We start from the raw sequence: 115,343 nt of genomic DNA on the forward strand, positions 1-115,343 counted from the left end.
GCTTAAGGAGGGAGCAGGATATGGATTCTCTCCTGTACGGCGCAGGTGCGTGTCAAACGCTAACCATAGGCTTGAATTATGAGCGAAGCTGTTCCAGGTCCACTACTCCGGGGGCAGTGCCGTTGGACCTGCTGAAGACCGAACAGGAGAGGATCAGCAAGCGCCTGGCCTTCCTAGAGGAAAAGATCGAAGCTGGGGACACCAAGTACGAACAAACCCAAGCCCACCTAGACGACTGCCTGGCCCTGGCCAGGGACCGCCACGCGAGCTATACCAGCATCGACGACTCCCTGCATCGAATCGCGAACCAGGCCTTCTTCGATAAGCTCTATGCCACCGAGGCCGACACCATAGACGGAGAGCCCGGCGTGCCGTTCAGCATCATGTTTAACCCCGAGGCCCAGTCCACCGCGCTACTCGACCAGGCAGGCAGAGACCTCAGTAGGACCCAAACCGATGACATCGGCGGCTTGAACAACGAACATTGGGTGGGCCCCGTGGGGCTCGAACCCACGACCCGCGGATTAAAAGTCCGCTGCTCTACCAGCTGAGCTAGAGGCCCGGAAGCACCGGCACAGACGCGCGGTTTCCGGCATCTACAGTACCAGGCCATCGGCCTGGCGTTCGGCTAGCCGGAGACTAGCGGTTGCGCATCTGGGCGGCTGCGCACTCGCGAAAGCGGCGACCGCCCCATATGCGCATCTGAGAGAGGAGCAACCCGCCCTCGGAGGGCCTGCGGCCGTCGTCATCGCCAGCCGCCGGGGACACGCGCCGCGGCCCCCACCGGCCTCTCGCCTGACCGCTGTCAGTAGCCTGAGAAGGCCCGTCAGCGGTCGACGAGGCACTCAGGGAATCGTTGGCGAGTTCCCTGAGCCGAAGCGCCGTCAGAGCCGCCGACGTCAACGGCGGCGAAGGAGGCACCAAGTGAACACAGAACGGCTGAAACGGCTCAGTGATCTGGAGCGGCTCGTGGCGAACGACACCGCCGTCTACGTGCGGTACTCGCACGGTTGGGCGCGCGACCAGCAGAGCGGCAGCATCGACACGGAAAGCGGCCTTGAGCTCCCTGGTCTGTCCGTGAACCCGCTCAAACCGGAATCGTGGTGGACACGCCCGTGGCGCGACTGGCTCGCCCGTCAGCTCTGCCAGTACAAGCATCTGCAGGAGAAGGACCCGGATCGGTTCCCCTGGGTGCTTCGCGGTACCTGCGTCGGCCGGGGCCCGGACTGCGAGCCGCTGCTGGTGGACGTCGAGCCCGTGGCGGTTCTCTCCCCGGAACTCATCGCGGAGGCCGCGGAGGTCTACCGGACCAACTTCGCCGCAGGCGTAGGTCCGGCCGACGATGCCGGCTCCGGCGGAGAATAAGATCTGGTGGCACGCTCTCAGGAGGAGAGCGAACACCGGCGGGTGTGACATCGGGCAACGAGTACTAGCGACGACACGAAAAAGCCCAACCGCCCCACCCCGCGTGGCCTACTCCTCGCCGCCTTTCTCTTCGGCCATGAATTCGCGGGTCAGCTCACCGACATAGTCCTCACGGGTGGACATCTTGCGGATCTGGGGGACCAGCTGCTCGTCGAAGTCCTCCACCAGGGAGCGCAGTTCTGCCGCCGGATCGTCCGCGCGGTCCACACGGACATCCCAGAGTGGATACCTTTCGGTGCCGACCACCGTGACCGCTCCGGACAGCGCGCCCTCCTTGTCCGCACCGGTCGATTCTCCCGCTTCGATCGCGTGCAGGAGCCGGTGAGCGAGCTCTTTCTCCGGATGCGCGTAGAACGCGTCCAGGGTGGCTTCCAGGGTCTCGCGCCCCACCAGGCGGTTGCCTTGCGCGATGGCGGTGCCACGCGCGATGTGCCCCGACCAGTCGGGGGTCTTGCTGCCCGTCCACGCGGCCGTCTGGCCGTTGCGGTCGATGAGGCCCAGCTGTCGGTACTCGCGTCCCTCGTCCCGGGAGATCACCTCGTCGAGGACCTCTTCGGCAGGCCGGCCCTCGGCGAGCAGATCGAGGCTGTCGAAGGCCAGGTACGGGTTGATGAGCGCCTGCGAGGCCGAGGCACCGGCTCCCGGGCGGGCATGGGCGACGAGTTTGCCGACCCCCAGCTGGGCGGTGAGCGCCGCCACGCCGAGCTGGCCGGTCTGAGGATCGTAGGCGCAGATCGAAAAGGTCATGTCCTGTTCCTCCCGCATAGACGGTTTCGAGCAGTCTATCGACGCCGGTCGAGGCGGCATCCGGCGGGGGCGCCGAGCGCGTGGACGACCGCGCCTCATCACGCGCCGGCCTTCATGACGTCCGGAAGGCCTCCCGCCGCTCGCAAGGACAAGAGCGTGACCGGCACTTCGGTCGTAGTCGTCTGCGCCTCGTTTCAGGAATGCCTGGCACACCCCGAACTCGCGGAGGGCGACACCGTTAACCGGGGCGGGAACGTTGCTCAGAGGGCGAGTTTCGCGCGGACTGGTTCGGCGTACGTGGACCCTGTGGTGGTGTAACCCTTGAGCGCCTGCTGCCATAGGCGGTGCGCCTGGGACGCATCTCCGGACGCGTGCGCACAGTTGCCGAGTTCCTCGTGGCACTCTGCTACGTAGCTCAGGTCGCCGAGCGACTCGGCCAAGGCGAGTGATCGCTCGAGTACGGCGCGAGCATCATCGATATGTCCGCGGCCCAGGTGGGATCTTCCCAGGGTGCGGAGCAGCTCGGATTCCGCCTGCGTGTTGGCGGCTTCGCGGGCAACGGCAAGGCCGCGTTCCGCCAGCACGGCGCTTTCCTCGAAACGGCCAAGCGCACATATGGCAGCGGAGAGGTTCGAATAGGCGGCGGCGATACCGGGTGCGAATCCTAGGGACTCCATTTCCGAAAGCGCCTGCCGAGCCTCTGCTTCGGCGTCCGCGTCGTTTCCCAGATCGTGGAGCAGCTTGGAGAGGTTGACCCGTCCGCGGGCGGCGCCGTGCTGGTCGTCACAACGATGGCTGAGGGTGATCGAACGTTGCAGGGCTTCGTGGCATTGCTGCAGGTTGCCGGTCCGCAGATGCAGCAAAGCCATGCTGTTCCACAGCTGCCCCTCGCGCCACAGATCGCTCAGGTCGGATGCCGCGGCGATCCCCTTCCGGAGTACGCGACGGGCCTGATCGACTCGTCCTTGAGCGACCAGCGCCGGACCGAGAGCATTGCACATAAGAGGCTCTTCAAGGGGCCATCCGTCACTGGTCTTATCGATGCCGGAGAGCAGAGTCTCGGCTTCGGTCACGCGACCGGTGATCACGAGCATTCCGCCGAGGTCGACACGTGCGCGCAGTTCGCCCTGGCTGTCGCCGCGCGCCCGGGCCGTGCGCAGCGCCTCGCGATGCAGCGCGATGGCGTCGTCGGTGCGACCCGCCCGATGAAAGGCGTCGCCGACCGTCTCCGCGAGGAGGTTCACCGTTGCGGGCCCGTGCTCCGGGACAACGTCGTTGTTCACGGTGAGTGCGATGTGGAGCAGCAGCTCGGCGGAGTCGGCGAAGAACGCCTCGGCGTCGTCTTGGGTGAGCGCGATGTCGTCGACGGCGGTTCGTGGCGCACGAGGAATGCTCCTTCGCGCCTGGTTGCGGATGCGGTGCGCCGCCCATGCGTAGTTGATGACGTGGCATCGTAGGCGTTCGGAGGCGGCGTGTCGTTGTGAGCCGGGATCATGTTCGAGCCCGAGGTCGGCGGCGTATACGCGGACCAGTTCGTGCATCTCCACGTGCCCGGTAGATCGCCGGGTGATCAGGCTGTGCTGTTCGAGGGCGGCAAGAGCGGCGTCGACGTGGGCTGAGCCGGGCAGGAGGTCTTGGGCGATGGCGCCGATTCCGTGTCGATCGAGGAGGCCCACCGGGTGGTCGGCGATGGCGCGTAGCAGGCGCTGTGCGGGCTGCGGCAGAGCCTGGTAGGTGAGGTCGAGGGAGCGGGTGACCGGCTCGTCCAGACGTAGGCTGTCACGGCGGGTGCGCGCAAAAGTGAGGTGCTCGGCGAGCGTCCAGTCCGGTCGCGCGGCGACCCGGGCGGCAGTGAGGCTCACTGCTAGTGGTTGGTGACCGGTGAGGTGCAACAGCGCATCGGCCGAGGCGCGTTCGCGTTCGATCGCCACGCGCCCAGCGACCGCATCCAGTAGCGCGAGGGATTCATAGGGGGCGAACAGTGGCAACTCCACTGCGTGGAATCGTCCGGCGGTGGGCCGGACGCGGCTGGTGACGATGACCGAGGCGCCGGACGGATCGGGCATGATTCCGTGCACCTGTTCCGGCGAGGCAGCGTCGTCGAGGACGAGTATCCGGCGGTTCGCTCGCAGCTTGTCGTGCATCAGTTTCGTCGCCGCTGGGGCGGAGAGGGCTTTGCTCTTCTCGCCCAGCAGCCGTAGCACCGCGCGCACGACGGCCTGGGGCTCAGCGGGCGGACCGACGGGACTGTGCCCGCGGAGATCGGCGAGGATCACCCCGGCCGCCGCGCCAGACGTGATCGCGGCGTGTGCCGCGTGGAGCGCCAGTGATGTCTTGCCTGCGCCCGGCATCGCGTGAATCCAGTGGGCGGCAGGGTGCCGGGAGAGCCGCGTGAGTTCCCGAGCACGTCCGACGAACGGTGCCGTATTCTGCGGGAGCGCGTCGGTGACGTGGACGACGGATGCTACAGCCGCACCTCGTCCGATAGATGCAAGCGCTACGCCCCACGCCTTGACCGTCGCCTCATCGCGGGTGAGCGCACGCACGATCGCCACCACGAGGTCGGTATCGAACCGCTTGCGACCCTCGCGGAAGCAGTAGTACACCGTCGCGCGTGAGATGGGGACGTCGAAACGGTCAACGTGTCGTTGCGAGGCAACCCGGCGGGCGATCTCCGCGTAGGAGGGCTCTCCCGCCTCGGCGCGCAACGTCCTTAAGCGCTCCGGAACGTCATCAAGCTCCAACGGCGGTGTGCTCATGCCGCTCCTTCCGGTCGCTCGATATCTCCCGCATGACATGAGATTCTGCCCGGTTCCACCGCCCACGGACATCCGCGCCGGTGTTTGAAGTTGTTGAAGAAGCATGCGCGCGGGTCACCGAGATCGGCAGAGTGATCACGGTACGTGGTGTGCCCGCCCATGGAGGCAGGTACTGGCCTGCAACCACATCCTGCACCGGCATCAAGGAGACCCATGAGAATACTGACCAACAGGTCGCGAGGATTGACCGCATTCGGGGCGGTTTTCGCGATCGTCGCGTTCACTTTCACAGGAACGATGCAGGCAGCCGCCGCCGGCGGTGCGCCACCGAACGCTGTCCATGAACACGCCGTCTCGGCCGCGGCGAGTGGTGGGCTGCAGGCCGGGGTGACTCCGGGGTCGGACGCGCAGGGATCGGTGCCGGAACCGATGCAGACAGGGCATTCATCCGCGAATGTTCCGCTCCGCGCAGCGGAAGAGCTGGACGCCACTGTCAGACCGGTGCCCGGGGACAGCAAGTCGAGCGGGCGGACCGCCGACGTTTTGGCAGACGAACCGCAGATCGCTATGGAGGTCGCGGAGACTTCCGAGTGGGCCATGAAGCGCGAAGGCCTCACCGTGTTCTCGTGGGGGTTCGCTCCCGGGGCGAACGTCACCGTCACGGTCGGTGGCAGCCTCCTCACGGAGGACGCGGCGAACTCCGGCGGAGAGCTGAACTTCCACTTCACCGCCGAGCTCGGTCCCGGAGAGCACGAGATCGTGTTGAGTTCATCCGAAGGTGGCAGCGCTTCGCATGCCTTCACCGTCATCGCTGACGGTGTGTTCTATGACGAAGAGTACGTCGGCAACTTCGCCCCTTCGATCCAGACCTCGCGATGGGTGGTCAGTGAGTCGGAGCTCGCTGCCGCGCCGATCGTCGTGACCGGAACCGGTTTCCCGAACTCGAGCAACCCGGTCGGCCCCGCAACGGTGGACCTTTTGCTCGACGGCGAGGTCGTCGAAACCGTCCGCACGGACATCGTCGGCGCGGTGTCAGCGGAGATCGCCGGACCCTTGGGCGTCGGTACCCACGAGGTGGCCTTGGTGAGCCCAGTGGGGGAAGCCACGAGGAGCATCGAGGTCATTCCCGGTCAGCAAGGTGCGCCTCCCGCTGCGGGTCCGTACCTTGGCGCATCGGTGCAGACCCACGCGGACGGCGTCGAGCTCGACGAGAAGGACGAACGGCCGTTCCGTTTCGACATCGACGCAGACGGCCGGATCTCCGCCGTGCAGGGAGAATACTGGTGGTTCTGCGCCGGCGGCTCGGGGTTCAAGGAGATCGCCGACACAGGGTTTCCCGCTACTCCGGTCACCGTGGACCGGCCCTTTGAGATCCAGTGGAACGACTACGTGCTGTACGGCACGGTGAACGGCGACGGCACCGCATCGGGTACCTTCTGGGACGGTATGGGCGAGTGCGGTTCGTCGATCCTCACCTGGAGCGCCGAGTTCGACGGCGAACTGCCCGAACCGGTCTACGACCCGGAAGCCACCGCGTCACCGGAGACGCTGACGGTGTCGGAGCTCACGAGCTCGGGCATCACGTTCGCCGGTGCTGGTTTCGCTCCGGGATCCGAGGTGACCCTGACGGTCGCGAGCACCGAGGTGGAGACCCGAGCCGCGGACGCGGAGGGGAACGTGTCGTTCAGGTACACGAGTGACGTACTCCGAGCTGGTTCGCACGAGGCGGTCTTGTCCTCGGTGGACGGTCAGGCATCGGTCTCGTTCACGGTCACGGAGGACGCGCCGAACCCGGGCCCGGACACCATCCCCGGTGCCCCGCCGTCGGCGGACGACCTGGATCCGGCGTTGGAAGGTGGAATCGCCGCGCCTGCGGAAGCACGTGCGGGGGAGCCGATCACGGTGACCGTCACCGGTGTGGATCCGGGCACGCAGCTAGGTCTCTGGCTGTTCCGCGACCCAGCGTATCTGGGATCCCGCACCGCGGACGAGAACGGCCGGGTCGTCGTGACGATCCCCACGGGAACCGAGCTGGGTGAGCACATGCTCGGCGCATGGGCCGCACCGGACACGCAGATCGGGTGGACCGGCATCACGATCGTCGGTGACGACAACGGTGACGACAACGGTGACGACAACGGTGACGACAACGGTGCGGGCGGCGGTGACGACAACGGTGCGGGCGGCGCTGACGGTGGCGACAATGGCGATGGTGTCGACAACGGCGGCGCCGCCGGTAGCGGTGGATCCGGGACCGACGCCGGTGGTGGCGATTCCGGCGACGGGCGGAGCGCGCACGGGGCCGAGCATGGCGACCGTGGCGGTGACCTTGCCGCAACCGGTCCGGGCGGCGTCGTGTCCCTGGCCACCATCGCGACCGTCCTCATCGTCGCCGGCACGGTTCTGCTGCTTTGGCGCCGCCGTCCGGCAGGAAACCGAGGGATGACGGAACTCTGACCCGGCGATTCCGTGTCCCGGGGTGAGTGACCGCCTTTCCTGGCGGTCATTCGCCCCGGGGCGCCGGCGCGCCGCGCGCGGTGTCCGTGCCGGGCGATACGATCATCCGGTGCCACGTGCTACTCGCCCACCGCTCCCGTTCGAGGTCTGGGCCCTCGTCGCCGGAAGCCTGGCCGTCGCCCTGGGCTACGGCGTCGTCGCGCCGGTGATCCCGCAGTACGCTCAGGCCTTCGGCGTCTCGAACTTCGCCGCCTCCGGCATCGTCAGCGCCTTTGCCCTGATGCGCGTCGCGGGCGCGCCCATCGCCGGCAGGGTGATCAACCGGTTCGGCGAACGGCGCGGCTACGCCACGGGCATCCTCATCGTGGCCATCTCCACCGGCGCCTGCGCGCTCGTGACGAACTACCCCCAGCTGCTGATCCTCCGCGGTGCCGGCGGCGTGGGCTCGGCGATGTTCAGCATCGCCGCCACCGCGCTCATCATCAAGCTCAGCCCCGAGAACGCCCGCGGACGCGTCGCCAGCCTGAACGCCGCCGGGTTCCTCCTGGGTATGCTGCTGGGGCCGGTCCTCGGCGGCATCGTGGCGGGATTCGGGCTGCGCGCCCCGTTCGTCTTCTACTTCTTCACCCTCATCGTGGCCGCCTCCGTCGTCTGGCTCGCGCTGCGGCGGTCATCACTGGCGGGCCGGGACACCCGCGGCGCCGGGGAATCGCCGCTGTCCCTGAACGAAGCGCTCCGCCTACCGTCCTACCGGGCACTGCTGACGTCGATGTTCACCTTCGGCTGGTCCTCGTTCGGCGTCCGGGTCTCGGTGCTGCCGCTGTTCATCGCCCTGACCTTCCCGGGTGACCCGAGCTGGCCCGCATGGGCGCTGGCCGCCTACGCCGCGGGCAACGCCGCGCTCATCTTCCCCGCTGGGCGCTGGGTGGACCAGGCCGGCCGCAAACCCTTGCTGGTCGTCGGCGTCGGCGCCGCCGCCCTGGGCTACTTCCTGGTGCCCCTTGCCGGATCCTTCACCTGGCTGCTCATCGTCATGGTCTTCCTCGGCGCCGGGACCGCCCTGGTGAACCCGGGGCAGCAGGCCGTACTGGCCGATATCGTCGGGCCCCGCCGCGGCGGGAACGTCGTGGCCAGCTACTCCATGGCGGGCGACATCGGCGGCGTCCTGGGGCCGCTCACCGCCGGCGCCATCGCCGATGCCGCCGGATTCGGCTGGGCCTTCGGGGTCACCGGCGGCCTGCTCGCCCTGGCCTGCCTGGCCTGGCTGGCCGCACCCGAGTCCCGGCCCCGCACCGCCCGTGAGAGAACGGAGTGACTCAGCCCAGGCCGAGCACGCTCTGGATCGGACCGGAGACGAAGTACAGGACGAACAGCACAGCCGTGACGTACATCAGCGGATGCACCTCGCGGAACTTGCCCCGCAGCACCTTGATCACCACATAGGTGATGAAGCCGGCGCCGATGCCGTTGGTGATGGAGTAGGAGAACGGCATCATCACCACGGTCATGAACGCGGGGATGGCGATCTCCACGTCCTTCCAGTCGATCCGCACGATCTGCTGCATCATCAGGAAGCCCACCAGCACCAGCGTCGCCGAGGCCGCCTCGGTCGGGATCACCGCCGCCAGCGGTGCCAGCACGATCGTGGCCAGGAACAGCACGCCGGTGACGACGTTCGCCAGACCCGTACGGGCGCCGTCGCCCACGCCGACGGTGGATTCGATGAAGCCCGAGTTCACCGAGGTGGAGGCGACGCCGCCGCCCATCGTGCCGATCGCATCGGCGACCATGATCCGCCGGGAGTAGGGGATCTCGCCGTCGGCGTCCTTGATGTTGCCGGCATTGGAGACACCGACCATCGTGCCCAGCAGATCGAAGAAGTTCGCCAGCAGCAGCGTGAAGACCACCAGCGTGGCCGCCACGACGCCGATGTTCTGCCAGGAGCCGAGCAGGTTGAACTGGCCCAGCAGGGACAGATCCGGCAGGCTGAACCAGTCCTGGTTCAGCGTCGGCGCCTCCAGGCCCCAGCCGTACGGGTTCTCCTCCCCATCCGGACCGATCCGCGGACCCACCCGGAACACCGACTCGATCGTGATGGCCAGGACGGTCGCGCCGATGATCGAGTACAGGATCGCGCCGCGCACCTTGGCGGCCCACATGACGAACAACGCGAAGAGGGCCACCAGGAAGATGAGCAGCGGCCAGCCGAAGATGAAGCCGCCGACACCCAGTTCCAGGCCCGTGCCGCCGCCGTTCTGGATGAACCCGGCGTTGATCATGCCGATGAGGGCGATGAACAGGCCGATCCCGACGCTGATGGCGATCTTCAGCGGCGAGGGCACGGCGTTGAAGATCGCCTGCCGGAAGCCGGTCAGCACCAGGATCAACAGGATGAAGCCCTCCAGGACCACCAGGCCCATCGCATCGGCCCAGGTCATGCCCGGCAGCACAACGATGCCGTAGGTGATGAAGGCCGAAAGGCCCAGCGAGGAGGACACCGCCATCGGGAACTTGCCCACGACGCCCATCAGGATCGTCAGCACGCCGGAGATGAGCGAGGTGGCTGCTGCGACGGCGGCGAGGTTCGGCGCGGCGCCGCCGCCCAGGTAGTGGCCGGTGGAGTCGGCGGAGGCGCCGATGATGAGGGGGTTGAGCACGACGATGTAGGACATCGCCAGGAACGTGGCCAAGCCGCCGCGCAGTTCGCGCCCGAACGTCGAACCGCGTTCGGTGATGTGGAAGTACCGGTCGATGGCCCCTCGCGGGGCCGTCGTCTGAGAGCTCACAAGAACCGCCTTCTCGTCGTGCATGGAACCTGGCGCCGGATCATGCACGAACGCGTGCATGGGTCCGTTGCGCGGATCGTGCGGGAATCGTGCATGGGATCCATGCCGTGCATGGGACAGCGCAGGAGGGGATCCGACTGAGCGATTCTAAAGGCGGGCGGCCAGACAGCCGAACCGGGGGTCCAGGAGGCCTCGCACGTCGCGTCTCGATGGCACGCCAAGAGGCGGGCCGTCCGCAGTCTGGGACCGGTTTGACCCGGGACCGCGCGACGGCATGTCATGAAGCATGACTCGCATCGTGCCGCTTGAAGATGACACCCTTGACGCTGCCGCCGTCGTCCAGCTGACCGCCCTGCTGGCAGAACTCGTCCGTGACGACGCTGCGCTGGGGTGGGTCGACCCTCCCGGAGTCGAGGAGATCGAGAAACTGCTCAAGCAGCTCCTGGCCCGCGAGCCCGGCGATGCCCACGCCGTCGTCGCCTTCGTCGAGGAGGAGGTGGCCGGGTTCGGCTACTGGACCCGGTATCCCCGGCCCACGCACCGTCCTCATGCTGACCTGGAGAAGCTCGCCGTAGGCACCAGGTTCGGCGGCCGGGGCCTGGGCCGGGCGCTGCTGCGCGAGCTGATCGCCGGGGCCCGCACGGCGGGCGTCGAGCAGCTGACCCTCGATTTCCGCGGAGACAACGCCCGGGCGGAGAAGCTCTATCTCAGCGAGGGCTTCCGCGAGTACGGCCGGCTACGGGAGTTCGTCGCACCGGCAGACGGCCGGCGCCTGGACAAGGTGCTGCACGTGCTCGACCTGCGCGAGGCCGGGGCACCCCACGCCTGAGGGCAGGTGGGCTCTAGCTGCCGGCGAACGCGCCAGGCTCGCGATGAGCAAGGAGGGGGTGTATTCCCGGCCGGGTTAGACTCCGCGCATGGGCAGGCCCGAAGGATTCTCCTACCAGGAGCGCAAGGACGGCAGTGTGGTGATCACCCATCACGGCCGTGTGGCCACCGTCCTGCGCGGGCGCCGAGCCGCTGATTTTCTCGCCGATGTCACAGACCTGCCTGCCACGGCTGCGGATGCGCAGGAACGCATGGCCCGTCTGACCGGAAACTACCGCCGTGGGAACGAGCGCACGTCGCGGCAGCACCCCCGCAATCAGCGCGTATGAAGTTCCTCTGGCCTGATCGCGGCCAGGAGAGCCAGGACCATCCGGTTGACCGGCACCTCGATGCCGTGCCGCTCCGCTGCGCGGATGACGGCGCCGGTAAGGGCGTCGTACTCCAGCGGCCGCCCGGCCAGGAGGTCCTGGAGCATCGACGTCGGCGCGCCCGCCGGCACGTTCTCCAGCCAGGTCAGTGCCGCGTGAGCGTCATCGGGGCCCAGCTGAGCGCCTTCAGCGCGCGCCACCTGGGCGGCCTCCAGCATGAGTTGCAACGCGATCCCGCCGACCCCCGGATCGCGGACCACGTCCACACGGCGCCCGGTGAGAGCGGTCAGCGGATTGAGGGTGATATTGGTCAGCAGCTTGGCCCACGCGACGGTGCGAAGATCTGTTTCCAGCTCCACGCGCAGCCCGCCGGCGGCGAGTTCCGGGGCCAGGTCCCGTGCGGCGTCCTCGTCCGGTAGCGCCAGGTCCCTGGTGCCGGCGTGCCGCACCAGGGCGCGACCAGGAGCCGAACGCTCCACATTCAGGTACACGATGGCCGGGACGATCTGCGCCGGCCCCGCATACGGAGCCACCCGCTCGCGGTGCTCCACGCCGTTCTGCGCCACGAGAAGCCGCACTTCCGGCCGGGCGAGAGCCCGAAGCCATGTCGCGGCAGCCTCGGTGTGATGCGCTTTGACGGCGAGCACGGCGGTGTCCGCCTCCGCTAGGTCGCCAGGGGTTTCCGCGTGCCTGACCGGCCATTGCTCGACGGCGCCGGCCTCGGTGACCTCGATCCGCTCGAACCGCGTGCCCCCGCAGACGATCACCTCGCGGCCGCCACGAGCGAACGCCGCAGCCAGCGCCAAGCCGATCGCACCGGCACCGATGACCGCCAGTGGCCGGCCTGATGCAGTGGTCCCCATGCGTGTGTCTCCTCGTCGTGCCGTCCGGGATGGTGCGGGCGTCGATGCCGTGGCGCGCCCATGCCCAGCAAGGATATCGGCCCGGACGCACCGGACCGCCGTTGCCGCACGCATAGCAGGCACCCTGGACGGTGAGGATACCGAGTCAGGTGGGGACGGGCCGGCGCGCCGGCGTCGGCCCGTCACGACACGATCTCACCGGGGAAGGTCTCGGAGAGTGACCTCGAAGCTCTCAGGATCCGGAAGCTGGCGCGCCAGCTGAGCGTGCACCGATTCGGCCCGGGGGTCGCGATCCTCCCGGAGGACGAGGTTCAGCCGGACGGGGAAGTTGCGACTCGTTTCGCGATACAGAACCCCGCGGACGCCCACGTCCCCGGCGACGTCCTCAGCCGCCAGGAGCACCTCGATCACGTCGGTCCACTCCTCAGCGCTGAGCTGCATCAGGTGCTCATTGGGAGAGTCGTATATGAAGTACATGCGGTGGTGCTGAAGCACGGCGTCCTCGGTGAGCTTCAAGGTGGGGAGGAAGCCATGCTCCTCTTCCAGCGCGGCCAGGTGCTCGCCCAGCGCCTGGGGCTCGGCTCCCTCCACGACCTCGGCGTGGAAGCTGGTGAGGTGCCCGGATGAGCAGCCCTTCAGTCGTTCCCCGAGGTCGCAGCTGGACACCGAGTAGTGCTCTTCAACCAGCAGCTCCGGATCCATATCCGAGATGAAACGATGGGCCTGCCTCTCCCCGGATGAGCAGGCCGTCAGGACAAGCAGCACGGCGCAGGCCACCCCCGCCGTAAGCACTCTCCGCATCCTGCGCACAGCACCAGCCTGCCACGCGGGGATGACGGGGAAGTGAAATCGCCGGTGGTGGGCGAGGCCACGGCACGTGCTCGCTCGGGTGGGACCGCCCGGTCCGCCTCAGGTGGTCCGCGCCGACCGCTGTTCCAGCACCTCCAGTCCGGAGATGATCAGATCCAGGCCGAAGTCGTATTCGGCGTCCACTGAATCCGGCTCCGCCCGGCCTTGCGAGCCCCCCCGGTCTTCGGACGCGACGTAGTAACCGGCCTCCATGAGCGGTTTCAGATGGGGAAAGCGCTGCGCCGTGATCACCTCACCGAGCATGTCGATCCCCTCGGCGCCGATGGCGACCTCGCCCTCTTCCCGCAGGTTCTGCTCCAGCTCCACGGATGAGGCGACATGCTGGGAGACGACCAGGATGACCCCGATCTTCTCGTCGTCGCGCAGATCCAGGCTCTGCAGCGCGGCCAGACCTAGCTCCGCGGCGCGCACAGAGTTGGGCATCAGGACTGCGATCTGCCCGCGGGGCAGTTCCAGCACCCACGGGTGCGCACGGTAGGCGGCCCGGACCGTGGCGGCCCAGGCGCGCAGCGCCTCCTGCCAGGTTCCCGGCAGTTTCAGCTTCTCCGGCCCGGCAAGCGCGGCGTCCTGCATCAGCCGCAGCAGCTCGTCCTTGCTGGAGACGTACCGGTAGAGCGACATGGTGGTGAAACCCAGCGACCTGGCTACCGCCTGCATGGTGACCGCCGCGAGGCCTTCCACGTCGGCGATCTTTATGGCAGCCTCCACGATCCGCTCATGGCTCAGCCCGCGGCTGGGTCCACGCTGCGGCACCTCATGCATGCCCCATGCGATGGCGACCGCTCGTGGCAGTCCGGTGTCTGTGGTCTCTGCCATGTTCTGCATTCTCTCATCGCCTGCACCACGCATGCCGGCACGCGACCGCGCCGCACCAACGGATGTGTACGTGATAAACAGTATGTGCCATACTCTGTTTATGCCATACACAGACGAGTGGCTCATCGAGATCGCAGGACTCTCCAAGAGCTACGGCCAACGCCACGTCCTGCAAGACCTGAACCTCGCCCTGGCGCCTGGTATCCATGCGTTACTGGGTCCCAATGGAGCGGGTAAGACAACTCTCGTCAACATCCTCTCCACGCTGATCCGATACGACGCCGGCCGGGCCAGGGTGCTCGGACTTGACCCGCAGCGGGACCGGGCGCAATTGCAGAAGCTGATCTCGCTCACCGGCCAGTACGCCGCCGTCGACGGTGCGCTCACCGGGGCGGAGAACATGCTCATGATGGGGCGGCTCTTCGGGCTCTCTCGTCGCGAGGCCAGACGACGGGCCGATGAGCTGCTGGAACGCTTTGAGCTGAGCGCGGCGGCCGGCAGGCGCGTCGCCACCTATTCCGGCGGTATGCGCCGCAAGCTGGACATCGCCGCCAGCCTGATCGCCGGTCCGCGGCTCATTTTCCTGGACGAGCCGACCACGGGTCTGGACACCAGGAGCCGGCAGGCGCTCTGGGACGAGATCAACGCGCTGGCCGCCACCGGCACCTCGATCTTCCTGACCACGCAGTACCTCGAAGAAGCCGATGTGCTCGCCGAGCAGATCATGGTCCTCCACGGCGGATCGATCATCGCCGCCGGCACCGCCCCGGAACTGAAGCAGCGCGTGGGCGGTTCGACGATCCAGCTCCATGACGAGGCCGGTCATCTTCTCCAGGAAGTTCCCACGCGTGGCTCTGCGGCCGACGTCGCCCGGGATCTGACTGCCCTCGCCCGGACCCGTCCGGAAGCCACCGTGACCGTGCGCCGTCCCACCCTTGACGAAGTGTTCCTGCAGCTCACCGGTGCGCCCGCCGGGCAGAACCAGAAAGACGAGACCCCAGCATGAGCGTCGCCACCACCGTTTCGAGAACTTCCTCACCGCGTCCGACCCCGAGCCAGGGCGCCGGATTCCTGACCGGCCTGAAAGTCTTCACCGCGCGCAGCCTCAAGCATTCCTTCCGCGACGCGGAGTCGCTGCTGATGGCCGTCATGCTGCCGCTGATGCTCATGCTGATCTTCACCTTCATCTTCGGCGAGTCCATCGCCGCGGGCCAGGGGGGCGACCGCGGCGACTACCTGGCCTATGTGCTGCCGGCCATCGCGCTCACAGCGGCCGGGTTCGGCGCCTCCTACACCGCCGTCGTGGTCTCCAACGACATGACCACCGGATTCATGAACAGGCTGCGCACCATGCCGTTCCCCTCCGTCACCGTGCTGCTAGGGCACACGGCATCGTCGATGGTGCGCAATCTGCTGGCCACCGCGGTCGTGGTCGCCGTGGCCTTCGCGCTCGGATTCCGGACCGAGGCCTCGGTGATGCAGTTCTCCGGCGCCGTCGGCCTCATCGCTCTCTGGATCCTCGTGATCACCGTGGTCTTCGCGGTCCTCGGCATGGTGGCGGGTTCCGCGGAGGCTGCCAGCGGCTACGGCTTCATCCTGCTGTTCCTGCCCTATGTCTCCTCCGGATTCGCTCCGGTGGAGACGATGCCGGGCTGGCTGCGGGGCTTCGCGGGGTATCAGCCGATGACCCCCGTCATCGACGCCTCCCGGGCGCTGCTGAACGGTCAGGCACCGGGCAGCGAGTGGTGGATCGGCGTCCTGTGGTGTGCCGGTTTCATCGCCGCGGCCGTCTGGCTCGCCGCGGCGATCTTCCCCAGGAAGGTCGCCCGCTGACTGTAAATCAGCCGGCTGCGCGCGGCGGTACGACCCCGGGAGGGGCATCGGTGCCTGCGTCGCTAGCATGGAGGACAGCGTGCGGACCGCTTGGATCGGCGCCGCGCGGAATCCGCCTGATCGTCGAAGAGGTCGCCATGGACGCTGCTGTCGCGCTCGAGTTGAAGGACGTGACGTTCCGCCGGGGAGACAAGGAGATCCTGCACGGCATCTCCTTCACTGTGAAGCGCGGCGAGCACTGGGTGATGCTCGGCCCGAACGGCGCGGGCAAGAGCACTGTCCTCGGGTTCTGCGGTGCGCTGGTCCACCCGACCTCCGGCACCGCCGATGTCCTGGGCGAGCGCCTCGGCCGGGTGGAGTTGCAAGCGCTCCGCCGGCGGATCGGCCACGTGAACCCCCGACACCCTCTACGGTCACCGCTGACTGTCACTCAGGTGGTCCTGACCGGCCTGACCGGCACTATCGAGACGCCGATGCGGTGGTCACCGTCGGCTGACGAGTTGCAGCAGGCGCACGGCGTGATCGAGACGCTCGGTCTTGGCGGCAAAGCCGCGGAGCGCTGGCCCACGCTCTCCCAGGGCGAGCGGGGCCGGACGCTGATCGCGCAGGCGCTGGTGGCCGACCCCGATCTTCTCCTCCTGGACGAGCCCTCTACGGGCCTGGACGTCGCGGCCCGCGAGCAGCTGCTGGAGACTATCGACCTCCTCAGCGAGACCCACCCGGAGCTGACCTCGGTCCTGGTGACACACCACCTCGAAGAGCTCCCGGCGAGCACCGGGCACGCCCTGCTGCTCTCCGCCGGCCGCGTGGTGGCGGCCGGAGAGGTCGGGGACGTGCTCACCAGTCAGCATGTCTCGGCAGCCTTCGGTCATCCCATCGAGGTGGAGCACCGGGACGGCAGATGGAGTGCCCGCGCCGCCCGCCGCCGCCGGGTTTCCGTCTCAGCCTGACGCCGCACGGCCATCCGCGGCCCGGTCGCTCTGCGTTCTCCGACGGCTCCCAGCCGCGGCTCGATCATCGATCTACTGAGTGTGATCACGGTCGGGCTCGCCGCTATTGACAAAATAATTTTTCAATAGGACTGTAGAAGCATGCAGGATGTCGGAATGATCAGCAATGCTGAGGCGGCCGAAGCCTCCCTGCACCCCATGCGCCGGCAGCTCTTGGCTGAACTGTCCGAACCGCGTTCGGCCACCGGGCTGGCGGCCAGGCTCGGGATGCCGCGACAGAAGGTGAACTACCACCTGCGCATCCTGGAACAGCACGGCCTGGTCGAGTTGGTCGAGGAACGCCGGCGCGGGAACTTCACCGAACGGGTCGTGCAGGCCTCGGCTGCCTCCTATGTGATCTCCCCGGGAACCCTCGGGGAGATGCAGCCCGATCCGGCCTACGCTCCGGACCGGCTCTCCGCACGCTGGCTGCTCGCGCTCGCCTCCCGCCTGGTGCGCGACGTGGGCACTCTGCTCGCGGGAGCCCGGAAGGCACGTAGGGCCGTGGCGACGTTCGCGATGGACGGGGAGATCCGCTTCATCTCCGCGGCGGACCGGGCCGCGTTCGCCGAGGAGCTCTCCGAGGCGATCACCGGCCTCGTGGCCAAGTACCACCGCGACCGGCAGCCCGGTGACGGTGAGGGCAAGCTGCACCGGCTCGTCGTCGCCGTCCACCCGGCAGTCCCGGCGGATGCCCAGCCGCCGGGCGGCCGCGGCTCCCGCCCCGGATCCCGCCACGGCCCTGGCCCGGCCGGTCGTGATCGTCCCGATCAGTGAAACCCGGCCGTTCGCGGCCACACTCACCCGCATTGGCGGCCCGCCGCCCACCACGAGGAGATTCAGATGTCCAAGGAATTCAAGATTCACAAGGAAGTCGTCCTGGAAGGGACCCCGGAACAGGTGTGGCACGCCGTCGCCACCCCGGAGGGGCAGGCCGCGTGGTCTCCCGACCCGTACGGCTCGCTGGAGGGGATGCACGTCGAGCGCCAGGAGCCGCGTCGTTTCGCCGTGCGCACCCCGGAGGCGGAGAACGGCGCCGTCCACGTCTTCGAGTACCTCGTCGAGGCCCGTGACAGCAGCACCACAGTGCTGACCTTCGTGCACAGCGGGTACCTGGGCCATGACTGGGACGCGGAGTTCGACTACGGCGAGCTCACGGGGCACGGCTGGGACATGTACCTGCACACCCTGTCCCAGTACATCAAGCACTTCGCTGGACGGCCGGCTGCGTTCGTCGTGGCCGAGGGGCCCGCCGTCTCAGCGACACCCGAGGCCTGGAAGACCCTGGAGAACGCACTCGGCGTCGAGGGGCCGGTCGAGGTCGGCCAGCATCTGCGGCTGACACCCGAAGGCCTCCCGGTGCTCGACGGGGTGGTCGACTACGCCCAGCCCGGGGCCGACTTCATCGGGCTGCGGACCGATGACGGCCTCTACCGCTTCCACGAACGCTCCGTGATGGGGCTGCCCATCGCGGTGGGGCACTACATCTATCGTGACATCGACCGCGAAGGCACCGAGAAGGCCTGGAAGGAGTGGCTGGACGGCCTGTTCGCCTGACCGCCGCCCGCGCGTCCTGGACGAGCCAGCAGGAAGGCTGGTGCTGGCGCCGCGTTCAGCGGAGGTCAGGCGCCGCAGACGCGCGCGCCGGGCGCGGGAGCCAACCTCCCGGGATCGCGCTGCCCGGGGCACTCCGCCCCTTCGCCTGCCGGTGCGAACCGTTCCTCGGGCGGCTCCGGCGAGCACTAGGATCGCCGGCTGCCGGCGGACGCCAAGCTCCCCGCGCGGTAGCATCGCGGTGAGCACCATGCCTGCCGGCCGACGCCGGCGCCGCGCCGGCACAGCCGTGAGATGACGAGGAGACGCCGATGGAGCAACGCACCCTGGGTCGTACCGGCAGGGAGGTCTCGGTGATCGGGCTGGGCACCTGGCAGCTAGGGGCCGACTGGGGCGCGGTGGACGAATCCGATGCGCTCGCGGTCCTCGACGCCGCGGCGGAGGCCGGCGTGACGTTCTTCGACACCGCCGACGTGTACGGGGACGGGCGCAGTGAGAGCCTGATCGGGCGCTGGCTCCAGTCGAATCCCGGCTGGCAGGGCACCGTGGCCACGAAGATGATCCGCCGCGCGGCCCAGCCCTCACTGGCGCACGCCACCCCGGAGAACTTCCGCGCCTGGATCGACCGGTCCAGGCGGAACCTCGGCACGGACACGCTCGACCTGGTCCAGCTGCACTGCCCCGATGACGATGTCTTCGCGTCCGACCGGGTCTTCGACGACCTGGACCGCCTCGTCGAGGAGGGGGCCATCGCAGCCTACGGCGTGAGCGTCGAGACCTGCGCGCAGGCGCTCAGCGCCATCGCCCGGCCCCATGTGGCCACGGTGCAGATCATCCTCAACGCCTTCCGGCAGAAGCCGCTGGACGAGGTGCTCCCCGCCGCGGCTCAGGCGGGGGTGGGGGTCATCGCGCGCGTCCCCCTGGCAAGCGGCCTGCTCAGCGGCCGGTACACCGCGCAGACCACGTTCGCGGAGAACGATCACCGTAGCTTCAACCGCCGCGGCGAGGCCTTCGACGTGGGGGAGACCTTCTCCGGCGTGGACTTCGCCACGGGAGTCGAGGCCGCCGCGCGGTTCGCCGAACTCGCCCGCGCGCACGGACTGGAGCCGGCGACGGCGGCATTGGCCTGGGTCGCGCAGCTGGCCGGCGTCAGCACCGTGATCCCGGGAGCGCGGAACTCAGCGCAGGCTCGGGGCAACGCGGGCGCCGCGGACGTCCCCTCACTGCCGGGCGAGTTCCTTGGCGCGGTCAGCCGGCTCTACGACGAGCAGATCCGCCCGCAGGTGCATCACCGCTGGTGATTGCCCGGCGGCAGAGCCTCCTCCGCGAGTTCTCCGGGGATCACATCGTCGTCCGTGGTGTTCCCCGGCCCGGCATCGGCCCTCTTCCGGCGGCGCAGCAGCGTCATGAGATGCTTCAGCCCGCCGACGAGGTCCCGGTCCTGCTGCGCTGAGGTGGAGTCCGCCGGATCTGGCTCCAGATAGTCCGGCAGCACGGCCGGTGCCGGTCCGAACGCCTGCCGGGAGTGCTTCACCACTGAGTTCGCCAGCGAACGGTTCGCCGCTCCGCCGATCACCGCCCCGATCCCGAACGGCATGATCTTGCCCACGACGGAGGCGCCCTGCTTGCTGGTGAACCGCCTGAGCATGGTCCGCTTGAGCTGCTTCACCAGCTTGTTCAGCACGGCGTTCGGGATCTGCGTGGCGACCATCGCGCCCCAGTGAGAGGAGACGTCGCCGCCCGGCGGGGTCTCCTGCTGCGTGCTGTACTGCCGGATCAGGCTGGTGCCGGCCTTGCCGAGCATCACCCCCATGACGAGCACGTTGGCGCGCTGCGGATCGTTCACCTGGATGCCGTGCACCTCGGCGAGCGCCTGCGCGAACAGGGCAGAGCCCTCCAGGAACCCCGCGGTCTCCGCGGTGGCCAGGACGAGCGCCGCGCCGGTGCCCACGCCGGGGACCACGGCCGTGGCGCCGACGGCCGCGCCGCCGCCGGTGGCGATCCACCGGTACTGCGACTCCAGGATCTGCACGAGTTCCTGCGGGCTGGCATCGGGGTGCCGCCGCCGGACCTGCCGCACATAGGCCAGGACGACCGGCCGCTGCACGGAGAGCAGCTTCAGCAGCGTTGACTGCGCCACCGGGTTGAGCGAGCCGTCCTTGCGCACGGCCAGACGGGAGACGGAGCTGAGATCCTTCGGCATGACGACTCTCCTCGAGGTCGCGGGCGTACGGTCCTCCCAGGGTACGGGTCGTCTCTGAGCGTCACCAGAGGACGCCGTGCCTCACGAGAAGCCCGGCTGATGTAAGGGTTCCCTCCGTCCGCTGCGCGGGCGTCGGCCCGGTGCCCTCCGCTGCCGCGTTGGTGCCCGTCCGGTCCCGTCACCAGCAGGAGTCGCCTCGCCAGGGCTGGAGGCCTAAGATGGGCGCCGATGAATGAGGCACCCAGATTCCGACGGCCGCTCGCTCTCGCCACACTGGAGGGTCTTCGCACCGACCTCGACACCGCCACCCGGGTGGAGGCCGCCCACGCCACCGCCGCGATGCTCGTCTCGCGCGGCCAGCGGGAAGCGGATGAGGAGTCCGTCCGCAGGTTCGTGCACCTGGCCGAGGAGATCGGCCTGGAAGTCATCGCGGACATGTGGGCCACGGCTCCCGCGGTCTCGCTGCCGGGTGCGCTGTGGCGGCTGTACGTCATCCGCGAGTGGATCCACTCCGCTCCCTCCCAGGTGGCCGCGGAGTTCCAGGCCGGGCAGGGCAGACTCGACGTCGACCAGGTCATCAGCGGGGTGGAGAATCCGCCCGGTCCCGACTCCGTCCGCACGGCCGCCGATGAGATCCTCGCCGGGGTCTTCACCGGAGACCTCGGCATGACGCTCCTGCGCGCCGCCGCGTTCGTCCGGATCGTGGCGCTCGGCCGCGCGGCGTTGCACCGCCGCGGGGAGGCGCAGCGCGGTCCCGAGGGCCTCCAGGCCATGGCAACGGATCTGCAGCACTGCGCGTTGGCCTGGCGCTCCGGCGATCTCGACTGAAGCTATGGGGTCCCTCGGTCGACCCGATTCCTGGTAGACGACCCCAGCTGCAACCGGGGCGACCGGCCGCAACCGGGGCCGCCGGCCGGGCGGACGTGGGCCGCCTGTCACCACTGCAGTCACCGGTGCCGCAGATCCGGGGCGTCGTGAGCAACACACTAGGGTGGAGGGGACGAGGAGGTACCCATGGCCTACCAGTTCCCCGAGCTGACCATCCCGGAACTGCGCCGCGCCGGCGGCGCCAAGTGGAGCACGTATCCCGACCTGATCGGCACGTTCGTCGCCGAATCCGATTTCGGGACCGCCCCGGCCGTCACCGACGAACTGCGTTTCCGCGTCGGCCACGCCAGTTACGGATACGTCACCGAGGCGGAACTCGGAAGAGTCCGTGAGGCCCTTGCCGGCTGGCTCGCGGACCGGCACGGCTGGCAGCTGGACCCGGCACGCATCGGCGTCCTGCCCGAGGTGATCGCCGCGCTCCAGCTGGCCATCGAGCACTTCACCGCGCCGGGTTCGCCCGTGATCCTCCCGACGCCCGGCTACATGCCGTTCCTGCAGCTTCCCGGTGACCTGGGCCGGGAACTGATTCAGGTACCGGCGATCGAAGAGGAGGGCCGGGCGATCCTCGATCTGGAGGCCATCGACCGCGCCTTCGCCGGCGGCGCCAGCCTGCTGATCCTGGTGAACCCGAACAACCCCACCGGCACCGTCTACACCCGCCAGGAGCTGCTCGCACTGGCGGAGGTGGTGGACCGGCACGGCGGACGGGTCTGGGCCGATGAGATCCACGCGCCGCTTGTCTATCCCGGCGCCGAGCATGTGCCCTACGCGGCGCTGAATGAGACCACCAGGGCGCACACCATCACCGCGACCTCCGCCTCCAAGGGCTGGAACATCCCGGGCCTGAAATGCGCGCAGGTGATCTTCACCAACGACGACGATCTGGTGCGCTGGCGCCGGATCGGCCGCTGGCCGCAGCACGCCGCGGGTTCCCTGGGGGTCTGGGCGACGACGGCGGCCTTCCGGGAGGGGCGCGACTGGCTCGATGACCTCGTCACCCACCTGGACGTCAACCGGCAGCGGCTCCGGCTGCTGGTCGCCGAGCACCTGCCGCAGGCCAGGCTCGCGGTGCCCCAGGCCACGTATCTGGGCTGGCTGGACCTGCGCGAGTACGGCATCGAGGGCAATCTCGGCCGGTACTTCCGCCAGCACGCCGGCGTCGCAGCCACCGACGGCACCCTGTGCGGCCGGGACTATCGCGGCTGGCTGCGGGTGAACTTCGCCACCCCCGGCCCGATCCTTGAGGAGACGTTCCGCCGGCTCGGCGCCGCCGTGAACGCCGCCGCCGGCTGAGGACCAGAAGTTCCTTCTTCCCGCGGGCCTGCGCACCACCCGGCGCGCAACCCCGCCGGGCGTCGTCGCTGGTCAGCTCGGGACCGGGCATGTACCGATGCGTGATCGCCCCCAGGTGGCCTAGAATGGCAGCGGCCCTGTTCGCAGGGCCGAGGGTGCCGGGCCGCTGAAGCCCCGGGCTCCACCATTTGCCGCTTCGAGCGGCCACTCGCCGAGAGGCGCTCTCGGTCCGGCACCCTTTCGAAGCTTCCTTGATGGCGGCGTCTCGCCGAGGACCAGAGAAGGTAGACGTGCGACTGCGGCGAGTCCCCCATGACGCGGTGTTCTACACCGCATTCGCCCAGCTGTCCGCCCATATCGAGAGCGCTCACCTGCGTTTGGCCGAGCTGTCCGGGGTGCCGGCGGAAGACCGCCGGGACCTGCTGGAGTCCCTGCAGGACCTGTGCGACGCCGCCGACGAGTCCACCCATCTGGTCGCCCGCCAGCTCAGGGAGAACTACGTCACGCCCCTGGACCGGGAGGACATCTACCTGCTGGCCGACGGCCTGCGGGACATCACCCACCGGCTCGCGGACATCGGCGTGGCGATGGTGCACACCCGGTTCGACGATCTGCCCCCGGGCGCCGAGGAGCTCCTGGGTATCCTGAGCGCCCAGGTGGAGGCCACCACCCGCATGACGTCCCGGCTGCACGTGCAGTTGGACCAGTGGGAGTACGCCGATACCGTCCGCGCGCTGGGCTACCGGGCGCGCACGGTGGCCCTCCGGATGAACCGCCCGCGCGCGCTCGGCCGCCAGACGGCTCCCGGGAGCCAGGTGGAACGAGCGTTCGCCCACTACCAGCTGGGGGAGCAGTTCTCCCACGCGGCGGCCGCCTTCGCCCAGGTAGCGCTCGTGATCGGGCGGATCGCGGCCAAGGAGTCCTAGGGTGGAGCTCCTGCTGGGCGGTGCCGTGCTGCTCACCCTGCTCTTCGCCTTCTGCAACGGCTTCCACGACACTTCCACCACAGTGGTCAACGCGGTGCAGAGCCGGGCGCTCACCCCGCGCTGGGCGCTGGTCGTCGTGACCCTGTTCAACTTCATCGGCGCGCTGCTGGGGCAGGGCATCGCCGACCGCATCGGATCCGGCATCGTGGAGATGCCCGAACAGGCGGCAATCGTGCTGGTCATGCTGATCTGCGCGCTGGCGGCCGCGGTGCTCTGGAACATCGTGACCTATGTGGCGGCGCTGCCGATGTCCTCCACCCACGCGCTCATCGGCGGCCTGCTCGGCTCGGGCTTCGTGTTCGGTTCGGTGGTGCATCCGGAGGTGCTGGTGACCGGCGTCATCGGCCCGCTGCTGCTCTCGCCCCTGCTGGCGTTCCTGCTGGCCCTGGTGCTGACCCGCCTGGTCTCCCGGCTGGTCTCCGCGGTGGAACCGAAGAAGCTCTTCGCCCGGACGCGTGGGGTGCAGGCGGTCTCCACCTCCGCGCTGGGACTCGCGCACGGCATCCAGGACGCGCAGAAGTCCGCCGCCGTGATGATGATCGCGCTGACCGCCTACAGCACCGGAGCCCATGCGCTCGCCGAACAGCCGCCGACCTCATGGCCGGTGCGGGTCACCATCGCCGCGGTGCTCGCCCTGGGTACGTGGTATGGCGGCTGGCGGATCACCCGGACGCTGGGGGAGAAGGTCGCGCGGATCGACCCGGTCCAGCGGGTGGTCGCGGACACCGGCTCCAACGCGTTGCTGTTCCTGGCGGCGTTCGTCTTCCGGGCGCCCATCTCGCTGACCTTCACGGTCGGCTCGGCGATCTTCGGCGCGGCGGTCGCCGGTCACCGGCCGATCCGCTTGCGGTATGCCGCCCCGGTGGTCATCTGCTGGTTGATCAGCGCCCCTGCCAGCGCCCTGCTGGCCGCAGGCATGGCCCTCGCCGCCCGCGCCGCCCTCTAGCGTCAGCGAGGCGTCAACGACGGCACAAATCCGGGCGCGTGCACTCATTCGGCGTTTCTTCACCGGGAAGTAGCGCACAACCGCGGAACCAAACCCAGCATGCCCGGCCACGAGGTGATGCCTAGGGGCCGGACATGACACGAGCGGCGCGGCACCCGCAGTGGGTGCCACGCCGCTCGTAAAGCCGGGTCGATCAGCCGAACCGACCGGACCGTCAGGGCAGCCGATCAGCCGAAGCGGCCGGAGACGTAGTTCTCGGTGTCCTTCTTCGAGGGGTTGGAGAAGATCTTGGTCGTCTCGTCGTACTCGATCAGCTTGCCGGGCTTACCGGTGCCGGCGATGTTGAAGAACGCGGTCTTCTCCGACACCCGGGCGGCCTGCTGCATGTTGTGGGTGACGATCACCACGGTGTAGGTGTCCTTGAGCTCGTTGATCAGGTCCTCGATCGCCAGAGTGGAGATCGGGTCCAGCGCGGAGCAGGGCTCATCCATCAGGATCACATCGGGCTTGACCGCGATGGTCCGGGCGATGCACAGACGCTGCTGCTGACCGCCGGACAGGCCGGAACCGGGCTTGTCCAGCCGGTCCTTGACCTCGTTCCACAGGTTCGCGCCCTTGAGCGCCTCCTCGACCACCTGGTCGGACTGGCTGCGGCTCAGCCGGGTGCCGTTGAGCTTGTATCCGGCCAGCACGTTGTCGCGGATGCTCATGGTGGGGAACGGGTTGGGGCGCTGGAACACCATGCCGACCATGGACCGGACCGTGACCGGATCCACCGCCGTGTCGTAGATGTTGTCGTCATCCAGCAGCAGCTGGCCCTCCACCCGTGCGCCGGGCAGCACCTCGTGCATGCGGTTCAGGGTCCGCAGGAACGTGGTCTTGCCGCAGCCCGAGGGGCCGATGAACGCCGTGACGGAGCGGGGCTCGATGTCGATGTTGACGCCCTCTACGGCCAGGAAGTCGCCATAGTAGACATTCAGGTCGATGGCGTTGATGCGCTTTGACATAGTGCGTCTCTCACTCTTTCGATGTCAGGCGGCTCTAGCGGCCGGTCTTCTTGGGCGCGAACACCTGCGCGATGATGCGGGCAGCCAGGTTCAGCAGCATCACGATGATGATCAGCACGAGCGCCGCGGCCCAGGCCCGCTGCTCGGACGGCTCGGTCGCCGCGGGGGCGATCGGGTTCTGGAACTGGCGGTAGATGTACACCGGCAGGGTCGCCATCCAGCCGGACACCAGGTTCCAGTTGGCGTTCACCACGAAGCCCGCGGTGACCAGGATGGGCGCAGTCTCGCCGATGACCCGCGCGATGGAGAGGGTCACACCGGAGGCGATGCCGGAGATAGCGGTGGGGATGACCACCTTGAGGATGGTGCGCCACTTGCGCACGCCCAGGGCATAGGACGCCTCGCGCAGCTCGTTGGGCACCACCCGGAGCATCTCCTCCGTGGTGCGCACGACCACCGGGATCATGAGCACCGACAGCGCGATCGCGGCGGTCAGGCCCATCGTGTACGGCCGGGCCGCCATGAGCCCGAGCGAGCTCGCGGTGGAGATGAACCACGCGGTGGCCGCGGCGGCGAACAGGCCCGCGACGATGGAGGGGATGCCGGTCATGACGTCGACGAAGAAGGTGATCGCCCGGGAGAGCCAGCTGCCCCGGGAGTACTCCACCAGGTAGATCGACGTGAGCAGGCCAATCGGCACCGAGATGACGGTGGCCGCCAGGGTGATCACGAGCGAGCCGATGATCGCGTGGCGGATGCCGCCGAGCACGTCCCCGCCGGTCTCCATGGTCTCCTGGTCGATCCGGCCGGTGATGCCGGACATGTCCGAGGCCAGGAATCCCGGTGCGAGGAGCCCGGGAAGGCCGACGGAGACCACGGACCAGATGACGGAGACCAGCGGCAGCAGGGCGATCAGGAAGGCCAGGTAGACGAGGTTCTTCCAGAAGCCGTCGATCGCCTTCCGCTTGTTGATCCGCACCCACTGCAGGATCAGCATCGCCGGCAGGTAGATGACGGGCACGAGGACCACCCAGAGCGGCATCAGGAAGCTCTCGGCGCCGAACGCCGCGCCGAGGGCCGCAGCCAGCGCGGCGGCGACGGCCACGGAGCCGGCCAGCATCGCTGCCCAGGTCCACCGGGGGAGGGTGCCCTGCGTGAGGGAGTTCTGCGCCTTGGGGGGAGGGGGCGTCGTCGTCTCTTGCGTGGGGGTGGACATCAGTTGGCTCCCGAGAATTCCTTGTTACGGCTGACGATCCAGCGCGCGATCATGTTCACGACCAGGGTGATGATGAACAGCACCAGGCCGATCGCGATGAGCTGCGCCTGGCGTTCGGAGCCGGGTCCGGCCTCCGGGAAGTTCAGTGCGATCTCCGCGGGGATCGTCTGGTTGCCGGTGGAGATCAGGGAGGCGGTCAGCGCGCCGCCGGAGAGCACCAGGGCCACCGCCATGGTCTCGCCCAGCGCGCGGCCCAGGCCCAGCATGATGCCGGAGATGATGCCGGCGCGAGCGAACGGGAAGACCGCCATCTTGATCATCTCCCAGCGGGTGGCGCCCAGCGCGAGGGCGGCCTCCTCGTGCAGCTTGGGCGTCTGGATGAAGATCTCGCGGGAGACGGAGGTGATGATCGGCAGGATCATCACGGCCAGCACGATGCCGGCGGTGAGGATGGTCCGCCCGGTGCCGGAGGGGTTGCCGGCGAACAGGGGGAACCAGCCCAGGTTCTCGTGCAGCCAGCGGTAGACCGGGACCATGGCCGGTGCCAGGAAGCTCATGCCCCAGGCGCCGTAGACCACGGAGGGGATCGCGGCGAGCAGGTCGATCACGTAGCCGATGGACCTGCTGGCCCGCGGCGGCGCGAAGTGGGAGATGAACAGCGCCACGCCGATGGCGACCGGGGCGGCCAGGCCGAGCGCGATGATGGAGGCGATGATGGTGCCGCCGACCAGAGGCATCGCGTACTGCAGGAACTGGCCGACGATGAGTCCTTCGTCCTCGCTGTAGAGCGCGCGCCCGGAGCTGCTGCTCAGGAACAGGGCGACGAAGGCCAGCAGGACGAGGATGGCGATACCTGCGGCCATCGCCAGGCCGGAGAAGAGCTTGTCGCCGAAGACTCCGCGGCGGTCGGACTGACGGAGGGTCTTCTTGCGGACCGGCCCGGAGGGCGCAGCCGGTCCGGCGGAGGGCGGTGACGTGGTCTCGTTGGCGTGCGCCACGTGGTCTCCTACATCGGTGGATGTGACATTCGCATTCGAAAACGAGTGTACGAGGCCGGACGGCGATCACGCCCGGAGCCGGCTTTGCAGCCTGCTCCGGGCGTGATTCTTCAGACTCGCACCCTGTGCGCTGTGCTCAGCTCAGCGAGGTTTCGGCGGAGGGTCTCCGCCGGGGTGTCAGCCTGCGCTGATCTGCGAGATCGCGTCCTCGGCCTCAGCACGCAGGTCCGCGGACAGCGGGGCGTTGCCAGCCGCCTCGGAAGCTGCCTGCTGGCCTTCCTCGGAGACGATGTACTCGGCGAAGGCGCGGACCAGATCGGCGGTGGCCTCATCCTCGTACTGGTTGCAGAAGATGCTGTAGGCCGCCAGGACGATCGGGTAGGCGCCGGCTTCCTCGGTGTCGCGGTCGAGTTCGACGGCCATGTTGTTCGGGGCCTGGCCCTCGACGCGCGGGGAGGAGGCGACGGCGTTGGACGCGGCATCGGCGGAGTACGGCACGTACTCGCCGCCCACGCCGACGGCCACGGACTGCAGGCCGCCGATCTGCGAGGCGTCGGCGTAGGTGATCGCGCCATCGGTGTCGGAGGTGGTGCTCACCACGCCGGAGGTCTGCTGCGCGGACTCGGCGGTGATGTCGGAAGGCCAGCCGCCGTCCGGCTCCCACTCCCAGACGTCGCCGGCAGCGGCGTGCAGGTACTCGGTGAAGTTCTCCGTGGTGCCGGAGTCGTCCGAGCGGTGCACGACGGTGATCGGGGTGGACGGCAGGTCGACGCCGTCGTTCTGCTCGGCGATCTCCGGGGCGTCCCAGGAGGTGATCTCACCGGCGAACACGCGAGCGATGGTCTCGGCGTCCATGTTCAGCTGGGTGTCGACGCCCTCGACGTTGTAGGCCACGGCGATCGGGGAGATGTAGGCCGGCACGTGGAAGGCGCCGTCCGGGCCGCAGACCTCCTTGGAGGCCTCGTACTCATCGTCGTCCATGGCGGCGTCGGAGCCGGCGAACAGGTACTCGCCGCTCAGGAAGCCCTCGCGGCCACCGCCGGAACCGACTGCGGCGTAGTTGACCTGAGCATTCGGGTGGATCTCCGCGAAGCTCTGCGTCCACTCCGTCATGGCGGTCTCCTGCGAGGAGGCGCCGCCGGCGTTGATGGTGCCGCTGAGCTCGCTGACCTCGCCGCCGTTCTCCGCGCCATTGGCCTCGGAGCCGGTGTCGGGGTTGTTGGCTCCGCCGCAGGCGGAGAGCGCGAGTGAGCTGGCGGCCAGGATGGCGACCGCAGGAGCCATACGCTTCGTCTTCAAAAGAGTGCCCTTTCCATATCGTCAGATCGGGAGGGAGTCCCGCTCGTACGCCTTCACGCTAGGGAGGCATCGTGACAAGACTGCGCTGTGAAGGTGAACGACAGATGAACTTCGCGGCCTGTTGCCAGAGGCCTGCATCACAGTATTCATGCGGGCAAGAGCAGCCTCCCGGAGCGGGGTGCCGGATGTGCCCGCGCGCTGGTTCCTGCTTCCGCCCGCGGACTAGGAGTCGATCGGACGGAAACGCTCGACCGCAGCCACCCGCGGGGTGGGGGAGAGGCGGACGTGCGCCACCAGGATCTCCCCGGGAGCGAGGTAGGGGTCCTTCCGGGGCAGGCGCTTGGCCACATGCGGCGGGGAGGCTGACTCGATCGCCCGCAGGATGGAGGGCAGCACGGGCCGGTGGGTGCATACCGCGACCGGTCTGCCGGCCTGGATCAGCTTCCCGATCAGCCGTTCCGCCCGCTCCGGTTTCTTCTTGTTGGCCTTCTCGCTGATCTCGGGTTTGAGTTTGATGGTCAGCCCGTGCGCGGCGGAATACGGCTTGAGGGTGGCGACGCAGCGCTTCCACGGGCTCGAGATCAGCTTGACCGGCCGCCACGCCGCCAGCAGCCCGGTCAGCGCGAGGGCCTGCCGGGTGCCCAGTGCCAGCAGCGGCCGCAGAGACTCGGTCTCGTGCCACTTGGAGCGCGGGAACGCCTTGCCGTGGCGGACGATAATGAGCGGCACCGTGCGCAGGCCGTCGTGCGCATGGGCCTCGGTGAGGGCGTCCAGCTGCCGCCGGTCGTCGTAACGGCTGAGCTTGCGGTAGGCCTCGCGGACGCTCATCCAGCGGGCCTCGTCGATCTCCCGCGGGTTCTCCGGCTGGGGCGCCTGCTCCCCGCGCACCTCCGCGGCCCAGTAGCTGACGTGCTTGGTGAGCTTCTTCCCGACGGGATAGCGCGCCGATGGCAGCGGGCGGCCGAGGGTGATCTGCAGTCCGGTTTCCTCGGCCACCTCGCGCACGGCGCACTCCGGCAGCGTCTCACCCGCCTCGATCTTCCCCTTCGGCCAGGACCAGTCCCGGTAGCGGGGGCGATGCACCAGCAGGACTTCCAGGGCCCCGCCGCGCTCGCGCCAGCACACCGCGCCGGCGGCGAAGACATCGGCGTCCAGGCCGGCCGACGCGCCCGCCGTGCGTACGGGCGTGGGGGTCATCCGCCTGCCCTGTGCGGTGCCGGGGCGATCCGGCGCGAATGGTGCCGGTCGATGAGCTCGCTCTGGTAGTCCCGCAGCGGGCGTCCCTGCGCGTCCTCGGACTCGTGCTGCCAGGTGCCGTCCGAGCGCATCACCCAGCGTGCGGTGGCCTCGTCGAAGGCCAGGCCGAACAGCGCCTGGACCTCCTCGATGTGCTCGGCGCTGGTGAGCCGCACCATGGCCTCGATGCGCCGGTCCAGATTGCGGTGCATCATATCGGCCGAGCCGATGTACACGATGGTGTCGCCGTCGTTGTGGAACACGAAGGCGCGTGAGTGCTCCAGGTACCGGCCCAGGATCGAGACCACTTCGATGTTCTCGCTCAGACCCGGCACGCCGGGCCTGATGGCGCAGATGCCCCGCACCAGCACCTGCACCGCGACGCCGGCCTGGGAGGCGCGGTAGAGGGCGTCGATGATCTTCTCGTCGACGATGGAGTTCGCCTTCACCTGGATCCGTGCCTCGCGCCCGGCGCGGGCGGCCTCGGTCTCCCGCTCGATCAGCTCGAGCAACCCGTCGCGCAGATCGCGGGGGGCGACCAGGAGCCGGTTGTAGGTGGAGCTCGGCGCGAAGCCGGAGAGCTGGTTGAACAGCCGGGTCAGATCGTCGCCGACGTCGTCGGTGCAGGTCAGCAGGCCGAAGTCCTCGTACAGCCGGGCCGTCTTCGGGTGATAGTTCCCGGTGCCGACGTGGCAGTAGCGGCGCAACCCGTGCGATTCCTGGCGCACCACCAGGGAGAGCTTGGCGTGGGTCTTCAGGCCGACGATGCCGTACACCACGTGGACGCCTGCGCGCTCGAGCTTGCGCGCCCAGGAGATGTTCGCCTCCTCGTCGAACCGAGCTTTGATCTCCACCACCGCCAGCACCTGCTTGCCGGCACGGGCGGCGTCGATCAGGGCGTCGATGATGGGGGAGTCCCCCGAGGTCCGGTACAGAGTCTGCTTGATCGCCAGCACCTTCGGATCGGCCGCGGCCTGTTCCAGGAACGCCTGGACGCTGGTGTTGAACGAGTCGTAGGGGTGGTGGAGCAGGATGTCGCGGCTGCGCATCGCCTCGAACACGTCCACCTGGCGGGAGGATTCCCGCTCGGAGAGGTAGCGGTTCATCCGGGGCACGGCCTTGGGATAGCGCAGATCGTCGCGGGTCACCGAGCCCAGGGTGAACAGTCCCTTCAGATCCAGCGGCGTGGGCAGCTCGTAGACCTCGCTCTCGCCGACCTCCAGTTCGCGCAGCAGGATCTGCCGCACCGTCGGATGCATCTCCGGGGTGACCTCCAGCCGCACGGCGGGACCGAAGCGGCGGCGCAGCAGTTCCTTCTCCAGGGCCTTGAGGAGGTTCTCGGCGTCGTCCTCCTCCACCTCCAGGTCCTCGTTCCGGGTGACGCGGAACGTGCTGTGGTGGATGACCTGCATGCCGGGGAAGAGCTGGTCCAGATGCGTGGCGATGATGTCCTCCAACGCCACGAAGCGGGCCGGATGCTCCTTCGAGGGGGTACGGGAGTCCCGGGTGGCGGAGACGTTCACGAACCGCGGGAGGATCTGCGGGACCTTGACCCGCGCGAAGATCTCCTTGCCGGTGTCCTCGCGCCGCAGCAGCACCCCGAGGTTCAGCGACAGCCCGGAGATGTAGGGGAACGGATGCGCCGGGTCCACGGCCAGCGGGGTCAGCACGGGGAAGACCCGCTCCCGGAAGACCTCGTCCATGTGGGCGCGCTCGTCCTCGTGCAGCGCGCCGACGTCGACGATCTGGATGCCCTCCTGTTCCAGCGCTGGCCGTACGTCGCGGACGAAGACCTCCGCGTGGCGGGTCATCAGCTCGTGGGCGCGCTCGGTGATCGCCGCGAGCACATCGCGCGGCTGCACGCCGGTCACGGTGGGCACCGCCAGGCCGGCGGCGATGCGCCGCTTGAGCCCGGCGACGCGGACCATGAAGAACTCGTCCAGATTCGAGGCGAAGATCGCCAGGAAGTTCGCCCGCTCCAGCAGCGGCAGGCGGTGGTCCTCGGCGAGCTCGAGCACGCGCTCGTTGAACGCCAGCCAGCTCAGCTCCCGGTCGACGAACCGGTCGTGCGGCAGCGGGGGCAGAGCGGGCGGCTGAGGGGAATGGGGCTGGGTCACGGTCATATCGTCTTCCTCTCCGGCCTGCGGGGCGGGGGCCGGCTGGGGATCGGCGGGGGAGAAACTGATGTGCCGCACGGCCACGGAGAAGCCGAGCGACTCGTAGAGACGGAGGGCGGCCAGATTGTCGCTTTCGACGTACAGCTCTACCAGATCCGCGCCCCGCTCCGACAGGTGCGCCAGGCCGGCCTGGGTGAGCAGGCGGCCCAGTCCCATGCCGTGCACGGCGGGGTCCACGCCCACGACGTAGACCTCGCCGACGAGCTTTCCCTCGCGCTGGCTGAGCTTGGTCCGGTGGAAACCGAGGATCCGCGAGGGGCGCTCCTTCTCGTAGGCCAGGAAGAAACCCTCAGGGTCGAACCCGGGCTGCCGGGCCTCCGCGCGGAAGTCCTCCAGCCGCTGCCCGCCCTGTTCGGGATGCCAGTGGAAGGCGGCGTTGTTGACCCGCAGCCATTCCTCCTCGTCCTGGCCGGGGCGGAAGGTGCGCAGCCCGATGCCGGGGACCGGTTCCGGGGGAGGGAACACCGGCCGGGGCCCGGTCTGCATCTGGAGCAGTTCCCGGGCGCGGGCCATCCCCGCAGAATCAGCTAGCGCGGTGGCTGCCGGGAAGTCCCCGTGGGACCAGAACCAGGAGTGCACGCCCAGCTGTTCCTGGTCGGCGAGGATCCGCTCGAACAGCGCGCGTCCATAGCCGCGCCCGCGGGCGCCGGGAAGCACCGCGAACTCGGTGCTCCACCGGGAGCCCAGCAACGCCGCCACACCGGCGGCCACCGGCGTGGGCGCGTCGCCCGGCCGCAACGGCGCCTCGGCCAGCCACACCTCGGCCCGCCCGGACCTCGCCGCCTCCAGGAGTCCGTCCGAGACGGGCGGGATGCCGTCGAGCCGGGCGATCTCCTCCAGCAGGGAGAGCGCGCGGCGCAGCCGGGGAAGGTCCTCGTCGGCGTAGCCGGCGGCGGCGATGGTGAGCTCGTCCATTCGTGGTGTCCTCACTCGTTCTCACCGCCGTCATCGCCGGCGTCGTCGCCATCCTCGGCGTGGGCGGCTTCGGGAGCGAAGCGGTAGCCGACGTTGCGGACCGTGCCGATGCTCTTCTCGAAATCCGCGCCGAGTTTCGCCCGCAACCGGCGCACGTGGACGTCCACCGTGCGCGTGCCGCCGTAGTAGTCATAGCCCCAGACGTCCTGCAGCAGCTGAGCACGCGTGAACACGCGGCCCGGGTGCTCGGCGAGGAACTTCAGCAGCTCGAACTCCTTGTAGGTGAGGTCCAGCGGGCGTCCGCCGATGCGGACCGTGTAGCTCGCCTCGTCGATGGTCAGCGCCCCGACCGTGAGAGGCTGGGCGATCTCGTCCTCCGGCGCGTCACGGCTGGTGAGCAGACGCAGGCGGGCTTCGATCTCCGCAGGCCCGGCGGTGGCCAGGACGACGTCGCCGGCGCGCCAGTCGGCGGAGGCGGCGGCCATCCCGCCTTCACTGAGCGTGATCAGCAGGGGTACCTCGATGCCAACGGTCGTGAGCCGTTCGTGGGCGATGGCGGCGGCGCCCAGATCCCGCGTGGCGTCCAGGATCACGACGTCGCAGTCCGGCGCGCGCAGCAGCTCCTGGGTGCTGAGCCGGCAACGGTGGAGTTCGTGATGGAGGAATGTCAGAGCCGCCAGGGCGTGGTCGGAATCGGGTTCACCGGTGGGCGATACCAATAGAACTCTCACGCACTGGCCTCGCTTTCTCCTCTGCCGGGCGTCATTTTACCCGGACGGGACGCCGCAGTGGCATCGGTTGTGCGGCCCGGCCGCGTCATGGTGCACGATTGTTAGATGATGTGGTTCCGCGTCCTGGTCACCGCCGTGCTGGCGATCGCGCTCAGCCTTGCCATCTACGCGGGCCCGCTGCCGTTCGCGCTGGCGACCGCGGGAGTGGTGATCGTACTTGCCTACGGCTGGCCCAGGCTCACCGACTCGCCCCAGCCCCGGCTGACCTCGCTGATGCTGTTCCTGACCGGCATGGCGGGACTGGTCTCGGTGTGGTTCAGCGACCACATCACGCCGCTGGTGTGGCTCGCGCCGGTCGCCGGGGGCGCGCTGCTGTGGACCTTCATCCAGCATCTGGCCCGCGGCATCGACGCCTCCCACGCGGTGGCGAACGTCTCGGCTCAGATCGCCGGCGCGGTCATCGTGCTGTGCGTCGGCACCCTGCTGGCGGCCCTCCTGGTCCCCGGTGACCGCACCATCATCCTGGTGGGCCTGGTCAGCCTGACCGCCGCGCTGGCCGCCATCGCCCTGCCGTGGCCGGCGCTCTACACGACGCCGCTGGCGCTGGGCGTCGCGGTGCTGGCGGGCATGGCTACCGGCGCGGTCGCGGGTGAGGGCGCGGCCGGCTGGCTGGTCAGCGGCGTGCTGGGCGCGGTCCTCTCTGCTCTCGTGGTCGCCGTGGACCTGCTGCTGGGGCAAGTGGCGCGCAGCCGCTATCAGGGACCGGAGGACGCCGATGAGGCCAGCCAGGGGCACGGCGCCTCCGACCGGCTGCTGACGAAGACGCTCACCAAGACCCGGCGGCTCGGCGTGCAGCTGGCACTGGGCGCGGCCCCGGTCGCGCTCTCCGGCGTGGTGATCTACATGGCTGAGCGCGTGGTCGTCTTCGGTTAGACTTGCGAATTATGCATGACGAATACCTCGCTCTGGAGATCTTCTTCACCAGCCTCCTGGTGCTGTCGGTCCTCGCCATCGGCGCCATCTCCGGCCTGGTGGTCTACCGTCTCTACAAGCCCAAGCGCTGACCGGCCCCCAAGGCTGAAGCCCGATGCCGATAGAACTCGACGCCTCGGTTCATCCTGAGCTCGTCCCGCTGTCCTGGCTGATCGGTTCCTGGGAGGGTGCCGGCGTGGTCGGTTATCCGGGGATGGAGAACCGGCAGTTCGGCCAGCGGGTCGATTTTACCGTGCCCAAGGGCGGCAACTATCTGCAGTATTCCGCCCAGTCCTGGCTCCTCGACGGCGAGGGCCAGCTGGAGGACACGCTCGCCCTGGAGACCGGCATCTGGCAGCTCGTGCGCAAGCGCGGCGAGGCGGACCCGGGCCCGGGCATGATCCCGCCCTCCGGCCCCGGGGAATACCGGACCGCCGAGCAGATCGAGACGCTCCGCAACGACGAGGGCAAGTTCGAGGTCGAGGTCTCCCTGGTCCACCCGCACGGCGTCCTGGAACTGTATGCGGGCACCGTCGACGCCGCGCAGATCCACCTGGCGACCGACGTCGTCGCCCGGACCACCACCGCCAAGGAGTACAAGGCGTCCACCCGGATGTACGGGCTGGTCAAAGGCGATCTGCTGTGGGCCTGGGACATGGCGGCCCTGGGCCACAGCCTGGCCTCTCACGCCTCCGCGCAGCTGAAGAAGGTGGCCTGATCCCGATGGAATGGCCGGGCTACCCCACCGCGGTGATCGGGGAGGCCCCGCGGCCGCAGGTGCCGCTCCACTTCGGCCGGCCCCTTCCCGAGCAGCGCCTTTTCGCCGAGGGAGCACCGGCCGTCGCCTCGCACTACGGCGTCATCGTCCTCACCGGACCGGACCGGCTCAGCTGGCTGCACTCGCTCAGCACTCAGGACCTCACCGCTCTGCCGCCGGGGGAGAGCACCGAGACGCTCATCCTCAGCCCGCACGGGCACATCGAGCACTGGTTCCATCTGGTCGACGACGGCGAGGCCACTTGGCTGTCCGGTCCGGCCGATCCGGCGCCTGCCATCGCGTTCCTCGAATCCATGCGGTTCATGATGCGCGTGGAGATCGCCGATGCGACGGCCCAGTGGGCCGTGCTGCTCTCCACCCGGGAGCTCGGCCCCCAGTGGCGGCCCGGCACGGTGTGGACCGACCCCTGGCCGGGCGTGAGCGCCGGCGGCGCGAGCTACACGCTGCCCGGTGCCGAGCACCCCGGCGCCGGATACCGGCGCTATGAGACCCTCGTCCCGCGCGAACTGCTGGCGGAGGTGGCCAGGACCGGGCTGCTGGACGGGCAGCCGGTCGAGTTCGCCGGCTACGACGCCGCAGAGGCGCTGCGGATCGAGGCCTGGCGGCCGTCGCCCGAGGCCGAGGTGGATCACCGGACCCTGGTCGGGGAGATCGACGCGCTGCGCACCGCGGTCCACCTGAACAAGGGCTGCTACCGGGGTCAGGAGGCCGTCGCGCGGGTGCACAACCTGGGACAGCCTCCGCGCCGCCTGGTGTTCCTCCACCTGGACGGCTCCGGCCATACGCTGCCGCCTGCCGGCACTGAGATCACGGCGACGGTGCGCGGCAGCCGCCGTGCGGTCGGCCAGGTGACCTCCTCGGCCATCCACTACGAACTGGGGCCGGTGGCGCTGGGACTGATCAAGCGCTCGGTCGCCCCGGACGAGGAGCTCCGGCTGGTGCTCGACGACGGCGAGGAGATCGCCGCGGCCCAGGAGGAGATCGTCGCGCACGAGCGGGAGCGCGGCGTGGCAGCCCCGCCGCGCAACCGGGACCTGTTCCGCCGCTAGCGCCTCTAGGCGGAGGCTCGTCTGCACGGTGGAGCTCTTAGCCGGACCGGCTCGTCGTCGATGTGCCTGGAGTGGGTGCGGCCAGGCTTCAGGCGCGGTACGGAATGCGGAATCCGTCGGGTGCTGGCGGCCTGTCCGGCGGTTCCGGTAAAGCACCGATTCGCTGCTGCGAGATCCGCATGTCCGTAGGCCAGGACGGACATGACAAAGAAGCCTGCATGGGCATAACCTCGACAGTATGAGCACACTTGAAGCGGGCGGACCCGCGCTGACCCAGGAACGCAAGATCGTCACCGCCATCCCCGGCCCCAAGTCCCAGGAGCTGGAGGCCCGCCGGAAGGCCAGCGTGGCAGCCGGCGTGGGATCCAGCCACCCCACCTACATCGTCGCCGCCGGCGGTGGCATCCTGAAGGACATCGACGGGAACCAGTTCATCGACCTGGCCACCGGCATCGGCGTGACCGGCGTGGGCAATGCCAATCCGCGGATCGCGCAGCGGGCCACCGAGCAGCTGAACGCCTTCACCCACACCTGCTTCATGGTCAACCCGTATGAGAGCTACGTCGAGGTCGCCGAGGCGCTCAACCGCCTCACTCCCGGCAGCTTCGAGAAGCGCACCGCCCTGTTCAACTCCGGCGCCGAAGCCGTGGAGAACGCCGTCAAGATCGCCCGCAAGTACACCGGCCGCAACGCCGTCGTCGTCTTCGACCACGCCTATCACGGCCGGACCAACCTCACGATGGCGATGACCGCCAAGAACGCCCCGTACAAGGACGGCTTCGGCCCCTTCGCCGGCGAGGTCTACCGCGTCCCCGCCTCCTACCCGTACCGGGACAACGAGGCCGCCGGCACCAAGGTCAGCGGACCGGAGGCGGCCAAGCGCGCCATCACCATCATCGACAAGCAGATCGGCGCGCACAATGTGGCCGCCATCGTGATCGAGCCCATCCAGGGCGAGGGCGGGTTCATCGTCCCGGCCGAGGGCTTCCTCCCGGAGGTCGTGGAGTACGCGCGCCAGCAGGGCATCGTCTTCATCGCCGACGAGGTGCAGTCCGGTTTCGCCCGGACCGGCAAGATGTTCGCCTCCGAGCATGAGGGCATCGAGCCGGATCTGGTGACCATCGCCAAGGGCGTCGCGGGCGGTCTGCCGCTGTCCGCCGTCACCGGCCGCGCCGAGATCATGGACGCCACGCACGGCGGCGGACTCGGCGGCACCTACGGCGGCAACCCCACCGCCTGCCAGGCGGCGCTCGGCGCGATCGAGGCCGTGGAACAGGACGGCCTGGTGGAGCGGGCGGTGCGTATCGGGGAGATCCTGCACGAGCGCTTCAGCGAACTGCAGGGCCGGTACAACCAGATCGGCGATGTCCGCGGACGCGGCGCTATGTTCGCCGTCGAACTCGTCCAGGGCGACAGCACCGAGCCGAACCCCGAGCTGGCCAAGGCCGTCGCCGCGCACGCCGCGCAGAACGGCGTCGTGGCTCTGGTGACCGGTACCTACGGCAATGTGCTGCGTTTCCTGCCGCCGCTCGTCATCGGTGAGGACCTGCTGAACGAGGCCCTCGACGTGCTGGCCGAGGGCTTCGCGGAGGCGCTCAGCTAAGGCCGCTGCGTCGCGGAGGGGCCCCGGGGCTGCGGGTTGCCGCTCCCGGGCCCTTGAGGCGAGCATCCACCTCGGCTCCGGCGCACACGGTCTCTGCACGATCACTGAGATGCCCGTCTCCGGGCCGGCTGACCCGCGTTCATCCGCGGTCTGGTGGGCGCCCGGAGGCGGGCGTCAGGTTTATGTTGTCGCCGCGCTCTTATGTCGTCGCTCTCCAGGCCCGGGCGGCGACGACATAAGAGCGCGCCGGCGATCTACGGGCAGCGGGCACGCGGGAATGGCGGTGCGGGACCCGGCGTTGTCCCTATTCGCCGGGTGTGCCGGTGCCCTGGCGCGCATGCCCGTGCGGGCACAGGCATCCCCGCCAGAGGTAGCGCTTCAGACAGGAGAATCCCCACGATGCAGTTGTCCGTCCTGGACCTCGTTCCGGTGCGCACCGGCCAGTCCCACGCGCAGGCACTCGCCGCGGCCGTGCGGCTGGCGCGCGTCGCCGACCGGACGGGATTCCGCCGTTACTGGACCGCCGAGCACCACAACTTCAGCGCCGTCGGGGCCACCGTCCCCTCGCTCATCCTGATGCACGTCGGCCAGGGCACCGAGCGGATCCGGCTGGGCTCCGGCGGCGTCATGCTGCCCAATTCGACGGCACTGGACGTGGCGGAGCAGTTCACGCTGCTGGACGCCGCCTTCCCCGGCCGGATCGACCTGGGTCTGGGCCGGGCCCCGGGCACCGACCCGTTCACCGCCTACGCCCTGCGCGGCGGTCGCGGCAATGAGGCGGTCGAGGCCTTCCCCGAGCAGGTCATGGACATCGTCCGCCTGTTCGGCGAGGACGGTCTGGAGCTCAGCCTGGGCGCCCGCAGGCATGTGCTGCGGCCTGGCCCCGGCGGTACCGTGCCGGTGCCGGTGTGGCTCCTGGGCAGCTCGGGGTACTCCGCGCAGCTGGCGGGCTCACTGGGATTGCGCTACGTCTTCGCGCACCACTTCAGCGGCACCGGCACCGCGACGGCGCTGCAGCTGTACCGCGACGCGTTCCAGGCCCGCCCGGACGCCGGACGTCTTGGCACGCCGGAAGCGCCCGAGGCGTTCATCAGCGCCAATGTCGTGGTCGCCGAGACGCAGCAGGAGGCGGAGGAACTGGCGGAACCCCATGCCCTGGCGATGGCGCTGCTGCGCAGCAGCACGCCGATGCAGGCCGGAGCCCTCGTCGGCGCCGATGTCCGCTCCCGCATCACACCGGAGCTGCGGGATCTGATGTCCCATCTGACCGATCCGTGGATCGTCGGCACCCCCGCGCAGGCCGCCGGACGCCTCACAGCGCTGGCGGCCGAACACGGCGTCGAGGAGATCATGGTGCACCCGGTGGCCGGCGGCCGGGAGTCCGACCCGATGGACGCGTACCCGGCACGGGAACGCACCCTGGAACTGCTGGCGGCGGAACTCGGCATGTCCTGAGCGTCTTCGGCAATCGCGCCGGTACCGATGCGGCGTCACATGGCGAGGCTCGTGCCCGCGGGGGATGAGCGCAGCCGACTGCTCGGCCTCGACCCGACCACGGCGATGCCCGTGCCCGCGGGGCCTAGCTGCGTCATCCAGGGAGCTGGCATCTCACGGTGGCATGCCCGCGGTGACGGCGGAGCCCTGCCTGCAGGGCCGGGGCCGGTCAGTCCTGTTGCAGCCGCAGCTGCCGGGCGGTCTCATCGGCGCGCTCGGTGATGAGGCGCCGCAGCGCGGTGGGAGCGGCCGGGTGCTCTTCGAGCCATCCGCGCGCCAGCTGGAGGACACGGCCCGGGTCACCGGACCACCAGGGGTAGAGACCGGCGACCAGCCGCCGTCCCATCTCCATCGACCGGGCTGACCACAGCTGCTCGAGCTGGTCGAAGAACTGCACGGCGTAGGGCTCCAGCAGATGCCGGCCGCCGGGCGCGGACCACCCGGTCAGCAGCGCGGAGAGCGTGTCGTTGCTCAGTTCGCCGTCCTCCAGGACGGTCTCGAGCACGCGCGCCTTCACGATCGGCAGCGGCACCGCGGCTTCGAGTTGCTTGGCCTTCAGCCGTCCCGTCGCCGTGGCGTCGGAGGCCCACTCCAGGGCGATCTCCTCGCCGTCGGCCAGCCCCAGTCCCACCAGGGCCTCCAGCGCGTCCCAGCGCAGTTCGTGGTCCACCGCGACACCGGAGAACTCGTGCATCGCGCTGTGCGCGGACAGATCGTCCCCGAGCCGGAGCGCCAGTACGGCCGAGGCGACCTCCACCGCAGCCCGTTCCGCATCGGTGGGGGAGAGGTCGCCGTCGCGCAGCCTGCTCGTGCTGCGGGCGGCCAGGGCCGTGAGCAGCCGCATCCCGTCAAGCTGCTGGTCGGACCCGTCCGGGGCCGTCAGCACCGCCTCGATGGCGCCGCCGATGAGGACGCTGACGATCTCCTGGCGTTCGGCTGGCCGCCCGGCCGGCAGGTACAGGTCCAGGGCGCTCAGGACGTTCGCCCGCAGCGCCGCGGTCAGGCCGGGGTCGTCCTCGCCGGCGTAGTGGTCGGCGACGATGCCCAGGTAGCGGCGAGGGGAGAGCTCGCCATCGCGCAGCTGGGACCACAGCACGGACCACAGCAGACCGCGTGTCATGGGCGAACCGGCCGAGGAGAGCCGCGCGGCGACGGCGTGCGCGGAATGCTCGTCCAGGCCCACCTTCGCGTAGCTGTGATCCTCGTCGTTGAGCAGGATCAGCGCCGGCTGGCTGCGGCCCACCAGCTGATCCACCGGCGTCTCGGGCCCGGCGACGTCGACCTCCAGCAGTTCCGTGCGCTGCAGGCGGCCGGTCGACCGCTGCTCCTCGTAGACGCCGATGCCGATCCGGTGCGGCCGCATGGGGCCGGGCCGGCCGGTCTCCGGGGCGATGGAGGTTTGCTCGATCACGGCCGACTCGATCACGCCGTCGCGGGCGGTGATCCGCGGGGTGAGCCGGGAGATCCCGGTGGTGCTCAGCCAGGCCTCGGCCCACTCGTCCAGCTTCCGGTGCGGTGCCGCCTCGGCCAGGCAGGTGAGGAAGTCGCCCAGGGTGGTGTTCTCCCAGGCGTGCCGGGAGAAGTACCGGCGGATGCCCTCGAAGAACGCCTCGCGGCCCACATAGGACACCAGCTGCTTGAGCACGGAGGCGCCCTTGGCGTAGGTGATCCCGTCGAAGTTCAGCGTGGCCGCCTGCACATCGGGGACATCGGCGACGATGGGATGCGTCGTGGGCAGCTGATCCTGCTTGTACGCCCAGGCCTTGCGGCGCGTGGCGAAGGAGACCCAGGCACCGCGGAACTCGGTGGCCTCCGCGCAGGCGAGCGAGCCCATATAGTCCGCGAAGGACTCCTTCAGCCACAGATCGTCCCACCAGCGCATCGTCACCAGATTGCCGAACCACATATGGGCCATCTCGTGCAGGATGGTGGTGGCCCGGCCCTCGCGGCGGCTGCGGGTCACCGCGTCCCGGAACAGGTAGTCGTCCGTGAACGTCACCAGGCCGGGGTTCTCCATCGCGCCGATGTTGAACTCCGGGACGAACGCCTGATCGTACTTCCCCCAGGGGTAGGGCACGCCGAACTCCCGGTGGAAGAAGTCCAGCCCCTGCTTGGTGACGGTGAAGATCTCCGCCGCATCGGCCGCCTCCCGCTGGGACTGCCGGACCAGCAGCCCGAGCGGGACCCGCAGATCCCCGGCGCTCCACTCGTCCTCTTCCAGGTGGTACTCGCCGGCCAGGACGCAGGCGATGTAACTGCTCATCCGCTCGGTGCGCCGGAACACCGTGGTGAGGTGCCCATCGGCGGCCGGGACGGTCTTCTTGGCGGGGGCGTTGGAGCGCACCAGCCAGTCCTCTGGCGCGGTGACGCTGAACCGGAAACGCGCCTTCAGATCCGGCTGGTCGAAGTTCGCGAAGACGCGATGGGCGTCCGCCGGCTCGAAGTGGGTGTACAGGTACCAGCGCGAGTCCGCCGGGTCCCGGAACCGGTGCAGTCCTTCGCCGGTGCGGGAGTACGCCACCCGGCCGGCGATGCGCACCGAGTTCTGCCCGGCGACCAGACCCGGGAGCCGGACCCGGCCGGGCAGGACGACCTCGGCCGGGTCCACCCGGGCTCCGTTGATCTCCACCTCGGTGACCTCCTCGGCGCGGAAGTCGATGAAGGTCTCCCCGGCGCGCTCGGCGGTGAAGTCCACCGTGGTCTCCGAGCGGAAATCCTCGGCGGCGTCCGCCGCGCCGCTCAGATCGAGGTGGACGCGGTACCCGGAGACCCGGATGAGGTGGCGCCTGGCACGGGCCTCGCTGCGGGAGAGCACGGTGGTGGCGATGTTCTCTTCTGTCGTCACGGTGATAGTCGCTTCGGGAGTCGAATAGGGAGCGCGTGCTCCGCGCCGGGCCAGGCCCGCGGGCCGGACGGCACAGCGGCACGCCAGTCACGCCCATGCTATGCGATCCAGCTTTCAGGTCGACCTGTGCCGGCGGACGGGCACCTGCGCGGGGGTATGCGGGCAACCGCGCCAGAGACCGGGGGCGATGAGGGCGGGAGGCGGAGGGCTGGAGGCAAAGCGCGGCAACGGTGTGGCGCTGGCCCAAGGCCGGGGACGGTGACGGCGGGGGCTGGCCCGGGGTCTGGCAGAGTAGAGGGCGTGAAGTCCCGGCACCTCGGCAGCACGATCCGCCAGCACACCCTGACCGTGGCGGAGAACCGTCTCCGCATGGGCGTCCGGCGTGCCCGGGTGAACTTCTTCCAGATCGCCCAGGCGAGTGTCGCCGCGGTCTTCGCCTACTGGTTCGCGCAGCAGGTGCTGGGGCATCAGTTCCCTTTCCTGGCGGCCGTGGCGGCCACCGTCGGCGTGGGCGTCACCACAGACAAGCGGGTCCGGCGCGCCCTGGAGTTCGGCATCGGCGCCACCCTGGGCGTGCTCCTGGGCGAGGTGCTCATCCACCTGTTCGGCGTGGGCCTGTGGCAGATGCTCGCCATCATGCTGGTCTCCTTCCTGATCGGGTACGTCCTCAACGGCGGCCAGCTGTTCGTCACGCAGATGGGCATCCAGGCGATCATCGTCGTCTCGATGCCCGCCGAGTTCTCCTCCGGGCCGTTCTCCCGGACCTCCGATGCGCTGGTGGGGGCGGCCACGGCTCTGCTGCTGGCATGCCTGATCCCGTGGGACCCGCGGCGAGAGCCCCGTAACCGGGCGTCCGCGCTGCTGCGGGAGATCGCCGAGCTGCTGGACGAGCTCGGCGACGCGATCCGGCGCGGAGACACGGAAGCCGCCTCCCGCGCGCTCAGCCGGGCCCGGGACACGCAGGCGATGGTGGACTCCTGGCGTTCGGCGCTGCGGATCTCCCAGGAGGCGGCCCGGATCAATCCCTCCAGCCGCCGGCACGCCGCGGAGATCTCCCGCCTGGCCCGCGCCTGTGAATACGGCGACCGGGCGATGCGGCTGGTGCGGGTGATCGCCCGGCGGGCCGCGGACGCCACCGCGCACGGCCTGGCCCGGCCGGCGCTGGGCGAGGTCGTCGCGGAGCTGGCGCAGGGGGCCCGCCGCCTGAACGACGCGCTGGTCCGCGGGGAGTCCCGGGAGGCGGCTCAGGAACAGCTCACCGCCGCCGCGAAGCTGCTCGATCCGGTGGAGCTCATCGGCAAGGACATCCAGGGCGACACCCTCGTGCTGCTGCTGCGACCTCTGGCGGTCGATCTGCTGCAGGCCTCCGGTATGCCGCTGGGCTCCGCGGAGGACGTCCTGCCGGAGCTGCCACCGGAGGAGCCGCCTGGCAAGCCCGGGCAGCCCGGCGAACCGGACCAGTCCCCCTAGGCGGGCCGGCACGCTCGCCCCGCCCGGATATGGTCGAAATGGCCGGGTCGGCCGTGAACTGCCGAGCAACCTGGCCGTGTCGAGTGAACCAGACGCAGCAAACCCGCCGGGCCCGGGCATCGTCGCTGTCCGGCGATTGTCAGCCCGATTCGATAGCCTTGCGCTATGCACACTCTGGCCAGCCTGCAGAATTGGCTCTACCTGCTCATGTTCACCGCCATCTTCGCGGTGAACGTGGTGGCGCTCGTCGAGGCGCTGCGGTACCCGGCGGAGAACTATCAGGCCGCGGACAAGCGCACCAAACGATTCTGGGGTCTGATCCTCGGGGCGTGCACGTTGGTCGCGTTCATCTCGGTCCCGATCACCACCGGAGCCCGCGTTCCGGCGCTGCTGTCCTTCGGCACTCTGGTCGGGGCGGGCATCTTCTGGTTCGACGTGCGCCCGGCCATCCGCGCCGTCGACCGCCGGCTCCGCAAGCGCGATGACCTCTGGTGAGCCGGGGCGCCGTCCGCCCTGGTCTGGGACCGGCGTGACCGGCGTGACCGGCGGACCCGGTGCGGAGGACGGCTGGCTGCTGCGCCGCGGTACCGGCGAGCCAGTGACCTTGTACGCGCACGGATTCGGCGGCAGCATCACCGACACCCGCCCCTTCGCCCGCGGAATCGACGGTTCCTCCGCGTTCCTGCATTTCCGCGGTCACGGCGGGCGCCCCTCACCCGGCCCCCGTTGGGATTACGCGGGCCTGGCGGCGGAACTTGACGAGGCGCTGATCAGAGCCGGAGCCACGCGAGCCCTGGGCGTGTCCATGGGCGCCGGGGCGCTCGCCCGCCTGCTGGCAGGTCGCGCGCCGGCGATGCCGTCCCGGGCCGCGGAGGCGCCCAGCGGCCCGGCAGCCGCGAATCCGCCAGGTGCGGGGGAGCTGGCCGGTGCGCCTCCGGACGGTGCTGCATCAGCGAGTAAGGACGGAGCCGGGCGGCTGCAGAAGGCGGCCCTTGTGCTCCCGGCCGTGCTGGACCGGCCCAGCGAGGCCGCGCGCCGGCGCGGTGATGTGCTCCGCGCCGCGGTGGAGCGCGGGGACGCTCCGGGGCTGGCCGAGCTGCTCCTGGAGCAGGAACCGGAAGAGGTCCGTGCCAATCCGCAGGCTCGCGCCTGGATCGAGGCCCGGGCGTCGGCGCTCGTCGGGACGGATCAGCGGGACGGCCTCTCGCTGCTTCAGGAGGCAGCGCTGCCGGACCGTGAGGCGCTGCGCGCGGTGGACATTCCCGTCCTCGTGCTGACCCATGAGGACGATCCCGCACATCCGGTGGACGTGGCCCGCGCCTACGCCGAGGCGATCCCCGGCGCCGAGCTCCACATCCTTCCGCCCGGCAGCATCCTCTGGCTGGGCCGTGACCGCATCCGCGACATCCTCACCGGGTTCTTCAATGACTGAGCGCGACATCGCCCCCGATCGTTCCGAGCAGCACCGGCTGCCGGATCCCGGCAGCGACCACAGGGACGAGACCGCGGAGACCGCGCCCGATCCCCGCCGCAGCGCCAGGAGCGAGGCCGCAGGTGCGGGAGAGACCGCACGCACGACGGAGAACGGAACCGTGGCGCAGGACGGAACGGTATCGGAGACCGCCCGCACCGCGGAGGCCGGCTCCACTGGGCACCAGCCGGCGACCTCAGCCGGGGCGAACGATGCGGCGGCGAAGCAGGAGCCCGCACGAAGCGTCGTGCCCGCGGCTGCGCAGGCCGCGCCCCGTCCCGTCTTGGGCGGTCAGCTGCCCGCCGTGCTCCTGGCCGTCGTCGCAGCCGGCGTGTACTGCCTCTTCAACGTCCTGCAGTGGCGGCTGCTGCGTTCCCCGTCGTGGGATCTGGGGATCTTCACGCAGCTGGCCAAGGCGTACGCGGAGTTCTCCGCGCCCATCGTCCCGATCAAGGGAGAGGGCTTCAACCTCCTGGGCGATCACTTCCACCCGATCCTGGTGCTGCTCGCCCCGGCGTACGCCATCGCGCCCTCCGGGCTGACTCTGCTGATCGTCCAGTCGCTGCTGTTCGCCCTCTCCGCCGGCGTGGTGGCCGGGACCGCCTCGACGCTGCTGGGACAACGCCGGGGCCTGCTGATCGGCGGGGCATATGCCGCCAGCTGGGGCCTGCAGTCCGCGATCTCCTCGCAGTTCCACGAGATCGCCTTCGGCGTCCCGCTGCTGGCGATCTCCCTGGCCGCCGTGCTGCTGCGCCGATGGCGCTGGGCACTGATCTCCGGCGGCCTGCTCGTCTTCGTCAAAGAGGATCTGGGTGCCACCGTGTTCATGCTGGGCCTGGTCCTGGCCTGGTACCGCGGAGAGGCGGACCGGCCCCGCCAGTGGCCGGCGGGCATCGGCGCCCGGCTGAAGGCCCTGATCGGCTCACTGCACCCCTCCGGTCTATGGCTGGCGGCATGGGGGCTGGGCTGGATGCTGCTGAGCGTCCTGGTGATCCTCCCGCTGCTGAACCCCGAAGGTCAGTTCGCCTACGGCGGCAGGCTCCAGCTCTCCGAGATCCTCGCCAACCCGCTGCTCGGGCTCGGGCTGCTGCTGAGCCCCTCGGAGAAGGTCTTCACCCTGTTCATGCTGCTCCTGACCGGGGCGCTGGTGTGGGTGCGCTCGGTGTTCGCGCTGATCGCCATCCCCACCATCCTCTGGCGGTTCTGGTCGGCGCTGGACTTCTACTGGACCACCGACTGGCATTATTCGGCGATCCTCATGCCCGTCGTGTTCCTGGCACTCGTGGATGTGCTGCACCGGAGGGACAGGAAGAACCGCCAGGATGCCGATGCCGGCAGGCTGGCGCCCGCGCGCTTCTCCTTCACGGCCGCGTCGCCCGCGGCGGCTGCCCTGGTGGCCCTGGCCGTCTTCCCCCAGTACGCGCTGGCGGACCTGTTCCAGCCCGAGACCTGGGCCGGCCCCGGCCAGGAGCGTGTCGCCGGGGCGCAGGAAGTCCTGGAGACAGTGCCCGATGGCGCCACCGTGGCGACCGATATCTCGCTGATGGCCTATCTGGTGCCGGACCACACCGTGTACTGGCTGGGCAACGAGGACAATCCCGCTGCTGACTACGTCGTCATCGACCGGGCCGCCAACATCTGGGGCGGCACGCCCCCGGAGGCCGCTCCCCACGCCGAGCAGAAGTTCCCCGGGGAGAGTTACACCCTCGTCCTGGACTCCGGCGGATACCAGGTGGCACGGCGCGAAGGCTGAACCCGCAGTGGAACGTCCAACCGCGAGCACTGTGAGCACCGTGGGAAAACGCGGTCCCACGTGGCGTAATGTGGGGGGCGTGCGAGTCGCGATGCTCTCCCTCCACACCAACCCGTTGCAACAGCCCGGGCAGGGCGACGCAGGCGGGCTCAATGTGTATGTCCTCAACCTGGGCCGGGAACTCGCGCGCATCGGCTGTCAGGTGGACATCTTCACGGCGGACCCCTCGACGGCGGGTAGCGGCACCGTCCGCGCCCCGTTCGGCGAACCCGGGCTGTGCGTGCACCAGATCGACCTGCCGGACGGGGAAGCGCTGGACAAGGGCCGGCTGGCAGAGCGGATTCCCGAACTGGCCGCCCGCATCGGCGCCCATCCCGCCTGCGCCGCCGCCGACATCCTGCACGCCCACTACTGGATCTCCGCCGCCGTGGCCAGGCGGATCGCCGCGCCGCGGGACGTCCCGGTGGTCTCCACCATGCACACCCTGGGCGCCGTCAAGAACGAGGCGGTCGGCTATCAGCTGGAACCGCAGGCACGGATCGACGCCGAACGCCGCATCGCCGCCGGCGTCGACCTGCTGATCGCCAACGCCGGCCGGGACCGGCAGGATCATCTCAGGCATCTCGGGGCGCCGGCGCGTCGGGTTCAGGTGATCCGCCCCGGCGTGGACACCTCCGTGTTCCGGCCTCGCGCTCAAGCCGCCGCCCGTGAGCGCCTCGGGCTCAGCGGCAGGGACCTCATCGCGCTCTACGTCGGCCGGCTGCAGCACGTGAAGGGGCCCGATATCGCCATCGGCGCCCTGGCGGGTCTTGCCCGGCTCAACCCGGCGCTGGCTGAGCGTACCTCGCTGACGGTCGTGGGGGAGTCCAGCGGTGAACGGAGCGCTCTCAGCCGGGCCCGCGAACTGGCCGGACGGCTGGGCGTGGGGCAGCGGGTGGACTTCGTCCCGCCGGCGCCGGCCGAGGAACTGGCGCAGTGGTACGCCGCCGCCGATGTGCTGCTCGTGCCCTCCCGGAGTGAATCGTTCGGGCTGGTGGCGCTGGAAGCGGCGGCCAGCGGGCTGCCGGTGCTGGCGTCTGCGGTGGGCGGGCTGAGCGAGGCGGTCACGGCCTCGGCCGGCGTCCTGATGCACAGCGGCGACACCGGCGTCTGGGCTCGTGAACTCGAGCTGCTCCTGCTCGATCCCGACCGCCGGTCGGAAATGGGCGTCCGCGCCGCGCGAGAAGCCGCCGGGCAGACCTGGCGCCGCGCCGCAGAGCAGACCGTCGCGGCGTACCGCCGGGTGCTCGCCGGTGAGCGCCTCTCCGTTCCGGACGACGAGGCGCTGCTGTGCGGGACCGCCCAGGGTGCGGCCGGCGGCAGCGCTGCCACGGCGCAGGCACGCTCACGCGAACGATCATGGGCCAGTTAGGATCATGGGCCAGTTAGACGGGGCTGGGCCCGGCGCGGTGGATCGTGCGTACAAGATCGCCGCGGACTGGGCTGCCGAGCAGGAACTCGACTGCGAGCCCTCCGGGCAGCACAGCCTGGTCGTGACGCTGCCGGGGGAGCGCCGGCTCCGCACCGCGGTGTCCCTGCGCTTCACCCGCAACGGGATGAGCGCGCAGGCCTTCGTGCTGCGTGCCCCGGACGAGAACGAGGCACAGGTGCACGCCTGGCTGTTGCGTCGCAACGGACGCCTCGGCACGCCCGCGTTCATGATCGACGCACACGGCGATGTGTTCCTCACCGCCGATCTGCCGCTGGAAGCCGTGACTCTGGAGACGGTGGACGCCCTCATGACCCGCTTCGCCCTCGCCGCCGACGAGTCGTTCAACGAACTGCTGGCCCTCGGCTTCCGGACGAGCATCCTGCGCGAATGGGACTGGCGCCGTGCCCGCGGCGAATCCACCGCGAACCTGGCGGCCTTCGAACCGCTCATCCGCCGCGAGCGCGAGGACGAAGCGTAAAGGACCACGCGCACGCAGCGTCAACGGACCGGGCAGCCGGTGAGCGGGCTTGGCGTCCCGGGCTCTGAAAGGCTGGAACGGCTGGAGAAACCCACGGCTGCTATGAATTCCCACTGCTGATCTGCGGGGGATTTTCGAAACGACCGGGGCTTTTCGGGTACCCGTTCACAGCCAAGGTGTGTCGGCGTCTGCCGCCCGTCCTGGCTTGCCGGATCTACCCGGTCGCCTGGCCGGGTGCCGAGTTATCCCGAACAGGTCAGGTTGCCCGTGAATCCACGATCACCCTGGCCTGTTCGGGATCACAAGCACAACGATCGGCCGTGGGAGGAACACGGCGCCGGGGAAGCGGACGGCGGGAACGACGGGCTCGGTGCGCTGCGCACGAGAAGGTGCGCCGCGCACGAGGACACGGGCCACGCCTTGCGTGCGAGAAGGTGCGCCGCGCACGAGGACACGGGCCACGCCTTGCGTGCGAGAAGGTGCGCCGCGCACGAGGACACGGGCCACGCCTTGCGTGCGAGAATATCCGCATGACGACCTACAACCTGGTGCTGCTCCGCCACGGCGAGAGCGAATGGAACAAGAAGAACCTCTTCACCGGCTGGGTGGACGTCCCGCTCACCGACGCCGGGCGGGCCGAGGCCGCCAAGGCCGGGAGGCTGCTGAGCGAGCGCGGGCTGCTGCCGGACGTGCTGCACACCTCCCTGCTGCGCCGCGCCATCATCACCGCCAATATCGCCCTGGAGGAGGCCGGCCACTCGTGGATCCCGGTCAAGCGGTCCTGGCGGCTGAACGAGCGGCACTACGGCGCGCTGCAGGGGAAGAACAAGAAGGAAACGCTGGAGGAGTTCGGCGAGGAGCAGTTCATGCTGTGGCGCCGGTCCTTCGACACCCCGCCGCCCGCGCTGGAGGACACCAGCGAGTGGTCGCAGGCCGGCGATGCCCGCTACGCGAACCTGATGGAGGCGCTGCCGCGCACCGAGTGCCTCAAGGACGTCATCGACCGTCTGCTGCCGTACTGGTACGACGAGATCATCCCCGACCTGCAAGCCGGCAAGACCGTCCTGGTGGCCGCGCACGGTAATTCCATCCGCGCCCTGGTCAAGCACCTGGACGGGATCAGCGACGCCGACATCGCGGGGCTGAACATCCCCACCGGGGTCCCGCTGCTCTATCAGCTGGACGCCGCGACGCTCGCGCCGACGACGCCCGGCGGCGAGTACCTGGACCCGGACGCCGCTGCCGAGGCCATCGCTCAGGTCGCCAATCAGGGACGCTGACGCCCTTGTCCCGGCGGGTGCCGGAGCCGCCGAGGCTGTCGGCCCGCTCGGGCCGCCGGGACTCCGGTAGGTGCGCGGGCGCCCGTGGCGCCGCGATCCGGGCCGCGCCTGTCGCGCCCCGCATGTGAAGCGCCAGGGGCCTCCTCGCGAGGGCCGTACAAGAGGAGAGACCCGCACGCGGCGCGTGCGGGTCTCTCTCATGACGGGACATGCGCCGTGAGTCCACGGCTGCGTGTTGTGCCCCGCTCATCTACGCGCGGCTCATCGGCGTGCGACTGGCGCTCGCGCCCATCGCCGCTCACCGCCGGATTCAGGACCTGAGCGTCCCGGCCCGGAACTGCTGCCTGTTCGGGACCTGAGCCTCCCGGCTCAGGGCTGCTGCGCCTCGCGGTGGTCCCAGTTGCCGGTCAGCAGGAACTCCACTTTCTGCGCGATCGACTCGGCGTGATCGCCGAACCGCTCGTAGTAACGCGAGAGCAGCGTGATATCGGCGATCGTGGAGGACTTCAGGCCATGCTCCTCGGCGATCTTGTTGAACACCGCCAGATGCAGATTGTCCAGCTCTTCGTCAATGGCTGCGATGTTCGGGACCTCGCTCAGCCCAGGGTGGGAGAGCAGTTGCTGAGTGGCGTTGGCGATGCGCTCGGAGGACCGGGCCATGCCCTCGAAGATCCCCAGGAAGCTCCCCGGGATGACCTGCTCCGGGTACCGGATACGGGCTTGCTGCGCGATGTGCCGCGCCAGATCGCCCATCCGCTCGATGGAGGCGGACATGCGCAGCGCGGAGACCACGACGCGCAGATCCCCGGCGACCGGCGCCTGCGTGGCCAGGATGTCGATCGCGTTCTGGTCCAGCTCGGTCTGCAGATTGTCGATGGCGACATCGGCATCGATGACCTGTTCGGCGAGGTCGATATCGGCGGTGAGGATCGCCTTGTTGGCAAGGCTGATGGCCTGGGTGACGAGTTCCGACATCTGCACCAGCTGATCGGCGAGGTGATCGAGCTCATTGCGGAAGGCTTCGCGCACTGTACGGTCCTTTCTGGGCAGGGAATGCCGCAAGACGCCCGGCCGGACGTCCCCAGCAACGCTCTCACCGGGCCGTGGCGGCAAAATGACGCGGGAGTGAACATCCGGCGAACCGACGGCCCTGGCTACCAGCCTAGCCCGGTACGGCCCCGATGAAGGAATATCCTGGGCGAGTGGATATCGTCCTTGTCGCCGTCGTCTCCGGAGCCATCGGCCTCAGCCTCGGGCTGGTGGCCGTCTATGCGCTCCGGATGAGCGCCCGCAACAGGATGAGTGACGACATGCACTCCGAGCACGAGCTTCCCGAGGGGATCTCCGAGGTGCTGGCCGTGCTCTCCCCGGCGGCCATCGTCGTGGATGCCGGGGACGATGTCGTCAAAGCGTCCCCGGCCGCCTACACCTTCGGTCTGATCAAGGGGAACGGCCTCGCCTCCGAGGAACTGCAGCGGACCGTGGCTCGGGTCCGCTCCCGGGGGCTGATCCAGGAGTTGGAACTGGAACAGCCACGCGGTCCCAGGTCCCCGGGCCGCCGCTACCTGCGGGCCCGCGTCGCGCCGCTCGGACCGGCCTATGTCCTGGTGCTGTGCGAGGATCTGACCGAGGCCCGGCACCTGGAAGAGGTGCGCCGCGACTTCGTGGCCAACGTCTCGCACGAGCTCAAGACCCCCATCGGCGCGATCGGCCTGCTGGCGGAGGCGGTCTCGGACAGCGCCGACGACCCGGAGGCCGTGCAGCGGTTCGCGGCACGGCTGGAACGGGAGTCCGGCCGGCTGTCGCAGCTGATCCAGGAGATCATCGACCTCTCCCGCGTGCAGAACCACGAGAAGCACGAGCAGGAGGCGCTCATCGACGTCCGCGACATCGTCGGGGAGGCCGCCGACCGGGCCCGGATCGCGGCGGAGGCCAAGAACATCCGCATCTCCATCGCCGCCGAGCGTCCCGCCTGGGTGTACGGCAACCGGGACCTGCTGGTGCAGGCGGTGCGGAACCTGATCGACAACGCCATCAACTACTCGGGTGCGGACACGCAGGTGGGCGTGGGCATCCGCGTGGTGGACGACACCGTCGCCATCGCCGTCAAGGACGAGGGTATCGGGCTGAGCAAAGCCGATGCGGCGCGGGTCTTCGAGCGCTTCTACCGGGTGGACCCGGCGCGGTCCCGGATGACGGGCGGGACGGGGCTGGGCCTGAGCATCGTCAAGCACGTGGTGGCCACGCACGGGGGCGAAGTCCGGGTCTGGAGTCAGCTCGGTCACGGATCGACGTTTACCATCGAACTACCGGCTGCGGAGACGGACGAGGATTCCGAGGACGCCACCGATGCCGGGGCGGTGCGGCCGGAGGCCGATCCGGCCGCGCAAGGACCAGAAGAGCCAGAAACGCTCAGCGGCGACGCCGCATCCGGCGCCTCCGGTGTTCCGGGGCCGGACGAACGAGAGGGAAGACTGACACGGTGACCAAGATTCTCCTGGTTGAGGACGAAGACTCGATCTCCGATCCGCTCGCGTACCTGCTGGGCAAGGAAGGCTACGAGGTGACGGTGGCCGCCGACGGCAACCGTGCCCTGGACGAGTTCGATCGGGGCGGGGCCGATCTGGTCCTGCTGGACCTCATGCTGCCGGGGGTCTCCGGCACCGAGGTCTGCCGGCAGCTGCGGACGAAGTCCAGCGTGCCGATCATCATGCTCACGGCGAAGGACTCCGAGATCGACAAGGTCGTCGGACTGGAACTGGGTGCCGACGACTACGTCACCAAGCCGTACTCCTCCCGCGAGCTGCTGGCCCGGATCCGTGCCGTGATGCGCCGCAACGTGGAGCCCGAGGTCCAGGATGAAGGCGTGCTGGAGGCCGGTGGCGTGCGGGTGGACGTGGATCGGCACGTGGCGACGGTCCGCGGCGAGGAGGTCTCGCTGCCGCTGAAGGAGTTCGAGCTCCTGGAGATCCTGGTGCGCAACGCCGGTCGCGTGATGACCCGGGGCCAGCTCATCGACCGGGTCTGGGGCCAGGACTACGTCGGGGACACCAAGACGCTGGACGTGCACATCAAGCGGCTGCGCGCCAAGGTCGAAGAGGTCCCGTCCTCACCGAAGCTGCTGGTCACCGTCCGTGGCCTGGGGTACAAGTTCGAAGCCTGAGCGCACTGCGGCCGTCCTGGTATCCGGCGCCCGGCGGGCGGGAAGACGACGTACTGCCAGAACACCACCGTATTGCCAGGACACCACCGTCTACGGTGTGGTTTCGGCAAGAAGCGTGTGTTCTGTGAGTCTTCCGCGCAGCTATGGCGGAGAGCAGCGACCGGCGGCTCCCGATGTCCAGCGAACCTCCGGTTCCTCCCCGGCATGCGGAAGCCAGGGGGAGGTCTCGCTGGAGGGACAGGCATGCGAAAGCCCCGCAGGGGACAGACATGCGGAAGCCAGGGGAAGTCCCGTTGGAGGGACAGGCATGCGGAAGCCAGGGGAAGTCCCGTTGGAGGGACAGGCATGCGGAAGCCAGGGGAAGTCCCGTTGGAGGGACAGGCATGCGGAAGCCAGGGGAAGTCCCGTTGGAGGGACAGGCATGCGGAAGCCCCGCAGGAAAGAGATCCTGCGGGGCTTTCGTACGCCTCGCTGCCGCGTGACCGCAGCGGGGCCCTGATGTCGGTGATCGCCGATGCCGGTGATCGCCGGCGGCGATCAGTGGCCGCCGGGCTCCTCGCCCTCCGGGTAGACCCGCTGCGCGGGAGTGGGGATGGGAGCGCCGCCGGGAACGTAGTCGGCGTAGGCCTCGTGCGCCGGCCCGATCACCTGGGTGTGGGTCTCGACGGTCTCGGAGCCCACGGACACCGTCACGTCGATCAGAGTGCCGGAGTCCTGCCCGAGCTGCTCGATGATGGCTTCCTCGGCACCGTCGTCGGGGTTCTGCCGGTAGACCTCGCCGGCCTCCAGCGGCTGGACGAACTCCTCGCCGGCGATGGTCAGGCTCAGCGTCTGGGGGGAATCGCCGTTGTTGATCGCCACGTAGAGCACCTGGGCCGGCTCGCTGGCCTCGGTGCCGACCACCTTCAGGGAACGGACGTCGACGTCGCCCACGCTCACCGAGGCGCCGTCGCCTGCGGCGTAGCGGTGCAGGGTCTGCTGGGGGGAGATGAGGGCCGCGCATCCGCTCAACGGGACGATGAGCGCGGCCGCGAGGGCGGCGATGCTCGTGCGAGTCAGCCGGTTCACTGTACAGGCTCCTTGGCGTTGGGGGCTGGGAGGCGTCGGCGCGGGTGTGCCCGCGAAGCGTGGCCTCCAAGGACGATCCACACAGCATCTTAACGGGTTTTTTGACGTTTCGTAGAACCGCGGAGGCGCCGCTGGCCGCTCCCCGGATGGAGGGTAAAACAACCGACCCTACCGGCGTGAGGCCCCGGAATCCTGGAGGCGCGCGGGGCGCACCATGCTAGAATGATGGGAGCGAAAGGGGTACAGAGGAATATGAGCTTTCAAGTCGGCGACACCGTTGTTTATCCCCATCACGGGGCGGCCCGCGTGCAGGAAGTCAAGACGCGGACCATCAAAGGCGAAGAGAAGCTCTACCTGAAGCTCCAGGTGGCGCACGGCGATCTGACGATCGAGGTTCCCGCCGACAACTGCGATCTCGTGGGCGTGCGCGATGTGGTGAACCAGGAAGGCCTGGACGAGGTGTTCAACGTCCTCCGCGCCGAGTTCACCGAGGAGCCCACCAACTGGTCCCGTCGCTACAAGGCGAACCTGGAGAAGCTGCAGTCCGGAGACGTCATCAAGGTCGCCGAGGTCGTGCGTGATCTCTGGCGCCGTGATCAGGACCGGGGTCTGTCCGCCGGCGAGAAGCGCATGCTGTCCCAGGCGCGCCAGATCCTGGTGTCCGAACTCGCCCTCGCCGAGAAGAAGGAAGAGGTCGAGGCCGAGGCCCTGCTGGACGAAGTCCTCGCCTCCTGACACCGCCCGTGCGACCGTGACCGCCCGTGCTCGACCCTGTTGAGCTGCGCATCGCGGAAGCGCTGCAGATCGATCCGAGAGCAAGCTGGCGCCGCATCGCGCGCGCTCTCGGGGAGCATGAACGGCTGATCGCCCGCCGGGGTACCGCATTGCTGGCCTCTGGCCGCGTCGTGGTGGCCGGAGTGCGTGCGCGCGGTACGGGAATCTTGCTGCGCGCCGCCTGCCATCCCGGGGCGAGGCTCGCCGCCGTGGAAGCCCTCGCGGCCCGGCGCGACGCCACCTTCAGCTATGTGCTCTCCGGCGCCTACGACGTCGCCGCGGAGATCTGGCGACGGCCGGCGCCGGGCCAGAGCCCCTACACCTTGGACGTCTCCATCACCCCGGGGCTGGCGCGCGCGGAGACCTTGCCCATCCTGCGGTACTTCCGCACCATCCGCGGCTGGCGCCTGGGAGTGCTCAGCCAGAGCGAGTCATCGGCGCTGAGCGGAGGCCCGGCCGATGCGTTCCCCGAGGTGTCCGTGCCGGAATCCGGCTCTGCCGTGGATCAGGCCATCATGGACGCGCTCACGGCCGACGCCCGGATGAGCGCCGAGGAACTCGCCCGCCGCGCCGGGGTCTCGGAGTCCACCGTGCGCCGTCGGCTCGACGTTTTGCGGGAGACCAATCAGCTGAGCCTGCGCGCGATCGTCGAGCCGGCGCAGGCCGGTCTGCACACCGAGGCGCTGCTCTGGCTGAGCACCGCGCCCCACCTGGTCGGTGAGGTCGGGCGCGCCATCGCCGCCGACGGCCGGGCCAGGTACGTGGCCGCCGTGGCCGGCAGCTGCCAGATCGTCGCGGACATCACGGTGGGCGAGCCGCACGAACTCTACACCTATCTGACCGAGAGCAGCTGGGCCGCCCAGATCCACTCGATGGACATCTCCCTGGTGGCCGGCGCGCGCAAACGCGGCGGTCAGCTCTTGAGGATGCCCGGTTTCTCCGACGGCCAGCCGGTCGCCTCGTCGTAACGGCGGGCCCACCGCAGCAGCGCCGGATCCGAGCCGTGGGGCCCGGCCAGCTGGACCCCGGTCGGCAAGCCGGACGCACTGAAGCCGGCGGGCATTGCCAGCACCGGCAGCCCCGTGGCGGAGAGCAGGCAGGCGGCGCGCATCCAGTCCAGGTAGGTCTCGCAGGGTACTCCCGCCACCTCGGCCGGGTAGCGCAGCGAGGCGTCGAACGGCAGCACCTGCGAGCCGGGAGCCAGCAGCAGGTCGTAGCCGGAGAAGAAGTCCCGCACCGCCTCCTGGAGCGCGGCGTACAGTTCGTTGGCACGGATCAGCCGCGCCGCGTCGAGGCGCAGACCCTCCTCTACGTTCCAGATCACCTCGGGTTTGATGCGGTCCCGGTGCTGCTCCACCAGCGGGCCCAGGGTGGTGGCGAAGTCGAAGGCGCGGGTGACGTGGAAGACCTCGTCGGCGCCGGAGAAGTCGATCGTTGCCTCCTCCACCGAGGCACCCAGGCCGGCGAGGGTCTCGGCCGCCCGGTCCACCGCCGCGAGCATCTCCGGGTCCACCGGCACGCCCTGGCCGAAGTCTTTGGTCACCGCGATCCGCACCCCCGAAAGCGACTCCGCCGGGCGCGCGCCGAACTCCTCCGCATCCAGGGCACGCACGGACGGCAGTTCGGGCACCGGACCTGACACCGCCCGCATGAAGAGCTCCAGATCGGCGACGGTACGGGCCATCGGCCCACCGCGCGCCAGCCACGCCTGCGGGTTCTGCGGCGGGAACGTGGGAATCACGCCATAGGAGGGCCGGAAGCCGTAGACATTGCAGAACGACGCCGGGATCCGCAGCGAGCCGCCCATGTCCGAGCCATCGCCCAGCGGCTGGATGCGGCTGGCGATGGCCGCTGCCACCCCGCCGGAGGAGCCGCCGGCGCTGACACCGGTGTCATAGGGGTTCACGGTGGTGCCGAAGACCTCGTTGAACGTGTGGGAACCGGCGGCGAACTCCGGGATGTTGCTCTTGCCGGTGGCGACCACGCCGGCGCGGCGCAGCCGCGCGATCAGCCGGTCGTCAGCGTCGGGAACATGCTCGGCGAAGATCGGAGATCCCTGGGTCGACCGCATCCCGGCCACCATGTGGCTGTCCTTGTGCGTCATCGGCAGCCCGTGCAGCGGGCCGAGCGGCCCGGTCGCGGGGAGCGCCTCGTCGGCGTCCCGGGCGGCCTGCAGGGCGCGCTCGGGATCCAGGGTCACGATGGCGTTCAGAGCGGGGTTCACCGCCTCGATCTGTTCCAGGTGCGCCTGCGTGAGCTCCCGCGAGCTCAGCTCACCCGCGGTCATCCGGCCGACCAGCTCCGTCGCGGTCATCTCCAGCAGTTCGTTCACGATCTCCTCCGGCGTCCAGCGTTCAGGGGCGAGCGCGCCGGGCCGGGCACGGGGTCCGCGCCGGCGTCACTGTGATCCACGCCATTCTTCCTTCTCGGGTCCTCGCCGCGCCGGGACTGGCGGAATCAGACCGCACCCGTGTCCGATTCCGTCTCCGCTTGCATGCGCCGGGACGCATCCCCTTAAGTGGTACTCACGGCCTCTCGATGGTGAGCTACATCACATCGGCGGGCCGTCGATGCGTATTCAGGACCGGAAGGACCCCGGAATGGACCCTGCAACCTCCACCGACATCTGGGCGGTGGCCCAATCACCCCTGCTGTGGATATGCGCCCTGCTGGTGTTCGCCGTCATCGGCGTCCAGTCGTGGATCTACGTCCGCGCGGCCAAGCGCGCGGGCGAAGGCATCGGGATGAGCACCGAGGACCTCAGCCGCGCGTTCCGCTCCGGAGCGGTCGCCTCCATCGGCCCATCTCTGGCCGTGCTCCTGGTCGCCATCGCGCTGCTGACCCTGTTCGGCACGCCCGCGGTCCTCATCCGCATCGGTCTGATCGGTTCCGCCGCCACGGAGACCGCCTCGGCGACGGTGGCCGCCGGAACCATGGGCGCGAGCCTGGGCGGGGAGGGCTGGACGCAGCAGGTCTTCGTGGTGGCGTTCACCGCGATGTGCATCTCCGGCGGCGCCTGGCTGGTGGGCACCCTCATCCTCACCCCCATCCTCAAGCGCGGCGGCAGCACCCTGCAGAAGGTCAACCCTGCCGCGATGGCGCTCATCCCCGGCGCCGCACTGCTGGGAGCCTTCGCCATCCTGACGATGAACGAACTGCCGAAATCCGGCGTCCACGTCGTCGCGGTGCTGGTCTCGGCCGCCGCGATGGCGGTCATGCTCTTCATCGCCGAACGGTTCAAGGCCAACTGGCTCAAGGAATGGGCGCTGGGCATCGCCATCATGGTCGCCCTCGCCGTGAGCTACTTCGCCCACAACGGCGCCTGACGCCGGCCCCCCTTCCACGGATACATGAGGAAAAGAGGATCCGCATGACCGCGCGTACTGCCGATACGGCAATGGCCGCCTTCGAGCACACCACCGCACGCTGGGGCCGGCTGACGATGATCGCCGTCCTGGTGATCTCCATCGCCGCGCCCGCGAGCCTGATCATCTTCGGCGACTTCGGCATCACCGTCAATCAGATCGTCACCGCCTATCTCGCCGTGGCCGCCGTCTACCTGGTGTTCGCCGTGGTGGAACCGGTCACGTACTTCCCGATCGTCGGCCAGGCCGGCATGTACCAGGTCTTCCTGATCGGGAACATCGCCAACAAGCTGCTGCCGGCGGCCATCGTCGCCCAGAACCGCCTCAACGTGAAACCCGGCACCCGGCAGGGGGACCTGGCCGCGGTGATGGCGATCTGCGGGGCGGCGATGGTGCACGTGACCTCGCTGCTGGTGTTCGTCGGCTTCTTCGGCACCTGGCTGCTGAGCATCGTGCCGGCGGAGATCACGGAGATCGCCCAGCTGTACATCCTGCCTGCCATCCTCGGGGCCGTCGTGGTGCAGGCAGCCGTCACCGTCAAGCAGATCCGCAGCACGGTCATCGCCGTCGCGGCGGCGGCGTTCGTGATCTACGTGCTGCTGCGGGTCGCGCCCGTCCTGGAGAACTTCTACGTCGCCATCGGCGTGCTCATCACCATTCTCGGCTCCTGGTTCCTGCGCAAGAAGACCGTCACCCCGGACCCGGAGACCGGCGCGCCGCAGGGCGGCTGAGACGATCAGATCCGCACCGTACGTCCATTGCACGCTCACCGCATCGGCGTCCTCGCTCACCGCGGACGCCGGGAAAGGAACACGCCGATGACTGACACCCTGACCGCCTTCGCCCTCAGCGACGAGGAGCGCGCGAGGGCGCACGAGCTCTACAAGGCCTTCCACGCCGATCCGGAGCTCAGCATGCAGGAGCACCGCACGCAGGAGCGGATCGAAGGCGTGCTCGACGAACTCGGGATCGAGCACTTCCGCTGCGGCGGCACCGGCGTGGTCGGCCTGATCCGCAACGGGGAGGGGCCCGTCGTGGGGTTCCGCGCCGACACGGACGGGCTGCCGATCGAGGAGGCAACCGGCCTGGACTACGCCTCCACCGCCCGCGGCACGCTGGAGGACGGCACCGATGTCCCGGTCATGCACGGCTGCGGCCACGACACCCACATCACCTCGCTGCTCACCGCCGTCCGGGTCCTGCTGCGGGAGAAGGACCGCTGGGCGGGCACCGTCGTGCTGATCTTCCAGCCCGGCGAGGAGACCTCCGCCGGTGCCCGCGCGATGGTGGACGACGGCCTGTGGGACAAGGCGCCGCGTCCCGAGGTCATCCTCGGACAGCATGTCTGGCCCGGTCAGGCCGGCACCGTCTCGCTGACCCGCGGCACCGCGATGGCGATGGCGGATTCCCTGCGGGTGACCGTCAGAGGCAAGCAGTCGCACGGCTCGCAGCCGCAGAACTCGATCGATCCGATCGTGCTGGCATCGGCCATGGTGCAGCGGCTGCAGACAGTCGTCTCGCGGGAACTGAGCCCGCTGGACTCGGCGGTCGTCACCGTGGGCACCTTCCACGCCGGGCTGAAGGAGAACATCATCCCGGACAAGGCGGAGTTCACGCTGAACATCCGCAGCCTGACCCCGGAGGTCCGCGCCCAGGTGCTCGCCGCGGTGCAGCGGATCATCACCGGGGAGGCGCAGGTGGCCGGGGCGCCGGAGCCCGTGGTCGAGAAGATCTACGACTTCCCGGCGAACGTGAACGACGACGCCGCCACCGAGCGGGTGTTCACGGCACTGCGCGCCGGCCTGGGCGAGGCGAACGTGGAGGAGATGCCGCCCAAGATGGGCTCGGAGGACTTCGGCTGGCTCGGCGAGGCCATCGGCGTGCCCACGGTGTACTGGTTCTTCGGCGGATACGACGCCGAGCGGCTCGCCTCCGGTGACGTCCCGGTGAACCATTCGCCGTACTTCGGCCCGGTGATCGAGCCGACGCTCACCACGGGGACGAACGCGGTGCTGGCCGGTCTGCTGGAGTGGATCGGCAAGTGACCCGCAGGGCGGTCCGGGGTCTCCCGGGCCGCCCTGTTCCGCTCCCTCCGGCTGGCCGGGCCGCTTGACGCCGCCCTCGGGCGCGGTGCGTGTCCCGAGTCTGTTCCCGGACGCGCGGCAGTGCACGCCGCTGTGCGATCACGGGACCGGCCCGGTGATGAGCCGCGCTGGACCGGTCACCGGTGACCGGGATCGCGCGGCATCGCGCGGGAGGGGACCTGGTGCGCGGACCTAGTGCTCGGGGCTGGGGTGGGCAGGAGGCTTAAAGCAGAGCGGCAGGCGGTGCAGGACGACATCGTGCCCGGGCGTATGCCAGACGGTGACCGGCGCATCGACGGCGGGCGGGGCCGCCTCCGGCGGCAGCGGCAGGCGCAGCGCAGGAGCGGTGCTGAACGGCGTGTACCGTGCGGTGCCGGAGGCGTCGGTGTACGCCACCTGGCCGCCGGCGATGACCATCCGGTCGTGCTTGTCCCAGCGGATGTCGAGCGCGGTGAGCCGTCCGCGGGCCCGGTGCGGGGACGCCGCGAGCCTCCGGTAGGCCGCTCCCCAGCGGCGAGTCCGCGCTGCTGCCGTGGCGCGGGCGGAGACGAAACAGAGGATTGCGGTGAGCAGCGCGGCTCCTGCGGCCGGCGCCCAGAGAGGCCAGCTTCCGCCGAGGAACACCACGAGCACTGCCGCCAGCGCCAGGACCACGGTCAGCCCGGCCAGCAGACGCGGCGCGCCCGCCGCCAGCACGGGTGAGGCGGCGTGGCGCCGCCGGGCGGCTTCCTGCGCGTCCCCGGCGACCGGCGGCCGGCCCAGCTCCGCGGCTTCGAGAACGCATTCGGTGTGCACGATGGCATCGGCCGCTCGCGTGTCCGTCACTCCTGGCCTCCTCGGTGCGTGAATGGACCACCCTACCGGCTCCCGGCCGTGCCCACCGGCGCCGGCGGTCCGGCGCTCGCCGTCCAGCGTGCTCCCCGGCCGCGCGCGAGAGGCTCCGGCCGGCGCATACGGTCCACTGCGGCCGCTGACAGCCTCCCTGCCGCGCGACGGACCCCGGACCTGCCGCCCGCGACGGGCCCCGGACCCGGCCGCCGGCGCCGGGGCCTGCAGGCGGCCGGGTGCAGCAGGAACCACGGTCTCAAGGCAGCTTGCATCAGGTGCTGGAAGGGGGCGCCGGCCGGTCCGCACTGCACGTGCCCCGCGTCACATCCGCGCCGTCGGAGGCAGTACCCTGAATGAGGACTTAAGCCGGACGGACGAAAGACTGGGACACTCATGAACGGTGCGGAGACACTGCTCGCCACGCTGGAACACAACGGAGTGGAGGTGTGCTTCGCGAATCCGGGCACCTCGGAGATGCACTTCGTGGCGGCCCTGGAGACGAGCACGCGGATCAGGGGAGTCCTCGGGCTCTTCGAGGGCGTCGTCACCGGTGCCGCCGACGGGTACGCCCGGATGAGCGGGAACCCCGCAGTCACGCTGCTGCATCTGGGCCCCGGCCTGGCCAACGGGCTCTCGAACCTCCACAATGCGCTGCGCGCAGGATCGCCCATCGTCAACGTCATCGGCGATCACGCCTCCTACCATCGCGATCTCGATGCCCCGCTGACCTCGGACATCGAAGGCACCGCCCGCCCGTTCAGCCACTGGGTGCGCACCACCTCCGGTGAGGAATCGCTCGGGGTGGACGCCGCGGAGGCGGTCACCATCGCCCGGCGCGGCAAGATCGCCTCGCTCATCCTCCCGGCCGATGCGGCCTGGAACCCGGTCGCCTCCGGCGCTCCGCTCGTCGCGGCTCAGGCCCCGGCCGGCGGTGTCGCGCAGACGGCGGCCGCCGAGGCCTCCGCGCGGGTGCTGCGCGAAGGCGGGCCGCGCACCGCGCTGCTCTTCGGCGGGCGCGCAGCCACGGCGGAAGCCCTGGCGCTCGCGGCCGGCATCGCCGCCGCCACCGGGGCCGAGGTCCTCACCAACACGCATCTGGGCCGGATTCCCCGCGGTGCCGGTCGGCACGCCGCCAAGAAGGTGCCGTACCCGATCAAGGACTCCCTCCCGCTGTTCGAGCGTTTCGATTCCCTCGTGCTCATCGGCGCCAAGCCGCCGGTGGCGTTCTTCGCCTACCCGGACAGGCCGAGCCGGCTGACGCCTCCTGGCACGCGGTTCGTGGAACTCAGCGGGCCGGGCCGCGACGCCGATGCCCTGCCGAGCCTCCAGGCCCTCTACGAGGCCGTCGGTGCCGCCCCGGCCCCGGCCACCGAACTGGCGCTGCCTCAGCGGCCGACCGGTTCCATCACCCCGGAGAAGCTCGGCGCGTTCCTGGGGCACGGCATTCCCGAGGACGCCATCGTCGTCGACGAGTCCCTCACCACGGGATGGCGGTTCTACCCCGAGACGGTGGGCTCGCGGCCGCACGACTGGCTGGCGGGCACGGGCGGGTCGATCGGCTATGCGATGCCGGTGGCGGCCGGTGCGGCGATCGCCTCGCCGGGCCGCAAGGTCATCACCTTGGAGAGTGACGGCTCCGGCATGTACATGCCTCAGGCGCTGTGGACCCAGGCGCGTGAGGGCCTCGACGTCGTCACGCTGATCCTGGCCAACCGCAAGTACCAGATCCTCCGCAACGAGATGAGCAACGTCGGCGTCCCCGAGGTCGGTCCGAAGGCCGGAGCACTGCTGGACCTGGACCGGCCCGAGATCGACTGGGTGTCCATCGCCCGCGGCATGGGCGTGCAGGCCAGCCGCGCCGAGACCATGGACGAGCTGGGAAAGGCGTTCGACGCCGCGGTGGCCGGGGAAGGCCCGGCACTCATCGAGGTCGTGCTCTAGCGGTCTCCGCGTGCGGACGCAGATGCCCGCCTAAGGCGCCGGTGCCTGCCCGTGCTCCCGGTGGAGCTATCACCGGGAGCTGCGTGACGCGACTCGCTGGCGTCGGCGGCGGTCACGCCCGAGTGGGTACCGCCTGGTGCTGCGTGAAGCGGCTGTTTCGCGGATGTTCACGTGCCGTCCGTTGACCCGGCCGGCCTGACCAGGCAGTATTCCCGTCAATGAGCACTTCTGCGACGCCCGGTCGTGCTGCGGGCGACGGCCCGCCCGGCACGGCCGGCGAGGTCTTCACGGTATTCCTCCGCCTGGGTCTGACGTCCTTTGGCGGACCCGTCGCGCACCTGGGCTACTTCCGCGAGGCCTTCGTCGTCCGCCGCGGCTGGCTGAGCGACCGGGCCTACGCCGATCTGGTGGCGCTGTGCCAGTTCCTGCCCGGCCCGGCCTCCAGCCAGGTCGGCATGGCGATCGGCTTGCAGCGGGCAGGCATCGGCGGCCTCCTGGCTGCATGGGCGGCTTTCACGCTGCCCTCGGCGATCCTGCTGCTGGCCTTCGCCTACGGCGTCATGTCCTTCGGCGAGACGGCGGGGTCCGGCTGGCTGCAGGGCCTGAAGGCCGTCGCGGTGGCCGTGGTGGCGCAGGCGGTGCTCGGTATGGCCAGGACGTTGGCGCCGGATGCGCGGCGGGCGACGCTCGCCGCCGCGGCGGTGATCGCGGTGCTCCTGATCCCGCACGCGCTCACCCAGATCGGCGTGATCGTGGTGACGGGACTGCTCGGTCTCCTCTGGCTGGGCCGCTCTGGTGAGCGTGCGGCCACGCCGACGGACGTCAGCGACCCGCCCGGGCGGATGCCGGCAGGTGCGTCAGTGCGGTCCGATGCCTTTCCGGTGCGGATCGGGCGCAGGGCGGCAGCGACCTGCCTGGCGTTGTTCGCGGCACTGCTGGCCGGGCTTCCGCTGCTGGCTTCGGCTACAGGCGAGGCGACGCTCAGGCTCGCGGACACCTTCTATCGCGCGGGTTCGCTCGTGTTCGGCGGTGGCCACGTCGTCCTGCCCCTGCTGCAGGCCGAGACCGTTCCGACGGGGATGGTCGCGGACGATGCCTTCCTGGCCGGTTACGGTGCCGCGCAGGCGGTGCCGGGCCCTCTGTTCACTTTCGCCGCCTATCTGGGAGCGGTGGACACACTGGGGCCCGGGGGAGTGCTGGGCGCGGCCCTCGCTCTGCTGGCGATCTTCCTGCCGGCGGCGCTGCTGGTGGTCGGTGCGCTGCCGTTCTGGGAGCGGCTGCGTCATTCCCCGGCGGCACAGCACGCCCTGTCCGGCGTGGGCGCGGGCGTCGTCGGGATCCTCGCCGCGGCGCTGTACGATCCCGTCTTCACCCAGGGCATCACCTCGGTGGCCGCGCTGGCATTCGCGGTGGCGGCGTTCGTGGTCCTGACGAAGTGGAACGCGCCACCTTGGGCGGTGGTCATCGGCGCCGCGCTCCTGGGGTCCTTCCTGCTGTAAGCCGTGCCCTGGCGCGCGGCCGGCTCATAGCTCCGCGGTGGTGCGCTGTTTCCGCGTGAGGGCACGCGGAAACAGCACGCGGTGGCGGGAACCAACGTTCATCAGAACAGTGCGGGCTGGGTGGCCGACGGCGTGGCGGGCATCGGTGCCTGCTGTGCGGGGCTGCGCTGCCAGCGGTCCTCCTGGGCTGCCACGCCCGTGGGACGGACGAATCCGTGCCTGCGCCGCAGATGGTCCACGCGCGCTCCGAGCCATTCGCGGTAGTCCTTGGGCGCGTAGGCGCCGCGGCCGTACAGTTCCAGATAGCGTGGCAGCAGCGCCGGGTGTTCACGGCGGAGCCACGCCAGGAACCATTCCCGGGCGCCGGGGCGCAGGTGCAGCGCTCCGGCGGAGACCCATCGGGCGCCGGCGGCCTTGATCCCGGCGAACAACTCGTCCAGATGCTCCACCGAGTCAGTCAGCCACGGCAGCACGGGCATCGCCAGCACGGTGCAGTCCAGGCCTGCCTCGGCGATGCTGCGGATCAGTGCCAGCCGCGCCGCCGGCCGCGGGGTGCCGGGCTCGACGCTCTGCTGCAGATCGTCGTCGGCGAACGCGAGCGACACCCCTACCTCCACCGGGACGGGGGCCTCGGCCAGCAGCGGCAGGTCGCGCTTGAGCAGCGGCCCCTTGGTGAGGATGGAGAACGGCGTGCCCGAATCCGCCAGGGCGCCGATGATGCCCGGCATGAGCTGGTAGCGGCCCTCGGCTCGCATATACGGATCGGAGTTGGTGCCCAGTGCCACGTGCTCGTGCCGCCACGAGGGGCGGGCCAGTTCCGCCCGCAGCACCTCGGCGATGTTCGTCTTCACGACGATCTGCGTGTCGAAGTCCCGCCCCGCATTCAGGTCCAGGTACTCGTGCGTCTTCCGCGCGAAGCAGTAGACACATCGGTGGAGGCAGCCGCGGGTGGGGTTGACGGTCCAGGCGAAGGGCATGCTGGACTGGCCCGGCACCTTGTTGAGCGCGCTCTTGCACAGCACCTCGTGGAACGTCACGCCCTCGAACTCCGGCGGGCGCACGCTGCGGATCAGCCCCTTGATCGGGACCAGTGCCGCGTCGTCGTCGATCTTCTGCTGCTGCCACCGCATGACAGCTATTCGAACACACTTTCGAACTCCTGTCACGCGAGGGCCAGCGCCTGTCCGGTCCCCGCGTCGACGGCGAAGCACCCGATCGCCGGCGAGCCACCCGCCTGGGCGGCGAAACACCTGAAACGGCCAGATTGATCGTGAATTCGCGATCAACCTGGCCGTGGGGTCAACCGGCGCCGGGCAGCCCTGGGCCAGCCGTCGGGGGTGACGCCCGGCGGCCCCGCCCGGATGCGCTTCCCGGTGCGGTGAGGGCGCGCGGCCACCGCCGGGGGCGGCGCGGGACCGGCCACCGCCGGGGGCGGCGCGGTTACAGCAAGTTCGGCTCGCCTGGATCGGCCACCTCGGGGGAGAAGCCGTAGCGGACCGCGATCTCCTCGATCTCACCGGATTCGCGCAGCTCGGTCAGCACCTCGTCGATGGCCTGCCCGAGCGATTCGTTGTCCAGGTGCGTGGGGAAGTTGGTCTGCCCCACGTCGACGGTCGAGGCGATGCGCTCGTCGGGCTGGATCGGCTGGATCTCCGCGCCCTCCACCGGCCGCAGTTCCAGCTGCGTGATGGCGGCGCCGTAACCGAGCACGGCGGCGTCGATGCGCCCCACCTGCAGATCGGCGAACACCGAGTCGACGTTCTGATAGATGTTCAGGTTGTCGCCCATGATCGCCTGCAGGTCCTCCACCGCGACCAGGCCCTGGCCGATGCCGACGCGGACCTCCATCAGGTCGTCGACGTTGTCGATGCCCTCGGTGGAGACGATCGACAGCGGCGAGGTGATCACCGGCTCGGAGAGCCGGACCACCTCGGCGCGTTCCGCGGTGCGGTACCAGGACCCCAGGGTGGTGTCTGCGCGGCCGGTGGAGACCGAGGTGATCATGGCGGCCGAATCGCCCTGGACGATCTCGATCTCCAGGCACTCCAGCTCCGCGAACCGGCTCAGGATCTCGCCCTCCACGCCGGTGAGCGTCTCGCCCTCCAGCATGGAGAACGGCGGGTACTCGTACTGGGCGACCGTGAGGGCGCCTTCGCGGATGGTCTCGATGTCCGGGTGCTGCGGGGTGCAGTCCTCGGCCACTGAGCCGGCTGCCTGGGCGCCCGGCTCGTCCCCGGGTGCCGGGGCCTCGTCGTTGCACGCGGTGAGCGCCAGTCCGGCGGCGGCCAGCGCGGTGGCGACTTTCCAGTGGGCTTTCCTCATGATGTCTCCTGGCGGATCGGACGGTTGTGGGCGGTGCGGTGCGGAGCCCGCGGCGCATCACACGCCGGCGGGGGTCTTGGTGGTCACGCGCTTGCGGATGGAGGTGCGGCGCGCGTTCTTGGTGGGGCTGCCGAGGTTCTTCTCCAGGTACCCGGTCAGGATCGCCCCGGGCAGGGTGATGGAGAGGTAGAGCACGGCGGCGGCCACGTAGACGGACATGTACTGGAAGTTGATCGATCCGGAGAGATAGGCGTGGTGCATGATCTCCGAGACGGTGATCACGGTGGCCAGCGAGGTGGCCTGGAAGATCGTGATCGTCAGGTTCACCAGCGGCGGGATCGAGATGCGCGCCGCCTGCGGGACGATGATGAACCGGTAGGTGTCTGCACGGCTGAGCGAGACCGCGGCCGCGGCCTCGAACTGGCCGCGCGGCACGGAGGCCAGGCCGGCGCGGATCATCTCGGTGGAATAGGCCGCCGCGGAATAGGTCAGCGCCGCGATCGCCGAGGGCATCGGGTCCAGCAGCACTCCCACCTGGGGAAGCCCCTGGTAGGCGATGTACATCAGCACCAGGATGGGCAGGCCGCGGCCCACCTCCACGATCACGACGGCGGTGTAGCGCACCGCGCGCAGCGGCGCCTCCGTCATGAGCGCCAGGAAGAAGCCGAGGACGTAGCCCACGGAGCAGGCGATGACCGTGATGACGATGGCGGTCCACAGGCCTGGCAGGAGGTTCGGGATGTGGGCCGGCCAGTCGTAGAGCCAGCTGAAATCACTCATACGACGGCGTACCTCCTCGTGATGCGGGCGTGGACGTACCGGGAGAGCGCGCCGACCGGCAGGCTCAGGGCCAGGTAGATCAGGCCGGCGAAGGCGAACATCACCAGCCCGTTCCCGTAGTTCTGCGTCATCAGCCCGGCGCGGAACACCAGATCCGCCACGCCGATGGTGGACACCAGCGCCGAGTCCTTCAGCAGGCCGATCACCTGGGTGGCGACGGAGGGGCTGACCGCCCGGAACAACTGGGGCGCGATGATGTCGCGGGCGGTCGCGGACCGGTCCAGGCTCAGGGCGTGCGCGGCCTCCCACTGCCCGGCCGGGATGGCCTGCATGCCGCCGCGGTAGATCTCGGCCATATTGGCGGTGGCGATCATCCCGAGGGTGAGCATGGCCGAGGTGATGGGATCCAGGACGATGCCGATCTGGGTCACCCCGAAGAACGCGATGAACAGCCATACCAGCGTCGGGACGCCGCGGACGATGTGCACGAAGGCGTGGTAGAGGCCGCGCAGGGCGGTGAATCTGCTGCGCGCCATCAGCAGCAGCGGGACGGCGAGCACGATGCCGATGATCGCCGCGCCGAAGGTGAGCATGACGGTCATCCCCGTGCCGAAGGCGATGTACCGCAGCGGTTCGATCCAGTAGTCCATCGTCGTGCCGTCCCCTACCGTCCGAGGACGGCCGAGAGGAACTGCTTCGTACGCTGGTGCTCCGGATCGGACATGATCTTGTCCGGTTCGCCCTGCTCGATGACGGCGCCGTCGACCATGACGACGATCTGGTTCGACACGTGCCGGGCGAACTCCATCTCGTGCGTGACGACCAGCATCGTCATCTTGTCCGCGGCCAGTTCCCGCATGACGGTGAGGATCTCGGCACCGATCTCTGGGTCGAGCCCGGAGGTCGGCTCGTCGAAGAGCATCAGGTCCGGGTCCATCGCCAGGGCTCGCGCGATGGCGATGCGCTGCTGCTGGCCGCCGGAGCACTGGCCCGGGTAGGAGCCGGCCTTGTCGGCCAGCCCGACGCGTTCGAGCTGCGCCATCGCCCGGTCCTCGGCCTCCTTCCGGCTGCGGCCCAGGACGCGCATCTGCGCCAGGGCCACGTTCTTCAGGGCGGTCAGGTGCGGGAAGAGGTTGAACGCCTGGAACACCATCCCGGTGTGCCGGCGCACCGCCTGGATCTCGGACCGGCGGGGTTCGGCGCCGCCGAACTGCAGGGCGTCGTCGCCGATCCTCAGGCGCCCGGAGTCCGGGACCTCCAGGAGGTTGAGGCACCGGATGAAGCTGGACTTCCCGGCGCCGGAGGGCCCGATGATGGAGGTCACCTCGCCCTGGGGCACCGACAGGGAGACCTCGTCCACGGCGCGATGCTCGCCGAAGGTCTTGGTGAGCGACTCGGCGGTCAGATACGGAGCGTTCATGGCGGCCTGGTTCTCGCTTTGCAGACGGGCACGGGACATTGAGGGCACGGACACGGGTGCCTCCTTAGAGTTCCTTGAAGGTGCGGTCGAAGAAGTTCAGCCAGTTCTCGCCCATCAGCAGCGCGACCTCCCGGTCGTCGAAGCCGCGAGCACGCAGTGCCTGTTCGGCATTGGGGAAGTCGGCGGGGGAGGCGAACCAGTCGAGCTTGGGGGCCTTGCCGGGATTGGCCTTGGAGCCGGCCCCGTACTGCGTCTCGCGGGCCCAGCGGCCCTGGCGCATCCAGGAGACGTACTCCATGCCGCCGGTCTGGTCGAAGTCCGTGCCGATGCCCACATGCTCGATCCCGATCCGGTCGACGGTCCAGGCCACCATCTCCGACCATTTCTCAGCCGTGGTGTGCTCGCCGACGATGTTCCGGTAGACGGACAGGCCGATGACGCCGCCGTTGTCCTTCAGCGCGTCGAGCACCTCATCGGGTTTGTTCCGCGGATGCGGCGCCCAGCTGTGCGGGTTCGAGTGCGTGATGGCCACCGGCTCGGCGGAGTGCCGGATGGCGTCCAGGGTGGTGGTGTTGCCGACGTGGGAGAGGTCGACGACCATGCCGCAGCGGTTCATCTCCCGCACCACGTACTTCCCGTAGCGGGACAGGCCGGAGTCGTGCGGCTCGTAGCAGGAGCCGCCGATGTCGGACTGGATGTTGTAGGTCAGCTGGCCCACGCGGGTGCCCATCCGGGCGAACAGCTCGACGTATCCGAGCCTGCCCTGCAGGAAGGAGACGTTCTGGAAGCCCAGCACGATGGCGCAGCGGCCGGAGTCCGCGATCCGGCGGATGTCGCCGGCGGTATAGGCGATCTCGACCAGGTCCGCGTTGTCCTCGGCCATGTGGCGCCATTTCACCAGCTGGTCCATCGACTCGGTCGCGTCCTCCCAGAAGCCCACCGTGGTGACGACGCAGCCGACTTCTCCCGCGGCGATCTGATCCAGCGCGGGGCGGTGGTCGGGCGTTTCGCGTTCCAGGGGGCTGCACAGCAGGCTGTCGACGTAGATCACGGGTTCTCCTTGTCGCGGGATGGTCTGGGGTCGATGCGGTCTGGGCCGGTGGGTCGAGCTGTTCGGGTGGGCGGTCGGCCGGTCAGGCCGGATCGCATGGGCAGGTCAGGGTGCGGCGACTGAGCTGAAGTGCTCGGCGTTCTGGTTGTCGGCGTCGTCCGGATCGGCCAGGTCGAGCAGTTCCTCCTCCGAGAACTGCTTGGTCAGTTCCTGACCCGGCTGCAGGACGTCCTTGACGGTGGCGCCGGTGTGCTGCCGGGAGATCGGGGTGTCCGGGTAGAGGCCGGCGTTGGCGCGGTAGTAGACGTTCCAGAACGACTGCGCCGGGATCGCCAGGCCGTCGTGCATGAACTGCGCCATCTCCTGCCAGTACCGGGCCGATGTCGCGGCACGGTCGGCGGCCGGCGCCACCGTGCCGCTGAGGACCTCGCCGGTCTCCCGGGCGCCCTCGCCGGCTTCCGGTACGTCCAGGTGCAGGCCGTAGCGGGCCAGGCCGAGGCGCAGCCCGGCCAGCGCGTGGTCGGTGCGCACCCCTGCGATCCGGAAGGCGGCGCCGGTCCGGCCGTGGGCGCCGAGGAGGTTGATCAGCACGTGCCCGGTGGCCAGGAGGCTCTGGCCGTGGTTGTCCACCAGGAGGGTGCCGTCCTCCGTGCGCCAGGAGGGCGCACGCCAGGGGGCCGCGGCGCCGGTCTGGCCGTCGATGGCGGCGGCGAGGAGGTTTCCGAAGGCATCGGCGGCCGCCGGGGACCCCAGCAGAGCGGTGATGTAGAAATCCCGTGCCCCGTGCCAGGAGCCCTCCGGGACCCGCAGCGCCTGGTACGCACGTCCGGCCATGAGCCGGGCCTCGCGGAACTTGATGGTGATGGATGCGCCCGGCTCGACCCGGGGCGCGGTGATCGCCGACTCCTTCGGCGCGAGCGAGACCCCGGACGCCGGGACGGTGTCGTCGCGGCCGCCGGAGGGCTTCATCCGGCCGGTACCGGGGGAGTCGTCCAGCACGGCGGCGGCCGAACGGTAGGACCACCACCAGCCGGAGGGGTCGGCATCGGCGAGCTCGTCCCGGAACGGGGCGCCCTCGAAGATCAGCCCGCGGATGGTGCGGCCCAGGTAGTCCTCGGTGCGGTCCAGGCCGTGGATGAAGGAGTTCATCAGCCGTACCAGCCAGACCGGCACGAAGTCCGCGTCGTGCGGATCGGCGTGCGGGGCGGCGTAGGGCTTGTCCGCGAGAGCGACGACCAGCCGCGCGATGTGCTCCAGCTCGGGACGCTCTGCCAGCAGGGCGCCCACCGGCGCGGCCTCCTCCGCTTCCTGGAGGGCTGCCCGCAGCCGCCGGACGCCCACTGGATAGCTGGGGATGAGCTCATGGGCGCCGGGGATCTCCTCGCGCGGACCGGAGCGGGGTTCCTCGGCGGCGCGTGACTGGTACCAGACGCGGTCCCGGGCGGCATCGTCGTTGAGCGGGATGCTCAGCGCCCATGCGTAGCGGCTCTCGATGAGCTCGCGCAGCTGCGCGGCCGGGAGGGCAGGGTCCAGGTCCAGGTGCTCGTCGAAGGTCAGGCGCTCCTGGACGAGGCGGTCGCAGTGGTCGGGGATGAGCTCGAGCAGCAGCGCGTTGAAGGAGTGCACGGCCTCGCGGGTGACGGTGCGGCGCAGCCGCCGGTGCACGGCCGCCAGCGGGGTCTCGCCGTGGTGCCGGACGATCTCGCCGCGCCGGGCGGCCCGGACGAAGGCGCGGATGCGCCGCAGATCGGCCGCGATCTCCTTGCTGCCGCTGAACACGCGGTATGCGGTGTCATCCAGTGCCCGGTAGCGGATGGTGCGGTCCAGCAGGCGCTCCAGGGTCTCGAAATGCGCCGCGGTCCCCAGCGCGGGGTCGTTCAGGGCGTGCCGCACGGCGTCGACGTAGGCGGAGATGTACGCGTCGATCAGGACGGGACGGTTGTAGACGAACATCACCAGGCCGAGCGCCGAGCCGTTGCCGACGCCGATGAACTGCTTGACGGCCGGGTCCAGCCGCACGGCCGTGTCCGGTGCGTCGATGCGGGCGAGCTCTTCGACGACGTCCACCGCCAGCTCCCGCATCAGATAGGCGGCGAGCATCTGCGCGAAGTAGGAGGTCTTGAGCGGATGTCCCTCGGGGATGGCCGGGAACGAGGTGGTGCCGAAGGTGCCGTTGCCGTCCAGGCCGGTGTTGCGCATCAGATAGCCGACCTTCTTGACCTCCACCGCATTGGGCTGCACGCCGCGGGCGAGCGACTCGCGGACATGGCGGAAGATGCGCAGGCTCTGATTGGAGCGGAACCACACCAGGGTGCCCTCGGGTGCGCGTCCCTCGTAGAGCTTGGGGATCTCCTCCTCCGTGACGCGTACCTGCTCGGCGGTGGCGACGCCGTCCACGAGGGAGCCGATCATGTCCCAGCTGGTGCCGATGATGCGTGAGGTGCGGTTCCCGCCGGCCGGTTCGCGCAGATAGGCCAGGAAAGTGAGCGGGCCCTGAGGTGTGGTGATGGAGTAGCGGGCGTGCCCGTTGCCCCGGGCATCGAGTTCGAGGACTTCCTGTTCGATCCGCCAGCCATCGCGCACCATCCGGGCGATGAAGCTGCGGGAGGCGGACAGGCGGGTGGGCTGGAGCGCCCCGAGCGCGCGGGGGTCCATCAGGTCATCCGGGTCGAGGAGGTCGTCGAAGGTGCTGTTCATCGTCGGGAGCGTCCTTTGAGCTGCGTGTTAAAGTATGTTTGACAGTAGTCAATTAGAGCTTGAATGTGATCAAGCTAACACAATGGGTTTGAACGAGTCGAGGGTTATTTTTCGCCGGCTGCCCGGCGGGACGGGAGACGCGCATGGCCCCTTTGCAGACGGTCACCAAGACCATCGCTGTCCTGGAAGCGCTGCTGAAAGTGGATCAGGACCGGGTCGGGGTCACCGAGATCGCCGAGGAACTGGGCTGGTCGCGGGCCGCGACGCATCAGTACCTCTCCAGCCTCGCCGCGGCCGGATGGCTGCAGCAGGACGCCAGCCGGAAGTACGTCCTGACTTCACAGGCGGCGATCTTTGGCCGGTTCGCGGTGCGGCACGCGGGAGTGCCGCCGGAGCTTCCGCCGGTCATGCGGGAACTGGTGCAGGAGCTCAGCGAACCGATCTCCTTCGCGGTGGTGAGCGGCGCCGAGGCCGTCATCGTCGAGCGCCAGGAACCTCAGCGGCCCTTCGCGATTCATCGGGACGCGGAACGGCACCTGTCCCTGCACACCTCCGCATCGGGGCTGGTGCTGCTGGCATTCGACGCCCATCTGGAGTACCGGGGGAGCGAAGACGAACTCGGCGCCAGCCTGGAGGCGGTGCGCGCGCAGGGCCACTGCCACCGGCATTCGAAGTGGATGGGCGATGTGGTCGACGCGGTCGCGGTGCCGATCATGGCCCGCGGCAACTGCCTGGGCGCGCTGAGCGTCATCGCGCCGGAGAAGCGGATGGACGTCCCGCGCGCCATCGAAGCCCTCACCGCGGCGCGGGCCCGCGTCGAAGAGGCGATCACCACCCGGGTCGGGACAGTCCGCGCGGGGCGGCTCGGGTGAGCGGCCTGGGCTGGGCGCCGGATAGTCTCGTCCCGGTAGCGATCGATCGACCGGGCCGAGTGGGAAGGGGCGTCCGTGGCGACGGGACTGAGTAGGCGGCAGATGTACCTCGCCTGCGGGATCACCGCGGCGGCCGGTTTCGTCGACGGCGTGGGGTTCATCCATCTGGGCGGGTACTTCGTCTCCTTCATGTCGGGGAACTCCACCCGTGCCGGCGCCGATCTGGCCGGTGGTGATCTGCTCGGCTGGGCCAAGGCGCTCGGCCTCGTTCTGTCCTTCGTCACCGGCGTAGTCGCCGCGTCCCTTCTCACGGCGCGGCGGGAGCCGGCAGGGGCGCATATCGTCACCCCGCAGCTGCGGGCCATCTGGCTCTCGGTGGCGGTTCTCGGTGTCGCCGCGGTGTGCGGGCTCTTCCCGGTGCTGCACGTGGCCGTGGCGCCCCTGATTGCCGCGGCGATGGGCGCGGTGAACGCCACCTTCACTCGCGGTGGCGAGGTCAGCGTGGGTTTGACCTATATGACCGGGGCGCTGGTGAAAGCCGGGCAGCATCTCGCGGCGGCGCTGCGCGGGAAGCAGGGGACCGGCTGGTTGCGCTATGCCGCGCTGTGGTGCGCCATCGCGGCGGGCTCGGCAGCCGGCGCGGCGGCGTATCTCCTGGCCGGCCTCGCCGCCCTGTGGCTCGCCGTGCTCGCGCTGGCCGGTTGCGCCGCCGTGGTGCAGCTGCGCCGCGGACGCGCTGGCTGAGCCACCTCAGGCGCCGCCGCCGATGCCTACGGCCGGCCGGAGACGGGTGTGACGTCCGACTGGGTCTCTGCGAGGGTGCGCGTGGCGACTTCCGCTCTGACGGCAGGCGCCAGGCCTTTTGCGGCAGCTGCCGTCCGCCGTGCCGGATGCGGTTCTTCACGCAGTGTTCACCTCGATGTGACATTTCGTCCCAGAACTACTCCTAATCTGGACGTAACGTCCAAGAGTCTGGAGCGGGGTGCTCCTGACCGGCAGTGAAGGAGCACGGTGTCCCGCAATATCCTCGTCTTCGACTTCGACGGCACCGTCGCCCTTGGCGAGGGGCCGGTGACGGCATACGCCGAGGAGATCGCCGCGCGGGCCGGCAATCGTCTCCTTCCCGCGCTGACCGAGGGACTCGGCGCCCCCGACGACGCGCTCGACGCCTACGACCTGATCGCGCGCAGGTCCCGCGAGGCCGGAGTCGGCGATGCCGTGCTCTCCGCCGCCTACCGCGCCAGCCGGGACCGTCTGGCGGCCGGCGCATGCCGCGTCTTCCCGCCCCGCGGACTGGCGGAGTTCCTGGCCGGCGTGGGGACGAAGGCCCGCCGCGTCCTGGCCACCAATGCCCCGCTCACGGGTATCCCGCAGGCGCTCGAGCAGCTGGGCCTGCAGAAGGCCTTCGACGAGATCCGCACCGATCTGGGTAAACCCGAGGGACTGGCCGCCCTCCTGGATGATCTGCCCGCGCACAGCCGGGTGCTCAGCATCGGCGATGTGTGGCACAACGACCTCGCCCCCGCCCGCGAGCGCGGCCATGCCACGGCGCTCGTGGGTCACGGCTCGGCACCATCGGAAGCGATGCCCGATATGCAGGCCGGCACCGTCGCCGGTCTCTACGGCTCCATCGAGCAGTGGCTCCGCCAGGAATCCGCCTCCGCGCCACCCGTGCGCCAGGAACCCACCACCGCACGATGACCGCCGACGAACGTCCATCGACCAATCGACGACCCCGCCACGCCATCCCACGAAGGAGCATCATGTACCCCATCCGCCGCATCGCCGGCCTCACCGCCATGAGCTCGGCCCTCGCCCTCGCGTTCGCCGGCTGCGCCCCCGCCGCCGGGGACGGTGACGCCTCCGGAGGCGAACGGCCCGATCAGCTGACCCTCGCCCTCGTGCCCTCCCAGGACCAGGACGGCCTGGTCGAGACCGCCACGCCGATCACCGACCACCTGACTGAGGCGCTCGGCATCGAGGTCAACGGCGTCGTCTCCCGCGACTATCAGGCAGCGGTCGAGGCAATGGGCGCGGGCCAGGCGCAGATCGGTTTCCTGCCCTCCCTCCAGCTCTGGCAGGCCCACGACATGTACGGCGCCGAGGTCGTGCTGCAGACCGAGCGCGACGGCAACATCACCTATCCGGCCCAGTTCATGACCAACGACCCGGACGCCTACTGTGACGACGAGCCCGTCGAGCGGGACGGCAAGCTGTTCTGCAATGGCGCCGATGCGATGCAGGGGCCGGCGGGTCTGGATGCCATCGATCGGGTCGCCGGGGCACGCGTCTCCGTCCTCGGCCCGGGCTCCCCGGCCGGGTACATCTATCCGATCCTCGCCCTCCAGGAAGCCGGTGTGGACACCGACGCCGATATCCAGCAAGTGCCCGTGACCACCAACGACGCCTCCGTTTTGGCGGTCTACAACGGCGATGCCGAGGTCGGCTTCAGCTTCTGGGACGCACGCGACATCATCGGCGATGTGCCGGACCTCGGTCAGGAAGTCGTCGTGTTCGCCCTGACCGAGGAGATCCCGAACGACGGCGTCGCCGTCTCCGGTGATCTGACGCCGGAGCTGCAGCAGGAAATCACCGATGCCCTGCTGGATTTCTCTGCGACCGACGAGGGCCGGGAGGCGCTCGAGAGCGTCTACAGCATCACCGCCCTGGCTCCGGCCGACCCTGATTCGCTCGACGTGGTCGCCCGCGCTGCCGAAGCGCTCGGACTCGGCTGAGATGACCTCGGGCGCGAACGGTTCCGCCGCTGTGCCAGCGGCGGAACCGTGGGGCATCGAACTCAAGGACGTCACCGTACGGTACCCCGATGGCACGCTCGGGCTGAATGGCGTCACGTTAAGCATCGCCCCGGGTGAAATGGTCGCGATCGTTGGCCTCTCTGGCTCCGGCAAGAGCACGCTGATCCGAGCGATCAACGGCTTGGTGCCGGTCACTGCCGGTGAGATCGCCGTCGGCGGTCACCGGGTGGAAGACGCCGGCGCCCGCGCGCTGCGGCGGCTGCGCGGCGAGATCGGCATGATCTTCCAGAGCTTCAACCTGGCCGGCCGCACCTCCGTGCAGAACAACGTCCTGGTGGGCCGGCTCGCGCATACCCCCGCCTGGCGCACGCTGCTGGGCTGGTACCGCCCGCGCGACCTGGATCTGGCGCACCGTGCACTGGCCCGGGTCGGCATGCTGGAAAAACTGTACAACCGTGCCGATGCGCTCTCTGGTGGTCAGCAGCAGCGGGTGGCGATCGCCCGGGCGCTGGCACAGGAACCGCGCGTCCTGCTGGCCGACGAACCCGTCGCGAGCCTGGACCCGCCCACGGCGCACACGGTCATGCGGGACCTCTCCGCGATCAACCGCGACCTGGGGATCACCGTGCTGGTGAACCTGCACGCGCTGGACCTGGCCCGCCGCTACGGCGTGCGCCTGATCGGCATGCGCGCCGGCACGGTGGTTTACGACGGCGCCGCCACCGGGGCCGGCGACGATGTCTTCGAGCAGATCTACGACCGGCCGATCCGCGCTGAGGACCGGGTTGCCAGTATCACCGGCGAGATCGGCCGGGACGCGTCCACGGGAGAGCCGGAATGAGCACGACTGCCGGGATCGTGCTGCCGCCGAGACCCTCCGGGCGCTGGCGACGCTGGGCAGGAGCGGCCCTGGTCGCGGCGATTACCCTGGTCACCCTGCTCCCGGGCATCGGGATCGGATTCGAGCTGACGTCCCTGCTGGAGAACTGGCGCAACGGCGCTGAACGCATCGGTCGGCTGCTGGTCCCGGACTGGAGCTTCTTCCCGCGCACCGTCCGGCCTCTTCTGGAGACCCTGCAGATGGCGGTGATCGCCACCGCGGTGGGCGCCGGATTGTCACTGCCGCTGAGCTTCTGGGCCGCGCGCACCACCAATCCGGGCGCGGTCGGCCGCGGCATCGTGCGGGCAGTGCTCAACACGGTCCGGGCGGTGCCGGACCTGCTGTACGCCGCGATCCTGGTGGCCATGGTCGGCGTCGGCGCGCTGCCGGGCATCCTGGCCCTCGTCCTGTTCAGCGTCGGCATCATCGTCAAGCTCGTCTCCGAGGCGGTGGAGGCCACCCCGACCGGTGCGCTTGAGGCCGGCCGGGCCGCAGGGGGCAGCCAGGCGCAGGTGATCCACGCTCTCGCGCTTCCGGACGCCTGGCCGCCGTTCGTGAACCAGACCCTCTACATGCTCGAGCTCAATGTTCGCGCTGCTGCCGTGCTGGGGCTCGTCGGCGCCGGCGGCATCGGACTGCTGATCGACCAGGTCCGCAGTTTCTATCGCTACGACCAGATCGCGCTCATCATCGTGGAGCTCGTGGTCATCATCATCGTCATCGAGGCGGTCAGCGGCTGGGCGCGCCGGAGGCTGGTATGAGCACGGTCCGGTACGAGACGGCCGCGCTCTTGCTGCCGCCGGCACCCGCCCGCTGGCCGCGACGCCTTCTTGCCGCGGGCCTCACCGGCCTCGTCGTCCTCGCCTTCTGGTCCGCGGCCGTTCCCTGGGAGCGCCTGGCCGATCTGCCCGGGGAGTTCCTGCGCTACCTGTGGCTCATGTTCTCGCAGCCCAACTGGGAGAAGCTGCCCGACGCCATGCTGCAGACGTGGCGCAGCATCGCCATGGCCTGGGTCGGCACGGTGCTGGGCGTCATCGTCGCCACGCCCCTGTCCTTCCTGGCCGCCGGCGGCCTCGGCCCGCTGTGGCTGCGTGCCCCGCTCCGGGGACTGTTCGCCGTCATCAGGGCCGTCCCGGAGATCATCATCGCCATCATCATCCTCTCCGTGACCGGCCTGACACCGCTCACCGGAGCCCTGGCCCTGGCCGTCGGTGGCGTGGGGACGCTGGGCAAGTGGGGCTACGAGGCGATCGAGTCCGCACCCACGGGCGCGGCACAGGCAGCGCGCGCCGCCGGCGGCGGCACAGCGCAGATCGTGCGCTGGGGCGTGTGGCCCCAGGTCTCGGCGGACTTCCTGTCCTTCTGGCTCTACCGCTTCGAGATCAACGTCCGCGCCTCCGCCGTACTGGGGCTCATCGGGGTGGGCGGCATCGGCGATATGCTGGCCAGCTACACCCAGTACCGGGACTGGCCGACGGTCGGTGTGCTGCTGATCGTCGTGGTCATCGCTACGATGACGATCGACGCGCTCTCCTCCCGCGTCCGCCGCCGCCTGACCGAAGGAGCCCGCCGCCGTGCCTGAGGAACGCGCCCAGAACGCCGGGCCCTCTACCCGGATCGCCACGCGGCGCAATGCGCTCGGTGCCACGGACCTGAGGATCGCCGATCTGCTGCTCGAGCGCCCGGCGGACGTGGTCGAGATGACCGCGCAGCAACTCGCCGACGCCGCCGGCGTTGCGCGCAGCAGCGTGGTGCGGCTGTGCCAGGCACTCGGCTACCGCGGGTTCCCCCAGCTCCGGGTCTCCCTGGCCACCGAGCTGGCACAGCGCTTCCCCGACGAGCCGCAGGAGCCGGAACCCGGCGAGGGGGCGCTGGCGGCCATGCGGCGCAGCATCGCCGGAACCGGCCGGCTGCTGCCGGAACTGACGGCGATGCTGGACCGGGAGCAGGTCGAGGCGGCCGTCGGCGCGATCGCCGGCGCCCGGCGCATGCTCGTCCTGGCCACCGGCCTGTCGAGCCCGCTGGGGATGGATCTGGCCATGCGCCTGACCGCGCAGGGCCGCCCGGCCGAGTACGTGCATGACGGACTCGCCCAGCAGATCGCTGCGCAGGGTCTCCAGGCCGGCGATTGCGCGGTCGCCGTGAGCGCCAGCGGCGCCAGCAGGCCCACAGTGGCGGCAGCCCGAGCGGCGGCCGATGCCGGAGCCGCGGTGGTCTCGGTGACGTCCTTCCAGGGGTCTCCACTGGGGCAGATCAGCACCCACGGTCTCATCGTCGCCGGGGCCGGGAGTTTCCGGGATGAACTGGAGCAGACCTCCCGGGTTCCTCATGCGGTGTTCCTCGAGGCACTCGTCCGCGCCGTGGTGGAACGCCGTGGCGGCGCCTGGACCCGCGCGAGGGTCTTCGACGCGCTGGGCGAGCACCTGGTCGACGACGCCGACTAGTGACGCCGACTGGTGCGGCGCGGCCGGATGCGCCGGCGGGCCCGGGACGGGGCCCGCCGCGTGTCCGTCCGTGCCGGCAGCCCGTCCGGCACGTAGCCTGGAGGCACTGTGAGACTGCCACCTAAACCCGCCGCCGTCCTGGCCAGTGCCGCCGCGGCCGCACTGCTCGCCGGGGTGGCGGCCTGCCAGCAGGACACCGCCCTGCGGGTCGAGTTCGCACAGGAACCGCGCGGCGTGATGACCGCCGATGACCCTGTCCGCGCCGCGCTCGCGGCCAGTTACGCCGGCTTCGATCTTGCCGAGGCCGCGCTGCTGTTGCCGGCCGGGGCGTCCGGGGAGCAGACCGTGGAGTTCGCCCGGGTCGCCGAGGAAGCCCGGCTTCCCCTGCTGATCGACGGCGCCCCCGATGGCGACGCCGCGGAGGACAGCCACCCGGATGATGCGGGGAGCACCGCGCCGGGTACCGCCGCCGAGGAACTCGAGCGGCTGGGGACGACGACGCTCATCGTCCCCGAGGGGACCGAGGACGGCGCCTGGCCCGGGGGCTTCGAGATCGTCGGAGTGGACCCGGCTGACCTCGCCCTGCCCGTGCTCGACATCGGACCAGGCAGTGCGCCCGTCCATCTGCTACTCGACCCGCTAGGCGCCCCCGCGGCGGATCAACCTGACGGCAGCGCATCCGGCACGGAGGGCGAGAACGGCGAGGCCGTCGCCGTGACGGTGGCACGGGCGAACGTCCTGGCCGCGGGCGGGCAGGACGCCGAACTGCCCGGTGGTGACCCTCGCCGCGACGGCGGCACCGTCGCGACGGCCAAAGAACTCGAAGACCGCAGCGTCGTCGCCATCGGCCCGTCCTTCGGTGCGCCGGAACAGCTCCAGAACCGCCTCACCACCGCGGCGACCGTCCCGGAGCTCCCCGGCGGCGGGCAGCTGGCCTTCCCCTCCCGCCGGATGGTCGCCGCCTACGGCTCGCCCGGGGTGCCCTCACTCGGCGTGCTCGGAGAGCAGGACGTCGATGAAGCCATCGCCTTAGTCCAGGACTACGCCCGGGACTACCAGCAGTACAGTGACGAGCCGGTCGTGCCCGCATTCGAGATCATCGCCACGGTCGCCTCGGCCGTCGCGGGTCCGGACGGGAACTACTCCACCGAGATCGACCCGGAGACCCTGCGCCCGTGGGTGGACGCCGCCGGGGAGGCGGGCGTGTACGTGGTGCTCGACCTGCAGCCCGGCACCACCGATTTCCGCACCCAGGCCATGCTGTACGAGGACCTGCTGCGCGAACCGCATGTCGGCCTGGCGCTCGATCCGGAATGGCGGCTGGAGGACGGCCAGCGGCACATGGAGCAGATCGGCTCCGTCAGCGCAGAGGAGATCAACCAGACCGCCGACTGGCTGGCGAACCTGGTCCGGGAGCACGAGCTGCCGCAGAAGGTGTTCATCCTGCACCAGTTCACCCTCAGCATGATCACCGAACGCCAGGACGTCGACGCCTCGCACGAGGAACTTGCCGTCACGCTGCACGCCGACGGCAACGGCAGTCCCGGGGCGAAGATGGAGACCTGGAACCGTCTGCAGGAGGATCTCCCGGACGGTATCTGGATGGCCTGGAAGAACTTCATCGACGAGGACGATCCGACGTTCACGCCGGAGCAGACCTACGAGGTCGAGCCGAGGCCCTGGTTCGTGTCCTATCAGTGAGCGTCGCCCCGGCGATGAGGGGCCGGACGTCCCCGCGAGGGTGATGTGCCGCCGGGCGGTGCGTCTGGGCGGAAAGCCGCCCCGATGAGCGCGGGCATCGGGCCTGGCTGCGCCGGGAAGGCGCCGCGGCGGCGACACGCGGGCTGGCGTGCCCGGGAAATGCCACTACGTAGCGCTCGGATGTGGTATGCGTATAAACCCGTAGGTGCGGCTCTATCCCCGGTGCATGGCCGCGCTCTACACTCCTGGAGGGTGCGTGCGGCGCGTGGGTCCGCGCCCGAGGGGCGGAGGGCACATGGCGGCACCGGAGGTCACGGGGCGTGATGCGGAACGTGCGCGCCTCCTCAACGCGATCTACGCCACCGATCCGCGCAACCCGGCGTGGTGCCTCATCGAAGGCGCTCCCGGCTCCGGCAAGACCACGCTTCTGCGCGAGGCCTCGCGCCGGGCTGCCGAAGCGGGCTTCCTCGTCCGGGAGCTGACCGCCCTCCCCGGCGGCGGGACCCCTGCCAGGCGCGCGGCCACGCTGCTGCGGGACCCGCGGCCGCTGTGCCTCGTCGCCGACGATCTGCACACCATGAAACCGGAGCAGTCGCGTCTCGTGGCCGCGCTGCTCGAGGCGCACCGCGCCGGCTGGCCCGGCTCGCGCGCTTTCCTGCTCCTGGCATCGGCCGGCCCCTCTCCCGACGAGACGACGATGGCGCTGCGCACGCACGCGGATGCCGCCGGCACGCGGCTCGTCATCACCGGGCTCCCTCTGGCGTCACTCGCCCGCGTGCTGCGCGATCACGGCCGCCCGGCAGAGGACGAGGAGCTGGAAGCCCTGCATGAGCGTTCCGGTGGCAACCCCGGCCTCGCGCTCGCGGAGATCGGGTTGCGCAGTGACCCCGAACCGGGGATCGTCGCGATGCTGGACGGCCTGGCCGAGCTCCAGCGGGCGATGGTGGAGACCTTGGCGCTGGCGCGTGACCGGAAGACGCCGTGCGCCGTCGCCGAGATGGCCTCCGGGCTGCTGGGGCGGCCCCGCCCCAGCACGGCGGAGGTCGAGGCGATCGTCGAGGTGTTGCGTCCGCTGCTGGACGGCGACGGCGAGGATCTGCGGCTCGCCTCCGGCCGGTGGCGCGAGGTGATCCGTTCCAGGATGAGCGATGACCGCCGCGTGCGGCTGCACCAGCTGATGGCAGAGCGGACCTCCGGTCTGACCCGGGCCCGTCATCTCGTCGCCGCTGCAGGACCGGGCCCCGATCAGGCACTCGCCGCGGACCTCGAAGCGCAGGCGCACGCCGCGCTCCAGGACGGCGACTACGCCGGTGCCTGTGATCACCTGCTGCTGGCGATCAGCGTCAGCGCCCGGCCGGATCTGCCCCGCCGCGTCGCCCACGCCAGCTACCTGATGGCGATCTCGGAGCGGCCCGCCGTCATCGGCGAGCTCATTCCGTGGATCGGGGTCTTCGGCGATTCACCGATGGCGGACTTCATGCGGGCGGGCATCGCCTTCTTCCAGGGCCATCTGGGAGAGGCCCGCAGGCGGCTCACCGTCCTGCTGAAGCGCAGTGCCAGCACCGTTGCGCCGGCCGCCGGCGACGCTGTGCCGGCCGCTCACGACACCGTGCCGGTCGCCGATGACGGTGGCACGGACGGCACGGACGGCACGGACGGTGGGCATCGCGCCACGGCCCCGGGCAGCCTGAACGACCAGAACACCCCTGCGGGCCCGGCCTGTGAGCACAGCCCGGACGGCGCGGATCCGCTGCTGCGATGGCGCATGCTGCTGCTGATGGCCGTCGTGGAGAGCGCCGACGGGGATGAGCCGGCGGCCTTCCGGTTCACCCAGGAGGCGATGAGCCTGAACGTGGTGCCCGGCAATCCGGTGGACGCGGCCCTGGACCGGGTCCTCACCATGCAATGGGCGTACGCGCTGTGGGGCGCCGGGCGCCTGACCGAGGCCTTCGCCGTCCTGGACGGGTTCCTGCGCACGGACACCGGGACCGCCGAGCATGTGGACGGTCGTTTCCTGCGCGGTTATGCCCGCTTCTACGCCGGCCGGACCGCCGAGGCCCTGGCCGACATGCGCCGTGCCGCAGATGCGCCGCGCAGGTTCCTCGCCCCGGCCCCGCTCCAGCGCGGCACGGCGGAACAGGCCATCGTCGAGTTCCATACCGGCCGCTGGGGCGATGCCGTGCTGCGGGCGCAGAGCGTGCTGGACATGGCCCGCGCCAGCCGTGATTGGCGCGGCGTGGCCAGTTCGCACGCCGTGCTGGGCATGGCCGCGGCAGCCCATGCCGACGAGTCCGGCGCGGTGGAGCACCTCGACTGGCTCACGCATCACATGTCGACCGCCAGCCTGCTCCCGCGCGTCAACGCGGTGAGCGCCCTGGCATGGGTCGCCCGGCTGGCCTCGGACCCCGAGCACGTGCTCGACGTCATCGGCAGGCTGAGCACGAGCGCCCTGGTGGCACTGACGGATACCGTCGGGCTCGTGGCGTGGCGGGCCCTGGAGATCGAGGCGCTGATCGATCTCGGCAGGACGGCGGAGGCGGAGCGGCGGTTGCAGGAGTTCTCCGCCCGCCTCCGCACCCATCCCGGCGCGCCCCTTCCGCATGGCCACCCGGCTGCGCTCCGCGGCGCGCTGGCACTGGCCCGCGACGACCCCGCCGCGGCCCGCTCCGCCTACGAGGCCGCCGCCGGCCTCTCCGCGGAGTTCCCCTACGCCCAGGCCCGCGCGCTGCACAGCCTGGGGCGCGCCGACCGTGTGCTGGGGGACCACCCCGGGGCCGACGCTGCTCTGCGCCGTGCCAGGGACATCTTCGCGCGGCTGGGCGCCGTCCCGGAGCTGACCGCGGTGGAGAGCCGGCTGCTCTCCGTCAGCGGCAGGTACGCCACCCTCACCCCGCGCGAACGCGACTTCGCGTATCTGATCTCCCAGGGCCGCACCAACAGGGACATCGCCGCCGAGCTGTTCGTCTCGGTGAAGACCGTCGAGTACCACGTGTCCAACATCCTCACCAAGCTCGGCCTGCACTCCCGGCGCGATCTCTGGACGGCCGCCGCCGTGACCGCCCAGAGAGTCACTCCGCCCGGTCCGGTGTCTCATCCCCGGGCCCGTCCTGCCCGGCCCGCAGGTCCTCGATCTCCTCAGCGGTGAGCGGCGCCCACGGCGATCCGTCGGGGTCCACCGCGGTCACTTCAGGGCTGTCGCCCTGCGTCCACCACTTGGCCTCGTACGGCGTCCCGCCGAAGAGTATCCGGCTGCCTTTCTCGTAGATCTCCGTACCCGACCACTCGGGGTACACCCCGGCCGGGAGGGTGGGCGCCGCAGCCGGCTTCTCACCGGGGAGCACCGGTCCGACCAGCTGCCACGGGGTGTCCCACAGATCCAGCACGGGGTCATCCGGAAGTTCGCCACGGGTCCACCATTTAGCCTGGTACACATTGCCGCGCCAGACCACCTTGGTGCCCTGCAGATAGGCGGCGTGCTCGGACCAGATCGGATAGGGGCTGGTGGCCGGATCGTCGACGACCGGGGTCGCGGCTTCCGGGTCCGGGCTGGTGACGCCGTCGGCCGCCTCGGCCGCCCGGCCGGTGAAACCGTCGGCGAGCAGCGCGGCGAAGGTCTGCTCACCCTGGTCGATGCCGCTGCAGGCGTCGGAGACGCGCCTGACGTCCGGGTAGTTCGGCCCGCAGGTCAGGTCGCGGTTGAGCGACCACATGGACATCCGTCCCAGGCCGGTGCGCACGGCGAAGGCGTTGAGCTTCTCGGCGGCATCGAGGTCGAAGATCTCCCCGGGCACGTCGTTCTGCCCGATCATCGGCGTCGCGCCGATCTTGCCCCACAGCGCGGCCTCGCCCAGCGGGGTGCCCTGGCGTTCGTAGAGGATGCCGAGCTGCCGGTGGGTGGAGCGCAGAGCCTCGGTCGAGGCGTCCAGCATCGACAGCGAGCCGCGCGATTCGCCGTAGTTCATCGTCATCACGTTCACCCCGGCCAGATCGGTGCCGGAGGCCAGCATCGCGGTCACCAGGTCGGTGCCCTCCGTGGTCAGGCCCGCCGGCGTGACCGGCAGCGTCAGCCAGACCGCCAGCGGCTTGCCGGCCGCGCGGCGCTCGGCCTGCAAGGCGGCGATCGCCTCGGCACGCAGCTGGACGCTCGCGGCGTCGGACAGGGCCGGTCCCTCGATGTCCAGATCGATCGTGTCGAGATCGTACCGGTCGACCACCTCGCGGTAGGCGGCCGTGAGCTCCTCGGCCGAGTCGCAGACGGTCGCCAGCTCGTGGTTGATGGCGCCGCCGAAGGACACCACGACGCCGGCGCCCTGCTCCCGGATCCGTGCGATGCGCCGGTCCAGGTCCAGCGCTGTGGCCGCCTCGTCCAATCCGTGCACGGTGCCCCAGGTGGGCACGCACGAATCCGCTCCGCCGGCGACGATGAAGGACAGGACGACGTCATGCGCCCGTTCCGCGGGAGCCGCCGGGGTCTCCTCGGCCAGCGGCTCGCCCTCCCGTGCGGTGAGCTGCCGCGCGGCGGCGCCGGCTTCGAAGGCGTACCGCGGCGTCGCCGTGACATCGACATAACCGGCGAACCACCGCGGGCTCTGCCCTCCGGCACGGGCTTCGTACATGCGGACTCCCAGGAATGAGACGGACACCAGCGCGGCCAGCATCAGCGCGGCCAGCACGATCCGCACGACCGACAACCGCGTGGACCGGCGGCTGCCGGCCGGGATGAAAGCGGGGATGCTCATCGTTCTCCTCCTGCTGAGATGGTGTCGTGCGTGGTCCCACCCGGCACGGCGGCCGGGACCGGGCCCGCGGCCTGCAGGGCGGGCGCGGAGGACTCGCCGAGCGGCCGGTAGCGCACCGTGCCCTCGTCCAGCACCAAGCGCCAGTCCAGTTCCGCGGGCCCCGCCTGCGTTGCTTTGTCCCGGTGCCGCCGGCGCCGGGAGACGTCCACGTAGAACCAGGCCCGCCAGCCCAGCGCGGTGTCCACCACCGCGTTCCACACGCCGATGTAGGCCAGGAACGCCCATCCGCCCCAGAAGGCGTTGAATGCGGCGAAGGCGGCATTGCCCCAGTTCTGCTGCAGCACGTCACGCCACAGCGTCAGCAGCGAGAACGCCACGATGAGCACGGGCGCGACGGCGTAGAGCCAGGGAGCCGCCGTCCGGTCCTTCACCTTGGGCGTGCGCGCGAACGGGATCTTCTCGCCGGTGAGTGCCTGCTGCAGCGATTTGAGCACTCCGGCCAGGTTGACCGGCAGCAGGATCAGGTTGAAGCCGTAGATCCGGAAGATGTCGGTGAACCGGTATCCGCAGGCGCGCAGGTCGGCGCCCATCGTGAGGAAGTACGGCAGCGCGGCGGCGAGGATCAGCGGGCTCAGGAGTCTGCTGTCGTAGGGATACGCCAGCAAGAAGATCAGCCCGACGCTCGCCCAGGCGATCGAGGCCATGTAGTTCACCCGCAGCAGGATCTCCAGCACCGGGACACTCTCTCCGCGCCGGCGCCGGTGGTGCAGCTGGCGCCACAGTTTGGGCAGGATGAGCAGACCGCCGTTCGCCCAGCGCCGTCGTTGCACCACGAGGGAGCCGAAGTCCGGCGGAGTGGCGCTGTAGCTGAGCCGTTCCGGGTAGTTCGTCAGCGTCCAGCCGTGGATGCCCAGGTCGATGCTGGATTCGGTGTCCTCGATCACGGTGCGGTCCTGGACGAAGCGCTGGACGAACACCCCGTCCTCCCAGCCGCGTTCGGCGATGTCTTCCAGGGCCGCGGTGCGGATCACGGCATTGGCCCCGACCCAGAACGTGGCCCCCGAATGCGTCATCCCCTGATGCAGCAGGTGCTGGATGTCCGTCGTGGCACCGGCCAGGCGCTCGATCCGGCTGCCTGCGCCGCGGAACGAGGAGTACGGCGTCTGCGCCACCGCGATGCGCTCGTTCCCGGGGCTCTGCAGGAGGTGGACCAGGCGGAGGCAGTACTCCGGAAGGAGCAGGGAGTCCGCATCCAGGGTGAGCACGAAATCGGCTCGCGGCACCACCAGATCGGCCGGCTCGTCCGGTGACGCCGGCACCAGCAGCCTGCCGCCGGCGGTGTCCTCGATCCGGTAGGAACCGCCGAGCAGGCCCAGATAGGCGTTCAGGTTCATCGCCTTGTTCGCCTCATGGGACAGGGAGGCGTACTGCTTCCGCTCGAAGGAGGCCAGCCGCGCGCTGAAGGTTCGGGCGAGCCGGTGATGCAGCTGCCTCATCCGTTCCGGATCCGGGAGCTCCTGATCGTCGGCGGCCAGGCCCAGCGCCGTGGCGGTCATGTCCAGTCCGGCGGCCAGGCGGCCGATGACCTGATCGGCGAAGAACTCGTCCACGTGGTCCGTCCGCGGCTCACAGGCGGCCATCCGGCGCAGCCACCGGGCTGCCCAGGCGTAGTGCGCCGCCAGGGTGCGCACCTGCGCCTCGGTGACCTGGGGTTCTTCGGCCAGGGCCATCTCGAACACCACGAGGGCGTCTCCGAGACGTGTGCGAGGCTCGTCCAGCGCCCGCTCGATCTCGGCCGGGATGTCCCGGGTGCGGGCCAGCCGCGCCTCGACCTCCGCTGCATCCGGCTCGGGCGGATCGTCGATGAGCAGGACCACCGTCAGGTCCGGGTACTCCTGCAGTGCGGCCGACCACAGCGTCTGCCGGACCACGGCCGGCTCCTCCGCGTAGGAGGGGACGAGTACCGTCATCGGCGGCTGGTGCTGTGCGAAATGGACGTCCAGTTCCTTCCGCGGAACCCGCCGGTGGCTGCGGAAGCGCAGCAGCGAACCGTGCCGCGCGAAGAGATACATCAGCGCGGAGAACGTGAGCATGGTGACGACCAGGAGGTACGAGCCGGCTTCCATCGTGAAGCGGAAGCTCTGCGCTCCGTTGTCCAGGAACTGGCGCAGCACGGTGGTGACGACGTAGGCGGCCCAGGACAGGATCGTCACCACGATGGCGAGCCGGCTCATCGCGATCCTGCGGGAGCTGGGACGAGGATGCTCGACGGGCAGCGGAGTGCTGCTGCGCTCGGCTCCCCACTGCCGCCTGCGCGTGCGCGGCGGCCGGTCGGCCGGCCGCTGAGGGGCCTGGCCGTTGACTGCTTCGGAAGTGGTCACTGCGATTTCCCAACGTGTTCGGTGCCGGCGCCGTGGTCGGCGGCCGGGGCATTGCGCTAGCGAATCTAGGTGCGGGCCTGTCGGGGGACCCTGGGGCCGGACCCTAGGTGTCGCCGGGAGCTCCCCACCTGCCCGTGAACGGCGCGGACGGCGCCGCGGATACTAGGGGGACTCCCTAGGGGTCACCGGCGTGGGCGCACCCGGCAGCGGGCACTGGACCTCGGGTGCGGGCGCACCTGGAAACGAGCGCTGAACCCTGGGGCGGGCGTACCTGGTGCGGGCACTGAGGTCACATCGGATCAGCAGAACCACATCAGGACACCGGCGGACCACCGGAGCTTCGGCAGGCGGCCTTGGTAGTAGGGTCAGGACAGATTCCGAACCGACCCCGTTGCCAGGAGCGCCCGTGAAACCCGCCGATATCGAGAAGCTCGTCACCCTGTCCAGGCCCTCGCTCGCCCCCGACGGTTCCTTCGCCGTGGTCGCCTCCTCCCGGCCAGACCTGCGTGCCAACCGGAACGTGGGGCAGCTGTGGCGGATCGAGCTGAGGAGCCCCGGCGAAGGAGCCGGCTCGGAGCCCGCTGCCCCGGCGGTTCCGCCCGGGGCACCCGCTGACCGGCCGGGCGCGGACGGGACCGGTGTCCGGCGGCTGACCCGCGGCATCGCCGATGCCTCCCCGCGGCTCTCCCCGGACGGGTCGCTGATCGCGTTCCTGCGTCCCGACGGCAGGGGCCGCCCCCAGCTGCACCTGGTGGAGGCGGCCGGGGGCGAGCCGCTGGCGCTGACGGACCAGCCGCTGGGCGTCGGGGAGTTCACCTGGTCGCCGGACGGCACGCGCCTGGCGTTCCTGGCGCGCGTACCCGAACCGGGACGCTACGGCACCGTCGAGGGGCTCGGCGCCGAGGCCGAATCACCGCGCCGGATCACCGGCATCCGATGGCATGCCAATGGCCTCGGCTACAGCCTGGACCGGCCCGCGCACGTGTTCCTCGTCGACGTGCCGGACCCGGGCTGCGAACCGTCGTACCCTGCCGCCCCCGCGCCTGCCCGCCCGGACGCGCCGGCCACGTCCACGCCGGACGCTGCGCTGCCCTCGCCCCGGGCCCTCACCACCGGCGGCGCCGAGCACTCCTCCCTCGCCTTCACCGCTGACGGACAGCACGTCCTGACCGCCCGTCAGGAGTTCGAGCGGCACGCCCGGGATCTGCGCTCCCAGCTGATCGCCCTCCCGGTCCCCGCGCCCGGCGCCGACGCCGCCGCCGGGGAGTCGGTCGTGCTCGGCCGGGACGCGGGTCTGAGCATCGAGGAGATCGCGGTCGCCGATGACGGCGCGATCGTCCTGCGCGCCCACCAGCCCGGTCCGTCGGGACGTGACTTCGTCGCCCCGGACGTGGCGCTGTGGCTGCTGGCGGACCTCGGTGCCGAGCCGCGCCGGCTGAACGATCCCGAGCACCTGGATGCGGGCACGCCGGGCGGCCCCGTGCTGCCGGCGGACGATGACGTGCTCGTCCCGGTACTCAGCCGCGGGCGGATTCACCTCATGCGGATCACCCGCGACGGCGTAGTCCGGACGGTCCTCGGCGGCGATGTGGAGGTCACCGGCGCCGATGGCGTCCGCACCGCTTCCGGCGTCCGCGTCCTGGCCTCGGCGGCGACCCCGGAATCCGCGGGCGAGCTGCTGTTGCTGGACCTCCCGGCAGCTGCTCCGGAACCCGGAGAAGGCGCTGCCGGCGATGCGCCGGAACCCGGCGGGGCCGCGGCGGCGACGGCCGGCTCCGGCATCGCCGACGCCCGGACCTCAACCGGCGAGGAACGGGCGAGGGTGCTCACCGACTTCGGCGCCGCGCTGCGCCAGAGCGGCGTGGTCGCCCCGCGGGAGCTCGTCGTCGACGGCCGTGACGGCTATCCCGTGCACGGCTGGCTGGCGATGCCGGAGGGCGAGGGGTCCCATCCGGTCATCCTGATGATCCACGGCGGGCCGTACCACGCCTACGGCATCCACGTCTTCGACGAGGTCCAGACCCTGGTGGGCGCCGGGTACGCCGTGGCCTACTGCAACCCGCGCGGCTCGGCCGGATACGGCCGGGCGCACGGGCGCAGTATCCGGCAGGCCATGGGCACGGTCGACTATCACGATGTCCTCGATTTCCTGGACGGGGCGCTGGACGCCGAGCCGCGGCTGGACCGCGGCCGCCAGGGCATCATGGGCGGGTCCTACGGCGGGTACCTCACCGCCTGGACGATCGCGCACGAGCACCGCTTCGCCGGCGCCATCGTCGAGCGCGGCTTCCTGGACCCGGCGAGTTTCCAGGGAACCAGCGACATCGGATCATTCTTCGGCGACGAGTACGTCGGCACCGACCCGGCGGACATCGCCCGGCAGAGCCCCTTCGCGGTGGCGCATCAGGTGCGCACGCCCACCCTGGTGATGCATTCCGAGCTGGATTTCCGCTGCCCGCTGGAACAGGCCACCCGCTACTACACGGCGCTCAAACGCGCCGCCGTGGAGACGGAGCTGCTCGTCTTCCCGGGGGAGGACCATGAACTGACCCGGTCGGGGCAGCCGCGGCACCGGCTGGAGCGTTTCGAAGCCGTCCTGGACTGGTGGGAGCGCTATCTCCGCTGAGGGCATCATCGCAGGTGAGCATATGCGCATGCGTGCATGAATCAGCAAGCTCCCCTGCTCGTTCACCGATAGTTCACCTGTTCTCTTAGCTTTCTCTTACCTTCTGTAATCGAGAGTCAATATCGGCTCGATGGGGTGGGAAGGCCGGCCTCTCCGGGCCGGCGACACCCCCACTCGAGAACGAAGGAAAGAGCGCAGATGAGCTTCTCACGTTCGGTCCGCCGGTGCCTGGGCGCCGGCGCCGCGCTGGCGGTGACCGGTACCGCGGTCATCGCCGCCCCCGCGCTGGCTGACACCGCCGAGCCGCGCAACATCATCGTGATGATCGGTGACGGCATGGGCTACAACCACGTCGACGCGTCGAGCCTCTACCAGCACGGGCAGAGCAACTGGCAGGCCGAGGTGGATCCCGCGACGGGCGCCATCGAGTACGCCGGCTCCTACGGCGAGAACCCCAGCCAGGTGTACGAGCACTACGACGTGCAGCTCGGCATGTCGCACCACTCCCTCGACTCGCCGGTCTACGACGGCGAGGCCGCCTGGGCCGAGTTCGACTGGGCGAAGCAGAATCCCACCGACTCGGCGGCCTCCGGGACGGCGCTGGCCACCGGCGTGAAGACCCATAACGGCTATCTGGGCGTCGACGCCGACCAGCAGCCGGTGGAGAACGTCGCCGAATACGCCGCCCAGACCGGTCGCGCCACCGGTGTGGTCTCCTCGGTGCCGTTCGGCCACGCCACCCCCGCCTCCTGGGGGTCGCACGTGGCCAGCCGCGGCGCCAACCACGAGATCGCCCAGCAGATGATCGACGGCTCGCTGGACGTGGTCATCGGCGCCGGCCACCCGTTCTACGACGATGACGCCCAGCCGCGCGACCCCGAGTGGATCTGGCTGAGCGAAGAGCAGTACACGGCGCTGGAGACGGGGGAGACCGGTTACGCCTTCGTCGACGATTCCGCCGGCCTGGAAGCCGTCGCCAGCGGCGCGGAGGTGCCCGAGCGGCTCTTCGGCCTGGCTCCCGTCGCCGAGACGCTGCAGTACAACCGCACGAGCCTCGCGGAGGCGGAGCCCCGCCGCGACGCCGGCCGGGTGGACGGCGAGCCCATCACGGGCGACGCGCCGCTGCCGTTCGAGACCCAGCTCAACGACGTGCCCAGCCTCTCGGAGCTCAGCAGCGCCGCGCTCAATGTGCTGTCCCAGAACGACGAGGGCTTCTTCACGATGATCGAGGGCGGGGCGATCGACTGGGCGGGTCACGCCAACGCGACCACCGGAAACCTCGAGGAGATGATCGACTTCAACGACGCCGTCGAGACGGTGCACGCCTGGGTCGAGGAGAACTCCAGCTGGGACGAGACCCTGCTGATCGTCACCGCCGATCACGAGACCGGTTACCTGTACGGCCCCGGTGACGGCACCAGCTGGACCACCATGACCGGTGAGCAGGGGCAGCTGCCCGTCGACGGCTGGTACTCCGGGGACCACACCAACCACCTGGTGCCGTTCTTCGCCCACGGCGCCGGCGCGGACACCATCCCCGGCTACGTCCGTGGCACCGACCCGGTGCGCGGGGATTACATCGACAACACCGATGTTGCCCTGCTGGCCTTCGATCTGTGGGCCGCCGACGAGCCGACCGAGCCGTCACCGGAGCCCACGACGGAACCGACCGCGGAGCCCACCACGGACCCGACCGCTCAGCCCACCACGGACCCGACGGCAGAGCCCACCACCGAGCCGCAGCCCGGCGGCGGGCCCGGACCGGGCGATGAGAAGCCCGCCGGACCGGACGACAACGCCTCCGCGCCCGGCAGCCTGCCCCGCACCGGTAGCGAGTTCGCCGGTGCCGCGCTGGCCGCGCTCGCGCTCATCGCCCTGGGCGGCGGCGCCCTCTACCTGGCCCGCCGCAAGCGTCAGGTCTGAGCCGTTCCGCCCGGCCCGGCGCACCTGCGTCGATTCCGGGGTTGTGGGTGGATCCGGGTGGTTGCAACAACAACCACCCGGATCCACCCCGGAAACGGTGCACAACCCCGGAACTATCCCGCTCGCAGGAGCGTCTCGCCGCATTGGTCTAGACCCCTGCCATTCACCGGTAGTTCATCACCGGTTCCGCTTCTCCCCATAGCGTGTCCGAGGCTGACCGCGCGCCGTGCGGGCGCGCGCCTTTCAGACATGAGGAGTACACGAGTGACCCGAATGAGGACGCGCGTCGCTGCCGGCGCCGTGGCCGCCATCGGCGCCCTGCTGGCAAGCAGCGGAGTAGCCGGCATGGCGATGGCCAGTGAAGCACCGGGGGAGCTGCCCCCGATCGCGGTCAACGAGGTGGAGACCGACGAGGACTGGATCGAGATCACCAACACCGGAGACCAGCCGGTCGACGTGTCCGGCTGGGTGGTCAAGGACGACAACGACACCCGTACGCTCGCCTTCCCCGAAGGATCCGTGGTGGAGCCCGGCGGGTTCCTGTCGATCCTCACCGGCGAGGGCGATGCCGGTTTCGGCCTGGGTGCCAATGACGAGGCCCGCATCTTCCTGCCCGACGGGGCGACCCTCGTCGACGAGTTCGCCTGGACGGGGCATCCCGCCACCAGTTACGGCCGCTGCCCCGACGGCACCGGCGAATTCGTCGTCACCGCCGAGCCGACCCGCGACGCGGCCAACGCCTGCGCCGCGCCGGTGGCCGAATCGCTCGTGCTGAACGAGATCTCCACCGCCGAGGACTGGGTGGAGCTGGGCAGCACCGCCACCGTCCCCGTCGATGCCTCCGGCCTGATCCTCGCTGCCGCCGACGGCTCGTGGAGCCAGAGCCTGCCGGCCGGTTCCGAGCTGGCCGCCGAAGGCCACTACGTCCTGGACGCCGAACTGCCCGGCTCCGGCGGGGTGCGCCTGCTGGAAGCCGATGGTGAGACCGTCATCGACGCCTTCGACTGGACCGAGGCCGCCGAGACCAGCTACGGCCGCTGCACCGACCGGTTCGGTGAATTCTCCGTGACCGCGGCGGCGACCCGCGGCACGGCCAACGACTGCGCACCGCCGGCGGCCGCTGAGGCGCTCGTCATCAACGAGGTTGAGTCCAACAACGACGACACCGACTGGGTGGAGCTGTTCCACATCGGCGACGAGCCGGTGGACATCAGCGGATACATCTTCCGCGATGACAACGACAACCGCGGCTACACGCTGCCGGAAGGCTCCATCGTCGAGCCCGGCGACTTCTTCGTCATCGATCAGGCGCAGGGCGTGCGGCCCGGGTTCGACTTCGGCCTGGGAGCCAATGACGAGGTCCGGTTGTTCGCGCCCGACGGCGCCACCCTGATCGTCGAGTACAGCTGGACCGAGCACGCCGCCGTCACCTACGGCCGCTGCCCCGACGGCACCGGAGAGATGCAGGACACCACCGTCTCCACCAAGGGCGGCCCGAACGACTGCTCCACCCCGCTGCGGATCAACGAGGTCGACGGCAAGGACGGCGGCTTCACCGAGCTGATCAACGTCGGCGTCGAGGACGTCGACGCCGGCGGCATGACGCTGCGCACCGCAGCCGGCCAGGAGACGGCCCTGAGCGGTACCCTCGCCCCCGAGGAGTACCTGGTGGTCGAGGAACTGGCATTCCAGGACGCCGATGGGATCGCGCTCCTGGAGGCCGATGGGAACGAGATCGACTCCTACGACTGGACCGGGCACGCTCAGACCAGCTACGGTCGCTGCCCCGACGGGCGCGGCGAGTTCGAGGTGACGGCCGAGGCGACCCCCGGTGCGGGCAATCTCTGCGAGGGCGTCACTCCGGTCTCACCCTGGCCCGGCGGCGAGGAGGTCGTGATCCTGGACGAGGAGGACGACTTCGAGGGCGATCTGAGCGGTCTGATCTACGAGCCCGGTGAGAACGGCGAACTGGGCACGATCTGGGCCGTGGAGAACGGCAACAGCCTGCTGTTCAAGATCCTTCCCGACGGGAACGGCGGCTGGAGCCCGGACGTCGACGAGGAGTGGGCCGGCGGCCTGACCCTGCGGTACCCCGATGGCACCGGGGCGCCCGACTCCGAGGGCGTCACCCTCACCGACGCCGGTGCGGCCGGCGGCGTGTACGTCGGCACCGAGCGCAACAACGCCGAGAGCTCCGTGAGCCGCCCGTCCGTGCTGCGCTATGACATCTCCGACACCAGCGGCGAGCTGGTGGCGACGGATGAGTGGAACCTGGCCGAGGACTTCCCGAACCTGGGCGCCAATCTGGGCATCGAGGGCATCACCTGGATCCCGGACAGCTGGCTGACCGGGCAGGGCTTCCTGGACGAGTCCACCGGTGCCGCCTACGACCCGGCCGCCTACTCCGGTCACGGCGGGGGACTGTTCTTCGTCGGATTCGAGGGCACAGCGGCGGTCTACGCCTACGCGCTGTTCGACGACGGTTCCTTCCACCGCGTGGCGGAGATCCAGAGCTCCTTCGACATCGTCGCCGAGGTCCAGTTCGACCGGGACCGCGATGTCCTGTGGGTCATCTGCGACGACACCTGCCAGGGCCGCACCGCCACCTTCGAGGTGGACGAGGCCGGCGTCTTCGCCGAGACCGCCGTCTACGCCCGCCCCGCGGGCATGCCGGACCTGAACAACGAGGGCTTCACCTTCCTGGACGCGTCCCAGTGCGTCGACGGCCGGGTGCAGACCTTCTACTCGGATGACAACGACACGGACGGCTTCTCGCTGCGTTCGGGCACGCTGAACTGCGCACTGCAGGCCGATCCGGACCCGAGCGATCCGGATCCGAGCGATCCGGGTGCGGACCCGGAGCCGGGGCCGACCGAGCCGGGTGCGGACCCCGAGCCGACCCAGCCGGGCACTGAGCCGAACGAGCCGGGTGCCGATCCGGGCGACGCGGCTCAGCCGGGCGGCGGTTCCGGGCAGCAGCCGAGCGGATCGGACGACCGCGCCTCGGGTGGCGGCACCCTGCCGCGCACGGGCGCGGAGTTCGCCGGCCTGGCGCTCCTGGCGCTGGCGCTCATGGGCGCCGGCACCGCTGCGCTGCGGACGGCGCGCCGCCAGAACGGTCAGTGAGACCGGGCGGCCGTCGGGCCTGAGCCACACCACGCGCCCTCCGGTGCCGGGAACCCCTGTACCGGAGGGCGCGCGGCGTTCACGGGGGACGTGCCGTCACAGCGTGACGTGCCGTAGACGCCCGGGGATCGGGAGCTGCACTGCGGCGTCACCGCTTCGTAGGACAGCTCCCTAGCGACAAAACACCCTGTAAGTGACAGGACACCACCGTAGACGGTGGTGTCCTGTCACTTACAGGGTGTTCTACGATGCAACGCCACCCGGACGTGGGCTCAAGCAGTGTCCGGCCGTGAGCTTAGGCGGTGCCGCGGGTGGAGGACCGGGGGATGACCGCGCCTTCGATCAGGGTGCCCTGGAGTTCGGCGGCGCGCGGGTCGTCGCGCGTGACGGCGTCCAGCAGGGTGACCGCGGCGCGGGCCAGGGCAGAGGGCCGCATGTCCAGCGCCGTGATCCCGGCCGAGCGGGTGTGCTCGGAGTCCGAGGCGGCGGCGATCTCCACGTCCTCCGGAACGCGCAGGCCCCGTTCACGCAGTGCGCGCATGATGCCGGCGGCGTGCCGCCCGGTCAGGCAGTACACCGCCTCGGGCGCGTCCCCGGCCCAGAGCCTCGCCGCCGCCTCCCGGCCGCCGTCTTCGCCCGCGGCCTCCGGCACCCTGAGCAGCACCGGCTCGATGCCGTTCTCCGCGCACCAGGAGTGATACGCCTCGATGGCGTCGAGGTTCCAGGAGTTCTCATCGGTGCCGGCCACGAAGGCGATCCGCTCGGCTCCGCCGGAGGCCAGGGTGCGCAGCATCCGGAGAGTATCGCCGGTGTCGTCCGTGGCGACCCAGGGGATGCGCTCGGAGCGCTGCGGATCGCGCCCGACCGTCACCATCGGCAGATCACGTTCCAGCAGCATCGTGACGATGGGATCGTCGATGACCGGGTCCGTGACGATGTAACCGTCGAGGGACAGGGCGAGGGGCGAATGCGGGCTCCGGGTCAGATCCGGTACCAGCATCAGGCTCAGTCCGAGGTCGGCGGCGGCGTGGGCGGCAGCGCCCGAGAGGCGGGTGAAGTAGTCCACGCCGGAGGGAAGGTAGTCGCCGAGGGCGTCCAGTGGACGGATCACCAGGCCCAGCGCTCCCATGCGTGACTCGCGCAGCGCCCGGGCCACCACATCGGCGCGGTAGCCCAGCTCGGCCGCAGCCTTGCGCACCCGCTCGCGCGTGGCCGGGCTCAGCGTGCCCTTGTCGTTGAGGGCGTGGGAGACGGCCGTGATGGACACGCCGGCGCGCTGGGCGACATCGCGGATGGTCACGCCGGAGCGCCTGGGCATAGGCCACCGTCCTCCCATAGTCCTGATCCGTGCCGGTCCGTCCAGGCTAGCCCAGGTCCAGACTGAGGGTAAATCGTTTTGTAACAGTTGTGTTTCAGTCTTGTATAAAACGTTTTATCACAGTAGCCTCGTCGCAACGTGGCATACATCACAGCACAGGAGCACAGCCATGAACGTACGACAATCCTGCACCGCTGCGGCGGGCATCCTGGCCCTCACCCTGACCGGTTGCGGCGGCGGGGGAGCGGAGCCCGCCGCCCAGGCCGAGGTCGAGCCAGGCTACCTCGCGGTCGCCGATGACACCGCCACCGCCGAGGGGCCGGTCACCGTCCAGGTGGACTACGACTCCCAGGAGGACGGCGGCCTGGACCCGCAGCTGGCCACCACGGCCCGCTCCTGGTCCCTCTTCGGCCTGGTCTACGAGACCCTCGTGACGGTCGATGCGGAGTTCGGCTTCCAGCCCGGCCTCGCCACCTCCTGGGAGCAGCCGGACGAGACCACGTACATCTTCACCATCGACACCTCCGCGCAGTTCTCCAATGGACGTGCCCTCACCGTCGACGATGTCGCGGGCACCCTGGAGCGGCTGAAAGACGGCGTGGGGGTCTGGGCCGGCCAGATCGGACCGGTGGACTCGGTCGAGACGCTTGACGATACCAGGGTCCAGGTCAACCTCAGCGAGCCCTACACCCCCTTCCTGGCGGCGCTGGCAAACTCGCCGGCCGGCATCCTGCCGATGGAGGAGATCGAGTCCGGGCAGGTGGACATCGCCACCGAGATGCTGGGCACCGGGCCCTTCGTGATGGAGAGCCACCGCCAGGACCAGAACTGGGTATTCAGCCGCCACGACGGCTACCGTCACGCCGGGGACGTGCTGATCACCGAGCTGCGGGTGGACATCGTCGGCGAGGACGCCACCCGGCAGGCTGCCCTCCGGGAGGGCAGCACGGCGCTGGCCAACTTCTCCAATGTGGACGCCCTGTCGCTGCTGGCGAACTCCGGGGCCACCATGTACAGCCAGCAGCAGAGCGACTTCTACTACATCCTCATCAACGGGCTGCGCGAGGATTCTCCGCTCAACGATCAGGACCTCCGCTTCGCCCTCAACGCCGCGATCGACCGCCAGGCGCTCTCCAACTCCGCGCTGGCCGGGGAGAGCGCGCCCACCGGCGTGACGCCGTCCAACCTCCCCGGCGCCTGCGATCCCGCCGATCTTCCCTCGGCCGGCGTGGGCGCCGAGGGCGCCGCCGGGCTGATCGAGGCCAGCGGCTACGACGGTGAGCCGCTGGATCTGCTGGTGTACAACTCCGAGCCCGTGCTCGGCCAGATGGCGCAGGTCATCCAGCAGCAGCTGGAGGCCGCCGGCGTCACGGTGAACATCGAACAGCTGGACACCGCGGCGTACTACGAGCGCACCCACTCCACCGTGCCCGGGAACTTCGACATGGCGCTCGGCTGGTACGCCGGCTACGGCGACCCGGCCATGGTGACCCGCTGGTGGAACCCCGACATCGCCGGATTCAGCGCCGCCTTCGCCGGCAGCCATGAGGACCTCAACGGGCTCATCGACCAGGCCGCAGCGGAGTCCGAGCCGGCGGCGCGTGAACAGGTCTTCACCGAGCTGTGCCACACCGTCGACGAGTACTCCGAGATGGTCCCCCTGGTACACCGCCCCGGCATCGTCGGCCTCAACCCCGATCTGCTCACCATGGACCTCGCCGCGAACGAGGGCTACGGCGACTTCCTGCGATACCTGCCCACCGCGCGGCCGGTGAGCGCCGGATGAGCCCGGGATCGGCGCGGCCGGCACGGGAAAGCGGGGGCGACTAGCCGATGCGCGCCGTCCTCCGCTGGACGCTCACCCGCCTGCTGATCATGGCAGTGACGCTGCTGGGAACGTCCGTCGTGATCTTCTTCGCGGTACGGCAGATGCCCGGCGGTTACGAGAGCGTCGTCTTAGGCCCGCTCGCCTCCGAGGAGCAGCGGCAGGCCGCGGCTGAACGCTACGGCCTGGACCAGCCCGTCCTGGTGCAGTACTGGCACTGGGTCACCGGCGCGGTGCAGGGCGACTTCGGGATCTCCCTGGTCAGCCAGGTCCCGGTCATCCAGGAACTCGCCCTGCGCCTGCCGGTCACCGTCACCCTGGCGCTCATGGCGCTCAGCGCCGCGGTCCTCATCGGCGTCCCGCTGGGCGTGCTGACCGGTCTGCGGAGCACCTCGCGCTCCGGCGGCGCCCTGGGCCGCACGGTGGCAGGGCTGGGCATCAGCGTGCCGGAGTTCGTGCTCGGCTCCGTCGCCCTCTTCGTCGTCTCCAGTGTCGCCTCGTGTTTCTCCGTCGGCAATCTGGCCAGCCTCAGCGGCGAGCCGGCCACGCTGGTGCGCGCCCTGGTGCTGCCGGCAGCTGTGCTGGGCCTGTACTGCCTGGCGGCGACGGCGCGCACCACCCGCGATGCGGTGATGAACGTCCTGGTGGAACCGCACGTCACGGCCGCCGTGGCACGCGGTGAGACCCCCGGGCACATCGTGCGCCATCATGTGCTGCGCAACGCCTCGGTCCCGGTGCTCACCCTGCTGGGCACGATCACCGCGTACCTGCTCGGCGGCGCCGTCATCGTGGAGACCGTGTTCAACATCCCGGGTGTGGGCTCCTATATGGTCACCGGCCTGGGCCGCCACGACTACGCCGTGGTCCAGGCGACCGTGCTGCTGGCCGCCGTCGCGTTCATCGTCATCAACACCGTCCTGGACATCGCGGCCTCCCTGGTGGACCCGCGTGTGGCTGCGGCAGGAGGCCGCCGATGAGAAGACTCGACCTCGCCGTCCTCCGGCGCCGTCCCGGTGCCTCGCGAGACCCGCTCATGGTGGCGGCCGGCATCGTCCTGGGGCTGCTGTGCCTGCTGGCGCTCGTGGCGGCGCTGGTGCCGTTCGCCGGCAGCCCGACCGAGATCAGCGGCCCGCGGCTGTCCCCGCCCAGCTGGGAGTACCCGCTGGGCACCGACTCCCTCGGCCGTTCGCTGCTGCCCCGCCTGCTGGAGGGCATCGGCGTGACCCTGGTCGTCTCGGCCACCGCGGTGCTCATCACGGCGGTGCTGAGCACCGCCATCGGGATCGTCGCCGGCTACGCCGGCGGCTGGCTGCGCGAGACCGTGATGCGCGTGGTTGACGTGCTCTACGCCTTCCCCGCGATCATCCTGGCGATCCTGGTCGCGGCCGTGCTCGGCGCCGGCCGGGTGGCGACCGTCTCGGCGATCGTCCTGGTCACCGTGCCGCTCATGGTGCGGATGATCGCCGCGCAGGCCGCCACCGTGGCGCACCGGGACTTCGTCACCTCGGCGCGGATCTCCGGCGTGCGGTTGCCGGTCATCCTCTACCGGCACATCCTCAGCGGCGTCGGCGGCACCCTCGCCGTGCAGGGCACCTATGCGCTCAGCGTCGGCATCCTGGTCGAGGGCGGCCTGAGCTTCCTCGGCCAGGGCGTGCAGCTGCCGCAATCCTCGCTGGGCCTGCTCGTGCAGGAAGGCGCCGTGTACATGGTCGCCGCTCCCTGGCTGCTGTTCGCCCCGGCCGCCGTCCTGGTGGCCTCCATCCTGTCCATTACCGTCATCGGCGACACCCTCCGGGACCGCCTGGAACCCCGGGAAGTGAGGAGCCTGGCATGACTGCTGGCACCGCCGGTACTGCCGGCGAGAAGGACGGCGTCATCGTCTCCGTCACCGGCCTGGCCGCCGCCTATCGCGTCCGCGGTGAGGACAGCCCGGCCCTGGCGGGCGTCGACCTGCGCGTCGATGCCGGTGAGCGGCTGGGCATCGTGGGGGAGTCCGGCTCCGGCAAGACGACCCTGGCCCTGGCGCTCGGCGGTATGCTGCCGCGCAGCTGCCACCTCTCGGCCGGACGGATCGAGAGCTGTGGCACCACGGTGCGCGGTGCCGGCGGCGAGACCGCCGACGCGGCTCAGCTGCGCGCCCTGCGACGGGAGCGGATCGCCTTCATCGCGCAGGACCCCGCCGCCTCGCTCGACCCGACCATGCGCATCGGCCGGCAGTTCTCCCTGGCGATGCGGGCCCAGGGGACGCCGATGACGGACGCCGCCATCGACGAGGCCCTCGCCGCCGTGCGGATCGAGCGCCCGGACGAAGTGCGCCGGCTCTACCCGCACCAGATCTCCGGCGGCATGGCTCAGCGGGTGGCCATCGCCATGGCCGTGGCCAGGCGGCCGCAGCTGCTCATCGCCGACGAGCCGACTGCCGCGCTCGACGCCGAGGTGCGCACCGAAGTGCTCGGCCTGATCGTCCGTCTCGCGGAGGAACACCGCATCACCCTGCTGTGGGTCAGCCACGACATCCCGGCCGTGCGCCGTTGGTGCACCCGTGCGGTCGTGATGAACGAGGGCCGCATCGTGGAGGAGGGGCCCGTGGGAACCGTCCTGGTGGAGCCGGAGCACGCCTACACCCGGCAGCTGGTGAACGCGCTGCGGGCCGAGGGAACGGAAGGAGACGGCCGATGAGGGCCGAGGAGCCCGCCGGCACGGCAGGTGCCGAGGCAGTCCTGGACATGCGCGGCGTCGGAGTCGCCCTCGGTCAAGGCCGGCGGCGACGCACGGTGCTGCATGACGTCACCCTGCGGATCGAACCCGGCCGCACCATGGGCCTGATCGGCTCATCCGGTTCGGGAAAGACGACCGCGGGGCGGATCGCGCTGGGGCTGCTGCGCCCGGACACCGGCACCGTGACCGTCTCCGGGATGCCCTACAGCAGATTCCGCCGGGAGCACGCCGGCAAGGTGCAGGCGGTGCTGCAGAGCCCGCAATGGTCGTTCAACCCGCGCCGCCGGCTGGGCGATTCCATCACGGAGCCGCTCGGGGTCGTGGCGCGCACCCCGCACGGCCCGGGCCGGATCGACCGGGAGGCGCGCCGCGAACTCTGCCTCACGATGCTCCGCCAGGTCGGGCTCGATCCGGCCCACGCCGGGCGCTACCCCCACGAGCTCTCCGGCGGGCAGCGGCAGCGCGCCGCCATCGCCCGCGCGCTGATCACAGGACCGGAGTTCGTGGTGTTCGACGAGGCGGTCAGCGCCCTGGACGTCGCCGTCCAGCAGAAGGTCCTGCGGCTGATCCGGCAGCTGCAGGAGACGCACGGATTCGGCGCGCTGTTCATCTCCCACGACCTCGCCGCCACCCGCATCGCCTCCGACCGCATCGCGGTGATGCTGGCCGGGGAGATCGTGGAGGAGGGCAGTCCCGCCGATGTGCTCGACAACCCCGGACATCCCTACACCCGACGACTCCTGGAGACGCTATGACCGAGTACCAGACCGTGTCCTCGCCGGCCGAGGACGCCCCGTTCGGCCCGCCCCGCCTGATTCCCGAGCCTGCGTTCGGCGGCCCCGGCAACGACGATGTCGCCCGCGCCCCGGTGCGAAGCACCGGCCGCGCGCTGCTGGAGTACGACTTCCCGGGTGTGCTCGTCGGCTCCGCCCACTACGAGGAGGGACCCACCGGCGCGACCGTGATCCACGTCCCGGCCGGCGCGCGCACCGCCACCGATCCGCGCGGCGGGGCCGTCGGGCTCAGCGGCGCCTACTCGTTCAACCACGCCATCTGCCTGGCCGGCGGTTCCGTCTACGGCCTCGCCGCCGGCGCCGGGGTCTCCGACGAGCTGCTGGCCCGGAAGGGGAACTCGACCGCCTTCGCCGATCTGGCGGAGGTCTCCTCGGCGATCATCTACGACTTCTCCGCCCGTGACACCGCCGTCGCCCCGGACGCCGCACTGGGCCGGGCCGCGGTGCGCTGGGCCGAGGAGGGCACCGTCCCGCTGGGCCTGGCCGGGGCCGGCATCCGGGCCTCCGCCGGGAAGGTCGACTGGAGCCGCGCCGAACTGACCGGGCAGGGTGCCGCCTTCCGCCGGATCGGGGACATCCGCATGCTCGCGGTGGTGGTGCCCAACCCGGTGGGCGTCATCGTCGACCGGTCCGGGCGCATCGTGCGCGGCAACTACGACGCCGCGCAGGACGTGCGCCGCCATCCGGCGCTGGACTTCGAGCGCGCGCTGGCCGCCGGCATCCCGGTGCCGGTCCAGCCGGGCAACACCACCATCGGCGCCCTGATCACGAATGTGAAGCTGAGCGATATCGAACTCAACCAGCTCTGCCTCCAGGTGCACAGCTCCATGCACCGCGGGATCCAGCCGTTCCACACCTCCATGGACGGGGACACGCTCTTCACCCTCACCACCGACGAGGTGGACCTGCCGGCGCCGGACCCGTCCGTGGGACGGCTGTCGGTGAGCAGCGCGGGGCTGGGCGCGCTGGCCTCCGAGGTGATGTGGGACGCGATCCTGGAAGCCGCGCGCTGATGCACACCTACCGGGACTACCGGCCGCCCTCGGGGGAGGCCGTCGTCGACCTGGTGCGGCGGAACCCGTTCGCGGTCATCGCCAGCTCCCGGAGCGGCGCTGCGCCCCTGGCGACGCACACCCCGGTGGTGCTGCCGCCGGGCAGCCCCGTGCGGGAGAGCTTCGTCGGGCACCGGCTCTGGGGGCACATCGGGCGGGAGAACCCGCATTGGCGCCTGTTCGCGGAGCAGCCGGAGGCGCTGCTGGTGTTCTCCTCCTCCCACGCCTACGTCTCGCCCAGCAACTACCGGTTCGAGCCGGCCGCGCCGACGCTGAACTACGCGGCCGTGCACCTGACCGGGCGGCTGCGGATCGTGCAGGACGAGGAGGAATCGCTGGCCGTGGTGGAGCAGACGGTGCGAGCCCTCGAGGCGCTCCGGCCCGCCCAGTGGTCGATGGACCGCTCGCGGGGACTGTTCCGCAAGATCATCGGCGGTGTGGTCTCCTTCCACGTCGAGGTGACGAGCGAGCAGGCCATGTTCAAGCTCAGCCAGGACATGCCCGCGGAGGTGCATGAGCGGGTCGCGGAGGACCTGGAGTCACCGGGCTGCCCGCACGCCGACGTCGCCGGCCTGATGCGCGCGACGGGCGTGCACGCCCCGCCTACGGAGACGACGGACCATTCAGATGAGGAGAGGCATGACGGCTGAGGCCGGAACCACGATGAGACTGGCGGAGCACCACAGCACCAGCGCGCACCCGGGTGAACGCGGCGAGCGGCTGGGCCTGGCGCACCGGGACGAGATCAGGAGCACGGTCGCGCTGTACCGGGCCTTCTACCGGGAGCTGGGCATCCCGGTAGAACAGGAGACGAGCATCGCCGCGGCCTGTCATGCCGCGCTCGCCGGCTGGTATCCCGTGCTGGCGGAGGAGATCGGGGCTGTGGCGGCCGCCGCAGGCCTGGAACCCGCCGCGCTGATGGCGGTGACCGCCCGGACCGAGATCCTGGCGATCGCCAACCCGCAGCGGGAGGGGGAGTGCTCCACGGCCGTGCTGCTGCCACCGGACCGGGGCGGCGCCACGGCGGCACCGGAGACCATACAGACCTGGGATTGGCACGAGAGCCTGGTCCCGGCGGCGCTGCTCTGGGAGTACCCCTCGGTTCAGGGGCTGCGGGTGAAGACCTTCACCGAATTCGGCGCGCCGGCCAAGATCGGCGTCAACGACGCGGGCCTGGGCGTGCACTTCAACATCCTCCATCACCGTGCCGATCACGGCCGCGGCGGCGTCCCGGTGCATGCCGTCGCCAGGCGGATCCTGGACGAGGCGCGCACCGTAGGGGAAGCGGTGGCCATCGCGAGATCGGCCGAGGTGAGCGCATCCACCGTCATCACGGTGGTCACCTCGGAGCCCGGCGCCGTCAGCATCGAGATCTGCCCGGCGGGAGTGGCCGAGGTGCACGCCGGCCAGCCCGGCGGTGTGCCAGCGGCCGCGGACGCCGGGAGCGGGGCGGCTGTGCTGCTGCACACCAACCACTTCCTCGATCCGGGCCTGGCGGCCGGGGAGCACACGCCCGATGCCTCCACCACCTACGCGCGGCTGGAGCATCTGCGCGCCCGCGCCGGTGAACTCGCTGGTCAGGACGCCGTGAGGCGGGCGCAGGCGATGTGCGGTCCGGCCGGGGACGCGGCGCCGATCTGCTTCCAGCCCGACCGCGCGCTGCCGCCGCAGGAGCAGTGGACCACCCTGCTGACGGTGTCCCTCGATCTGGGCGGCTACGGCCTGGAATACGCCGCCGGCAGCCCCGCCGTCATGGCTCGCGGGGCTGAGCGGTTCTGAAGCGTCTCCCGGCGAGCCCGCGGTCAGGAGGCGCCGCGGCTCCTGGGATGCTGGGACCGCATCCGCGCCCGTAGTGCTGGCAGACCTGTGCCCGGGTGCCGCCGCGACGCCCGGCTGGCGCCGCGGGCCGGGACTACTCAGGCTGACAAAACACCTCCGTAGTGACAGAACACCACCGTCTACGGGGGTGTTCTGTCACTTACGGGTTGTTCTCCGATGCCGCCCCGGGCGGAACCGCTAGGCCAGTTCGCGGCGCAGCACCTTCCCGACGTTGCTCTTGGGCAGCTCCTCGCGGAACTCGATGGAACGGGGGCGCTTGTATCCGGCCAGCTGCTCGCGCAGATGCGTCATGAGTTCCTCGGCGGTGAGGCTCTCATCCCGGCGGACCACGAAGAGCTTCGGCGCCTCGCCGGAACGCTCATCGGGCACGCCGGTCACCCCGGCCTCCGCGACCTTCGGGTGGAGCATGGCGGCGTCCTCGATCTCCCCGGGATAGACGTTGAAGCCGGAGACGACGATGATCTCCTTCTTCCGGTCCACGATCGTGAGGAAGCCGTCGGCGTCGGCCGTGGCGATGTCCCCGGTGAGCAGCCAGCCCGCGGCGTCGAGCACCTCCGCGGTCTCCTCGGGCCGGTTCCAGTAGCCGCGCATCACCTGCGGGCCGCGGACCGCCAGCTCGCCCTTCTCCCCGGCGGGAACCGGCTGGCCGTCCTCACCGCGCACCTGCACCTCCGTGGAAGGCAGCGGGACGCCGATGGTGCCCGGCCGCGGCGGCATGTGGACGGGGTTCACGCTGACGACGGGTGAGGCCTCGGTGAGGCCGTAGCCCTCCACGATGTCCTTCCCGGTGACGTCTTTCCAGCGGGCGGCGACGCTCGTGCGGACGGCCATCCCGCCGGCCACCGTGATCGCCAGCCGGGAGAAGTCCAGCGCGCGGAAGTCCTCGTTCTCCAGCAGCGCCGCCGCCAGGGTGTTCACCAGGATGATGCCCTCCGGCGGGCCTTTGCGCAGGGTCTTCACGAAGGCGGGGATGTCCCGCGGGTTGGTGATGAGCACGTTGTGCGCGCCGAAGCGGAAGAACCCCAGGCAGTTCACCGTCAGGGAGAACACGTGGTAGAGCGGCAGCGCGGCGATGATCCGCGGGGACGCACCGGGGAGGATGCTGGGCATCAGCCGGATGAACTGCTCCTCGTTGGCGATCAGATTGGCGTGGGTGAGCACCGCGGCCTTCGGCCCTCCGGTGGTGCCTCCGGTGTACTGCAGGAACGCGGTGTCCTCCGGCGCGATCTCCGGCGGGGCGAAAGCCCTCCGGCTGCCGGCAGCCATCGCCTGCCGGAACGGGATCACCGGGTCGATCCCGTGCCCGGGCACCATCTTCTTGACGTGCTTGAGCAGGGCGTTGACCGCGAGCCGTTTGGGCGTGGGCATCAGATCGGCGACCTCGGTCAGGATGACGTGCTCCACGGAGGACCCGGGCAGCGCCTGCTCGATCCGGTCGGCGAAGTTCGCCAGGGCCAGCAGCGCCCGTGGCTCGGCGTCCGCCAGTACCCGGCTCATCTCCGCGGAGGTGTAGAGCGGATTGGCGTTGACGACGACGAGGCCGGCTTTGAGAGCGGCGAACATCGCCACCGGGTACTGCAGCACATTGGGCATCTGGAGGACGATCCGGTCGCCCTTGACCAGCCCGAGCTCGTGCTGCAGGAACGAGGCGAAGCGATCGCTGAGCTCGTCGACCTCGGTGAAGCTCAGCTCGGTGCCCAGATTGGAGAAGGCGGGGCGCGGCCCGTGCGTCGCCGCCGTGGCCCGGACCATCTCGCCGATGGAGGCGAACGGCGCCGGCGGGATCTGCGCGCTGACTCCCGGCGGGTAGAAACGGTGCCAGGGCTGGTCCTGCTCGGTGCTCACTGGGGGTCCTTCCTCTTGACGGCGTCCACCCTCTTGACGGCCTCTGTGCCGTGCCGCACGTGTTGTCGGACATGTGCCCTCGTCCGCCGGGCAGACGCCCGTCGCGCGCCATCGCCGCCGGGTTTCGGGGAACGCGGACCCACGCTAGCACGCGCGCGTGTACGCGGTGCGGATTCCAGCACCCGGCCCTGCACCCGGGCGCCGGACCGCCCGCCCGCCCGCGTCGTCCCGGTGAGCGAGCGCGAGCCGTTTCCCCCGGGCGGCGCATCGGTGCGTAGGCTTGGGACAGACCACGGTTCGGCCATCGTGTGTGGCAGCAGTTACTATGACGTCATACTAAATCTGCCTGCCGCACCCGGGCACGGCCACGCGACACAGGAGCGAGATGAGCACGAAGACGACGACGTCGAAGGACAGCCGCTGGCGGCCCCTGATCTGGATCCTCCCGGCCAGCGTGATCCTGCTGGGCCTGGCCGTGCTGGGCGCTCAGTGGCTGCGCGGCATGGACGGCGTTCAGGCGTGGATGGAGCGTTATCCCGGTGCCACGCCGCTGCCGGAGGCCTCGCCCGAGGGCTTCCCCGCCTGGCTTGGGTGGCAGCACTTCCTCAACGCTTTCCTGATGGTGCTGATCATCCGCACCGGCTGGCTGGTGCGCACGACCGCCCGGCCCAAGGCGAACTGGACCAGGAACAACAAGGGCCCGATCAAGACCAAGCGGCCGCCGAAGAAGATCAGCATGGATCTGTGGCTGCACTACGTCCTGGACGTGCTGTGGATCCTCAACGGCGTGATCTTCGTGATCCTGCTGATCGTCAGCGGCCGCTGGGTGCGCGTGGTGCCCACCAGCTGGGAGGTCTTCCCCAATGCCGCCTCCGCCGCGCTGCAGTACCTTTCCCTGAACTGGCCGCACGAGGACAGCTGGGTCAACTACAACAGCCTGCAGGTGCTGACGTACTTCGTCGTGATCTTCATCGCCTCGCCGCTGGCCGCGATCACCGGCCTGCGGATGTCGAACATCTGGCCGGAGCAGGCCAAGCGGCTGAACAAGGCGTACCCGGTCGAACTGGCGCGGGCCATCCACTTCCCCGTGATGCTCTTCTTCGTGCTGTTCATCGTCGTGCACGTCACGCTCGTCTTCACCACGGGCGCGCTGCAGAACCTCAACTACATGTACGCCGCGCAGAACTCCGCCAGTTCCTGGCTGGGCTTCTGGATGTTCGCCGCTTCACTCGTGGTGATGGTGGCCGGCTGGTTCCTCTCCCGCCCGATCTTCACCTCGCCGATCGCGAACACCTTCGGCCGCGTCTCACGCTAGTCCAGCAGCCCCTCGCGCAGTGCGTGCAGCACGGCGTTGGTCCGGTCACGGGCGCCGAGCTTCACCAGGACCGCGGAGATGTGGTTCTTCACGGTGCCCTCGGCCAGATGCACCAGGGAGGCGATCTGCCGGTTGGAGTAGCCCTCGGCCACGAGCCGGAGCACCTCGCGTTCGCGTTCGGTGAGCGCCTGCGTCCTGGTGCCCTCGATCCCGGCCGGCTGCGGGCCCTGGCGGAGGGCCCGCAGCAGCCGGTCGGTGATGGACGGTGCGATCAGCGTGCCGCCGGCGGCCAGCGTGCGCACCGCGCGGGAGAGCTGCTCGACGGTGACGTCCTTGAGCAGATAGCCGCGGGCACCGTGGCGCAGCGCCTGCAGCACCAGCTCGTCGTCGTCGAAGGTGGTCAGCACCAGCACGGGCAGGTCTGCCCCGCCGGTGCCGCGTTCGGCCAGTCGCTCCAGGAGCCAGAGGCCGTCGTATCGGGGCATCCGCAGATCCAGCAGCACCACGTCCGGTGGCCCGGCGCCGGGTGAGGGCGGGTTCTGCGCAGGTCCGGCGGCGTGGTGTTCAAGCGCCGCCAGCGCCTCGGCCCCGTCCGCGGCCTCGCCGACGACCGCGATCCCGCCCAGCTCCAGCAGCGTGCGGATGCCCTGGCGGACCAGGGTCTGGTCATCCACCACGAGCACGCGCACCTGCGGCTGGCCCGGTGGCTGGCTCATCGGCGGGGTGCCGGGTGAGTCATTCATCGGCGGCGCCCTTTCCGGCCGCCGGCCGGAGGGCTCGGCCGGAGGGTCCGCGCGGTGGCCCCGTGCTTTCGGCGACGGGCAGAACGACCTCGACGGTGAAGAACGGGGACGGGCGGACCGTCAGCGTCCCGCCGAGCGGCTCGAGGCGTTCGCGCAATCCGGTGAGTCCGTGGCCCTCGACGATCCGGCCGGGTGCCAGGCCGTCGTTGACGCAGACCATTCTCAGTTCGCCGGCGTCCTGCTCGAGGCGGATGGAGAGCTCATGCGCCTCGGCGTGCTTCACGGTGTTCGTGATGACCTCCTGAGCCGCGCGCACCAGCGTCTGCACCTGTTGCTCATCGGCGTCGACCCGGGGCGGGACCTCGACGAAGATGTCCAGGGAGGGCACCGCGGCCGCCAGGCGCTCCAGGTGCGCCTGCAGATGGCCGGGGCCGGTCGCTCGTAGTTCGCCCACGGTGGCGCGCACATCGGCCAGCAGTTCCTTCGCCACCCCCGCGGCGCGATCGATATGGGCGCGGACGTCCTCGGTGCCCCCGCCGGTCATCCGGTGCGCCTTGTACCCGGCGGCCTCCAGCTCCAGGTTCAGCACGGTGAGCTGGTGGCCCATGGCGTCGTGCAGCTCCCGGGAGATCCGCAGCCGCTCAGCCGTCTTGGCCGAGCTCTCCAACAGCACCGAGGCCGCCTCCAGCTCCACGTTCTTCTGCTCCAGCTCGGCCCGCAGCCCCGACTCCCGATGGAGGGCGTAGGTGCTGAACATCGAGGCCAGATGGATGATCGCGTAGAAGGCGGTGACGGCCAGGTACTCCATCGGTGCCACGTGGTGGGCCACCAGGTGGACGAGCACCACCGCGCAGTTCAGCGCGATGACCCCCAGCACCACGGGCATCGGCAGGATGTAACTGCCCGCGGCGGCCACCACGACCAGCAGCACCACGATCATCCCCTGATTGGGCATGGTCAGGAGCAGCGTCCAGGAACTGAGGACCGCGCCCGTATAGGCCAGCCGGTGCCACGGGGCGGTCAGCAGGCCGCTGGTGGCCAGGAAGGTCGCGAAAAGGCAGCCGATGAGCAGAGCGGCCCACAGCCAGCGCGGAATGTAGGGAGCCTGCCCCACGATGAGCATCAGCAGACCCACGCCGAGGCTGAGCACCAGGATCGCGATGCCGGAGAACTCCTCCCACCGTCGCCGGTGCGGCCCGGCCACGGCCTGAGCACGATCGCGCCCCGATGCCCGCTGATCCTCCATGGCACCCCAGCCTACTGAGTGCCGCCCGGGCGTCAGAGGTGCCGAAAGTCATGGCCGCTCTCATGACCGGCGGCACAGGCGCGCCCGGGCGGGCGAGGGAAAGCTGGAGGGCATGACAGAGAAACCTCAGCCACCGGCCATCGAGGCCCGGCATCTGGTCAAGCGGTACAAGCACAAGACCGCGGTGGACGGGATCAGCCTCCGGGTGGCCCGCGGCGAGACCTTCGGCATCCTGGGCACCAACGGGGCCGGCAAGACCACCACCGTGGAGATGATCGCCGGGTTGCGCAAGCCCACCGAGGGCTCGGTGCGCATCCTGGGCCTGGACCCCTTCACCGAGCGGGCGAAGGTCCGGCAGATCCTCGGGGTCCAGTTGCAGGGGGCCTACCTGCACGGTTCGCTGACCGCGCGGGAACTGGTCGACCTCTACCGCGGCTTCTATCCGGACCCGCTGGACGCCGATGAGGCACTGACGATGGTGGAGCTGACGGACAAGGCGAGGACGAAGTTCGACGATCTCTCCGGCGGGCAGATGCAGCGGCTTTCCATCGCGCTGGCGCTGATCGGCCGGCCGCAGGTGGTGATCCTGGACGAGCTGACCACCGGACTCGATCCCCGCGCGCGCCGCCGCGTGTGGGCCACCATCGAGTCGCTGTCCGAGCAGACGGTGATCCTGATCAGCCACGCCATGGATGAGGTGGAGCGGCTCTGCGACCGGGTGGCGCTCATCGACGCCGGACGCGTCCTCGCGCACGGCACACCGGGGCAGCTCAGGGAACAGGCGGGCGCTGTGACGCTGGAGGACGCCTTCGTGGCTCTCACCGGCAAGGACATTCAGGGCGATGAGGAAGAGGACTGATGATGAGTGAGGCCGTACATGCCCGCAGGCCGGGCCCGCGGGCATGGCTGAAGCTGATCCAGGCCGAGGCGAAGATGGTCACGAGGGACACCGCGGGGCTGATCGTGCCGCTCGGGCTGCCGCTGCTGATCCTGGTGATGCAGGGCATCTCCTTCGAGGACCTCGGCGTGGAGGTCGCCGAGGGGGTGACGGCGTTCAGCGTGTTCCTGCTGCCGGTGGTCGTGACCATGGTCGTCGCGACGATCGCGGTGATCAACATGCCCAGCTTCCTGGCGACCTATCGGAAGACCAAGCTGCTGCGCCGGCTGGCGGTGACGCCGGCATCGCCGGCCATGGTGCTGGTGGCGCAGATGGCAGTCAGCTTCATCCAGGTGCTGCTGGGCATCGGCATCGCCTTCGGCGTGGCGATGGTCTTCTTCGACGCGGACCTCCCGCGGTCCCCGCTGGTCGCAGCGGCGGTCCTGCTGGCCTGCTGCGCGGCGATGTACGGCGTCGGCATGATCGTGGCGTCCATCTCGCCGACGCCGAACTCCTCGGTGGCGATCGGGCTGATCGCCTTCTTCGGTATCGCCGCCCTGGGCGGGATGTTCGGCCCGGCGGAGAACCTCCCGGAGCCGTTGCAGACGATTGGCTCCTGGCTGCCCTTCGGCGCCTCGGTGGATGCCTTGCAGCACGCCTGGGCCGGCGAGCCGGTGGACCCGAAGAACTGGCTCGTGCTCGGAGCCACCGCGGCACTAGGCGCGGGAGTGGCCGCGGCCCTGTTCCGGTGGGAATGAGGGGCTCGGCGTCTCACCGGGCGTCAACCCGGGCAGAACACGGGACGGCGGCGCTCACGGCCCCGTGAGTCAGGAGACCTCGGCTGTGACGTCCTGCTGTTCTGCCGCGATCCGGTCCCGGCGACGGCACCAGGCGGCGAAGATCGCCCCGGCCATGTTCTGCCACACGGAGAACACGGCCCCGGGAAGGGCCGAGAGGGGATTCATGTACTGTGCCGCGAGCCCGGCAGCCAGCCCGGACTGCTGCATGGCGATCTCGATGGCGATGGTGCGCCGCCGGCTGATGGACTGGCGGGTGACGATCCCGATGCCGTAGCCCAGCAGCAGCGCGAGCGTGTTGTGGAGGATCACCGCGCCGAAGACCAGCAGGCCCGCCTCGAGCACGAGGTCCGCGCTGCCGGCGACCACGATGGCCACCACGGCGGCGATCGCCAGGGTCGCCAGCCACGGCAGCACGGGCATCGCGATCTTGACGACCTTCGGGAACAGCAGCCGGACGATCAGGCCTCCCAGCACCGGCACCAGCACCACCTGCACGATCGACATCGCCATGCCGGCGGCATCGACCGGCAGGTACTGACCGGCCAGCCACAGGGTCAGCAGGGGCGTGGCGACCGGGGCGAGGATGGTGGAGACCGAGGTCGCGGTGACTGAGAGCGCCACATCGCCGCGGGCCAGATACGCCACCACGTTCGACGCCGTCCCGCCGGGCACGGAGCCGACCAGGATGACTCCGGCGGCCAGTTCCGGCGGCAGCTGCATGATCCAGCAGACCAGCACCGCGACCAGCGGCATCAGGATGTACTGGGCGGCGACCACGAGGAAGACGGGAACCGGCTTCTTGGCCACGAGGGCGAAGTCCACGGGCTTGAGCGTCAGCCCCATGATGAACATGATCACGCCCAGGCCGGGGTTGATCAGGTGGCCGGTCCCGCTGAGCGGTTCGGCCAGGACGTAGCCGAGCACGCCGCCGGCCAGGACGAGGATCGGGAAGATGAGCACCGCCCGGTAGCTGTTCCGGGCCTGCTGCGCCGTCTCGCGAGGCTCCGTTGCCTGCGTGGATGTCATCGGTTCCTGCCTTGCTCGGTTGTGTGCGGTCGTGTTCGGTTGTGCGCGGTTCTCGTCTCCCGGAGGCAAGCGCATTCACGGCGTGGCGGCGCGCAGCGGGACCGGCGTGCGGCCACGGCTGGGCGCCGCCGCGCAGATGCCCGGCGCGACGCCGGGGCGTTTCAGGCGGAGGGCGCCGTCGCGTCTTCTTCCTGCTGCAGCAGCGCGCGGTCGCGGCGGCGGCACCAGGCGGCGAAGAGCGCGCCGGACATGTTCTGCCAGAGCGAGAACACCGCACCGGGAAGCGCCGCGAGCGGGTTCATGTAGGTCGCGGCCAGGCCCGCGGCCAGGCCGGAGTTCTGCATGCCGATCTCGACCGCCATCGTGCGGCGGATGGAAAGCGGCTGCTTGAGCGCGATCCCCACCCCGTAGCCGAGCACCAAGCCGAGTCCGTTGTGCAGTACGACGGCGGCGAACACCAGCAGGCCAGCCTCGATGACGCGGTCCGCGCTGCCGGAGACCACGAACGCCACGACGGCGGAGATGGTCAGCACCGAGAGCCAGGGCAGCACGGGCAGGGCCTGCTTGACCAGCTTCGGCAGCAGTAACCGGACCACCAGGCCGCCGATGACCGGCAGGAGCACGATCTGCACGATCGACATCGCCATGCCG

General features: G+C 70.1%; 95 protein-coding genes and 1 tRNA gene (1 of these 96 running past the window's edge). 61 read left to right on the top strand and 35 right to left on the bottom strand.

All coding sequences use genetic code 11. The annotated features are described in order from the left end of the window. Positions 1-489: 489 nt before the first annotated feature. Positions 490-562 (bottom strand) — tRNA-Lys (locus IEW13_RS07740). A gap of 362 nt (positions 563-924) precedes the next feature. Here IEW13_RS07740 and IEW13_RS07745 point away from each other — a divergent pair. Continuing rightward, positions 925-1,365: a DUF6098 family protein gene (locus tag IEW13_RS07745; protein ID WP_229745000.1), complete on the top strand. Its 441-nt coding sequence runs from the start codon at positions 925-927 to the stop codon at positions 1,363-1,365. A 108-nt stretch (positions 1,366-1,473) separates the two neighbouring features. Here IEW13_RS07745 and IEW13_RS07750 read toward each other — a convergent pair whose 3' ends face one another. Then, entirely contained in the window at positions 1,474-2,172 is a 699-nt protein-coding gene (locus tag IEW13_RS07750; protein ID WP_188550388.1) for a DUF1028 domain-containing protein, read from the bottom strand. 260 nt (positions 2,173-2,432) lie between these two features. Further along, positions 2,433-4,880 carry a tetratricopeptide repeat protein gene (locus IEW13_RS07755; RefSeq protein WP_188550389.1) on the bottom strand — a complete coding sequence of 816 codons (2,448 nt, stop codon included), beginning with the start codon at positions 4,878-4,880 and terminating at the stop codon, positions 2,433-2,435. A 648-nt stretch (positions 4,881-5,528) separates the two neighbouring features. On the opposite strand from IEW13_RS07755, the gene IEW13_RS07760 reads away from it, so the two are divergent. Then, complete coding sequence (locus tag IEW13_RS07760; protein WP_188550390.1) at positions 5,529-7,388, top strand: hypothetical protein; 1,860 nt, start codon at positions 5,529-5,531, stop codon at positions 7,386-7,388. Between the two features lie 109 nt (positions 7,389-7,497). Then, complete coding sequence (locus tag IEW13_RS07765; RefSeq protein WP_188550391.1) at positions 7,498-8,703, top strand: MFS transporter; 1,206 nt, start codon at positions 7,498-7,500, stop codon at positions 8,701-8,703. 1 nt (position 8,704) lies between these two features. Here the strand turns inward: IEW13_RS07765 and IEW13_RS07770 are convergent, their stop codons facing one another. Then, the gene (locus tag IEW13_RS07770) at positions 8,705-10,198 is read right to left on the bottom strand and encodes an NCS2 family permease (RefSeq protein ID WP_188550392.1); all 1,494 of its coding nucleotides are present in this window, start codon (positions 10,196-10,198) and stop codon (positions 8,705-8,707) included. Positions 10,199-10,460: 262 nt separating this feature from the next. On the opposite strand from IEW13_RS07770, the gene IEW13_RS07775 reads away from it, so the two are divergent. Continuing rightward, a complete protein-coding gene (locus IEW13_RS07775; RefSeq protein WP_188550393.1) occupies positions 10,461-11,003 on the top strand; it encodes a GNAT family N-acetyltransferase in 543 nt (180 codons plus the stop codon). Positions 11,004-11,091: 88 nt separating this feature from the next. Further along, positions 11,092-11,331, top strand: a complete 240-nt coding sequence (locus tag IEW13_RS07780) for a hypothetical protein (protein WP_188550394.1) — start codon at positions 11,092-11,094, stop codon at positions 11,329-11,331. On the opposite strand, the gene IEW13_RS07785 is transcribed toward IEW13_RS07780, so the two are convergent. The 3 genes from IEW13_RS07785 to IEW13_RS07795 form a co-directional block, all read right to left on the bottom strand. Further along, positions 11,319-12,233: a 2-dehydropantoate 2-reductase gene (locus tag IEW13_RS07785; protein WP_188550395.1), complete on the bottom strand. Its 915-nt coding sequence runs from the start codon at positions 12,231-12,233 to the stop codon at positions 11,319-11,321. The genes IEW13_RS07780 and IEW13_RS07785 overlap by 13 nt on opposite strands. Before the next feature lie 195 nt (positions 12,234-12,428). Beyond that, the gene (locus tag IEW13_RS07790) at positions 12,429-12,935 is read right to left on the bottom strand and encodes a hypothetical protein (protein ID WP_188550396.1); all 507 of its coding nucleotides are present in this window, start codon (positions 12,933-12,935) and stop codon (positions 12,429-12,431) included. Between the two features lie 207 nt (positions 12,936-13,142). Continuing rightward, positions 13,143-13,919 carry a TetR/AcrR family transcriptional regulator gene (locus tag IEW13_RS07795; protein WP_188550397.1) on the bottom strand — a complete coding sequence of 259 codons (777 nt, stop codon included), beginning with the start codon at positions 13,917-13,919 and terminating at the stop codon, positions 13,143-13,145. A 100-nt stretch (positions 13,920-14,019) separates the two neighbouring features. Between IEW13_RS07795 and IEW13_RS07800 the strand changes: the two genes are divergently transcribed. The 6 genes from IEW13_RS07800 to IEW13_RS07825 all read left to right on the top strand — a co-directional run bounded on the left by IEW13_RS07800 (position 14,020) and on the right by IEW13_RS07825 (position 19,596). Next, positions 14,020-14,925 (top strand): ATP-binding cassette domain-containing protein, encoded by a 906-nt coding sequence (locus IEW13_RS07800; RefSeq protein WP_188550398.1) that lies wholly within the window; start codon positions 14,020-14,022, stop codon positions 14,923-14,925. After that, positions 14,922-15,752, top strand: a complete 831-nt coding sequence (locus IEW13_RS07805) for an ABC transporter permease (RefSeq protein WP_188550399.1) — start codon at positions 14,922-14,924, stop codon at positions 15,750-15,752. The genes IEW13_RS07800 and IEW13_RS07805 overlap by 4 nt, the downstream gene beginning before the upstream one ends. 137 nt (positions 15,753-15,889) lie before the next feature. Further along, entirely contained in the window at positions 15,890-16,702 is an 813-nt protein-coding gene (locus tag IEW13_RS07810) for an ABC transporter ATP-binding protein (protein ID WP_188550400.1), read from the top strand. A 156-nt stretch (positions 16,703-16,858) separates the two neighbouring features. Continuing rightward, complete coding sequence (locus IEW13_RS07815; protein WP_373283560.1) at positions 16,859-17,518, top strand: ArsR/SmtB family transcription factor; 660 nt, start codon at positions 16,859-16,861, stop codon at positions 17,516-17,518. A gap of 66 nt (positions 17,519-17,584) precedes the next feature. Next, positions 17,585-18,298, top strand: a complete 714-nt coding sequence (locus tag IEW13_RS07820; RefSeq protein ID WP_188550402.1) for an SRPBCC family protein — start codon at positions 17,585-17,587, stop codon at positions 18,296-18,298. Between the two features lie 308 nt (positions 18,299-18,606). Further along, a complete protein-coding gene (locus IEW13_RS07825; protein WP_188550403.1) occupies positions 18,607-19,596 on the top strand; it encodes an aldo/keto reductase in 990 nt (329 codons plus the stop codon). Here IEW13_RS07825 and IEW13_RS07830 read toward each other — a convergent pair. Further along, positions 19,584-20,498, bottom strand: a complete 915-nt coding sequence (locus IEW13_RS07830) for a hypothetical protein (protein WP_188550404.1) — start codon at positions 20,496-20,498, stop codon at positions 19,584-19,586. The genes IEW13_RS07825 and IEW13_RS07830 overlap by 13 nt on opposite strands. 228 nt (positions 20,499-20,726) lie before the next feature. On the opposite strand from IEW13_RS07830, the gene IEW13_RS07835 reads away from it, so the two are divergent. The 4 genes from IEW13_RS07835 to IEW13_RS07850 all read left to right on the top strand — a co-directional run bounded on the left by IEW13_RS07835 (position 20,727) and on the right by IEW13_RS07850 (position 24,611). Then, positions 20,727-21,326: a hypothetical protein gene (locus IEW13_RS07835; RefSeq protein ID WP_229745001.1), complete on the top strand. Its 600-nt coding sequence runs from the start codon at positions 20,727-20,729 to the stop codon at positions 21,324-21,326. Positions 21,327-21,512: 186 nt separating this feature from the next. Next, the gene (locus IEW13_RS07840; RefSeq protein ID WP_188550405.1) at positions 21,513-22,679 is read left to right on the top strand and encodes a MalY/PatB family protein; all 1,167 of its coding nucleotides are present in this window, start codon (positions 21,513-21,515) and stop codon (positions 22,677-22,679) included. Between the two features lie 290 nt (positions 22,680-22,969). Next, positions 22,970-23,605, top strand: a complete 636-nt coding sequence (locus IEW13_RS07845) for a DUF47 domain-containing protein (RefSeq protein ID WP_188550406.1) — start codon at positions 22,970-22,972, stop codon at positions 23,603-23,605. 1 nt (position 23,606) lies between these two features. Beyond that, a complete protein-coding gene (locus tag IEW13_RS07850) occupies positions 23,607-24,611 on the top strand; it encodes an inorganic phosphate transporter (protein ID WP_188550407.1) in 1,005 nt (334 codons plus the stop codon). Between the two features lie 227 nt (positions 24,612-24,838). Here IEW13_RS07850 and pstB read toward each other — a convergent pair whose 3' ends face one another. The 7 genes from pstB to IEW13_RS17765 form a co-directional block, all read right to left on the bottom strand. After that, complete coding sequence (gene pstB / locus IEW13_RS07855) at positions 24,839-25,618, bottom strand: phosphate ABC transporter ATP-binding protein PstB (RefSeq protein ID WP_188550408.1); 780 nt, start codon at positions 25,616-25,618, stop codon at positions 24,839-24,841. A 34-nt stretch (positions 25,619-25,652) separates the two neighbouring features. After that, positions 25,653-26,834: a phosphate ABC transporter permease PstA gene (gene pstA, locus IEW13_RS07860; RefSeq protein ID WP_188550409.1), complete on the bottom strand. Its 1,182-nt coding sequence runs from the start codon at positions 26,832-26,834 to the stop codon at positions 25,653-25,655. Beyond that, entirely contained in the window at positions 26,834-27,832 is a 999-nt protein-coding gene (gene pstC, locus IEW13_RS07865) for a phosphate ABC transporter permease subunit PstC (RefSeq protein ID WP_188550410.1), read from the bottom strand. The genes pstA and pstC overlap by 1 nt, the downstream gene beginning before the upstream one ends. Before the next feature lie 177 nt (positions 27,833-28,009). Then, positions 28,010-29,116: a phosphate ABC transporter substrate-binding protein PstS gene (gene pstS, locus IEW13_RS07870; protein ID WP_188550411.1), complete on the bottom strand. Its 1,107-nt coding sequence runs from the start codon at positions 29,114-29,116 to the stop codon at positions 28,010-28,012. Between the two features lie 237 nt (positions 29,117-29,353). Continuing rightward, positions 29,354-30,328: an NUDIX hydrolase gene (locus IEW13_RS07875; RefSeq protein ID WP_188550412.1), complete on the bottom strand. Its 975-nt coding sequence runs from the start codon at positions 30,326-30,328 to the stop codon at positions 29,354-29,356. Then, positions 30,325-33,459, bottom strand: a complete 3,135-nt coding sequence (locus tag IEW13_RS07880) for an RNA degradosome polyphosphate kinase (RefSeq protein ID WP_188550413.1) — start codon at positions 33,457-33,459, stop codon at positions 30,325-30,327. Before IEW13_RS07880 ends, IEW13_RS07875 begins: the two co-directional genes overlap by 4 nt. A gap of 11 nt (positions 33,460-33,470) precedes the next feature. Further along, positions 33,471-34,190: a winged helix-turn-helix transcriptional regulator gene (locus tag IEW13_RS17765; protein WP_373283561.1), complete on the bottom strand. Its 720-nt coding sequence runs from the start codon at positions 34,188-34,190 to the stop codon at positions 33,471-33,473. A 105-nt stretch (positions 34,191-34,295) separates the two neighbouring features. Here IEW13_RS17765 and IEW13_RS07890 point away from each other — a divergent pair, with 105 nt between their 5' ends. The 5 genes from IEW13_RS07890 (at position 34,296) to IEW13_RS07910 (ending at position 40,047) form a co-directional block, all read left to right on the top strand. Continuing rightward, positions 34,296-35,123: an ammonia permease gene (locus IEW13_RS07890; RefSeq protein WP_229745002.1), complete on the top strand. Its 828-nt coding sequence runs from the start codon at positions 34,296-34,298 to the stop codon at positions 35,121-35,123. A 154-nt stretch (positions 35,124-35,277) separates the two neighbouring features. After that, complete coding sequence (locus IEW13_RS07895) at positions 35,278-35,880, top strand: heme-binding beta-barrel domain-containing protein (protein ID WP_188550414.1); 603 nt, start codon at positions 35,278-35,280, stop codon at positions 35,878-35,880. Between the two features lie 5 nt (positions 35,881-35,885). After that, on the top strand, positions 35,886-36,989 hold the full coding sequence (gene ygfZ / locus IEW13_RS07900) for a CAF17-like 4Fe-4S cluster assembly/insertion protein YgfZ (RefSeq protein WP_188550415.1): 1,104 nt from the start codon (positions 35,886-35,888) through the stop codon (positions 36,987-36,989). 238 nt (positions 36,990-37,227) lie between these two features. Next, positions 37,228-38,592 (top strand): 4-aminobutyrate--2-oxoglutarate transaminase, encoded by a 1,365-nt coding sequence (gene gabT / locus IEW13_RS07905; protein ID WP_188550416.1) that lies wholly within the window; start codon positions 37,228-37,230, stop codon positions 38,590-38,592. Positions 38,593-38,991: 399 nt separating this feature from the next. Continuing rightward, complete coding sequence (locus tag IEW13_RS07910) at positions 38,992-40,047, top strand: MsnO8 family LLM class oxidoreductase (protein WP_188550417.1); 1,056 nt, start codon at positions 38,992-38,994, stop codon at positions 40,045-40,047. Positions 40,048-40,255: 208 nt separating this feature from the next. Here IEW13_RS07910 and pepN read toward each other — a convergent pair whose 3' ends face one another. Continuing rightward, positions 40,256-42,931, bottom strand: a complete 2,676-nt coding sequence (pepN, locus tag IEW13_RS07915) for an aminopeptidase N (RefSeq protein WP_188550418.1) — start codon at positions 42,929-42,931, stop codon at positions 40,256-40,258. 300 nt (positions 42,932-43,231) lie between these two features. Between pepN and IEW13_RS07920 the strand changes: the two genes are divergently transcribed. The 8 genes from IEW13_RS07920 to IEW13_RS07955 all read left to right on the top strand — a co-directional run bounded on the left by IEW13_RS07920 (position 43,232) and on the right by IEW13_RS07955 (position 51,213). Next, entirely contained in the window at positions 43,232-44,401 is a 1,170-nt protein-coding gene (locus IEW13_RS07920) for an FUSC family protein (RefSeq protein ID WP_229745003.1), read from the top strand. Between the two features lie 165 nt (positions 44,402-44,566). Beyond that, on the top strand, positions 44,567-44,896 hold the full coding sequence (locus IEW13_RS07925) for a DUF2516 family protein (RefSeq protein ID WP_188550419.1): 330 nt from the start codon (positions 44,567-44,569) through the stop codon (positions 44,894-44,896). A gap of 34 nt (positions 44,897-44,930) precedes the next feature. Continuing rightward, a complete protein-coding gene (locus IEW13_RS07930; RefSeq protein ID WP_188550420.1) occupies positions 44,931-45,833 on the top strand; it encodes an alpha/beta fold hydrolase in 903 nt (300 codons plus the stop codon). Continuing rightward, positions 45,826-47,625 carry a DUF2079 domain-containing protein gene (locus tag IEW13_RS07935; RefSeq protein WP_188550421.1) on the top strand — a complete coding sequence of 600 codons (1,800 nt, stop codon included), beginning with the start codon at positions 45,826-45,828 and terminating at the stop codon, positions 47,623-47,625. The genes IEW13_RS07930 and IEW13_RS07935 overlap by 8 nt, the downstream gene beginning before the upstream one ends. 79 nt (positions 47,626-47,704) lie before the next feature. Then, positions 47,705-49,036, top strand: a complete 1,332-nt coding sequence (locus tag IEW13_RS07940) for a glycosyltransferase (RefSeq protein WP_188550422.1) — start codon at positions 47,705-47,707, stop codon at positions 49,034-49,036. Positions 49,037-49,040: 4 nt separating this feature from the next. Continuing rightward, a complete protein-coding gene (locus tag IEW13_RS07945) occupies positions 49,041-49,574 on the top strand; it encodes a type III secretion system chaperone family protein (RefSeq protein ID WP_188550423.1) in 534 nt (177 codons plus the stop codon). Positions 49,575-50,104: 530 nt separating this feature from the next. Continuing rightward, on the top strand, positions 50,105-50,854 hold the full coding sequence (locus tag IEW13_RS07950; RefSeq protein WP_188550424.1) for a phosphoglyceromutase: 750 nt from the start codon (positions 50,105-50,107) through the stop codon (positions 50,852-50,854). 209 nt (positions 50,855-51,063) lie between these two features. Then, entirely contained in the window at positions 51,064-51,213 is a 150-nt protein-coding gene (locus tag IEW13_RS07955; protein WP_188550425.1) for a hypothetical protein, read from the top strand. A gap of 10 nt (positions 51,214-51,223) precedes the next feature. Here the strand turns inward: IEW13_RS07955 and phoU are convergent, their stop codons facing one another. Next, positions 51,224-51,883: a phosphate signaling complex protein PhoU gene (gene phoU / locus IEW13_RS07960; protein WP_188550426.1), complete on the bottom strand. Its 660-nt coding sequence runs from the start codon at positions 51,881-51,883 to the stop codon at positions 51,224-51,226. Positions 51,884-52,056: 173 nt separating this feature from the next. On the opposite strand from phoU, the gene IEW13_RS07965 reads away from it, so the two are divergent. Further along, complete coding sequence (locus IEW13_RS07965) at positions 52,057-53,340, top strand: sensor histidine kinase (RefSeq protein ID WP_188550427.1); 1,284 nt, start codon at positions 52,057-52,059, stop codon at positions 53,338-53,340. Beyond that, entirely contained in the window at positions 53,337-54,017 is a 681-nt protein-coding gene (locus IEW13_RS07970; RefSeq protein ID WP_188550428.1) for a response regulator, read from the top strand. Before IEW13_RS07965 ends, IEW13_RS07970 begins: the two co-directional genes overlap by 4 nt. Positions 54,018-54,554: 537 nt before the next feature. Here the strand turns inward: IEW13_RS07970 and IEW13_RS07975 are convergent. Beyond that, a complete protein-coding gene (locus tag IEW13_RS07975) occupies positions 54,555-55,085 on the bottom strand; it encodes a hypothetical protein (protein WP_188550429.1) in 531 nt (176 codons plus the stop codon). A gap of 252 nt (positions 55,086-55,337) precedes the next feature. On the opposite strand from IEW13_RS07975, the gene IEW13_RS07980 reads away from it, so the two are divergent. Together IEW13_RS07980 and IEW13_RS07985 are read left to right on the top strand one after the other, a co-directional pair. Continuing rightward, positions 55,338-55,820, top strand: a complete 483-nt coding sequence (locus IEW13_RS07980) for a CarD family transcriptional regulator (protein WP_188550430.1) — start codon at positions 55,338-55,340, stop codon at positions 55,818-55,820. A gap of 26 nt (positions 55,821-55,846) precedes the next feature. Then, positions 55,847-56,827, top strand: coding sequence for an AsnC family transcriptional regulator (locus tag IEW13_RS07985; protein ID WP_188550431.1), 981 nt, complete (start codon positions 55,847-55,849; stop codon positions 56,825-56,827). Here the strand turns inward: IEW13_RS07985 and IEW13_RS07990 are convergent. Then, positions 56,773-58,191 (bottom strand): amidase, encoded by a 1,419-nt coding sequence (locus IEW13_RS07990; protein ID WP_308420804.1) that lies wholly within the window; start codon positions 58,189-58,191, stop codon positions 56,773-56,775. The two genes, IEW13_RS07985 and IEW13_RS07990, sit on opposite strands and share 55 nt — an antisense overlap. Before the next feature lie 268 nt (positions 58,192-58,459). Here IEW13_RS07990 and IEW13_RS07995 point away from each other — a divergent pair, with 268 nt between their 5' ends. The 3 genes from IEW13_RS07995 (at position 58,460) to IEW13_RS08005 (ending at position 61,269) form a co-directional block, all read left to right on the top strand. Continuing rightward, on the top strand, positions 58,460-59,185 hold the full coding sequence (locus IEW13_RS07995) for a DUF5058 family protein (RefSeq protein ID WP_188550432.1): 726 nt from the start codon (positions 58,460-58,462) through the stop codon (positions 59,183-59,185). 44 nt (positions 59,186-59,229) lie between these two features. Then, complete coding sequence (locus tag IEW13_RS08000; protein WP_188550433.1) at positions 59,230-59,955, top strand: hypothetical protein; 726 nt, start codon at positions 59,230-59,232, stop codon at positions 59,953-59,955. Between the two features lie 87 nt (positions 59,956-60,042). Next, positions 60,043-61,269: an amidohydrolase gene (locus IEW13_RS08005; protein WP_188550434.1), complete on the top strand. Its 1,227-nt coding sequence runs from the start codon at positions 60,043-60,045 to the stop codon at positions 61,267-61,269. 231 nt (positions 61,270-61,500) lie between these two features. Here IEW13_RS08005 and IEW13_RS08010 read toward each other — a convergent pair whose 3' ends face one another. Further along, on the bottom strand, positions 61,501-62,133 hold the full coding sequence (locus IEW13_RS08010; protein WP_188550435.1) for a hypothetical protein: 633 nt from the start codon (positions 62,131-62,133) through the stop codon (positions 61,501-61,503). A 396-nt stretch (positions 62,134-62,529) separates the two neighbouring features. Here IEW13_RS08010 and IEW13_RS08015 point away from each other — a divergent pair, with 396 nt between their 5' ends. Both IEW13_RS08015 and chrA read left to right on the top strand, forming a co-directional pair. After that, entirely contained in the window at positions 62,530-64,077 is a 1,548-nt protein-coding gene (locus IEW13_RS08015) for an acetolactate synthase large subunit (RefSeq protein WP_188550436.1), read from the top strand. 218 nt (positions 64,078-64,295) lie between these two features. Further along, entirely contained in the window at positions 64,296-65,576 is a 1,281-nt protein-coding gene (chrA, locus tag IEW13_RS08020) for a chromate efflux transporter (RefSeq protein WP_188550437.1), read from the top strand. Positions 65,577-65,677: 101 nt separating this feature from the next. On the opposite strand, the gene IEW13_RS08025 is transcribed toward chrA, so the two are convergent. From IEW13_RS08025 to IEW13_RS08055, 7 genes are all read right to left on the bottom strand, one after another. Beyond that, positions 65,678-66,706, bottom strand: a complete 1,029-nt coding sequence (locus IEW13_RS08025; protein WP_188550438.1) for an Rv2578c family radical SAM protein — start codon at positions 66,704-66,706, stop codon at positions 65,678-65,680. 310 nt (positions 66,707-67,016) lie between these two features. Continuing rightward, complete coding sequence (locus IEW13_RS08030) at positions 67,017-67,898, bottom strand: substrate-binding periplasmic protein (RefSeq protein ID WP_188550439.1); 882 nt, start codon at positions 67,896-67,898, stop codon at positions 67,017-67,019. 57 nt (positions 67,899-67,955) lie between these two features. Further along, positions 67,956-68,678 (bottom strand): amino acid ABC transporter permease, encoded by a 723-nt coding sequence (locus tag IEW13_RS08035; RefSeq protein ID WP_188550440.1) that lies wholly within the window; start codon positions 68,676-68,678, stop codon positions 67,956-67,958. Then, positions 68,675-69,328, bottom strand: a complete 654-nt coding sequence (locus IEW13_RS08040; RefSeq protein WP_188550441.1) for an amino acid ABC transporter permease — start codon at positions 69,326-69,328, stop codon at positions 68,675-68,677. The genes IEW13_RS08035 and IEW13_RS08040 overlap by 4 nt, the downstream gene beginning before the upstream one ends. 14 nt (positions 69,329-69,342) lie before the next feature. After that, complete coding sequence (locus IEW13_RS08045; protein WP_229745028.1) at positions 69,343-70,098, bottom strand: amino acid ABC transporter ATP-binding protein; 756 nt, start codon at positions 70,096-70,098, stop codon at positions 69,343-69,345. A gap of 64 nt (positions 70,099-70,162) precedes the next feature. Further along, positions 70,163-71,149: a dipeptidase gene (locus IEW13_RS08050; protein ID WP_229745004.1), complete on the bottom strand. Its 987-nt coding sequence runs from the start codon at positions 71,147-71,149 to the stop codon at positions 70,163-70,165. 105 nt (positions 71,150-71,254) lie between these two features. Continuing rightward, positions 71,255-73,846: a hypothetical protein gene (locus IEW13_RS08055; RefSeq protein WP_188550442.1), complete on the bottom strand. Its 2,592-nt coding sequence runs from the start codon at positions 73,844-73,846 to the stop codon at positions 71,255-71,257. 143 nt (positions 73,847-73,989) lie between these two features. On the opposite strand from IEW13_RS08055, the gene IEW13_RS08060 reads away from it, so the two are divergent. The 10 genes from IEW13_RS08060 to IEW13_RS17770 all read left to right on the top strand — a co-directional run bounded on the left by IEW13_RS08060 (position 73,990) and on the right by IEW13_RS17770 (position 85,644). Further along, positions 73,990-74,718 carry an IclR family transcriptional regulator gene (locus IEW13_RS08060; RefSeq protein ID WP_188550443.1) on the top strand — a complete coding sequence of 243 codons (729 nt, stop codon included), beginning with the start codon at positions 73,990-73,992 and terminating at the stop codon, positions 74,716-74,718. 75 nt (positions 74,719-74,793) lie between these two features. After that, positions 74,794-75,462 (top strand): YoaK family protein, encoded by a 669-nt coding sequence (locus IEW13_RS08065; protein WP_229745005.1) that lies wholly within the window; start codon positions 74,794-74,796, stop codon positions 75,460-75,462. Between the two features lie 267 nt (positions 75,463-75,729). Then, complete coding sequence (locus tag IEW13_RS08070) at positions 75,730-76,419, top strand: HAD family hydrolase (protein WP_188550444.1); 690 nt, start codon at positions 75,730-75,732, stop codon at positions 76,417-76,419. 62 nt (positions 76,420-76,481) lie between these two features. Further along, entirely contained in the window at positions 76,482-77,453 is a 972-nt protein-coding gene (gene phnD, locus IEW13_RS08075) for a phosphate/phosphite/phosphonate ABC transporter substrate-binding protein (RefSeq protein WP_188550445.1), read from the top strand. A gap of 1 nt (position 77,454) precedes the next feature. Next, the gene (gene phnC, locus IEW13_RS08080; protein ID WP_188550446.1) at positions 77,455-78,315 is read left to right on the top strand and encodes a phosphonate ABC transporter ATP-binding protein; all 861 of its coding nucleotides are present in this window, start codon (positions 77,455-77,457) and stop codon (positions 78,313-78,315) included. Beyond that, positions 78,312-79,115 carry a phosphonate ABC transporter, permease protein PhnE gene (gene phnE, locus IEW13_RS08085; protein WP_188550447.1) on the top strand — a complete coding sequence of 268 codons (804 nt, stop codon included), beginning with the start codon at positions 78,312-78,314 and terminating at the stop codon, positions 79,113-79,115. Before phnC ends, phnE (IEW13_RS08085) begins: the two co-directional genes overlap by 4 nt. Further along, a complete protein-coding gene (phnE, locus tag IEW13_RS08090; RefSeq protein ID WP_188550448.1) occupies positions 79,112-79,936 on the top strand; it encodes a phosphonate ABC transporter, permease protein PhnE in 825 nt (274 codons plus the stop codon). The genes phnE (IEW13_RS08085) and phnE (IEW13_RS08090) overlap by 4 nt, the downstream gene beginning before the upstream one ends. Next, positions 79,929-80,798 (top strand): MurR/RpiR family transcriptional regulator, encoded by an 870-nt coding sequence (locus IEW13_RS08095; RefSeq protein WP_188550449.1) that lies wholly within the window; start codon positions 79,929-79,931, stop codon positions 80,796-80,798. The genes phnE (IEW13_RS08090) and IEW13_RS08095 overlap by 8 nt, the downstream gene beginning before the upstream one ends. A 108-nt stretch (positions 80,799-80,906) precedes the next feature. Beyond that, complete coding sequence (locus IEW13_RS08100; RefSeq protein ID WP_229745006.1) at positions 80,907-82,499, top strand: hypothetical protein; 1,593 nt, start codon at positions 80,907-80,909, stop codon at positions 82,497-82,499. Positions 82,500-82,794: 295 nt separating this feature from the next. Beyond that, complete coding sequence (locus IEW13_RS17770) at positions 82,795-85,644, top strand: LuxR C-terminal-related transcriptional regulator (RefSeq protein ID WP_188550450.1); 2,850 nt, start codon at positions 82,795-82,797, stop codon at positions 85,642-85,644. On the opposite strand, the gene IEW13_RS08110 is transcribed toward IEW13_RS17770, so the two are convergent. Together IEW13_RS08110 and IEW13_RS08115 are read right to left on the bottom strand one after the other, a co-directional pair. Next, entirely contained in the window at positions 85,568-87,238 is a 1,671-nt protein-coding gene (locus IEW13_RS08110; protein WP_188550451.1) for a chitinase, read from the bottom strand. The genes IEW13_RS17770 and IEW13_RS08110 overlap by 77 nt on opposite strands. After that, positions 87,235-89,310 carry a glycosyltransferase family 2 protein gene (locus tag IEW13_RS08115; protein ID WP_229745029.1) on the bottom strand — a complete coding sequence of 692 codons (2,076 nt, stop codon included), beginning with the start codon at positions 89,308-89,310 and terminating at the stop codon, positions 87,235-87,237. Before IEW13_RS08115 ends, IEW13_RS08110 begins: the two co-directional genes overlap by 4 nt. A 715-nt stretch (positions 89,311-90,025) precedes the next feature. On the opposite strand from IEW13_RS08115, the gene IEW13_RS08120 reads away from it, so the two are divergent. The 3 genes from IEW13_RS08120 (at position 90,026) to IEW13_RS08130 (ending at position 97,294) form a co-directional block, all read left to right on the top strand. Continuing rightward, on the top strand, positions 90,026-92,245 hold the full coding sequence (locus IEW13_RS08120) for a S9 family peptidase (protein WP_188550452.1): 2,220 nt from the start codon (positions 90,026-90,028) through the stop codon (positions 92,243-92,245). 198 nt (positions 92,246-92,443) lie between these two features. Then, positions 92,444-94,168, top strand: coding sequence for an alkaline phosphatase (locus IEW13_RS08125; protein ID WP_188550453.1), 1,725 nt, complete (start codon positions 92,444-92,446; stop codon positions 94,166-94,168). A gap of 273 nt (positions 94,169-94,441) precedes the next feature. After that, positions 94,442-97,294 (top strand): lamin tail domain-containing protein, encoded by a 2,853-nt coding sequence (locus IEW13_RS08130; protein WP_229745030.1) that lies wholly within the window; start codon positions 94,442-94,444, stop codon positions 97,292-97,294. A gap of 295 nt (positions 97,295-97,589) precedes the next feature. On the opposite strand, the gene IEW13_RS08135 is transcribed toward IEW13_RS08130, so the two are convergent. Continuing rightward, positions 97,590-98,612, bottom strand: coding sequence for a LacI family DNA-binding transcriptional regulator (locus IEW13_RS08135; protein WP_188550455.1), 1,023 nt, complete (start codon positions 98,610-98,612; stop codon positions 97,590-97,592). A 169-nt stretch (positions 98,613-98,781) separates the two neighbouring features. Here IEW13_RS08135 and IEW13_RS08140 point away from each other — a divergent pair, with 169 nt between their 5' ends. Genes IEW13_RS08140 through IEW13_RS08175 form a run of 8 tightly spaced genes read left to right on the top strand, consistent with a single transcriptional unit; the run spans position 98,782 to position 106,780 of the window. Beyond that, positions 98,782-100,398, top strand: coding sequence for an ABC transporter substrate-binding protein (locus IEW13_RS08140; protein WP_188550456.1), 1,617 nt, complete (start codon positions 98,782-98,784; stop codon positions 100,396-100,398). A 47-nt stretch (positions 100,399-100,445) separates the two neighbouring features. Then, the gene (locus tag IEW13_RS08145) at positions 100,446-101,414 is read left to right on the top strand and encodes an ABC transporter permease (protein ID WP_188550457.1); all 969 of its coding nucleotides are present in this window, start codon (positions 100,446-100,448) and stop codon (positions 101,412-101,414) included. Beyond that, positions 101,411-102,271 carry an ABC transporter permease gene (locus IEW13_RS08150; RefSeq protein WP_188550458.1) on the top strand — a complete coding sequence of 287 codons (861 nt, stop codon included), beginning with the start codon at positions 101,411-101,413 and terminating at the stop codon, positions 102,269-102,271. Before IEW13_RS08145 ends, IEW13_RS08150 begins: the two co-directional genes overlap by 4 nt. Continuing rightward, complete coding sequence (locus tag IEW13_RS08155; protein WP_188550459.1) at positions 102,268-103,116, top strand: ATP-binding cassette domain-containing protein; 849 nt, start codon at positions 102,268-102,270, stop codon at positions 103,114-103,116. Before IEW13_RS08150 ends, IEW13_RS08155 begins: the two co-directional genes overlap by 4 nt. After that, positions 103,113-103,910 carry an ABC transporter ATP-binding protein gene (locus IEW13_RS08160; protein WP_229745007.1) on the top strand — a complete coding sequence of 266 codons (798 nt, stop codon included), beginning with the start codon at positions 103,113-103,115 and terminating at the stop codon, positions 103,908-103,910. The genes IEW13_RS08155 and IEW13_RS08160 overlap by 4 nt, the downstream gene beginning before the upstream one ends. Then, on the top strand, positions 103,907-104,962 hold the full coding sequence (locus IEW13_RS08165) for a P1 family peptidase (RefSeq protein WP_188550460.1): 1,056 nt from the start codon (positions 103,907-103,909) through the stop codon (positions 104,960-104,962). Before IEW13_RS08160 ends, IEW13_RS08165 begins: the two co-directional genes overlap by 4 nt. Next, positions 104,932-105,651, top strand: a complete 720-nt coding sequence (locus IEW13_RS08170) for an FMN-binding negative transcriptional regulator (RefSeq protein WP_229745008.1) — start codon at positions 104,932-104,934, stop codon at positions 105,649-105,651. The genes IEW13_RS08165 and IEW13_RS08170 overlap by 31 nt, the downstream gene beginning before the upstream one ends. Next, positions 105,641-106,780: a C45 family autoproteolytic acyltransferase/hydrolase gene (locus IEW13_RS08175; RefSeq protein WP_229745009.1), complete on the top strand. Its 1,140-nt coding sequence runs from the start codon at positions 105,641-105,643 to the stop codon at positions 106,778-106,780. Before IEW13_RS08170 ends, IEW13_RS08175 begins: the two co-directional genes overlap by 11 nt. 237 nt (positions 106,781-107,017) lie before the next feature. On the opposite strand, the gene IEW13_RS08180 is transcribed toward IEW13_RS08175, so the two are convergent. After that, positions 107,018-108,685 (bottom strand): AMP-binding protein, encoded by a 1,668-nt coding sequence (locus tag IEW13_RS08180; protein ID WP_229745010.1) that lies wholly within the window; start codon positions 108,683-108,685, stop codon positions 107,018-107,020. A 385-nt stretch (positions 108,686-109,070) separates the two neighbouring features. On the opposite strand from IEW13_RS08180, the gene IEW13_RS08185 reads away from it, so the two are divergent. Continuing rightward, on the top strand, positions 109,071-110,000 hold the full coding sequence (locus IEW13_RS08185; protein ID WP_188550461.1) for a cytochrome b/b6 domain-containing protein: 930 nt from the start codon (positions 109,071-109,073) through the stop codon (positions 109,998-110,000). Here the strand turns inward: IEW13_RS08185 and IEW13_RS08190 are convergent. Together IEW13_RS08190 and IEW13_RS08195 are read right to left on the bottom strand one after the other, a co-directional pair. Further along, on the bottom strand, positions 109,997-110,743 hold the full coding sequence (locus IEW13_RS08190) for a response regulator (protein ID WP_229745011.1): 747 nt from the start codon (positions 110,741-110,743) through the stop codon (positions 109,997-109,999). The genes IEW13_RS08185 and IEW13_RS08190 overlap by 4 nt on opposite strands. Next, positions 110,736-111,989, bottom strand: a complete 1,254-nt coding sequence (locus IEW13_RS08195) for a sensor histidine kinase (protein ID WP_188550462.1) — start codon at positions 111,987-111,989, stop codon at positions 110,736-110,738. Before IEW13_RS08195 ends, IEW13_RS08190 begins: the two co-directional genes overlap by 8 nt. A gap of 112 nt (positions 111,990-112,101) precedes the next feature. Between IEW13_RS08195 and IEW13_RS08200 the strand changes: the two genes are divergently transcribed. Together IEW13_RS08200 and IEW13_RS08205 are read left to right on the top strand one after the other, a co-directional pair. Beyond that, entirely contained in the window at positions 112,102-112,848 is a 747-nt protein-coding gene (locus tag IEW13_RS08200) for an ABC transporter ATP-binding protein (protein WP_188550463.1), read from the top strand. A 2-nt stretch (positions 112,849-112,850) separates the two neighbouring features. Further along, a complete protein-coding gene (locus IEW13_RS08205; RefSeq protein ID WP_188550464.1) occupies positions 112,851-113,624 on the top strand; it encodes an ABC transporter permease in 774 nt (257 codons plus the stop codon). Between the two features lie 69 nt (positions 113,625-113,693). On the opposite strand, the gene IEW13_RS08210 is transcribed toward IEW13_RS08205, so the two are convergent. Together IEW13_RS08210 and IEW13_RS08215 are read right to left on the bottom strand one after the other, a co-directional pair. Then, positions 113,694-114,692: a bile acid:sodium symporter family protein gene (locus IEW13_RS08210; RefSeq protein WP_188550465.1), complete on the bottom strand. Its 999-nt coding sequence runs from the start codon at positions 114,690-114,692 to the stop codon at positions 113,694-113,696. Between the two features lie 161 nt (positions 114,693-114,853). Beyond that, positions 114,854-115,343, bottom strand: partial view of a bile acid:sodium symporter family protein gene (locus IEW13_RS08215; protein WP_188550466.1) — the 3' end only. 518 nt of this gene lie beyond the right edge of the window; 490 of the gene's 1,008 nt are visible here — the last part of the coding sequence; its start codon lies off the right edge, out of view; it ends in the stop codon at positions 114,854-114,856.

Origin of the sequence: Sediminivirga luteola (genome assembly GCF_014639315.1) — a bacterium.
Classification (GTDB): domain Bacteria; phylum Actinomycetota; class Actinomycetes; order Actinomycetales; family Brevibacteriaceae; genus Sediminivirga; species Sediminivirga luteola.

Bases quoted from the DNA above. Each gene is read 5' to 3' on its own strand.
- IEW13_RS08025 (WP_188550438.1), bottom strand. From the start codon at position 66,706: ATGCGGTGGCAGCAGCAGAAGATCGACGACGACGCGGCACTGGTCCCG.
- IEW13_RS08125 (WP_188550453.1), top strand. From the start codon at position 92,444: ATGAGCTTCTCACGTTCGGTCCGCCGGTGCCTGGGCGCCGGCGCCGCG.
- IEW13_RS07875 (WP_188550412.1), bottom strand. From the start codon at position 30,328: ATGACCCCCACGCCCGTACGCACGGCGGGCGCGTCGGCCGGCCTGGAC.
- IEW13_RS08135 (WP_188550455.1), bottom strand. From the start codon at position 98,612: ATGCCCAGGCGCTCCGGCGTGACCATCCGCGATGTCGCCCAGCGCGCC.
- IEW13_RS07935 (WP_188550421.1), top strand. From the start codon at position 45,826: ATGACTGAGCGCGACATCGCCCCCGATCGTTCCGAGCAGCACCGGCTG.
- IEW13_RS07750 (WP_188550388.1), bottom strand. From the start codon at position 2,172: ATGACCTTTTCGATCTGCGCCTACGATCCTCAGACCGGCCAGCTCGGC.
- IEW13_RS07910 (WP_188550417.1), top strand. From the start codon at position 38,992: ATGCAGTTGTCCGTCCTGGACCTCGTTCCGGTGCGCACCGGCCAGTCC.
- IEW13_RS07780 (WP_188550394.1), top strand. From the start codon at position 11,092: ATGGGCAGGCCCGAAGGATTCTCCTACCAGGAGCGCAAGGACGGCAGT.
- IEW13_RS08030 (WP_188550439.1), bottom strand. From the start codon at position 67,898: ATGAGGAAAGCCCACTGGAAAGTCGCCACCGCGCTGGCCGCCGCCGGA.
- IEW13_RS07795 (WP_188550397.1), bottom strand. From the start codon at position 13,919: ATGGCAGAGACCACAGACACCGGACTGCCACGAGCGGTCGCCATCGCA.
- IEW13_RS08150 (WP_188550458.1), top strand. From the start codon at position 101,411: ATGAGAAGACTCGACCTCGCCGTCCTCCGGCGCCGTCCCGGTGCCTCG.
- IEW13_RS08195 (WP_188550462.1), bottom strand. From the start codon at position 111,989: ATGGAGGATCAGCGGGCATCGGGGCGCGATCGTGCTCAGGCCGTGGCC.
- IEW13_RS07775 (WP_188550393.1), top strand. From the start codon at position 10,461: ATGACTCGCATCGTGCCGCTTGAAGATGACACCCTTGACGCTGCCGCC.
- IEW13_RS07805 (WP_188550399.1), top strand. From the start codon at position 14,922: ATGAGCGTCGCCACCACCGTTTCGAGAACTTCCTCACCGCGTCCGACC.
- IEW13_RS07820 (WP_188550402.1), top strand. From the start codon at position 17,585: ATGTCCAAGGAATTCAAGATTCACAAGGAAGTCGTCCTGGAAGGGACC.
- IEW13_RS08040 (WP_188550441.1), bottom strand. From the start codon at position 69,328: ATGGACTACTGGATCGAACCGCTGCGGTACATCGCCTTCGGCACGGGG.
- IEW13_RS07980 (WP_188550430.1), top strand. From the start codon at position 55,338: ATGAGCTTTCAAGTCGGCGACACCGTTGTTTATCCCCATCACGGGGCG.
- pstS (WP_188550411.1), bottom strand. From the start codon at position 29,116: ATGGCTCCTGCGGTCGCCATCCTGGCCGCCAGCTCACTCGCGCTCTCC.
- IEW13_RS07770 (WP_188550392.1), bottom strand. From the start codon at position 10,198: ATGCACGACGAGAAGGCGGTTCTTGTGAGCTCTCAGACGACGGCCCCG.
- IEW13_RS07895 (WP_188550414.1), top strand. From the start codon at position 35,278: ATGCCGATAGAACTCGACGCCTCGGTTCATCCTGAGCTCGTCCCGCTG.
- IEW13_RS07945 (WP_188550423.1), top strand. From the start codon at position 49,041: ATGGGCCAGTTAGACGGGGCTGGGCCCGGCGCGGTGGATCGTGCGTAC.
- IEW13_RS17770 (WP_188550450.1), top strand. From the start codon at position 82,795: ATGGCGGCACCGGAGGTCACGGGGCGTGATGCGGAACGTGCGCGCCTC.
- IEW13_RS08035 (WP_188550440.1), bottom strand. From the start codon at position 68,678: ATGAGTGATTTCAGCTGGCTCTACGACTGGCCGGCCCACATCCCGAAC.
- IEW13_RS07800 (WP_188550398.1), top strand. From the start codon at position 14,020: ATGCCATACACAGACGAGTGGCTCATCGAGATCGCAGGACTCTCCAAG.
- IEW13_RS07995 (WP_188550432.1), top strand. From the start codon at position 58,460: ATGGACCCTGCAACCTCCACCGACATCTGGGCGGTGGCCCAATCACCC.
- ygfZ (WP_188550415.1), top strand. From the start codon at position 35,886: ATGGAATGGCCGGGCTACCCCACCGCGGTGATCGGGGAGGCCCCGCGG.
- IEW13_RS07950 (WP_188550424.1), top strand. From the start codon at position 50,105: ATGACGACCTACAACCTGGTGCTGCTCCGCCACGGCGAGAGCGAATGG.
- IEW13_RS08055 (WP_188550442.1), bottom strand. From the start codon at position 73,846: ATGAACAGCACCTTCGACGACCTCCTCGACCCGGATGACCTGATGGAC.
- IEW13_RS08000 (WP_188550433.1), top strand. From the start codon at position 59,230: ATGACCGCGCGTACTGCCGATACGGCAATGGCCGCCTTCGAGCACACC.
- IEW13_RS08140 (WP_188550456.1), top strand. From the start codon at position 98,782: ATGAACGTACGACAATCCTGCACCGCTGCGGCGGGCATCCTGGCCCTC.
- phnC (WP_188550446.1), top strand. From the start codon at position 77,455: ATGACCTCGGGCGCGAACGGTTCCGCCGCTGTGCCAGCGGCGGAACCG.
- IEW13_RS07785 (WP_188550395.1), bottom strand. From the start codon at position 12,233: ATGGGGACCACTGCATCAGGCCGGCCACTGGCGGTCATCGGTGCCGGT.
- IEW13_RS08200 (WP_188550463.1), top strand. From the start codon at position 112,102: ATGACAGAGAAACCTCAGCCACCGGCCATCGAGGCCCGGCATCTGGTC.
- IEW13_RS08110 (WP_188550451.1), bottom strand. From the start codon at position 87,238: ATGAGCATCCCCGCTTTCATCCCGGCCGGCAGCCGCCGGTCCACGCGG.
- IEW13_RS08155 (WP_188550459.1), top strand. From the start codon at position 102,268: ATGACTGCTGGCACCGCCGGTACTGCCGGCGAGAAGGACGGCGTCATC.
- IEW13_RS08045 (WP_229745028.1), bottom strand. From the start codon at position 70,098: ATGAACGCTCCGTATCTGACCGCCGAGTCGCTCACCAAGACCTTCGGC.
- IEW13_RS08165 (WP_188550460.1), top strand. From the start codon at position 103,907: ATGACCGAGTACCAGACCGTGTCCTCGCCGGCCGAGGACGCCCCGTTC.
- IEW13_RS07955 (WP_188550425.1), top strand. From the start codon at position 51,064: ATGCGCCGTGAGTCCACGGCTGCGTGTTGTGCCCCGCTCATCTACGCG.
- IEW13_RS07835 (WP_229745001.1), top strand. From the start codon at position 20,727: ATGAATGAGGCACCCAGATTCCGACGGCCGCTCGCTCTCGCCACACTG.
- IEW13_RS08145 (WP_188550457.1), top strand. From the start codon at position 100,446: ATGCGCGCCGTCCTCCGCTGGACGCTCACCCGCCTGCTGATCATGGCA.
- phnE (WP_188550447.1), top strand. From the start codon at position 78,312: ATGAGCACGACTGCCGGGATCGTGCTGCCGCCGAGACCCTCCGGGCGC.
- IEW13_RS08015 (WP_188550436.1), top strand. From the start codon at position 62,530: ATGAACGGTGCGGAGACACTGCTCGCCACGCTGGAACACAACGGAGTG.
- IEW13_RS08005 (WP_188550434.1), top strand. From the start codon at position 60,043: ATGACTGACACCCTGACCGCCTTCGCCCTCAGCGACGAGGAGCGCGCG.
- IEW13_RS07925 (WP_188550419.1), top strand. From the start codon at position 44,567: ATGCACACTCTGGCCAGCCTGCAGAATTGGCTCTACCTGCTCATGTTC.
- IEW13_RS08205 (WP_188550464.1), top strand. From the start codon at position 112,851: ATGAGTGAGGCCGTACATGCCCGCAGGCCGGGCCCGCGGGCATGGCTG.
- IEW13_RS08185 (WP_188550461.1), top strand. From the start codon at position 109,071: ATGAGCACGAAGACGACGACGTCGAAGGACAGCCGCTGGCGGCCCCTG.
- IEW13_RS07790 (WP_188550396.1), bottom strand. From the start codon at position 12,935: ATGGATCCGGAGCTGCTGGTTGAAGAGCACTACTCGGTGTCCAGCTGC.
- IEW13_RS08210 (WP_188550465.1), bottom strand. From the start codon at position 114,692: ATGACATCCACGCAGGCAACGGAGCCTCGCGAGACGGCGCAGCAGGCC.
- IEW13_RS07810 (WP_188550400.1), top strand. From the start codon at position 15,890: ATGGACGCTGCTGTCGCGCTCGAGTTGAAGGACGTGACGTTCCGCCGG.
- IEW13_RS08175 (WP_229745009.1), top strand. From the start codon at position 105,641: ATGACGGCTGAGGCCGGAACCACGATGAGACTGGCGGAGCACCACAGC.
- IEW13_RS08060 (WP_188550443.1), top strand. From the start codon at position 73,990: ATGGCCCCTTTGCAGACGGTCACCAAGACCATCGCTGTCCTGGAAGCG.
- IEW13_RS07880 (WP_188550413.1), bottom strand. From the start codon at position 33,459: ATGGACGAGCTCACCATCGCCGCCGCCGGCTACGCCGACGAGGACCTT.
- pstB (WP_188550408.1), bottom strand. From the start codon at position 25,618: ATGTCAAAGCGCATCAACGCCATCGACCTGAATGTCTACTATGGCGAC.
- IEW13_RS07760 (WP_188550390.1), top strand. From the start codon at position 5,529: ATGAAGCGCGAAGGCCTCACCGTGTTCTCGTGGGGGTTCGCTCCCGGG.
- phnE (WP_188550448.1), top strand. From the start codon at position 79,112: ATGAGCACGGTCCGGTACGAGACGGCCGCGCTCTTGCTGCCGCCGGCA.
- IEW13_RS07815 (WP_373283560.1), top strand. From the start codon at position 16,859: ATGATCAGCAATGCTGAGGCGGCCGAAGCCTCCCTGCACCCCATGCGC.
- IEW13_RS08115 (WP_229745029.1), bottom strand. From the start codon at position 89,310: ATGTATCTCTTCGCGCGGCACGGTTCGCTGCTGCGCTTCCGCAGCCAC.
- chrA (WP_188550437.1), top strand. From the start codon at position 64,296: ATGAGCACTTCTGCGACGCCCGGTCGTGCTGCGGGCGACGGCCCGCCC.
- gabT (WP_188550416.1), top strand. From the start codon at position 37,228: ATGAGCACACTTGAAGCGGGCGGACCCGCGCTGACCCAGGAACGCAAG.
- phnD (WP_188550445.1), top strand. From the start codon at position 76,482: ATGTACCCCATCCGCCGCATCGCCGGCCTCACCGCCATGAGCTCGGCC.
- IEW13_RS07890 (WP_229745002.1), top strand. From the start codon at position 34,296: ATGATGTGGTTCCGCGTCCTGGTCACCGCCGTGCTGGCGATCGCGCTC.
- IEW13_RS07840 (WP_188550405.1), top strand. From the start codon at position 21,513: ATGGCCTACCAGTTCCCCGAGCTGACCATCCCGGAACTGCGCCGCGCC.
- IEW13_RS08160 (WP_229745007.1), top strand. From the start codon at position 103,113: ATGAGGGCCGAGGAGCCCGCCGGCACGGCAGGTGCCGAGGCAGTCCTG.
- pstA (WP_188550409.1), bottom strand. From the start codon at position 26,834: ATGTCCACCCCCACGCAAGAGACGACGACGCCCCCTCCCCCCAAGGCG.
- IEW13_RS07830 (WP_188550404.1), bottom strand. From the start codon at position 20,498: ATGCCGAAGGATCTCAGCTCCGTCTCCCGTCTGGCCGTGCGCAAGGAC.
- IEW13_RS07825 (WP_188550403.1), top strand. From the start codon at position 18,607: ATGGAGCAACGCACCCTGGGTCGTACCGGCAGGGAGGTCTCGGTGATC.
- IEW13_RS08190 (WP_229745011.1), bottom strand. From the start codon at position 110,743: ATGAATGACTCACCCGGCACCCCGCCGATGAGCCAGCCACCGGGCCAG.
- IEW13_RS08130 (WP_229745030.1), top strand. From the start codon at position 94,442: ATGAGGACGCGCGTCGCTGCCGGCGCCGTGGCCGCCATCGGCGCCCTG.